The organism is Halomonas sp. A29 (assembly GCF_046723295.1).
Taxonomy (GTDB): Bacteria; Pseudomonadota; Gammaproteobacteria; order Pseudomonadales; family Halomonadaceae; genus Halomonas.
Window position 1 is genome coordinate 455419 of sequence record NZ_JAXQPR010000002.1, and the last position, 99193, is coordinate 554611.

The following is a 99193-nucleotide window of genomic DNA, read 5'->3' on the forward strand; positions in this document are numbered from 1 at the left end:
ACGACCACTACGGCCATCTCGCCGGCGACGACTGCCTGCGTCGTATTGCGCACATCCTCGCTTCATCGATAACTCGGCCGCGCGACTTGCTGGCGCGCTTCGGGGGCGAGGAGTTCGTGCTCGTCTTGCCGGAAACGGACCTCGAAGCCGCTCTGCAGGTGGCGAAGCGCTGCCGGGCAGCCCTCAGCAATGCGGCCATGTCTCATCGCGCTTCCGAAGTCTCTCACCTCGTCACCGTCAGTATGGGGGTGGCAACCGCCAATTCGACGGACGGCGGCGGTCAGGTCTCGCTGATCGAAAAGGCAGATCGGCTACTGTATCGGGCCAAGCAGGGTGGGCGGGACCGTATTGTCGCGGAGTGATGGAGGCAACGCCACGCGAGGTGTGTGAGGGTGATCGCGTTACACCTCTGGCAGCCTAACCCGATGCTGGCGTTAACCAAACCTGTCGGCCTTCTCGCCGGATCCTTCCTTCGCGCTGGAGTTGTGCCAGCGCGCGATAAACCGATTCATGTGTCAGGCCGATCTCGCTCGCCAGGGCCTTCCAGCTACCGGGTAGCGTAAGTTCGGCGCCCTCACCGCCGGCATGTGCCCGAAAATAGGCGAGCAGGCGTTCCTGCGCAGTGGGCATGTTGAGGATCTCGATGCGCAGCCGCGCCTCATGGAGCCTGCGGGCAAGATCTGCCAGGAGGCCAGTCGCAAGCTCTGGGCGGCGTTGCATGCCCTCGACGACGGCTGCCTTGGGGAAGCTGAGCAGGCAGGCCTCACTGTCGGCGATTGCATCGCAATGATAGCGTTCGGCGAACAACGATGCTTCGGCCAGCCAACAGGCGGGTCCGGCGCGGTGAACGGTGACTTCAGCCCCTACGTGGTTCACTCGCATCAGCCGAACCTGGCCGGACACGATCACGTATACCGAGGCGACCGTTTCCCCTGCGTGGAACAGCATCTCTCCAGCGGCCAGTTGTCGCTGACGGCCGGGGCGCCCTGCGAGCGACTCCAGGGTCAAGGCAATGCTCGGCGGCTGGCAGGATATGATCTCACTCATATCCAAATGATGCTGCCGGCCCCACTCTGGGTGCAACTGAAACCGAGACGGGAGCACCCCAATGACACGCCTGCTGACACTTATCCTCTTGTTCCTCGCCACTGGGACTGCTCAAGGCGAAGGCGGAGGGCACGGATCCTACGCCGAGTTTCATTCACGTGAGATCAAGGCGCTGGCAGACAGTGAAATGGAAGGGCTGAGGCAGGGCAGAGGTATGGCGCTAGCCCTTCCAGCGGAGTTGAACGGCTACCCTGGTCCCCTCCATGTACTGGAGCTTGCCGACGAGTTGGAGCTGACCGAGGAGCAGCAGGAAAAAACCGAACAGGCTTACGAGAGCATGCGCGTGCGAGCCGGCAATATCGGTGAACAGGTAATCGAAAGCGAGCGCGAGCTAGACCGGCTCTTTGCAGAGCGACGTGCAACGCTCGAGGAGATCGACCGCCTGACCGAGCAGACGGCTCGGCTCTGGGGGCAGCTGCGGGCAGTCCACCTCGAATACCATTTGTACATGCTCACGGTTCTCGATGACGAGCAAGTCAGGCGCTACGGCCACTTACGAAGTGGCCGGAGCAACGGCCATCGCCACTAGGGGCCCAGGACCATATGCGTTCATTACTGATTCGTCCCGCTCTCGCGTGCTCCGAAGTGGTTACGGTACGCCGTGGGTGTCACTCCGACCTGTTTGAGGAACGTGCGGTGGAGCGCGTCCAGGTTGGCAAAACCTGAGCTATCTGCAATGCGAGCCAGCGGCCAGCGGGTCGATTCCAGCAGTGTCTTGGCGCGCTCTACCCGCGCTTGCTTGACGAAGTGCGCAGGGGTTTCCCCGACTTCCTCGCGAAAGCGGCGCACAAAGGTTCGCTCGCTCATGCCGACGCGTGCCGCCATCGCCGGCACGCTTTGGTCGCCTGACGGATCGTCGATGATCCCTGCAATGAGCGGCGCCAGTCGGGAGCCGGCGTTGCCCTGTGCCTTCAACGCCATACTGAACTGCGCCTGCGTACCTGGGCGGCGCATGAACAACACCAAGTCCCGCGCGACATTGAGTGCCACGCGAGGGCCGCAGTCGTCTTCGACTAGTGCCAGGCAGAGGTCGAGCCCCGTGGTGACGCCAGCAGAGGTATAAAAGGGTGGTTCGGCGGTATAAATGGCGTCTCGATCTACCTGGATGTCGGGCCACATCGCTTGCAGCATATCGCATGCCGACCAATGCGTTGCCGCCCGACGGCCCTGCAGCAGCCCGGCCGCGGCGAGGACGAAGGCGCCGGTACACACGCTGGCCACGCGGCGAACCGTGTGAGCCCGCTGCTGCAACCAGGGCAGCAGGTCGGTTTCCGCTGCAACCCGTCGCAGCCCCGCCTCGTCGCCACCGGCAATGATAAGCGTATCCAGAGAATCTGGCAGGGTCTCCAGAGGCAAGGTGGCACCGATGTGCAACCCCGCGTTGGAAACGATCTCCCCGCCCCGCGGCGAGGCCAGTAACACGCGATAAGCAGGTGCTGCAGAGGAGCAATGACTGTTTGCCTTGGCAAAGACTTCCATGGGCCCGATCAAGTCGAGCGCCTGGATGCCATCGAAGCCGAGAATGGCGATGTCACGGGTAATCGGTTTTTCATAATGCATTGGCGGATATTGCGATATCTTTGTCATTTACGCCAGTTGCCGGCATAGCGCAGCATGAACGGTATCCCTTTCTGGAGACACCAACATGCACAAGGCGGACATTGCGAGGCCGCTAGGCCAGGCCATGCTGGCTCTAGCCACGCTCATCATGGCGGGTTGCGGTACGGACCAGGCTTCGTCAGTTTCTTCACTGCCTCCTAAAGCACTCGATCAACCGCTCGAACTTCCCTCTCCTAAGGGGACGCGCGAGCGTCACCTCGTCACCATCCTGGCGGCGAACGAGGGCACCGAGACAACCGACATCATCGTTCCCTTCGGTGTGCTGAAGGCGTCAGGGCAGATGGACGTGGTCACGGTTTCCACTCGGCCGGGCCTCGTCGAACTTCATCCCGCTTTACGCATGTGGGCAGACCAAAGCATTGCAGCGTTTGATGCGGATCAGCCCGAGGGGGCCGACATCGTCATCGTGCCGGCATTGCACCACCACGACGACCCCGCAGCGGTTCAATGGCTACAGCAGCAGGCGGAAAAGGGAGCCGTTATCGTGGGGATCTGCGACGGTGTGCTGACCCTGGCCCATGCCGGTCTTCTACGGGAGAAGATGGCAACCGGCCACTGGTTTACGCTTGGTCGTCTCGGTCGACGCTATCCCGATACCACCTGGGTACGTGATCGGCGCTATGTCATCGATGGGCAGTTGGTCACCACCACAGGTGTGTCGGCTTCTCTTCCCGTTTCACTGGCACTGGTCGAAGCGGTAGCAGGAGAGATAGAGGCCGAGCGTCTCGCCACCGAACTTGGCGTATCGGACACAGGCGCCAGCCACGATTCGTCCGGCTACGGCCTGAGTGCGGGGCTGATCCTGAATATGGCATACAATGGGTTGGCATTCTGGAAGCGTGAGCGGCTGGAGCTGCCGGTGGAAAATGGCGTCGATGAAATTGCCCTGGCACTGACCGCAGACGCGTGGTCGCGGACTTTACGCGCCTCCTTCGCGGTAACGCATCCCAGCGAGCCACAGGTGCTTTCGAAACGCGGCCTGCTTCTCGGAGCAGCGCCGAGTGATGGCAGATCCGTGTTGGTGCAGCCACCCGAAGAGCCCCCGGCGGCTGCGCTCGATCAGGCGCTGTACGGGATCGAAGAGCGTTATGGTGCTCGCACGGCCTCCTCGGTGGCTGCACAGCTTGAGTACGCCTGGTAGCGGGCGTGCTGCATGGCAGGGTGAATATGGAAAGGAGCATTCGCTATGCACCCGGAAATTCACGCATATAACGACAAGTTGGAAGCAAAACAAAAAGTTGTATGCGACTTCCTCGCTGAAGAGATCGACCGTGAGCTAACGGAAGCCGAAAGCAAGGTATGGCACGCTCATCCAGTCTGGTTTCTGGATGGGAACCCCATCGTTGGGTACAGCAAGCAGAAGCCGGGAATACGCCTAATGTTCTGGAGCGGTGCTGACTTCGAAGAAGCGGGTTTGGATGTAGTGGGGAAAAAATTCAAGGACGCCTCGATATTTTACAACGAGCGCTCGGACATCGACCAAGCCGACCTGCAGCGCTGGCTGAAGAAATCGAGGGAAATCCAATGGGATTACAAGAATCTCGCTAAAAGAAAAGGGCGTTTGGAGAGGATCGAATAATTCCTGCGCCAACGTGTACTGGCTAGGATTGCCGCCGAGGATGGCTTTCAGGCAATCTGGCAGCGCAGGACTACCGATAATAATTAAATGAAGGGGGAGCTATGAAAATGGTAATCGTTGCTTTTGTGCTGCTGGTGTTCAGTAGCAGCGTCCTGGCCCATGGCGGAGGTTGCCGCAAGAGTTCTCCACCGGGGCAGTGCTGCCACATGGATAACAGCGTAGGTAGAGTTCACTGTCACTGAGTCAGCATCAGGTAGCCCACTTGTGTGGCGCTAAACCCCGAGCCAGTTAACTGGTTCGGGGTTTTTGTCTTGAGGCGTGGTCAGTTAGATCTCGCTCGCCCAGGCTTCCGGCTACCGGGCAGCGTGACTTCGACGCCTGCAGCACTTCTTGAATTACCTTGACCGAATAGGACGCACGTCCTACGCTTTGTTTGGCGTTAGGACGATCGTCCTACAGGGCTTGAAGCGACTGCTGTAAGAGGGAAGAGGTCTCGATGCAGGAAAACTCGACGCGTGAGCAAATCATCACAGCAGCGGACGATCTGTTCTATCGGCAAGGGTTCGAGCAGACCTCCTTTGCGAACATAGCGGAAGCTGTTGGCATATCTCGGGGTAATTTCTATTACCACTTCAGGACGAAGGACGAGATCCTGGAAGCCGTGATCAAACGACGGCTTGCCAAAACGCGTGGCATGCTCGATCAGTGGGAGGCCGAAAGCAGCGAGCCTGTAGAGCGTATCCGCAGCTTCATCCGAATCCTGGTTGGCAACCGGGGCAAGATCATGCGCCACGGTTGCCCGGTTGGCACGCTGTGTGCCGAACTCGCAAAGCTCGAGCACCTCCAGCGTGCTGCTGCGAATGAGGTCATGACCTTGTTCCGGACGTGGCTACGCAGGCAGTTCGTCGCCCTGGGGCATGAGCCCGATGCAGATGCGCTAGCGATGCATCTGCTGGCGCGCAGCCAGGGAATCGCCCTGTTGGCGAATGCCTATCAGGACTCGAGCTTCGTTGACGCTGAGGTTGAGCAACTGCTCGATTGGCTGGATGCCTGCGCGTCACAGCGCACCCACGCTGAATAATCACAAGAAGGGGATTGATCATGCACCTGGTATTTCTACGTTTTTCGCACAACAAGAGTGAGGCAGGCCGTTATATGGAGGGCCACAAGCAATGGCTCGAGCGCGGCTTCGATGAGGGCGTGTTCCTCGTTTCGGGCAGCATCCAGCCGAAGCAGGGCGGCGCCATCCTGGCGCATAACGTCTCCCTGAATGACCTTCAGCAGCGCGTCAATGAGGATCCGTTCGTTGCAGAAGGCATCGTGAGTGCGGAAATCGTCGAAGTGGCCCCCAACAAGACGAATGAGCGGCTAGCGTTTTTGCTCTCCTAGCATTCCGACCTGTTTTTACTCAGGACTACAAAATGACAAATCTGATTCCTGGTCCCGATGGCCGCCAACGTTGCCGCTGGTGTAGCGCTGCCCCTGAGTTTCTTGCGTATCACGACACGGAGTGGGGGTTCCCGGTCAGCGATGATCGGCGCCTGTTCGAGAAGCTGTGCCTCGAGGGATTTCAGTCAGGTCTGAGCTGGCGCACGATCCTCGCGAAGCGAGAGAACTTTCGCGCCGCTTTCTGTGGCTTCGACTTTACTCGCATCGCACAGTTTGACCATCACGACGTCGAGCGCTTGCTAGGCGATCCGGGAATCGTGCGGCACCGAGGGAAGATCGAAGCTGTCATCAACAATGCTCGCCGTGCCATTGAGCTCGTTGAGCGGGAAGGCTCTCTTGCGGCCTTCTTCTGGCGCTATGAGCCGGCACCACTCCAGGGCGTCGAGCCACAGAGTGCATCGACATCGGCGGAGTCGATCGCCCTGTCAAAGGCACTCAAGAAGCAAGGCTGGAAGTTCGTTGGTCCGACGACGGTTTACGCCTTTATGCAGGCGATGGGGCTGATTAACGACCACGCAATGGGTTGTGTTGTCCGTGACGAGGTCGAACGTGCCCGTTTGAGCTTCGAACGGCCTGTCGCAGCGTAGCTAAGTAGAAAAGCGCCGCAGTGTGCCCCGAGCTAGGTAGTTGGCTCGGGGCTCTTACGTTTCCGGCACCGCGAGGGCTCGAACAGACCGCTACACCTTGCTCACGATCAGCGCCGCATTCACTCCGCCAAAACCGAAGCCGTTGCACAGCACGTGCTGCGTGCGATGCTCGCGTGCCGAGCCCGAGACGATATCCAGGTCGTGCAAGTCCTCGTCGCGGCTCTCCAGGTTCAGGGTAGGGGGCAGGCGGTTGTGCATGACCGAAAGGGCGGAGAAGATGCTCTCCACACCGCCGGCGGCACCAAGCAGATGGCCAGTCGAGGATTTGGTGGCGGAGATCGGGATGCCACCAAGGGCAGCGCCGAAGGCATTGCGCAGCGACGCGACCTCGGCCCGGTCGCCGACAGGCGTCGAAGTGGCGTGGGCATTGATGTGGTCGATCGCCTCGGGAGAAAGCCCCGCCATCCGCAGCGCCGCCCGGATGGCCGCCGCGGCCCCGGCACCGTCTTCCGGGCCGGCGGTGATGTGGTGGGCATCCGCACTGGTGCCGTAGCCACTGAGAATCGCCAGCGGCGTTGCCCCGCGCGCCTCGGCGTGGGCCAGGGTTTCGATCACCAGCAGCCCCGCACCTTCGCCCATGACGAAGCCGTTGCGGGCCTGGTCGAAGGGCCGTGACGCCTTGGCGGGGTCGTCCTGCTCGGTGGAGAGCGCCTTCATCGCGTGGAAGCTGGCCAGCGACAGCGGGTCGATACAGGCTTCGGCACCGCCCACCAGGGCCACCTCGGCCTCGCCGCTGCGGATCATGCGCATGCCGTCGCCGATGGCCTGCACACCCGCCGCGCAGGCCGTTACCGGACAGCCCAGCGGCCCGCGCAAGCCATATCGAATCGACACATTGCCCGCCGCCAGGTTGGCCAGGAAGGCCGGCACGGTGAAAGGAGAGAGCCGGCGGTGGCCCCGAGTCGAGAGGGTGTTCTGCGCCTGGGTAATGGTGGGGAAGCCGCCGATCCCGGAACCGATGATGGTGGCCGTGGCCAGCCGATCCGCATCGCTTTCGGGGAACCAGTTGGCCTGGGCCAGCGCCTCTTCGGCGGCGGCCATGGCGTACAGGCTGAACAGCTCCATCTTGCGCCGTTCCTTGGCATCCAGAACGCGGTCCGGGTCGAGGCCGGCTTCCGGGTCGTCCTCGATGCCGGGAACCGAGCCCGCAACCTTGATCGGCAGATCGCCGGTATCGATGCGGGTGATCGAAGAGATGCCGGAGCGGCCAGCGAGCAGGCGCTCCCAACCTGCCTTGACGCCGCAGCCGAGGGGGCTGATCATGCCCATGCCGGTGATGACGAGTGGTGATTGCATGGTAAATTCCTGAACAGCTTGGGGTTATGCCACGCTAACACCCAAGTTGATATGATCAAGGTAATATTCAGCGGAGTGAGAGGTTGCCATGCCCTACTCGACGAACCACAAGGCCAAATCGCGGGAGCGTATCCTCAAGTCCGCCATCGAGCTGTTCAGCCGTAAAGGCTTCGAGAAGGTCTCCATCGGCCAGATCATGAAGCTGGCCAAGATGACCCACGGCGCCTTCTACGCGCACTTCTCCTCGAAGGAAGCGCTCTACCACGCCTCGGTGCGGGAAACCCTGGAGAGCAGCCGTGCGGCCAGGTTGGTCAAGGGGCCGCTCTCGGTGAAGCACTTGACGGAGCTGGTCGCCAACTGCTGGAACCTCCAGGAGCTGGAACGCAAGCGCAAGCCGGGGCCCGAGTCGGTGCTGTTCAACGAGATCGGCAACGAGAACGCCGAGATCCGAACGCTCTTCGAAGCCTCCTACCTGCGCATGAAGAAGATGCTGGAAACCCGGCTCATCGCCCTCAGCCGACTGAAGAAACTGCCCTTCGAGCCCGACCGAGAGGTTATCGCCGACAAGTCCCGCGCCATTCTCGCCTCCCTAGTCGGCGCCGTGGCCATCGCCAAGAGCCTGCCCGGCGAGCAGGAACGCCAGCACATCCTCAACGCCGCCCAGCGCAACATCCTGCAGATGCTCGGCGTTGACGAGAGCGAGCTGGAAGACATGCTGGATGCCACGGGGTAGGAGCAGAGCCCCACGTAGTTGGCCTAGGCTATGGCTCAATTGCAGCTGCTGGCTTGTGTCTCGACCGCTAAGGCTGGCTGCCGGCGCAGATTGACGATCTGCAGCAAAGCCCCCAAAGCTGCGACGCCGCCAGCGCAGGTGGCCAGTGTCCAGACGGGTAGTTGTAGCAACAGCAACAAGCCGCCCGCCGCAGCGCCGATGGCGCTACCCAAGTAGAGCGCCGATTCATTCAATGCGATAGCTAGGTTGCCATCGCCCTGGGCTTGGCGAGCTCGGATCAGCTCGTTGTTTTGCGGTACCTGCAAGGCCCAGCCAACGGCCCCCCATAGGACGATTGGCAACATCACCAACCAAGTGCTCAGCGCGGCTGTAAGAGGAAGTACGAACAATGACACAGCAAGAACCAGCATAATGGCAAAGATCAGATTCGGGCCCTTGAGGCGGTCTACCAACGGCCCGATTAGAAAGCTGCCGACAACTCCGCCGATGCCCCAAATCCAAAGATAGGGTGTCACTGAGCGTACGGCTCCGTAAGCCGGGTCGGCCAAGAGGGAAGCGATGAAGGTGTACATGCCGAGGCTGGCAATGGCCGCAAGCAAGGAAACCGTCAGTATGACCAGCACATGAACGTCGCTGAGGATTGCCAGTTTTTTTCCTAGTGAGCTGGCTGTTGCTGCGGGCAGGGCCGGGAGCTTCAGCAGCAGACCGATGAAGGCCATCGAGCCGAGAATCGCGACCAGCCACAGGGCAGATTGCCAGCCCATCTGCTCGGCGATCAATAAGCCAAGAGGAACGCCTAACACTACACCGCTAGCCATACCGCCCATGATGATGGCGATGGCCTTGCCACGGCGCTCTGGAGCGGAAACAGCAGCTGAGGCGCCAATGCCCAGGGCCAGATACACCCCGGCGCCTATACCGGCAATGGCGCGCCAGACCATCAGTGCAGTGAAGCTTTCGGCCAGGGCGCTGGCGGCATTGGCGAGGACGAACAAGCCTAAAGACAACAGCAGGCCGGTGCGTTGGCGGCGCGCTGGAGTCAGTGCAACGACGATTGGTGAGCCCAACCCATAGGCCAGGGTGAAAGCGGTGACCAACTGGGCGGCTACTGCCACGGAAACCGCGAATGAGGCTTCGATCATAGGAATCAACCCAGCGGTAACATAGGAAGCCATGCCGAGGGCAAAGGCGCCCAACGCTATTAGGTAGATGGGAGTTCGGTTGGGTGTGTGCATGCTCATAGCCCTTTACAGATTTATGTCACATCGAGATGTATTCTCCTGGCCAAGCAAGATTCCTGATCTCGTGCTTACCAGCGAGGTAAGATAGTTTCTTCGATTCTTCGAAGAGTACAATTTGACCGTTTATGCTATTACTTGAGGTAACTGTATGAGCGCACCTCCGACAGCTTCCCAGCACACCCGGGCAGAGTTGTCCGAATTTCTTCGTAGTCGCCGTGAACGAATTACACCGAAAGAGGTGGGATTGCCTGCAGGTGGCCGGCGGCGTACACCGGGGCTGCGCCGCGAAGAGGTGGCAGCTTTGGCCGGGGTTGGGTTGTCCTGGTACACGTGGCTGGAACAAGGGCGGGACATCAAGGTGTCCTCTGCCTTCCTCGATAATCTCTCGCGAGTACTAAAGCTGGATGTGACCGAACGCCGCCACCTTTTCTTGCTGGCCCATCAACGGTTGCCACCGGAGGTCGGGCGCACTTTATGTGCAGTACCGCCATTGATTAGACGATTAATGAGCGATATTGCTGCACGGCCCTCCTACGTGCTTAACCTGCGTTGGGATGTGTTGGCTTGGAATCCAGCTGCTGACCGGGTGTTTGGGTTTTCAAATATTCCCGCGGCTCGACGTAATCTGTTGCGGATGCTATTTACTAGCCCGGAAATGCGTGAGCTGTTCTCCCCTTGGGATGGGCAAGCGCTAGAGATATTATCGAGCTTCCGGCGTGATTTCGTGCGCGCCATTGATGATGCCGATATGATCGACTTGGTGACGGAGCTGGAAAGTGTATCGTCAGTCTTCAATACTTGGTGGCAACAGCAGGATATTCATGGTCCATGCCAAGGCATTCGCCACTTGCAGATACCCACGGTAGGTCAAGTGGAATTCGAGCATACTTCTCTCTCGATTGATGAAGATCGCCACCTGCGGCTTGTGTACTATGCAGCAAAGGAAGGTAGACCTGAGAGTCAGGCTTTCGAACAGTGGCTTCAACAAAACACGGCGCAGGCATAGAATTTCGGGAGCGTGGAGACTTCGTCACAATTTTGTTCCATATTTACCGCCGATGTCTTATCCGGAGTGGGGCGATGGGAGCTGGCGCTTCGCAGTGCAACGAAACTGCCTTCGAGCCCGACCGCAAGGCCATCGCCGACAAGTCCCGCTCCATTCGCCTTCGTTAGGAGGAACATTCACCAATGACACGCGACAAGGCCAACCCACCGGCAGAAGCCAAGCCGAAGCTCCTCTCGGGAGGAAACCCGCAAATCCCCAAGGCTGACGGCGACGCCCCGGTGCAGGCCTACATCGCCGCCATGCCGGAGTGGAAGCAAGACGTCGGGCGTCGGCTCGATGCGATCATCGTGCGTACGGTCCCCAACGTTCGCAAGGCCGTGAGGTGGAATTCTCCTTTCTATGGAGTCGAGGGCGAGGGCTGGTTCCTCACGTTCCATTGCTTCACGAAGTACATCAAGGTGGCGTTTCTCAACGGCGCCTCGCTGGAGCCGCTGCCGCCCATCGCATCCAAGGACCCCAACACCCGCTATCTGCATATCCACCAGGACGACCCGATCGACGAAGCCCAACTGGCCGAGTGGATACGGCAAGCCTCCAATTTGCCCGGCGAGCACATGTTCTAGCGAACGACCGGGCTTGGCACCACCGGCCAATCACGCCTCTGTTTATATCGTGAGCGCGAATCGCGGTCGCTCCCATAGCCTTTCCCTATCAAGGCGAAAGCCTCCCTTCGCCTTGACGGCTTCGGTCCTGAATCCTTCACTGTTACCTGACGGCTTATAGGAATTACAAAAAATGTGGCGATGCGGCGACGTCGGCTCAAATTTCCTGTAGGCCACCATCCAGTCGAGGAGAAGACCGTGTCTGAACAAAAGTCTACACGCCGGGAGTGGGGGGCACGCACCACACCCAGTCTGCAGGGCAACGAACACTGGTGGCCCGATCAGCTCAACCTCAACGTGTTGCACCAGAAGCACCCCGATGCCAGCCCATTCGGTGCCGACTTCAGCTATGCCGAGGCGTTCTCGCAGCTCAACGTCGACGAACTTTGCGCCGATCTCGATGCCTTGATGACCGCCTCCCAAGAGTGGTGGCCCGCCGACTGGGGCCATTACGGACCATTTTTCATCCGCATGTCGTGGCACGCGGCCGGTACCTACCGCGCAATCGACGGCCGCGGTGGCGGCGGCACCGGCGCCCAGCGCTTCGCACCGCTCAACAGCTGGCCCGACAACGGCAACCTGGACAAGGCCCGCCGGCTGCTGTGGCCGATCAAGCAGAAGTACGGCGAGAAGATCTCCTGGGCCGACCTGCTGGTCCTTGCCGGCAACCGCGCGCTGGAGACGATGGGCTTTCGCACCTTCGGTTTCGGCTTCGGCCGCTCCGATATCTGGGCGCCCGAGGATGACATCTACTGGGGCCCCGAGGCCGAGTGGCTCTCGACCAACGATGAGCGTTATACCGGCACCTGGGAAGACGGCAGCCGTGCGCTGGACAATCCGCTCGCCGCGGTTCAGATGGGGCTGATCTACGTCAACCCGGAGGGCCCGAATGGCGTTCCCGACGCGATGAAATCCGCCCAGGACGTGCGCGAGACCTTCGCCCGCATGGGCATGAACGACCGTGAGACCGTCGCGCTGACAGTAGGCGGCCACACCTTCGGCAAGATGCACGGCAACGGGCCGGCTGATGCCGTCGGCGACGCGCCCGAGGCCGCCAAGATCCACCAGCAAGGGATCGGCTGGGCCAACAAGCACGAGACCGGCCTTGGTGAGTACACGGTCACCTCCGGCCTCGAGGGGGCCTGGACCCCGACGCCGACCAAGTGGGACAACTCATACCTCAACACCATCTTCGCCCACCAGTGGGAGGTCACGAAGTCGCCCGCGGGTGCGAATCAGTGGCAGCCGGTCGAGGTCAAGGAGGGGTTCTGGGTGCCCGATGCCCACGTCGAAGGCAAGAAGACCCCACCGGTGATGAACACCGCCGACATGGCGATGATCACCGATCCCGCCTACCTGGAGATCGCCAAGGAGTTTCACCAGAACCCGGACGTGCTCGCCGACGAGTTCGCGCGTGCCTGGTACAAGCTGTTGCACCGTGACATGGGCCCGCAAGCCCGCTACCTCGGCCCGCATGTGCCCAACGAAGACCTCGTCTGGCAGGACCCGGTGCCCAAGCATGAAGGACCGCTGGTCAACGATCAGCAGATCGCCACGCTCAAGCAGCAGATCGCCGACTCCGGCCTGACCGCCAAGCAATTGGTGGGTACCGCCTGGGCCGCGGCCTGCACCTACCGCCAAACCGACCACCGCGGCGGCGTCAACGGCGCGCGCATCCGTCTCGAGCCGCAGATCGGCTGGGACGTCAACGTGCGTGCCGGCGTGCCCGAAGTGCTCGACCGGCTCGGGCAAATCAAGGACGCCTCCGGCACTAACATCTCGCTGGCGGACATGATCGTGCTGGGCGGTAACGTGGGAGTCGAGATGGCGGCGAAGGCAGCCGGCCACCACATCACGGTACCGTTCTCCCCGGGCCGCACCGATGCGAGCCAGGAGATGACCGAGATCGATGCGCATGCCTACCTAGAGCCGAGGCACGATGCCTTCCGCAACTACATGCAGCCCCAGGCGACCAACATTCCGGCCGAGCACCTGATGATCGACCGCGCCTTCATGCTCAACCTCAGCGTACCGCAGATGACGGCGCTGCTCGGCGGCATGCGGGCCATTGGCGTCAACGTCGGTGACAACAGCAACGATGGCGTCTTCACCGACCGCCCCGGCCAGCTGACGAACGACTTCTTCGTCAACCTCGTCGACATGGGCACCGTCTGGGAGCCGCTCGATGAGGAAGAGGAGCGCTTCGAAGGCCGCCACCGCAAGACGGGCGAGAAGAAGTGGACCGCCACCCGGGTCGATCTCGTCTACGGCTCCAACTCGCAGCTACGCGCCATCGCCGAGGAGTACGCCGCCAACGGCGGCGAGGAGCGCATGATTGACCGCTTCGTGAAAGGGTGGGTCAAGGTCATGGAGAACGACCGCTTCGACCTGCACCGCTGAATGACAGGTCCGCGCAGTAACGCGGACCTGGCTCAACCGACCCCGAAGGTGGAATTTCCGCTTTCGGGGTTTTTATTTCATCTCATGCTTTCGTTGGCGTTGATCTCAGCGTAACGGTTGTTTACGGTTAGTAAAAAGCTGCAGTAGACGGCTTAGAGACCAAGTAGTACGCAGGGACTGCCGCACTAATGATGATGCGAATTATCATCAATTCTGCCAGCAGGGGCGGTAGCGTGCCCCGACTCCCTATTTCCCCTCCCGCCTGACAAAACCCAGCCTTATAAAGTACCCACTAACTTATTGGATTTAAAAGTCGATTTCGCCGCGTGGTATTCTCCGACGAATACTGATGACACAGAGATAACGCGATGCGGCACGAAGGCAAACTCACCGAGTGGAACGACGACAAGGGTTTCGGGTTCATTACCCCGACCGCAGGCGGCCCTCGCGTGTTCGTCCACATCAGCGCCTTTCCCCGCGATGGGCGCCGGCCAACAGTCAACGAGCCGATTGCCTACCATCTGACACAAGACAGCCAGAACAGGCCGAGAGCGCAGAAGGCGGGCTACCTGCAAGCGGCAAGTCATACATCCCCACGCTCCAAAGGGCTGATGTTGGCATGCGCCATAGCTGCTACGTTTTTCGTGCTTCTGGCAGCTCTTAGCGTTGCCGGTCACGTGCCATTGCAGCTCCTGGCGGCATACGCACTGCTGAGCGTGATCACCTTCGCCATGTACGGTATCGACAAAGCCGCAGCAGGGAAGAGCAGAAGGCGCATATCAGAAGCCACGCTGCTCTTCGCAGGGTTGATCGGCGGCTGGCCCGGCGCGCTGGTGGCGCAGCGGCTATTTCGGCACAAAACCAGGAAGCAGCCGTTTCAGGGCTTATTTTGGTGTGGGGTGTTGGTGAATTGTGGGGTGCTTGGGTGGGCTCTTTATACAGGGGTGGCTAAGAGCGTTTGAGCTGGTTTGGGGAGCGCTTAAATGGCTTGGTGCGAAGCGCTTGGTTGCCTGTATTTTTATTAATTTTTCCGCATACAGTATATTGATTTAGGCAAAAAGAGCACGCTCGCGAATTTTTGTTAGGTAGCCGAGCTATACTTATAAATCATGGAAATCAATAGGTTAGAGATAGCGTGGCGCGCTAGATAACATTGTTGAACGCGCACGCTTGTTTATCCAATATCAGGACGTGCAGTCCAATCACTGTTATGCGGAAGTAGAGATCGGAAATGAGAAGAGAGATTAACTCTGAAGAGCTGGGCTTTTTCTATAGAGCTACAGGTGAGGCAATCTGGCAACTGCAGTACGTCGAAGATGCTCTCTGTAAGTTCTACATTATCGTCTGTATTCACTTTGGTTGCGATGGCATCACCAGAGAGAACGCAGAGATGAACCAGCAACAAATCGGTCGGAAAACCTTGGGCCAGCTTATTGGGTTGCTGGAGCGAACCGAGCGCGTCCAAAACTCAATGCTCTCCGATCTCAAGGAATTCAACTCGTTAAGGAAATGGGTTGTTCACAATTCGATGAGGGAGAACGGACAGGATTTGTATACAGATCATGGCAGGGACGAGTTTGCCAGAAAATTACTAGTTTTCGGTGACATGGCTAGATCGATTCATAATGGCATTTCGGATAGCCTGATGCACTTGGTCACAACGGCGGGACACGCAACCGAAGAACAAATAATGCGAATGGCGAACTCTGAGATAGACAAGTTGAAAGGAAAAGCATAACCAGTCGCTGTTGTCGGACAATTTTTCCACCGCTGCGCGGCTCCAAAATTGCCGCAAAGCTCTGCGTTATACGGTGCGGAGTAAGTCCACTTTCGACCCAAAGCACACGTTAATTAAGTAGACTGACCAGAGTTTGAGCCGAAAGTATAGGCTTTAAGATGTCGACAAATATGTGAAGAAAACCAAAGGATGTTTCATATGCCTACCGCAGCAGGACAATTGCTAGGTTACCAGCTCCAGCTCCAGCGGGCACTGGTTCACTTGCTGCAATCTGGACGTGGATCGTCTGTAAGCGTTGAGGTTACCGGTGACGTTGCGGTAATGCTTGGCAACGGGGGTAAACTCGAAGAAGAAGACAAGTCGTCTTTGAGTAGCAACCCAGTTACGAATAAATCAACCGACCTCTGGAAAACTTTCTATAACTGGATTAATGCGCTGAATGATGGTTCGATACATTTCGAGGAAACAAAATTTATTTTATATGCTAACCACGAGGGTAATAAAGGGATAGTCGATGCATTATCTGAAGCTCAAAGTCCTGAGGAAATAAATAAATGTATCGGAGAAGTAGAAAGCCTATTCGAATCACTAGAATCGACCCACCCCATCCATTCGTATCTTTCACATATTCTGGGCCATAAAGATGCTTTTAGAGCGATAGTCGGGTCTTTTGAATTTATCGTCGGCAGTAAAACGGGTAGTGAGGAGATTCATCAGGTTCTATCAGACATAATTTTAGTGTCTCAGCATCATGTCGATTATGTCCATGATGAATTACTCGGCTGGATAACAAATTCTATGATGGACAGGATCGCTGCCAGTAAACCCGCCATTATATCGTGGGAGGAATATCAGAAAAAGTTTGTGGTCCTGTTTGAAAGAGTTAGGGCAAGGGAGTTAATCGACTTCACGAAGGAGTATGCAGCCGACCACAAGGAGGTTCAGGAACAGTTTAAGGAATATCCAACATATTTGAAACAACTACAGATAATTGATATTGAAGACCATGAACAAGTTTCGGCAGTATCTGATTTTCTTCGTAGGAAGGTAAATGCGGATAAATGGATAGAGAGCGAGTTGATAGACGAAGCTTCCGCTCAGGAGTTCGAAGAAAGCCTGAAAAGCTATTGGCACAGCACGATTAAAAAACTTTCTATTACCGAAAAATCACTAAAGCCTGAAGAACGCGGACAGCTTCTTTACCACGATTGCAAGGTAAGGCAGGCAACAATAGGAAACCAGCCTGTTCTTTCTCATTTTGTTCGTGGAACTTATCATAATCTTACAAATGAAAATGAAATAGGGTGGCATGAATCATGGAACGATTTATTGAAAGACAGGTAGCAGGTGATTTATGAGCAATCTCGTTGAAGAAATTAGAGTCTGGAATACCCCGGTTGTCGGTTCCTACGTTCTTTGGCGATTTACACAAGGCTATACAGATCATCACCCCGAAGGTCACTCCCCCGTCCTCTTACTGCATTTTCTTGCATCTGCAATTTTAACAAACAAGCGTCTCAGCGATCCCGTCACTAACCTCAGAAAGGACCTTGCGTCCTACGCGCGAAGCTTCACCGACAAAAAGGATGTCGATCTTTTCCTTTCGATTCATCATCGCGTGAACAATACGAAATTTTATACCTTAAGTTCGATCGATCTGGCGATTCAGCATGGCCTGCTGTTTCTCAATCTTGAGGATGGCTGCCTTTATCCCAAAAACCTTTCGCGGAAGCCGAGTAGGGGTATGGCTCCCAAGCCAAGTGTCAAATCTTTGGGCAATAAGGCAGAAACGTTAGGTAAGTGGTTTTCAGCCTACTCGGTGAGCCAGGTATCTACATTATTAAAGATGGTCTTATAGTGAACATGAAGATAAGAAAATTGATTATCTGGCCGAAAAATTCTGCCTTTCAGCCAAGAGAAGTAAAGTTCGAACTTGACAAGGTTAATGTTATCACTGGAGCGTCACGCACAGGAAAGTCGGCAATAATACCGATTATTGATTACTGCCTTGGTTCCAGTTCATGCAGTATTCCTATTGACACAATTAGAGACTATGCATCCTGGTATGGTGTCATACTCCAACTTGATCAGGATCAGATACTTATCGCGAGGAAAGTTCCAACTGGCAGCAATCCGTCTGATGACTTTTACTACTATAAAGGAACGAGCGTTACGATTCCGCCGGTGCTGAAAGATAAAAATGCTTCGACTGAGGATGTTAAACACTCATTGAATGAACTTGCCCTGCTGCCGTATTTCAGTCTCGATCCAGACGAAGCACCACAAAACAGTTTTAAAGCTCGTCTAAGTATTCGCGATCTGATGGGCTTTGTATTTCAAACACAGGATATTGTCGCTAACCAGAATATTCTATTCTACAAAACTCACGCTCATGAACATCGCGAAAAACTACGGACTTGGTTTCCTTTTATTCTTGGCGCGGAGAACCTGGAGGTGTTGAAGGCTCGGCAGCGAATGCAGGTGCTTGAGCGGAAGCTAAATAGATTGCGGCGGGAGCTTGAGAAAGAGCGCGCGATTTCACAAGAGTGGAAGTCAAATATATTTGGACATCTCATGACAGCGGTCGATTACGGGCTGGTCGAAGCTCAATTTTCTCAATCTGACGATCCTGAGAGACTTCTTGAACTCGGTAAGGAACTAATTGAGAGGAGCCCGGACAGACCACGTATCGGCGAAGGTCAGATTCAGGCATCAAATGAAGAACTCATAAAGCTTGATGCTCAGGACGATGATCTAGCTTCCCATATTGCGCAGATAAAGAACCGTCTTGAGGAGGTAAAAAGATTAAAGGGCGGCTTTACAGATTACGGTTCCGTTGCTAGGAAGAAAGCTGACCGACTTCACCTTTCTAGATGGCTGACAGATGTAGCGGAGCATACGGAAACTTGCCCCGTATGTGGTGAGGCCAGTCATCCTAACGCGCTTAACGAAATCGACAAAATTTCAGCCGTTCTTGAAGAATATGAAAATGAAGCGAGTAAATTTCAGGTCATTCCCACCACTTTTGACAGGGAAGAACTGCGACTTAAGCAAGACTTGGAGGACGTATTAGAGCAAAGGAACTCGCTTCAGGAACGATATGACCGGCTTATACAGAAAGACGAGCAGGCCCGGCACAGCTTTTATAGAAACAAAGAGATGTATATCTTTCTCGGCCATTTCCGTTCCTCGCTGGAGCGGTTCGAAAAGCTCATTGAAGGCGGCCACCTAGAAAACCAAGTTCAGGAGCTACAGGACGAGTATGATCAATTGAAACCGCTGGTAAATGAAGCAGCTATTTTAAGAAGGGCAGATGCCGCGACCGATATAATTGCAGAGCTTATGCTCTCCTACCTTCAGCACCTTGACGTCGAAGAAAAATACAGGCAATCCAGGCCAAAAGTTGACATCAAGGAGTTGGCCATCAAAGTACGGGGGAATGAAGGTGAGTGGCACTTCCTTTCTGAAGTCGGTAGCGCTTCGAATTGGGTTTCCTTTCATATAGCAGCTATGTGCGCATTTCAGGAGTTTTTTGCCAGCTTGCCCGGCTCAAGTGTCCCTAGTTTTGTCATCTTCGATCAGCCAAGTCAGGTTTACTTTCCCAAAGTTACGCTGGTTGAAGGCGGTGAGAAGGAAGAAGACTTCAAGAATTACGAGGATGAAGATTTTTACGCAGTTAAGAAGATATTTAAAACCTTGTCAGAAACCTTCTCTAAACCCGATGCTTCCTGGCAGTTTATAGTTCTTGATCATGCGGATAAGGCCATATACGGAGACATTGAACATGTTCACGAAGTCGATGAATGGCGGGAGGGGAAAAAACTCATACCGACAGAATGGTATGCCGATGTATAGAGCATGCCGGGTTCTTTTGTTCTCATAAGGCGTATGGTGAGCTGTGATACATCGTTAAATGCTAGGACTTCGCCAGCAGTTTGCGTAACTCAGTGGACGCATGGAGGTTTTTAGATGATGGTGCGGAGAGCGTATAACAAGGCGCTGCTGTCGGACAATTTTTACGCTGAGCTCCAAAATTACCGCAGAGCGCGGCGTTAGATTTCGTCGGGAAATATCATTGAGTAGGAATAGAAGTGATAATAGATAATATAGTTGAAAGTATTGATGAGGGTGGACCAAAAAGCTACTACTCCTTTGAAACATTCATCCTACAACTGCTCAAACATCATCTTGAAAAGCAGGATAAGAAACTCCTTATTAAGGTCGAGACTGACTGCCTTGGAGATGGCTTAGCTCCAGATGGGTTTGATGAGTTTACTGGCCCTACGTTAATCGAAATAAAATTTAATCTAGCAAACCAGTCTAGAAAAATGTTATTCGACAAGCTGGCCTACCAGCTATTTTCTAAAATCAATGATGTTGAAATATCTGATGTAATTATTGTTTCGGCTAAGCCGGTCCCAGAAAAAATTAGACAAAGAATCCTGATAGACTTAGAGCGCTTTAAAATGCCCTGCAAAGTACATATTTGGGGGCCGGAGGAAATCAATAAAATTGCAAGTCAGCACAGGGCTAAGGTAAACGAAATAGCCAATAATCTATTCGCATTAAGGTTGGAGTCTGCCGTTAGCAATCCAGTCTTAGATTGGAAATCAGAAAGAGAGACAATTGTCGATAACTTAAAAGAGTCGTATCAAAAAGGACAGTTCTCATTATTTCTGGGTGCCGGTTTATCAAGTAGTGCCGGAATGCCTGACTGGAATATATTACTTAATTCACTTTTTGTCACTTACTTAACGCAAGAATTTGTTGACGATGGAGAGATATCTGACGTAGATATCGATCAGTTAGTTAGCAGATTAAATGCCGTAGATGAGCCATCTGCATTGATGGCTGCTAGATATTTAAGGAAGGGGTTGGTGAAAAGTGGCACTGAAGCCAGAGAGTTCACAAATGCTATTACTAGAAATCTATATAAGCTAAGGGATGCGAAATATGATATTGATTCAAGGCTAATTAAGTCGATAGCTTCGATGTGTATGCCTCGAAGGACAGGAGCTAAAGTTAGATCGGTGATAACATATAACTTTGATGACCTTATAGAAAGGCAGTTGCTTGCGAATAATATACTTCATCGTTGTGTGTATACCGACAATGAGACTTATGACCCGGATGAGCTCCCTGTTTATCATGTGCATGGTTTTTTGCCCGAAGATCGAAAGAAATATGATGGTCTAGACAATTCAACATTGGTTTTCTCTGAAGAAGGCTACCATCAAATATATTCAGATGCTTATCACTGGTCTAACTTGGTTCAGCTTAACAGTCTACGAGAAAATAATTGCTTGATGATTGGCCTGTCAATGGCCGACCCTAATCTAAGAAGATTGCTTGATATATCAGCAAGAAATATTGAAAGAAGTAAACACTTCGCTTTCATGAAGCGTTTAACACTAGATAGTTTCGCTTATGATAAAAATAGAAAAGTGAAGGATGCTGTAATTGATAATCTAGATGGCGCTGAAAAATTTTTGCAAAGGCATCACACACTAAATGAAGAACTCATGAAAGAGCTGGGAGTAACCATTTTATGGTACGAAAGTTATGATGATATTCCAGAGATCATTGAAAAAATTACGCAGTGCTAAATCTAACAAACCAAAGCATGTGGACGCAGCGGAGCTGCTCCAGTGTTTGGGGCGTTAGCTGCCAATTAGGGTGAGGAGCTATGTTCTCAGAGCTGGATAAAATTTCAGAGGTTGACGAAAACGCCCTCGCTTTGTACGCCCGCCTTTGGCAGCTTGAAAAGTGGCTGAGGGAAATGGTGTATGTTGAATTAAAAGCGAAGAAAGGTAGAAACTGGTTCAATTTTAATAGAACTAAAAAAACCTATGAATCAGATAAAGCCGTTACTCATATACCAACAGCCGATGACAACCCGCTAAGTTTCACCACATTTACTGAACTCGTTAAGCTAATTCAAAATAACTGGGATCTATTCTCGGAGTATTTACCACCGAAGAACATATGGGAAGTGAAGCTAGATGAGATTATACATATAAGGAACAGAGTTGCTCATTTCAGAAGTGGCCACGCTGACGATATTGAAAGATTATTGCAGCTGATGAGGGATATTGATAACGGATTCTGGAGGTTTTGCACTGATTATAATGATTTGCAGCCAATACTACCTCCTGATAGGGATGCAGTTGCAAAGAAATATATTGATCTGGATCCATTTTCGTTCAAAGAAGTTGCTCCAGACGAATGGGCGAAAGTCGGATCTGCTCCACGAGAATTGAGATACATTGTGTCTATCTATTCACTCAGACGGAGATGGGCAGATAGATCAGAAAATATTGATGGAACGCCAGGCTATATATATGACGTTAACGTTCATATACGAAATAACAAACAGTTTGACTACTCCAAATTTTTAGCGGCAGCAAAGAAGTATAAGGCAGAGTTAATTCACATCTGCCTGGACACATTTTCAAGTACGGTTCGAGTAACTATTCCTGCGATATTTGGCAGTGATAAAGTTAGTGAAATAATTGATGGCCTGATCAATATCGTTGAAAATTCAATGACACTTCATCGACCTATCAATAGTGATGATCAAGCGGTGCAAAAATTGTCTGAAGAGTGGCCTGAATATGTACTTGGTCCCAAAAATCCTCTAACTTTTCTGGGGCCTGACATGCCATGCTCTTTTTTCAACGTAATAAAAAGCAGCTAACAAACGCGTCAATTAGGACGCTCGCAAGCTCGCGCCTATTACGCGGGCGTTATACGGTGTCAGCCGAGCGAGCGTTGTCGTCCAGAGTTAGAAGTTTAAACCCTTAAGTAGTCAGAATTTACAGTCAGAGAAATTTATGCCAGATAAATTCAATCTTTATGATGTTTACGAGCAGAATCTGAACTTCCTTTTTGGCGCAGGCGCTTCATATGGGTTTCTTCCCACTTTGATCTTAAATATTAAGAATGGTGAAGGATGTTCACATACTTTTGAAACTTTGGCTAAAGAGCTAGATAAGAATAGCACACGCCACCTATATACCCTTCTATTTATGCATTATTTCAAAAAATGTATTAATACCGGATTGCCGCGATTGCCCAAGGTTCCATATCCACCACATCGGGTAGAGGTTTTAAGGGAGTACCGAGTTTTCCTAAAAACCTTGTTGGCAGTACTAGAAAATAAAAAACGAAATGACAAGAAGTGCAATATATATACAACCAATTACGATAACTGTTTTGAAGTCTCAGCTGATAGTTTAATTACCGAGCAATCGCTAAGCTGTGTCTTCAATGATGGCAGTTCCGGGTTTCAACAGCGAAAATTTCATACCAAAAATTTCAACAATCGAGTGGTTCAAAAAGGCATATTTGACAAGCACGCCGAATATATACCGCAGATTAATATTCTTCATCCGCATGGTTCTGTTTACTGGCAAAAGGATGAACAAGATATTTCAGTTGATTATGGACACACACCATACAATATAGATTTTGATGAAGAACAGAATAGGTTGCTAACAGAATTTGAAGAGCTAATCAATAATGAAAATAAATCCATGCATGACTTAATTGAGTTTGGAGAGGATGATTTCGAGGATTGGGAGGCTCTTCGAGCGGATGACTTTTGGAATAAATATAACCAAATACCCATTGTTAATCCGACTAAGTGGAAGTTTCATGAAACCGTTTTTGAGGAAGCTTATTACCAGATTCTAAGACATCTGAGTTTTGAGTTGGAACGACCTAATTCAGTTTTGATTACCTTTGGTTTTTCCTTCGCAGATGAGCATATCCTGCATTTGGTGCAAAGATCTTTGTCGAACCCTAGTCTGACGGTATATATCTCATGCTATAACGACAGTGAAAAGCATGAGATGCGAAAGAAATTTAAAGGCTATGCAAATGTTAAATACATTACCATTGATGATGACCTAACTTTTACTCGTTTTAACAAACGTGTATTCGCTCTCAAAAAGGATGGCGAGTAAATGAGTATTGCCATTGGGGAGGTCGTGTCAGTAAAAGGCGTCAACATTGTTGTTGAATTATATGAGGAATCGAATAAAGAGACGCTCTTCTACGACGGTAAAAAGTATAAAGGCGTCTCAATTCAGGAGCATATCTTAGTAAGGCGAGGCTTCAAAGATATAGTTGGACTAGTGCAAGGTGAGTACTTAGATGAAAGATTTCAATCTGAAGATCGTGCTGGGTATGTCCGAAAAGTCGAATTGAAGCCTATTGGATTTTATCATCAGGGAGAATTCTTCGAGGGTATAAAGCATCTTCCTATGATCCGAGATGTAGCATACTTGATGAGTGACGAACAAGTGAGTCAGATATATGGTGATTTGGATGAAAGCTTTGTAGTCGGTGAAATTTTAAAAGAAGAATTTCCAATATCACTACCATGGGCAAGCCTTTTCAATACGCACATTGGTGTATTTGGAAATACCGGAAGCGGCAAATCCAGCACCCTTACCAATCTATATACGACTCTTTTTTCGAACAAACTAGAGCAACTGAATGGTAATAGCAATTTTGTTGTAGTCGATTTCAATGGAGAATACACAGGAAATCAGCTTCTTTCGAATTTAGAATACAAAAAGGTTTACGATTTGGATACACGTTCTAATGATGGCGCAAAATTTCCATTGAGTGAGAGTGTATTCTGGGATGAAGAAGTTTTTGGAATTCTATTTAAGGCAACAGAGAATACGCAGAAGCCGTTCTTAAAGCGGGTGGTTACAGGTAGGGATAAATTTAAAGATACAGCAGATAGTCTTAATAACTACACTAAGAAGACTTTAACCAGAGCGCTAGTTAGCACGTCACCCAAAAAAGAGTTTGCCGATCTGATAAGGACTATTGCAATCGTAGTTTCAGCTGATGAACTCAAGGGGTTAGCCGAGCAGATGAGTTGGTACAGCAAGGATGGTATCTTCTATATTAATGGCGCAAACTACCTTAATGGTGGTGAAAATGACGCTACTTACATAAATCATTTCAAACCACGCATTGACAATGTAAACATCGGAGAATTGGGCCATTTTGAAGAGCTAAAGCTTCGAATTAACCTTCAGCTGTTAGCCGATCTTGTGAATGGATATGTTCAGTTTGAACACATACAGCCGTTATTGAAGCGGGTCGAAGCATCATTAAAATCATTAGAGCGCGTATTTTCAATTGGTGATGATCCGGTAAAAAGCCTATTAACTATTATTTCGCTACGAAAATCGAACCAAGAGGTTAAGAAAGTTATACCATTGCTTTTGGCAAAATACTACTATAGTAGCCATAAAGACATTGTCATCAACGAAAGCCCTCCAAGTAAGACCTTCCATCTGATAATCGACGAGGCCCACAACATTCTGTCGATGCAATCGAATCGAGAAAGTGAAAGTTGGAAAGATTATAGGTTGGAGTTGTTTGAAGAGATTATAAAAGAGGGTAGGAAATTTGGCTTTTACCTGACGCTTTCCAGTCAGAGGCCTGCTGATATTTCAGCTACTATCATGTCTCAAATCCACAACTTCTTTATTCACCGATTGGTGAACGATAGAGATTTATTGCTATTAGAGAATTCCATTAGCTCACTAGACTCACTGTCCCGCTCCATGATTCCTAATCTGTCTAAAGGCTGTGCTGTGATTACAGGCACATCATTTGACATTCCTATGGTTGTGCAGTTCTATCCATTACCCAAGGAACACCAACCTGACAGCGGCGATGTGAATTTAAAAGAGCTTTGGAAAGATATTTAATAGGAATAAATTATATTTGTGTTTGCATTTTTACCAATAGATAAGATTGAGTTCATTAAAGTCCCGTATAACAAGACACTGCACTCGGAAATTTTACTCGCTTCGCTCCCAAAATTCCCGTGAGTGTGGCGTTATGCTCTTCAAAAAATCGGGACAGAGATGATAGATAAAACGAAATTTTACGAAGAAATTGAAGCCTTTGAGCTCCTTCCAGGAGAAATTAATAACGTCTCCACTGAGGCCTTTCAATCTGTGTATGGATCTCTCGAGGCCTCTAGGGCCAAGTGTATCTTGTATATGTTTTTGGCGGAACAGCCCATCCCACGCCTCGTTGGCGAAAGCAGAATAATCTACATCGGCCAAACGAAGGGGAGCTTTAAAAGTCGATATCTCAAGTATTCAGGCCTTCATGCCTCTTCCAAAGCGAATAGACTGAAGTTCGAGGCGATCATTAACAAGTATGGTCCCATCACCATAGCGGTTAGCCCTTTTGAGCGGTTCGGGATCACCCTGTTGGAGGCGGAAGGTCAATTTCTGTGGTGGTACTTCCAGAATCACTGCGAATACCCACCGGTGAACTACACCAAGACAAAAATTAGAAAAGATGCCGTACATGCATAACCATCGCGTAAAAGACGCCGCTCGTACCTCACGCAGGCGTTAGCCCACTACCCCCTTACGCCCACCCACGCAGCAAAGGAAGCCACCAGTGATCATCCCCCAAGACGGGCGCTTGCGGCTGGATCGTGAGCGCTTGAAGCAGCATCGCAAGCGGCTGGGCCTGAGTCAGGAGGCGCTGGCCGAGTACTGTTTTGATCGGCGTTTGTGCGTCTCTATCGCTTCCATCAAGCGGGCGGAGAGTGGCAAGGCGGTGCTGTATCGTACCGCGCGTCATCTGGCTGAGATCTACGGCGTCGAGGTCGAGGCGCTGTCGGTAGAGGCCGAGGAGGCTGCCGCTGTATCCGCCGCCGATGTGGAGGAGATGGAGAGCGCCCGCGTGCTGATCCAGCTGCATGCCGTGGCGGCCGAGCAGTCGGCGTTGGCGAGCTGGGTGCAGCATTTCGGCGGTAGCCTGGCGGAAGGGGGCACGGCGCTGTTCGGGCTGCCCCGGGCTTACCGTAGCGATGCCCAGCGCGGCCTGTTGTGTGCCGCCACCCTGGTGGAGCAGGGGGTGGCCCGCGGCGTTTATCTTCAGGCCGGCCATTGGCCTACGGCTGTGCCGCTTTCCATGTCGGGTGAGCAGAGCGGCGTGTGGGTCGAGCGTGGGGTGGCGGTGCAGTTGGCGGAGCGCTTCGTTTTCGATGACGAAGGCGGGGAGTGGCTGCGCTATCGCCAACCCCGGGACGAGGCGCACGAGGCCCGCTTCGATCTGGTGGGGCGCCGGGTGGAGCTGGGGCAACTGCAAGCCATCCTGGAGAGTACACGGGCTTACCAGGCCGGCCATCTGGTCTACATCCGCGGCGTGGCCGGCATCGGCAAGACTCGCCTCAGCGCCGAGTTTGCCGAAATGGCCGCGGCCCATGCCGATCATCACCAGGCCGAGGTGCTGGACTTCGGTACCCGTGCCGATGAAGGCCCGCTGATGCAGCTCACCCGCTCGCTGCTGCAAGCGTCCGATGAGATGCAGGGGGAGGTGGAGAGAGAGGCGAAAGGTGAGGTGAAGGAAGAGGAGTTAGCCGAGGCCCAACTGCTCGCTCGCCTCTCGGCGCTGCGCCTGCCGGTGGACCATGCCATGCTGCTGCGTCCGCTGCTGGGGCTGGCCCAGCCGGAGGAGGCACAGTCGCTCTATGCGGCCATGACGCCCGCGACCCGCAGCCAGCGCTTGGTGCAGGCGCTGCGCGACGTGCTCCTGGCGCGCTGCATCCATCGCCCCCAACTGCTGGTGGTAGAGGACCTGCACTGGGCCGACGAGGCGCTGCTGGCCACCCTCACCGGTCTTCTGCAGGAGACCCAGGATGCGCCGGTGATCTGGCTGTTTACCTCGCGCCTGGAGCAGGACCCGCTGGAGACCCGCCTGCGGCCACAGCTGCCCGAGCTGCCGCTCACGCTGATCGAGCTGCCGCCGCTGCGCGCCCAGGAGGCCGAGGCCCTTGTGGCCAGCTTCGGCACGGTGCCCGCCGAACACGCCGCCCGCTGCGTCACCCAGGCCCAGGGCAACCCGCTGTTCCTGACCCAGCTGCTGCTGTTTCATCCCCACCGCAGCTTGCCGGCTAGCCTCGCCAATCTGGTACAGACCAAGCTGGACCAGCTCACCGACCTGGATCGTCGGGCCATGTGCATCGCCGCCGTGATGGGGCAGCGCTTCTCCCTGGCGTCGCTGCAGGAGGTGCTGGGGCAGGCCGATTACCAGCCCGAACTGCCCCAGCGCTACAGCCTGGTTCGCCCGCTGGAAGAGGGCAACTACCGCTTCGTGCACGACCTGATCCTGCAAGGCATCTACGAAGGCATTCCCAAGATACAGCGCGACCGCCTGCACCTGCGCCTGGCCGAACTCTACGGCGAGGCGGAACCGGGCCTGCGGGCGCGCCACCTTCATCGTGCGCGCTCCCTGGAGGCGCCGAGTGCGTTCCTGCAGGCGGTGGCGGCGGAAATGGCCCGCTACCGGCACGAGGAAGCCCTGGCGCTGCTGAAGCAGTGTCGCTCCATCGACTACGCGCCGAAGGATGAGTATCGGTTGATGCTGCTGCAGGGCCAGGTGGCGATGGCCACCGGGCAGATCCAGGCGGCGCGGGAGCACTTCGAGGCGGCCCGTGCCTTCGCCCGGGAGGAGGGGCAGCGCATCAGCGCCGACCTCTGGCTGGCCCGGGTGCTGAACATGCTCGATGCGCTGGCGGCGGAGGAGGCGATACTCGATGGCCTGCTGCCCCTGGCCGAGGCGCTGGAGGACCCCTTGCCCCTGGCTGAGGCGCTCTATCTCAAGGGCAACCTCTATTTCCCCCGGGGCGATTTCGCCACCAGCCGGGCCTATCACACCCGCGCCCTGGAGCAGGCCCGCCGTGGCGGCGACGTGCGCACCGAGATCCAGGCCCTGAGCGGGCTTGGCGATGCGCACTATGCCGAGGGGCAGATGCGCAGCACCCTCGAGCTGTTCGACCACTGCGTAACGCTCTGCCGAACCCATGGCCACGCCGACCTGGAAGCCTCCAACCTGTTCATGCTGGGTACGGCGCGCATCTATGCCAACGAGACCGAGGCGGCGCTCGCCGACTGCTTCGATGCCGCCGAGCTGGGCAAGCGGGTCGGCAACCGGCGTGCGGAGGTGGTGGCACGGCTCACGGCGGGGTGGATTCTGATCTCCCAGGGCGACCCCCAGGCGGCGGACGAGCAGATTGAACAAGCGCTGACGGTGGCGCGTGGCCTGGGCTCGGGGCGCTTCGAGGCCTTCCTGCTGGAGAGTCGTGCCCGGGTCGAGCTGATCACCGGGCGACTGGCCGAGGCGCGCGCCAGCATCGAGCGTGCCTGGCAGCTGGTCGAACAGCACGGCCTCAAGGCCTTTATCGGCCCCTGGGTGTTGGGCACCCGGGCGCTGCTGGAAGAGGAGGCCGAGGCTCGCTTGGCGACCCTGCAACAGGGCGAAGCGCTGCTGGATGCCGGCTGCGTGGGGCACAACGGCTATCGCTTCCTGATCGCGGCGGCGGAGGTCAGCCTGCTCGACGGGCGCCCGGATGCGGCGCGCCATTATGCCCGGCGCCTGACCCAGCTGATGGCGGCGGAGCCCTGTGCCTGGGGCGAGCACCACCGCGCCCTGATCGAGGCCCATGCCGACTGGCTGGAGAGCGGGCAGGTGGAAGGCGACAAGGGCAGCGAGGTGAGCACCCTGCAAGCCCTACGGGCGTGCTGGCACCGTGGCGAAGCCGCTGGCCTGGTGATGACGCTGCCTCGCCTTGCTGCTAGTCGACGCTAACCGCAGGGGACCCTCGATCCGACGCTCCGGTGCCTCCAGCAGCAGGGCGACGAGGTGCTCCGATTGCTCCAGGCACTGCTCCTGCAGGCCGGCACCGCGCGTCCAGCCGCCGGCGAACAGCAGTGGGCAACCCTCTTGGCCTTCGGCGCTCTGTCGTGCGGTAGTCTGGTTATAGCGCTCGATCTCCGCCTGCGCCTCCAGGCAGTTGGCATCCAACACGTTGTGCTTGAACAGGGTCCAGGCCTTGGCTTCCAGGGCGCTGTCCAGCGGCGGTAGCCGGTCCCGATAGCCTGCCTCGCCGGGCTCGGTGTTCGCCAGCGTTGCGGGGGCGTCCAGGGGCGAGGACTGCCGCTCGAGCATCTCGCTGCGGGGAATCCGGTTGAGGTCATCCACCAGGGAGACGAAGTACTGTGGCAGGCCGGCCTGGTTGTAGGCGGGGTTCTCGGCATCGTTCTGGTGGCGGTTCACCACGTAGTCGATACGGTAGGGGAAGAAGGTGTCTTCTGGGTTGCGCACCTCGATGTTGTAGGTGCGCCACAGGTTGCGATTGGGCGGCAGGCGGGCGGCGGCTGTGTGGCAGACGCTGAAGCTGCGGGTGTAGCGCACCTTGCCGAGGATATGCCGCAGCTCCCGCTGGGTCTCGCTCAGGCCGTCGCCGAACGTCAGCAGCGGCAGGGCGTCTTCGGCATGGGTGGCCATGAACAGCAGGTCGGCCTCCCAGCGGCGTTCGCCGGGAGCACACTCCGTCAGCGTTACGCCCTGGGTCGAGAGGCTGGCTTCCACCTCGATGCCGCGCAGGATCTGGACGCGGGGGCCCGATGTATTCGGGTTGGTGATATGCGCGGCCAGGGCTTCCAGCCAGTGCTGGGCGCCATGCTCGAAGTAGCGGCGGTCCGGGGGCGAGCCGCCCTCCTGAATGCGGTAATACTCGAAGGGGGCCTGGAGCGGCATGCCGCCCGGGCCGCGATCGTCGGCGAAATACATGGCCGAGATGCGGGGGTAGTAGATGGTCTGGCGGATACGCTCCAGCCGCGCCGGCAGCTCCGGGTCCTGCCAGTCGATGGTAACGCTCAAACGCTCCGCCGCCGCGGCCAGCATATCGGCGGGGGCGGCGATACAGGCGTCGAAGAAATCATCCACCGTATAGCGCGGCGTAACGCGATGATTCTCCACCAGGGCGATAGCGCTTTGGTGAACCACGGGGATCAGTAGTGCCAGCCGGCCTCCATCGACCTTGCTCAGCTCATGGGCCGGGTCGCTGACGCCACGGAACAGGTCCTTGTCGTCGGTCAGGGCGATGCTCCCATCACGGCTGAAATAGCTCTCGGTATTCTCCAGGGGCTTCATGCGTTCCAGCTCGCCGATCTCGCCGAGTATCGTGCGCAGGCGGTGGTAGGTGGCCAGGTTGACGTCATTCACGCCCAGGTCGGCCCAGCGGCGATAGGGCGAGTCGGGCTTCCCCGGATAGCGCCGGCAGCCAAGGTCGACCCACACCGTCTCGGCATTGCCGCCCAGGGTGGCCTTGCGCTCGAAGATGGTGACCTCGAGCTGTCGGGCCGCCTCGCTACCGAACTTCTGAAGGTAGTAAGCCAGCGACAGGCCGGAGACGCCGCCGCCGATGATGGCGATCCGTAGCGGTTTTAGGTCCATGATGGTGCCCCCCAGTAATTGTTTCCCCAAGAATCCGCCAACAGGACGTCGCTTCCAAGGGCCTAAGGTGAGCTGATACCGAAGTGATCCGTTGCGCTTCGTGGCGCCGTTTCCAGCGTATGTGGTGATACCGAGGTGATGCGGTGGGTATGAGAATTCTGATCTGGAATGACTAGGGCAGTAAGTCGCGGTTCGCTTCGACCGCCGATTCCAGAACAACGATTCCAGAACAACGCACGAGGTATCACCCCCATGAACGCTCCTCTGATCATCGACAAGCAGCTGATCGCCCACGACTTCCGTGTCGCCATGCATGGCAAGCTCGAGCCCGGGAAGATCGACGAGGCCACCGCAGCACTGGTTGCCTCACGGACGTCCTATCCCGCCAACGGCAGCGTGGCCAGCCTGGTCTTCTATCTCAAGTTCCAGGTCAACATCACCGGCGGCAAGACCTTCGACGGCCATGCCGGCGGCGCCTCCTCACCGGGCGGCGGCGCACTCTTCGGACACGTCTATACCGACGATCTCGAACGGCTCTATCGCGACACCGTGAGCTTCGAGTTCCAGGCTACGCCGGTCTACCTGAGCATTCTGTACTTCGACAGCCACAGCAAACTGCTCGGCCACTTCCAGTCGGGGGCTGTCTCCATCGTCACTGGCATCGGCGGTGGCAAGGGTAGCTGGCACTGAGTGGGTCGCTAGGCTTCAGTTGGTCAAAATCGGGGGCGCTTCGGCGCCCCCGGCTCATTATGAGGTGGCCATAGAGAGTCTTCGTGCCTGGTGGCCTTGCCGAGAACGCTGGCGTAGGGTAAGAAAAAGTTGAATAAGCATGCGCAGGTAGACGGGCATGCGTATATCCCCCAAGCCACAACAATGGCCAATATGTGAACGCACACCTGGTGGCGAGGGTGGTGGCCTAGTTCATTGACGTCGGTGGGTTGTCTTTTGTGCTCAAATAGGAAAAAAAGAAATGTTGAATCATGTGATGATTGGGTCGAATGACATCGAGCGTTCGAAGCGCTTCTACGATGCCGTGCTCGGCACGCTGGGAGCCGGGGAACCGCTGCGCCACCAGGCGGCTTCCGGCCATATGCGTCTCTTTTATCGGCATGAGGGGAGCTCGTTTTGTGTAACCGAGCCCATCAATGACGAAGAAGCGACGATTGCGAATGGCGGCACGATTGGCTTCAAGTGCAACTCCCCTGAGCAGGTTCAGGCGTTCCATGACACAGCGGTCGCACATGGAGGCAAGACGATCGAAGATCCCCCTGGGCTAAGGGAAAGCAGCTTGGGCGCAGTGCATCTCGCTTACGTGCGTGACCCGGATGGCCACAAGCTATGTGCCATCTATCGCGCAAAGTAAGCTTTATTGATTGAAGGCGCCCACAACTGCCCGCGCGCCGCGTTTAGAGACGCGGCGCGTGAGTATTAGTCTTTGCAATTTTTTAGGGAGATATAATGGCTACGATAAAGGCGTGTTATGTAGATGATGAACGCCAGTATATGGAGTTTAGAGTTAAGCTAACAATCAATAACCAAATAGATGAGAATGAGGAAATTGTTGGTGTGGCGGTGGAGTGGGAGAAGGAAAAGAACAACTATACTAAATGGCCTTTTGTTGTTTCTCCAGATGATGGGCATTGGGCTTTCGTCGAGTGGGAAGGAAGTGACCAAGTTACCATGATTGATCTAATGGAAAGGAATATCGTCGTGGGTGCGACATTTACGAGAATAGATGGTATACAAGGGCCAAGTAACTATAGAATTAAGTCCATCACAGCGGCATAAAAAGATAGCGCTTCTCGAACGACACCCACTCCCAGCGTTAGGCGACTCTTGCCATGCTTGGTCGCACACCCTACTATGTTGCCTGTCATCGCGTCATGCGCGACCGACCGTAAGCGTTCAACGTCAATCAACGCGCCCTCACCCCCGGCCTTGCTGGGGGTGCTCGCTCGGTTTTGAGCGAATGTGCCTTACTTGACTGTATCTAGGAGAGCCTTATGAACGCTGCAGATAAGCCGACTATTTTTCTTGGCATCCCAAAACTTCCCGCGCGTTATGCGTCCCTCGTTATGCCTCTGTTGCTGTCCATACTGATGACGTGCATCGTTTCGCTGATCAGTACGTTAACAGGAGTAGGCATCACCCCGCAGTTCATTTCCAAATGGCTGAGTTCATGGGCTGTGTCTTGGATCATTGCATTCCCGGTACTGCTGCTAGTGCTACCGATTGTTCGCAAGGCTACTGCCGCTCTAGTGCGAGCATCCTGATAAGTGACTTAAGCCGAACCCGCGCTGCGGGTCGGCTTTTTCTCCGGTTCGGCTGAACGATGGTCTGGAGATCCAGGTGCCGATTTGGTGCCTGGCAAGAGGGTGGCGCTGGAAACTGGAGTAGTTACGTGGTGAGACTTCCAAAGTTCGCAACTCATTACTATTTACGCGAAACTGGCCCGTTTCGAAGCCTCTCGGAGCTATCGGCCGGCTCCGAGGATCCCGTTTTCGTGGATCTTCTGACTCGTCATGAACGTGACCCTGGCTATCGCCGTCGCTATGGCAGGAACTATATTGCAGTACGACGTGAGGTTGAAGCTCGGCTGCGTGAGTTGTTCATTGCGCGAGGGGGAAAGCCGCGTCGACGCCATCCCTTTTATCTGGTGCTGGGTGAGTCGCCGTGGTTTCGTGATCTGAATGCTGACCACAGGGAGTTGAGAATTCCTCTCTCTCAGCTTGATCCAGAAGTGACCTCTTTAACCTTCTCCGATAGCTTTGTTGCGCTAACCCGAGACGACAAGTCGTACTACAATCAAGTATTTCTTCTCAGCGAGGTCGATGAGCTCGTTGCTCGGTTCGGCGTCCCTGAAAATGATCAGATGGTCCCTTATGAGCGATATTGGGAAACTGAATTTGAGCTCTATATCGAAGTGCAGCTTTGGGATGAGCCACCCATAACCGACGTCTAACTGTATAGTTATAGCACTCATCTGACACAAAGCCCCTGAGCCAACCTCCTGGCTCAGGGGCTTTTCGTTTCTATCACCTGATTACTTTGCCGCCAGCGCCACGCCTACCTTCGAGCGGTTCGGCCGGCCGATGGTTTGGGTGATCCAGGTGCCGGTTTCGGCGAGTTTGTTCAGGTCGATGCCGGTCTCGATGCCTAAGCCGTTGAGCAGGTAGACGACGTCCTCACTGGCGGCGTTGCCGGAGGCACCCTTGGCGTAGGGGCAGCCGCCAAGGCCGGCGACGGAGCTGTCCACCACGCTGATGCCTTCTTCCAGCACGGCGTAGAGGTTGGCGAGCGCCTGGCCGTAGGTGTCGTGGAAGTGGGCGGCGAGATGGGCCATGGGCACCGCGTCGCTCACGGCTTCGATCATGCGCTTGGCGGCGAGCGGGGTGCCTGTGCCGATGGTGTCGCCCAGCGAGATTTCGTAGCAGCCCATGTCATAGAGTGCTTTTGAAACCTCGGCGACTTTGGCCGGGGCGATTTCGCCTTCGTAGGGGCAGCCGAGTACGCAGGAGACGTAGCCGCGCACGCGTACGTTGGCCGCTTGCGCCCGTTCCAGCACGGGGGCGAAGCGCTCCAGGGATTCGGCCACGGAGCAGTTGATGTTCTTCTGCGAGAAGGCTTCGCTTGCCGCGCCGAATACCGCCACTTCCTCGACGCCACACTCCAGTGCCGCTTCCAGCCCCTTGAGGTTGGGAGTGAGGGCGGCGTAGGTAATGCCTGGGCGGCGCTTGAGGCCGGTCATCACTTCGCGGTGGTCGACCATCTGTGGCACCCACTTGGGCGAAACGAAGCTGGCCGCTTCGATGTAGCGGATGCCGGCGGCGCCCAGGCGGTCGATCAGCTCCAGCTTGGTGCCCGTGTCGATCGGGTTGGGTTCGTTCTGCAGCCCGTCGCGGGGGCCGACCTCGACCAGGCGCACGCGCTTGGGAAATGCCATGTTCTACACTCCTTCCGGTTCTCGGCCGTGGCCATGATGCGCGGCTTACCCCCGCGCCGCTCACCTTGGCGCTCTCAGATTTGCTTCCCGCTTACTCCGCGGGAGCGAATTCCAGCAGCACGTCGCCTTGGCCCACGGTATCGCCGGCATTGAAGTGGAAGCTTTCCACGTGGCCGTCGGCGGGGGCGGTCATGGTGTGTTCCATCTTCATGGCTTCCATGACCATCAGCGGCATGCCTTTCTCCACCTTCTGACCGGCTTCCACCAGCAGCGCGACCACGGTGCCGTGCATCGGCGCGGTGAGGGTCGACTCGGCCTCGTGGTGGCCGTGGTCGATGGCGTCGATGCGGCGCCAGAACAGGCGGGTTTCGCCACGCGGGTCGACCATCACGACGACGTTGCCGTCGCGGCGGGCCTGCAGGCGGCGGCGGTGGCCATTGAGAGTCACCGCAACGGCGTCGCCTTCCAGATGCTGCAGGCGGGCGGTAAGGGTCTCGCCGCCAATGGTCAAATCCCACGGGTCGGCGCCGCTGGCTCGGGTGCCTTCCACGACTACCACGCTCTCTTCATCCTGCACATGCGCAGGGTCGCACAGCGAGATACGAATGGTGTGTGGGGCGTTGAGGCGGAAGCCGTCGTGGCGGTCCCACGGCGAGTCGCTCTCGCACTCGCGGGCGAGCTGGTTGAGGCCGATCAGCGCGGCACCGGCGTACTCCTCGATGCTGTACTGCTTGGGGGCGAAGAGGGTGGCTTCGTTCTTCTCGATGAAGCGGGTATCCAGCTCGCACGCCTTGAACGACGGGTGCGTGGCGAGGCGCTGCAGGAAGGCACGGTTGGTCACCACACCTTGCACGTCCAGCGCGGCCAGTGCTCGGTTCAGGGTGGAGAGGGCCTGGTCGCGGTCGTCGCCGTGAACGATCAGCTTGGCGAGCATGGGGTCGTAGTGCATGGAGACGACGTCGCCGGTTTCCACGCCGCTGTCCAGGCGTACCTGGCGCGGGTCGAGTCCGGCGCCTTCCAGGTCCATGGCGAAACGGGCCAGGGTACCGGTGGCGGGCAGGAAGTCCTGCTCCGGGTCTTCGGCGTAAAGGCGCGCCTCGAAGCTGTGGCCGGTGATGGTCAGTTCGTCCTGCTGGAGCGGAAGCGGTTCGCCCATGGCCACGCGCAGCTGCCACTCGACCAGGTCCTGGCCGGTGATCATCTCGGTGACGGGGTGCTCCACCTGCAGGCGGGTGTTCATCTCCATGAAGTAGAACGAGCCATCTTTGTCCAAGAGGAACTCGACGGTGCCGGCGCCCACGTAGCCGATCTCCTTGGCGGCGCGTACGGCGGCTTCGCCCATCTCGCGGCGCAGCTCGGCGGTCATGCCGGGGGCGGGGGCTTCCTCGAGCACCTTCTGGTGGCGGCGCTGCACGGAGCAGTCGCGCTCGAACAGGTACACACCGTTGCCGTGGCTGTCGCAGAATACCTGAACCTCGACGTGGCGCGGCTGGGTCAGGTATTTCTCGATCAGCATTCGGGTGTCGCCGAAGGCGGCCTGGGACTCACGGCGGCAGCCGTCCAGCGCAGCCTGGAAGTTATCACCGCTCTCCACCACACGCATGCCCTTGCCGCCGCCGCCGGCGCTGGCCTTGAGCAGCACCGGGTAGCCGATCTTGTCGGCCTCTCGGCGCAGCAGGGCGTCGTCCTGGTCGTCGCCGTGGTAGCCCGGCACCAGCGGCACGCCGGCGTTGGCCATGCGCGCCTTGGCGGCGGACTTGTCGCCCATGGCGGCAATGGCGGAGGCGGGCGGGCCGACGAAGGTGATACCGGCGGTGTCCAGCGCCTCGACGAAGGCGCCGTTCTCGGAGAGGAAGCCGTAGCCGGGGTGAATGGCGCCGGCTCCGGTACGCTTGGCGGCTTCCACCACGGCTTCTACTTTCAGGTAGCTCTCGCGGGCGGCGGCCGGGCCCAGGCGCACGGCCTCGTCGGCTTCGCGCACGTGGCGGGCGTCGGCATCGGCATCCGAGTACACGGCCACGGTGCGCAGGCCCATGGCACGGGCGGTGCGCATCACGCGGCAGGCGATCTCGCCGCGGTTGGCCACCAGCAGGGTGTCGAAGGGCGTGGTACGGGAATCGTGGGTCTGACTCATGAGCGGCGCTCCGAGGAATTCGTATTGTCGTCGGCCCAGGCGGGGCGGCGCTTCTCGAAGAAGCTGGTCAGGCCTTCCTGGCCTTCGGCGCTCACGCGCAGCTCGCTGATCACGCGGCAGGTGTGCTCGCGGGTCGCCTTGCTGTCAGTGTCGCGGGCCACTTCGGCCAGCAGCGACTTGGTGGCGCGCTGGGCCTGGGGCGAGCCGGCCAGCAGCGTCGCGATCATCTCTTCGACTGCCTCGTCGATGTGATTGTGGCCAACGATCTGGTGGGCCAGGCCCAGCTCCAGCGCCTGGTCGGCATCGATCACCTCGGCGGTCAGCGCGTAGCGGCGCATTTGGCGCGAACCCAGGGCGCGCTGCACGTAGGGGCTGATCACGGCCGGCGAAAGGCCGATCTTGACCTCGGAGAGGCAGAATTTGGCTTTCTCGGAGGCAATGACGATATCGCAGCAGGCGGCCAGTCCCACGGCCCCGCCGAAAGCGGCGCCCTGCACGCGGCATACGGTGGGGCAGGGCAGGGTGTCCAGGCCATGCATCAGCTGCGAGAGCTTGCGCGAGTCGGCCAGGTTGCCCTCGAAGTCGTACTCCACCATGCGCTTCATCCAGTTCAGGTCGGCACCGGCGGAGAAGCTCTTGCCCTCGGAGCCCAGCACCACTACGCGCACCTCGCCATGGCGGGCGGCGTCGTGCAGCTTGGCAAGATGCTCATTGAGTTCGGCGATCAGGCTGTCGTCGAAGGCGTTGTGCACCTCGGGACGATTCAGCGTCAGCCGGGCGACACCGCGCTCATCAATGCTTAGCTGTGAAAAGCTCTTTGTTTCAGTCATCTATTTACGGCTCCCGTAAAGTCTTCGAGCGAAGGCGCAGACACTTTACGACTCACATCCGGAACACGCCGAACTTCGTCTCTTGCACTTCCGCATTCATGGCGGCAGCCAGCGAGAGCCCCAGCACGTCGCGGGTCTGGGCCGGGTCGATCACGCCGTCGTCCCACAGCCGTGCGCTGGCATAGTAGGGATGACCCTGGTGCTCATATTGCTCGCGGGTTGGCTGCTTGAAGGCTTCTTCGTCTTCCTTGCTCCACTCGCGGCCTTCGCGCTCGTACTGCTCGCGCTTGACCTGGGCCAGCACGCCGGCGGCCTGTTCGCCGCCCATTACCGAGATGCGCGCGTTGGGCCACATGAACAGCAGGTTGGGGTCGTAGGCGCGGCCGCACATGCCGTAGTTGCCGGCGCCGAAGCTGCCGCCGATCAGCACGGTGAACTTGGGCACCTTGGCGCAGGCCACCGCGGTAACGAGCTTGGCGCCGTGCTTGGCGATGCCTTCGTGCTCATATTTGGAGCCGACCATGAAGCCGGTGATGTTCTGCAGGAATACCAGCGGGATCTTGCGCTGGGCGCACAGCTCGATGAAGTGGGCGCCTTTCACCGCGGATTCGGAGAACAGCACGCCGTTGTTGGCCACGATCCCCACCGGGTAGCCGTGAATATGGGCGAAGCCCGTCACTAGGGTGTCGCCGTAGTAGCGCTTGAACTCGTCGAAGTCGGAGTCGTCGACGATGCGGCCGATCACTTCGCGCACGTCGAACGGCTTCTTGAGGTCGGTGCCGACGATGCCGTAGATCTCGCTGGGGTCCAGCCGCGGGGGCTTGGGCTCCTGCATCTTGAGCTGGCCGCGCTTCTGCCAGTTCAGCCGCGACACGCAGCCGCGCGCAAGCTGCAGGGCGTGGGCGTCGTTCTCGGCGTAGTGGTCGGCCACGCCGCTGATCTTGGCGTGCACGTCGGCGCCGCCCAGGTCTTCGGCGCTGATGCTCTCGCCGGTCGCCGCCTTCACCAGCGGCGGGCCGCCGAGGAAGATGGTGCCCTGCTGCTTGACGATGATCGACTCGTCGGCCATGGCCGGCACGTAGGCGCCGCCGGCGGTGCACGAGCCCATCACCACGGCGATCTGCGGAATGCCTTCGGCGGAGAGGGTGGCCTGGTTGTAGAAGATGCGCCCGAAGTGGTCGCGGTCGGGGAAGACTTCGTCCTGGCGGGGCAGGAAGGCGCCGCCGGAGTCGACCAGGTAGATGCACGGCAGGCGGTGCTTGCGGGCGATCTCCTGGGCACGGATGTGCTTCTTCACCGTCAGCGGGTAGTAGGTGCCGCCCTTGACGGTGGCGTCGTTGGCGACGATCACGCACTCCACGCCCGAGACACGGCCGATGCCGGTGACCACGCCGGCGGCGGGCACGTCGCTCTCGTAGACTTCATGGGCCGCCAGCGCCGAGAACTCGAGGAAAGGCGAGCCTTCATCGATCAGATGGTCGATGCGGTCGCGCACGAACAGCTTGCCGCGGGATTCGTGCCGGGTGCGAGCCTTCTCGCCGCCGCCCTGGCTGATCGCCGCGGTCAGCTCGCGCAGCTTCATTACCTCATGCCGCATGGCCTTTTCGTTGGCCTGGAAGCCGTCGCTGCGCGGATTGACTTTGGTGTTCAAAATCGCCATTGTCGGCTCCCTTACTTGGACTCGTTGAAGAGTTCGCGGCCGATCAACATCCGGCGAATCTCACTCGTTCCGGCGCCGATTTCGTACAGCTTGGCGTCGCGCAGCAGGCGCCCGGTGGGGTATTCGTTGATGTAGCCGTTGCCGCCGAGCAGTTGAATGGCGTCCAGTGCCACCTGGGTAGCCTTCTCGGCGCAGTAGAGGATCACCCCGGCGGCGTCCTTGCGGGAAGTCTGGCCGCGGTCGCAGGCGGCCGCCACGGCGTAGAGATAGGCGCGGCAAGCGTTCAGGGTGGTGTACATGTCGGCAATCTTGCCTTGCACCAGTTGGAACTCGCCGATGGACTGATCGAACTGCTTGCGCTCGTGAATATAGGGCACCACGACGTCCATGGCGGCTTGCATGATGCCGATGGGGCCGGCGGCGAGCACGGTGCGCTCGTAGTCCAGGCCGCTCATCAGTACGCGCACGCCTTTGCCTTCCTCGCCCAGGATGTTCTCGGCCGGCACTTCGCAGTCCTGGAACACCAGCTCGCAGGTATTGGAGCCGCGCATGCCCAGCTTGTCGAGCTTCTGGGCGGTGGAGAAGCCCGGCATGCCCTTCTCGATGATGAAGGCGGTGATGCCTTTTGAGCCCGCTTCCGGGTCGGTCTTGGCGTAGACCACCAGCACGTCGGCGTCGGGGCCATTGGTGATCCACATCTTGTTGCCGTTGAGGATATAGCGGTCGCCGTCCTGGCGCGCGCGCAGCTTCATGGAGACCACATCGGAACCGGCACCCGGTTCGGACATGGCCAGCGCGCCGACGTGCTCGCCGCTGATCAGCTTGGGCAGGTACTTGGCCTTCTGCTCGGCACTGGCGTTGATCTTGAGCTGGTTCACGCACAGGTTGGAGTGCGCGCCGTAGGAGAGGCCTACCGAGGCACTGGCCCGTGAAATCTCCTCCATGGCGATGCAGTGCGCCAGGTAGCCCATGCCGCTGCCGCCGTCCTCTTCCGGCACGGTGATGCCGAGCAGGCCCATGTCACCGAACTTGCGCCACAGGTCGTTGGGGAACTCGTTCTTCTCGTCGATCTCGGCGGCGCGCGGGGCGATCTCGTCGCGGGCGAAGGCATTCACGTGGTCGCGCAGCATGTTGAGTTCGTCATCGAGGCCGAAGTCGAGGGGCTTGTAGGACGTGAACATGGCGGCGGAACTCCCTAGTGTCAGTGGTGGACCAGCTGTCTGGTGATGCGGGCCGCGCAGGCGCAACGCGCAGTGCTATTTACGAATGGTACTAGACTAGGTGAGGTTGACGTTAACGTAAAGTGCAGCTTTGAAGGGTGCGACGAATGTCGAAGATGCGGCACGGGAAAGGAACGCAAAGCAGGGAGTAAAGGGAAGCGTGGCAGAAGGTTGGGGCGAGCGCCACCGGCCAACGTGACCGGTGGCTTGGCAACAGGCTCAGCCCAGCCACATGGCGAGCTGATGGTAGATGGGGATGCCCACGATCACGTTCAGCGGGAAAGTGAAGCCGAGCGCCGCCAGCATGGCCAGGCCGATGTTGGCCTGGGGAATGGCGGTACGCATGGCGGCCGGGGCGGCGATGTACGAGGCGCTGGCGGCAAGGGCGGTGAGGATCATCAGCGAGCCGGTGGGCAGGCCCAGCATCAGCCCGACGGCCAGGCCGGCCATGGCCAGCACGAACGGCGCCACCAGGGCAAAGGTGAGCAGGCGCCAGTGATACCAGGGAATGGGGCGCAGGGTTTCCGCCGCGGTCAGGCCCATCTGCAGCAGGAACAGCGCCAGCACGGCGTGGAAGGCACCCATCAGCAGGTCGGTGACGTTGGCGCCCTCCATCGGGCCGTACATGGCACCGATCACCGCGCCGCCGGCCAGCAGGATCACGCCGCGGTTGGTCAGTGTCTCGTGCCAGATGCCTTGCAGGGCTTCGCTGGAATCCTTGCCGGAGTAGCGGCGGAACAGCGCGATGGCGACCATGATCGCCGGCAGCTCCATCATCACCAGGTAGAGGGTGACCTCGGCGCCGATGGGCAGGGCACGGCTCTCGGCGAAGGCCAGCGCCACGGCGAAGGTACCGGCGCTGACCGAGCCGTAGTGGGCGGCAATGCTGGCACTGTCGGCTGGCGAGAGTCGCACCAGGCGGCGCAGTATCGGCATCAGAGCCAGCGGGATCAGCCCCCCCAGGAGGGCGACCGCGAGCAGTTCCGGTATCAGCGACCAGCCGAGATTGCCGTACAGCGCCATGCCACCCTTGAGGCCGATGGTCAGCATCAGCAGCAGGCTCAGGGTGTCGTAGGCGGCCTTGGGAATGGTGAGATCGGATTTCACGACGCCGGCGAGCAGGCCGAGCAGGAAGAACATCACGACGATGTCTGGCATGGGGCTCTCTTTTTCTTGAAGCGCAATGGCAGGGTAGTCGCGGATTGTGAGGAGTGCGTGATATGGATTCCAATTGAATATTCAGGCGAATAGCATAGATGATCATCTATGTAGGTCTTTTCGGAGCGCGCCGTGAACGTACGCCATCTGACGTTTCGCTTGCTGCAGGTCTATGCCACCGTGGTGCACAGTGGCTCGGTCAGCGAGGCCGCGCGCCAACTGCACCTGACCCAGCCGACCGTGTCCCAGCAGCTCAAGCGGCTGGGCGAGGCAGTAGGGGAGCCGCTGCTGATCGTGCGGCAGGGTCGGCTGGTGCCCACCGAAGCGGGGCGAGAGCTCTACCGCGCCAGCCGCGAGGTGCTGGGTCGCTTCGACGACTTCCAGGACTACCTGGAGGCGCTGCGCGGTGGCGAGCGCGGCCGCTTCAGCATCGCCCTGGTCAATACCGCCCAATACGTATTGCCGCGACTGCTCGGCCCCTACAGTCAGGCCTTTCCCGAGGTCGACGTGACCCTGCACATCGGCAACCGCCGCCAGATGCTCACGCGCTTCGAACGCCAGGACGACGACCTCTACGTATTCAGCCACCCGCCCTCGCTAGCGCATGCCCTGGCCGGACGCTTCCTGCGCAACCCGCTGGTCGTGGTGGCGCCCCATGACCATCCTCTGGCCCATCACGAGCGCATCGCCATGGGTGAATTGCTGGGCGAGCGTTTCTTGCTGCGCGAGCCGGGCTCGGCCACTCGCATGATGTTCGAGAGCTGGCTGCAGGAACACGGCCTATCGCTGGGGCCGACCCTGCAGATGGCAAGCAACGAGGCGATTCGCGTCGGCGTGGCCGCCGGCATGGGCCTGACCGTGCTTTCCGAGCACGTGTTGCCGCCGGAACACCCCGACCTGGTGATCCTGCCGGTCACCGACTTCCCGATCGAGAGCCACTGGCAGTTCATCGTGCGCCGCGACCGTCGCCTGCCTCATGCTGCGCTGGGCTTTCTGGGCTTCGCGGCTGGGCATCTCGACGAGTGCGTAGAGCCACGCTTCGTGGCCAACGAGTTGAAGGAGATGTTGGGGCGGCTGGGAACTTAGACAATGGTCGAAGATGAGATGCATGCAAGCTTGGTGACAGGTTGGCCCTCTAGAGTTGGCGCTGTCGAGGCGAGTCCTCGAACCAAACCAACAATGAGGATGTATACGCCATGTTCGAACGAATCACCCAAACTGGGCGGAAGGTGCTCATGACCGGCACCTTGGCGGCCCTGCTGGCTTCGCTTTCATTGACGGCTCCCGTGGCGGCGGACGACTTCCCGGACCGCCCGGTTGACCTGGTGGTCGGCTTCGGTACCGGCGGCAGCGCCGACCGCCTGGCTCGCTCCATGTCCAACTTCCTGTCCGAAGAGCTGGGCGTTCCGGTGCGGGTCACCAACCGCCCGGGGGCGGGCACCCAGATCTCCGCCAACTACATCCTGTCGCGGCCGGACGATGGCTATACCCTCTACGCCTCCACCTTCGCGCCCTACCTGACCAACACCATCCTGACCGGTGGGGCCTCCTATGCCATCGACGACTTCTCCTTCATCAACTTCCAGTGGTTCGACCTCGACCTGATCGCCGCCAACAAGGACAGCGGCTTCGAGGACCTGCCTTCGCTGCTGGAGGAGATCCGCGACAACCCCGGCCAGGTGCGCGGCTCGGTGGTGCAGGGCTCGGCCGGCCACCTGATGGTGCGGCTGCTGCTCGAAGAGGCGGGCATTCCCCAGGAGAACCTCAACCTGGTCACCTACAACAGCGGCGGGGAGGCGCGTTCTGCCGTGGCCGGTGGCCAGGTGCACTTCACTTCGATCAGCGCCGAGGGCAGCGAGGGTATTCGCGAGTTCCTGACGCCACTGGCGGTCATCAGCGATGAGCGCGTCGAGCAGTGGGACGCTCCCCCCATCAACGAGGCGCTCGAGCCGATGGACCTCGAAGTGCCGGTGCTGCAGGGCTCGATGCGTGGCTTCGCCGTCAGCAGCGAGATGGAGCGTCAGTACCCCGAGCGCTTCGAGGCGCTCTCCGAGGCGATCCAGAACACCCTGGCGCGCAAGGATGTCCAGGACCATCTCTCGACCAACGACATCGGCGGCGTCTGGGTCGGCCCCGAGCGCTCCAATGAGCTGATGCGCGAGAACTACGAAGTCTTCGAGCAGTACGCCCACCTGCTGAAGTGATCCCCGTTGCATGATGCGGCCCCGGCCAGCCATGGTCGGGGCCGCCTGGAGTCGTCCCATGTCCACCAACAAACGCGACTATGGGGACCTGCTGGTCCTCATGGCCCTGGCCGGCTTTACCCTGTGGTACCTGCTGGATGCCATCCGGGTCTCCTCGGCCGTACAGAATCTTCTGCTGATCCTGCCGCTCTCCATTGTGGTGCTGGCCATCGTGCTGCTGGAAGTGGCGCTGCGCCTGAAGCGGGGCACGCTATTCACCCGGCCGGCTGACGACAGCGAGCCGCTGCACCGCACCCTGCCGGTGGTGGGGCTCTTCGCCGCCTACGTGATCTCGCTCGAAATCCTGGGGTTCGATGTGGCCACGGTGCTGTTCGTTGCGCTGTACCTGGTCATGAAGGGCGAGCGCAACTGGCTGCTGCTGGGCGGCTACAGCCTGGCCTTCGGTTTCGGCGCGGCGTTCTTCTTCGCGCAGATGCTGCCCTATCCCATGCACATGCTGGTCCTTCAGGGCTGAGGGAGTGACACCATGATCGATCTTGTCGCCGTCGAGCAGGGGCTGGCCCTGCTGTTCACCAGTTTTTCGCCGTGGATGGTCGTGATTCCGGGTATCGTCATCGGGCTGATCTTCGGTGCCACGCCGGGCCTGCAGATCTCCATGGCCATGGCGATCTTCCTGCCCATGACGCTGTACATGGATTTCGTGCAGGCGATGCTGTTCTTGACCGCGATCTTCACCGGGGGCTCCTTCGGCAGCGGCATCCCGGCCATCCTGATGAACATACCCGGTACCTCCTCGGCGATCGCCACCGCCTTCGACGGCTACCCCATGGCGCGCCAGGGCAAGCACAACCAGGCACTGGGAGTGGCGCTGGCCTCGTCGGTGATCGGCGTGCTGATGGGCTACCTGATCCTGTTCGTGATGATCCAGCCGCTCTCCTTCATGGTGCTGAAGCTGGGGCCGGCGGAGATGTTCGCGGTGATCCTGTGGGGCATGACGCTGATCGCCAGCCTCAAGGGCGACCAGGTGCTGAAGGGGCTGCTGGCTGGCTTCATCGGCCTGCTGGTCGGCACCATCGGCTTCAACGAGCTGGGCATGGCGCGCGGTACCCTGGGTCAGCCCTACCTGCTCGACGGGGTGCCGGTGATCCCCGCCATGATGGGCATGTTCGCTGCCTCGGAGCTGTTCAAACTGGCCAACAAAGGCTTCATCGTCGAGTCGGAGGCCGCGCGCAAGGTCAAGCTCGGGGAGATCTTCCAGGGCTGCAAGATGGCGATCCGCTACCCCTGGGTGATGATCCGCGGTGGCCTGATCGGGGTCTTCGTCGGGGCGGTGCCTGGGGTCGGCTCGTCGGTCTCCAACCTGCTCTCCTACGTGGAGACCCAGCGCCGCGACAAGGATCCTTCCTCGTTCGGCAAGGGCAATCCCAAGGGGGTAGTGGCCTCCGAGTCGGCCAACAGCACCTCCGAGGCGGGTTCCATGGCCACCTTGCTGGCGCTGGGCATTCCGGGCGGCGGGGCCACGGCGGTAATGCTGGCGGCCTTCGCCATGCACAACATCACCGGCGGGCCGCAGTTCATCCGCCAGCAAACCGATGTGGTCTACGCCATCATCTTCGCCAACTTCGCCCAGGTGTTCCTGCTGATGGTGATCGGCCTGCTGTTCATTCCGTTGCTGGCCAACATCGTCAAGGTGCCGATGCGCTACCTGATCCCCTCGGTGCTGGTGCTGGCGGTGATGGGCTCCTTCGGCCTGACCGGCAACATGACCGGCCCCGCCACGGTGCTGATCTTCGCGGTGGTGGGTTGGCTGCTGCGCCACTACGGCTATTCGGTGCCCGCCGCGGTCATCGGCATGCTGCTGGGCGCCATGGCGGAGAAATCGCTGCTGCACTCCTACCAGATCAGCGGCGGCAACCTGGCCTACGTGCTGGAGCGCCCGGTGACGTTGATCATCCTGGCGCTGCTGCTGGTCTCGCTGTTCGGCCAGCGCCTGGTGAACTGGTTCCGGCGGCGACGCCAGCCGCTCGGCGCCTGAGCGATGGCGCGGCGTACCGTCTCGACACTCTTGATCGGAGCCCTGGGCGGCGGCATCGCCGCCCTTGTCTCGCTGCCCATGGCCTGGATGCTGGGGCCACTGTTCGCAGTGCTGATCGCCTCGCTGGCCGGTATAAGGGCGGGCATCGACAAGCGCCTGCACCGCGGCTCCATCGCCATGCTGGGGCTGTTCATCGGCAATCGCATCGAGCTCGACGAGCTGTCGCACCTGCTGGAATGGTACCCCAGCGTGCTGGCCATGCTGGCCTACATGGGCGTGATGCTGGCCGGGGGCGCCTGGCTGTTCTCCCACAGTGGAATGAGCCGGCTGAGCGCCGTGTTCTGCTCCTTCCCGGGCAGCATGAATGCCACGGTCATACTGGCCGAGCGCCTGGGCGTGGACATTCGCTGGATCGCCATCACCCACGCCATGCGCCTGGTGATCGTGGTGGCTTCCGCGGCCTTCATGGCCAGCTACCTGGCCGGTGGCATCGTGCTCGGCGAGGGCAACGGCGTGAGCTGGCAGAACCTCTCGCTGCTGGTGCTGGCCCCGGCCTCCTGGTGGCTGGGCCGGCTGCTGAGCTTCCCCCTGCCGGAGTTCCTCGGGCCCATGGCCGTGGGTGCGGTGCTGGCAACGCTGGGTCATGGCGTGGTGCTGCCCGATCTGCTGCTGGTCGCGACCTTCCTGGTGCTGGGCAGCTCGGTGGGCGCGCGCTTTGCCGGTACGCCCTGGCGGCGGGTCGTCCAGGTGGGGCGCTTCGGCCTGTTGTTCGGGCTCTACGCGGTGCTGATGGCGGTAGCCGCCGCCTGGCTGCTGTCGACCTTCACGCCTCATTCCTTTGCGGCGGCTCTGCTGGCGCTGCTGCCGGGTGGGGTGGGAGAGATGGCGGTGATTGCGGTGGCGCTGGATGTCGACCCTATCTACGTGGTGACCCACCACGTGCTGCGCCTGCTGCTGCTGATCCTGGCCACGCCGGTGGTCATAGCGCTCAGCCAACGAATGGCGCGCTAGAAAGCGGGAAGGTCACGGTCACCGTGAGTCCCGATCCGGGCGGGCTGTCGAGCTCCAGCGTGGCGCCGTGGGCGCGGGCGATCTCGTCGACGATGGCCAAGCCAAGGCCGCTGCCTGGCGTCTCGGGGCTGGCGCGGAAGAAACGTTCGGTCAGTCGGGTCAGTTGTTGCGCGCTTACGCCGCAACCGTCGTCGCTGACCCGCAGCCGTGCCGTCTTGGCGTTGCAGGAAACGGCAACATAAATGGTGCCACGATAGGGCTGACCGCCACCTGCATGCTGGCTGGCATTCTCGATCAGGTTCTGGACCAGCCAGCGTAGCATCACGCTGTCGCCGAAGATCCGGCTGCCCGCCTCGGCGGCGCAGAACTCCAGCTCCTGGCCGCGCTGGTAGATGCGCGAGATCGCCTCGGCGCAGGCCTCGCGGCAGATCTCGGCGAGATCGAACTCGGTCATGGCCGAGGCGTCCACCAACTCATGGCGCGCCTTGGCCAGGGTGAGCAACTGCTGAACCAGGTAACCGGCGTGCTCGGCGATCCGGCCGATCTCGTGCAGGTCGTGCCTGGCCTCGGGGGCGGGGGAGCGGCTCACGGCCAGCTCCGCCAGGGCGCGAATCTCCGACAGCGGCGTGCGCAACTGATGCGAGACATCGGCGTTGAACTGCTGGGTGTTGTAGATGCTCTGGCGCATGCGCTGCATCAGGCCGTTGATGCTGGCGACCAGGGTGGCAACCTCTCTTGGCACCTCGGCCTGGATTGGTTCGAGATCGTTCTGTGAGCGACGGCGCAGCGAGCGGCTGATCGCGCGCAGCGGCGCCAGGCCGCGATGAATGGCCAGCAGGGCGATGGTCACGGCGAGTAAGCCGCCGATGGCGATCAGGATCGTGAGCGTGAACAGGAACTCGTTGATCAGGCTCTCCCGCGCTTCGGTGGATTCGGCAACGATAACCTCGATCTGCCCGCTGCGGTTCGCTCGGACCACGGGAAAGGTGGTGGCCACGGCGCGCAGCGTGTTGCCGGCGTAGCGGGTGTCGTAGAACAGCGGCCCTTCGAGCGGCCCGGGAGGGTCCGCCAGGCCGTCGAAGCCAGCCAGGATGTTGCCTTCGGCGTCGCGGATCCGATAGAAGATCTTGCCATCCCCCCGGCTGCCCAGGGTGCTGATGCTGAAGTAGTGCATGTTGATGCGCAGTTCGCCATCTACCGAATAGATTCGCCGCTCCAGGCGCTCTGCGGCGTTGAGCAACATGTCGTCGAAGGTTTCGGTTATCTGGCGGGAGAGCACGTAGTAGCTGGTGACGAGCGTCAGCAGGCCGACCAGGGTGAATGGCAGGCCGATCCAGAGCAGCAGGCGCGAGCGTATGGAGGTCATATCAGCTGGGCTTGTCGTCGAGCAGGTAGCCGAGCCCGCGTACGGTGCGTAGCTGGATGCTGTCGCCCAGCTTCTTGCGCAGTCGCGAGATGTAGGTCTCGACGGCGCTGTGGGTGAGGGTGTCGTCCAGGTCAGAGAGGCGGTCGACGAGCTGCGCCTTGCTCACCAGGCGCCCCTGGTTGATCAGCAGGTACTCGAGCACTTCTCGCTCACGGCGATGCAGCGTGACCGGCTGCCCACCCACCAGCACGGCAGGGCTGCCGGAAGGAAGCTCGATGTCGCCGCACTGCAGGCTGTTCTCGCCGAACTGCTTGGCCCGGCGTACCAGAGCCTTCGCCCGGGCAACCACCTCCACCAGCGAGAAGGGCTTGGCCAGGTAGTCGTCGGCGCCTTCTTCCAGACCCAGTACCCGCTGGTCGAGGGCGTCCCGTGCCGAAATGATCAGCACGGGTGTCTTGTCATGCCGGCTGCGCAGGCGGCGGAGCAAATGGATGCCATCCAGCTTGGGCAGCCCCAGGTCCAACAGGATCAAATCGAAGGAGAGGGTTCGCAGCATGAGCTCGGCGCTCCGGCCATCGCCGCAGGTCTCCACCTGGAACCCGGCTTCCTCGAGAAAGGTGGCGATGGAGGTGGCCAGGTTCGGGTTGTCTTCGATGACCAGAGTTTTCACATGGCACCCCTGTTCAGGCTTCGGACAGGCGTCGCCTCTGACGCAATGCTTTCCAGAGCTGGGAGAGCAGGACTGCCGCAAGGAGAGCGATGATGCCCAGGGAAATGGGGCGGGTGAACAGGACCGTCCAATCGTTCTGGGAGATCAGCATGGACAGGCGCAGGTTCTGCTCGGCCATGGGGCCCAACAGGACTCCCAGCACCACGGGGGCCAACGGGAAAGCGAGCCGATTGAGCAAGTAGCCGACCAGGCCGAAGGCCAACATGACGTAGAGATCCGTCACGTTGCCGTTGACGGTGTAGATGCCTATGGCCATCAATACCATGGTGGTGGGTACCAGCAACGCAGTGGGCATGCGCAGGATCTGGGCGAACAGGCGAGTGGCAACCATGCCACCGAGCAGCAGGAGCAGCATGGCCGTCAGCAGCAATTGCCACATGAAGCCGAAGACGACATCGGGCGAGCGGGTGAACAGCTGCGGCCCAGGTTGAAGTCCGTGGATCATCAGGGCACCCAAGACCAGGGCGGCGATCAGGTTGCCGGGTATGCCCAGCGTTAGGGAGGGGATCATGGCCGAGGCATTGTCGGCACTATTGCCGGATTCGGCCGCGGCGACGCCGACCGGATTGCCGGTGCCGAAGGTCTCGGGATCCGGTGCTTTGCGCTTGGCCTCGTTATAGCTGAGCAGTGCCGCCAGGTTGCCGCCGGCACCGGGCAGGATGCCTACACAGACGCCGATTACCGAGGAGCGGGTCCAGGTGCGCCAGTAGCGCCGCACCAGGCCCAGGCTGCCGCCATCGGCCGTGACGCGAAAGCTATCGGCGTTGAAGTAGGATTCGTTGCGCTTTTCCGCCATCTCCAGCACTGGAGGTAAGGCGTAGAGTCCGATCAGGACGATGAGCAGCTCGAAGCCACCCACCAGGTAGAGGGTACCGAAGGTATAGCGCTCTTCACCGCTGATGGCGTCGACCCCCACCAGGCCGATGATGACGCCGAGCAGGGCGCTGATCATGCCTTTGCTGATGTCCTTGCCGACCAGGACGGCGATGCTGACGAGGCCGAAAATGGCTACCCAGAAATACTCCGAGGGACCGAAGGCCAAGGTTACCTTGGCGAGCATGGGGGCCAATGTCATCAGGGCCAGGGCACTGACGATACCGCCGATGGCGGAGGACCAGCACGCAGTCTTGAGGGCGAGTCCACCTTGTCCCTTGCGTGTCATCGGGTAGCCATCGAAGGTGGTGGCGATGGCGGCAGGTGTACCCGGGATATTGAGCAGGATGGCCGGGATGGAGCCGCCGTACATGGAGCCGTTGTAGATGCCGGCCACCAGCCCCAGGGCGATGATGGGGTCGAACCCGTAGGTCAGAGGCAGCATCAATGCAATGGCCATGACCGGGTTGAGGCCCGGCAGGGCGCCAATCAGGATGCCGATCAGGGTGCCAACGACCAGGCTGACCAGCGACCCGAGCTGCAGCGCTACCGGGAGCGCGTTCAACAGTGATTCGAACATGGGGACACCCTTTCTACGAAGCGAGGAAGAACTCGACGGGCAGGGGGCGCTTGAGCACCACGGCAAACAGGCCATACAGCAGGGTGATGAAGACCAGGGTTATGCTAAGGACTACCACGGGTCGTCGTTCTCCCAGCACAGGCGCCAACACGGTGATGAACAGGGCGCTGGTGGTGTAGAAGCCCACGGCTGGCAGGGCCACGTAATAGACCAAGCAGCAGCCCAGTGTGGCCAGGAAGCGCCCGGGGTGGTCCACCAAGGCCATGACGGGCTGGCGACTGGGGCCTCTGGCGAGGAGGTCCACCGAGCTGCGCCAGATCAGGGGCAGCGAGAACATTCCCATCAGGGCTCCAGCTCCGATGGGAATGTAGGCGGCGTCGGCATAGAAGTCCTTCCCTATCCAGGCGGTGGTGGCACCGATGATGAGGAAGGCGATGCCAGAGAAGAGATCTCTGTAGGTTATGGACATGTTGGCTCCCTGTGCAGGCACAGGTCAGTGTTGCTTGAGGCCGAGGTTTTCCAGGGTTTCGCCAATGGCTTCCGTCTCCAGGCGCAGCCGCTCGCGCAGTTCTTCCCCTCGCACCAGGTTGAGGGTTTCACCTTGGGCAGCAAGGAAGTCCTGGAATTCGGGGTGTTCCACGGCACGGGCCACTGCGTCGGCGACCACTTCGGTGCGCTCCTGGTCCATTCCTTCCGGGCCCAGCATCATGCGCCAGAGCACGGTTTCCAGCTCCGGGTGGCCAAGGGCCGCGAGCCCGGATGCTTGGGGCAGGGCTGCGTTGTCATCGGCAGAGGTCACGAGCAGGCACTTGGCCTTGCCATCCTCGACATAGGGCAGCACCGGCGTGATGGAGCCACCGTAGATGTCGACATGGCCACCGAGAAAGTTCTGCAGGGTTTCGCCGGCGCCGCCGAATGGGATGGGGCGGGCGGTGATGTCGAAGGCGTTGAAGATGCGCTCGGCGGCCAGGCGCATGGTGCCGCCGACGCCATCGTTGCCATAGGTGTAGTGACCGGGGTTGGCCTGCAGCTCGGCAAGGAACTCCTCGGCGTTTTCAGCAGGAAAATCGGGCGATACGCAAAGGGTGTAGGCACTCTGCGAGGTGCTGGTAATAGGGGTCAGCGTCTCGTAGGAATATTGCACGCGCTGCATGTGCGGCACCGTGGTGATGGGGCTGTTCCAGGTGGAGAGCAGGATATAGCCATCGGCACGCGACCGGGCTAGCTGGTTGACCCCGATGGCGCCACCGCCACCGGCAACGTTGAGCACGGCGGCGGGCTGGCCCAGCTCCTGTTCGAGGTACTGGTTGAGCATCCGGGCGACGTTGTCCGTGCCGCCACCGGCAGGCGCCGGCACGATGATTTCGATAGGGCGGTTGGGGTAGTCGCTTGCCATGACGGGGGTGAAGGCAGCGGCTGAAATGGCGGCGGCGGTAATGAGCAGCGTGGTTTTCATTTGTTGTACCTGTCGTTTCGAATCAGTGGGGATGCGGGCACTGCGCCATTGCATCAGGTGGGTTGTTCGCCGAGGGTGACGCGATAACGGAACCGCTCGGGGCGGCCATGCACGCGTCGGTACTCGATGACACGACCCACCGGGTTGCGCGCAACGCGCTCGATGACGGCAACCGGTGAATTGGCAGGTAGCGCCAGATGCTTGGCGCTGGCCGAGGTGGCGGTACCGAACGAAAGCTCATCCGTTGCAGACGAGATGAGGATCCCGAATTCCTGCAGAAATACCGGATAGAGCAGGGGCCCCATCTCCTTGGGATCGAGTGACAACAGTCCATCGAAATCGGGCAGGCGCAGAAATATCTCCTCGAACAGCAGGGGATCTCCGGCCCAGAGACGCACGCGTTCCAACTTGAGGCAGCGTGCGCCAGCGTCGTCGCCGAAAGCCCGCTTGACCTCGGGAGGCAAGTCGACCTTCTGGCGAGTAAGAATTCGGCTCTCGGGTATCACCGGGCCGTCGGGATCTTCCACGTCATGAACGTGGAAGAAGCGGAACAGGTCAGCACGAAACGCCGGCTGCTTGACGAAGGTGCCGGTTCCGCGTCGGCGTTCCAGCAAGCCTTCGTCCACGAGCTGCTTGAGCCCCATGCGCATGGTGGCCAGGGCGACGCCGTACTCCTCGGCGAGGCGGTTCTCGGACGGGATCATGTCGCCGGGCGACCATTCGCCATTGGCGATCCGAGATGCCAGTTGATCGCGCAGACGGGCGTATAGCGGCAGGCGTCCATCAGTACGAGGGTTATGCAGCGCTTGCATGAGTGATTCTCCCGGCGGGTTTCGCCTGTCTTGTTGCTGTCACTAAAGACCAGTGTATACTTCTAGTCAACCAGTTCTCTAGAGAACTAGACTTAAGTCTAGTCGGCGTGCTGATGACAGGTCCCCTGCGCAGGCGACCAGACGGAGAGGAATCGAGAGTGACGCAAGGATTCGACTGCCATGCCCATGTATACGCCCGGGTGGATGAGGCCAAGGGCTCCAACTATCGGCCCTTGCAGCCGGCACCGCTCGACGAGTGGCAGGGCTATCTGGAGGCATGCAGCCTTAGCGGCGGGGTGCTCGTGCAGCCCAGTTTCCTGGGAAACGACAACCGCGAGTTGCTGCAGATCTTGGGCAAACTCGGTAAGAACTACCGGGGGGTGGTACAGCTGCCCAAGGAGGCAGGCCTGGCTCAGATGAGTGAACTGAATGCTGCAGGCATCGTCGGTGTGCGCTGGAATCTCATCGAACGGCGCCGTGAGCTGCCGAATCTGGACGATCCCTTATGGATCGATTTCCTGGATCGCCTCAAGGCGTTGAACTGGCACCTCGAACTGCACCTGGAGGGGAATCGCCTCCCCGAACTCTTTCCGGCGCTGCACCAGCACGGTGTCACCTTGGTCATCGATCATCTGGGGCTGCCCGTAGAGGCCGACCCCTTTGCCGACAGCGGTTTTCGGCTCTTGTTGGAGGCGGGCCGAGGCGGTCGTACCTGGGTCAAGCTGTCGGCCCCTTACCGCTCCCCTGTGCATGATCTGAGACCACACGTTCGTGCGCTTCTCGATGAGCTGGGACGTGAACGGTTGGTCTGGGGCAGTGACTGGCCCTGGACTCGCCATGAAGGCAAGCATAGCTACCGGGATACCTTGGACTGGCTGACCGGCTGGGTCAGCAATGAAAACGACCGCCGATATATCATGGAGAAATCGCCACAAGCTCTGTTTCGGCTGGGCGAAATTACCTGACAGGAGAAGACCGAACGATCAGCAAGACCCAGCCGCTCCGTGCGAGCGGCTGGGTTCTTTGGTTTACAACATCCATCTGCTCCCGAGCACCGTCAGGCAAAGGAGTCGTGACGCCGTCCTGCCGTGGCCAGCCAGCCTGAGAGGTGGTGGCTGAGATCGCGGGCGTCATCGTCGGCCCCGTGGATGGCTCCCGACTTGCGCCGGCGCATGAAGGGCAGACCCATGGCGTAGAGGCCTGGCGCCACTATGCCGCCCTTGTGCCGCAGGCGCCCGCGGGCATCGAATACCGGCGCGTCCAGCCAGCTGAAGTCGGGCCGGTAGCCGGTGGCCCACAGCACCGTGCGGATTTCGCCGCTTGCCAGGTCGAGGCCGAGGCAGGGCCGCTGCGGTACCCGCGTGGGGGGGAGGAACTCCGGGCCAGGCAGGACGTCGTGCCAGTCATGGGCGATGGCCCAGGCGTCCAGATTGTCGAGCAGCCGGGCTAGCTTGAGGTCTGCCGCCGTGCAGTGCACGGCAAGCGAGCCCGAGAACTGCAGCCGGGTGCCGGCCAGACCCGCCAGGCGGCCGACCAGTCGTACGCCGCGCTCGCTCAGGGCGTTGAGGTCCAGGTCTTGCGGCTCAATGCTGCCCAGTAACTGGGGAGAGGGCTGGCGCCGGGCGCGGGCCAGGTCCTCCACCTCGTCGAAGCGCTGGTCGAGCATGCCTGCGTGCTCCAGCCACCATTGGATATCTCGCCCGCGGTAGCGCCGCGGCAGACGCAGGTGTTGCCCCACGGCAAGCGTCACAGGGCGGCCGCTGCGCTGGATCTCGTCGGCCAACTGCACGCCGGTGGCCGAGGCTCCCACCACCAGCACGCCGCCCGGCGGCAACTGCTGTGGGCGACGATATGCATGGGGCGTCAGGCTGGTAATCCAGGGCGGCAGGGCTCCGGCCATGGTGGGCACGACGGGAAGCTGACAGGCGCCGGTGGCGATTACCACCGCCCGGCAGCGCCAGGCGCCTTGCTGGGTCACCACTCGGTAGCCACCGTCCGCCGGCCGTACCGAGGTCACCTCGGTGCCGGTATGCAGCGGGGCCGAAAGGCCCCGTGCATAGCCATCGAGCAAGGCGACCAGTTCCGGCATGCTCATGAAGCCTTCCGGTTCCGGTCCTCCGTAGGCTTGACCGGGCAGCCGCGTCTGCCAGTTGGGCGTGAGCAGGCGCAGCGAGTCCCAGCGTTCATTGCGCCAGGCGTTGGCCACCTCGCCGCGCTCCAGGATCACGTGGTCGATGCCGCGCCGCGCCAGGTGGTGGCTCATGGCAAGCCCGGCGTGTCCCGCGCCGATGACCACAGTGGTCACGACGCGGGCCGGGCGCTGCGGCGGGCGTGGAAGCCCTGCGGTCATTTCACACTAACCTTCACGTGAGTGGGATTGGTGAGCAGGTCGTAGACCGCGGAGCGCTTCTGCGACTGGGCGACCAGCGCTTCGATGTCGGTACGGCTGGCGTCGGCGTCGATCTCGAAGGACACGCGGATGTCGTCGAAGCCGTTGCGGACGTCGGGGTCCATGCCGAGGATGCCCTGGATGTCCATGTCACCTTCCACCGTGGCCTTGACCGAGCGCAGTTGGATGCCGCGATGCTGGGCCACGGCGGCGATGCCGGCGGTGAGGCAGGCGGCCAGGCCGACCAGCACGTATTCCACCGGGGTGGGGCCATGGTCCTCGGCGGCGAACACCTCGGGGTGGTCCGCATTGTAGGTGAAGCGTGAGCGGTGCTGCTGTGCTTCACCGAGGCCATGGAAGTCCTCGACGGCAATGCGAGTATGGGTGCCGCGGACCCACTCGCTGTGGGCGCGCCAGGTGAAACGGGCAGCCTGGGGGGCCTGGGACAGCGCCTCGCGGGCGCCCAGCAGGGCGGTAACGTTGACGCCGTTGTCGATCTGTGGGGTGGCGATATGCATCTAGACTCTCCTCGTCGTATTGTTTTGTCTCGTCATGGGTTGACCGTCAGCGGTCAAGCGCGAGATTCGGTGGGCTAGGTGTGAGCCAGCGTGGGAGAGGGCGTGGTTTTTCAGATCGGCTGCGTGGAATCCACTACGGTGCAATGCGCTGAAAGGGCCAGATGCGGGCAACCGGCATACCGGCCTGATGCTGTGCCAGGCGTACCGATTCGGCATCCGGGGCGTGGTAGAAGCAGAGCATGCGTTGCCGGTCGAGCGAGAAGAGCGTGCGCAGGAAGCGCACCTGGTGATTGTCCAGGCATGCGGCCCCGGCATCTTCCAGGGCCTGGATCGCCTCAAAGGTCACCGCGGCGGCGAAGCGGCGCTCCACCATGACGTTGGCGGCTACCAGATCCGTGGCACTCAGGCTGGGGGCATCGTGCACGGTGCTGCCCCACAGCGAACTGACATCGGCGCCAGCCTGGCGCAGACCGATGCGTGCCGATTCCACGTCGGGCGCCTGGAAATGGCAGACCAGGCGGCGTCCGTCCCGTGCCAGCAGGCTCTCCTGCCATTGGATCCGATGGAGGTGGAAGCATGGCTGGGCTGCCTCGCTCAGCGAGCGCACCAGTTGCGATTCGAGGGGCTTGTCGAAGCCGCGCTCCAGGATCACGTCGATCATGCCTCGCCTCCAGCTGCGGGCTGAGCCCGCAGCGCTTGCCAGCGGCGCCGAGCCCAGCCGGCGACGGGTGCCCGTGCCAGCGCTTCGGCGACCTGGGCATGGTGTCTCCAGCCGGCCGTGTCGCCAAGGCGCCGGGCGCACTCGGCCAACAGGGCATGGGCCAGCAGCTGCTCGCTGCGACGCTCCAGTACCCGGGCGTGCTCCAGGGCTTCGCTGGCGCGCTGCCTGGCGCTTTCGGCTCTTCCGCGGGTTAAGTCGATTCGTGCCGCCTGCAACAGTAGAACGGCCAGGCGATGGCGGGCATCGGCGTGACGCAGGGTGACGAGTGCGACGCCGAATAGGTCGGGGTCGTCCTCCAGGGCATAGTGACACAAGGCTTCGGCGGCGGCGGCATAGGGCGCCTCGCTACCATCGCGCAGGCGTTTGCCGAGTTCACGCAACTGGGCGCAGCGCTCTCGAGCCTGTGCGTAGTCGTCCTGCTCGAAGTCCATCAGCAGCAACGTCTCCTGGGCCTGGAATTCGCCCAGCTTGTCGCCCATGGCCTTGCACAGGGTGCGGGCTTCCTTGAAGTAAGCCCCCGCTTTGTCGAAGCGATCTTCATGCAGGCTGAGCAGGCCTTGAGCCAAGGGAATGGCGGGATGGCCGATATTTTGCCGGATGGCTAATTCGCGTGCCTGGGCAAGCAGTGCAGTCGCCTGGTGCAGGTCGCGCTCGAGCATGGCCAGGCAGCGGGCGGTTTCGGCCATGGCGATGACTTGCTCGCGGCCTTCGCCGCAGCGGGTTGCACGTTCCGCCTGCAGTGTCTGCTCATGCGCGTCGCTCCACTGGCCGTGGGCCCAGCGGATATGACTGGCCAACTGGTAGCCGAGTCGCGCATGGGCCAGGGCGCCGTGTTCCAGGGCCTGTTCGGCAAGCGCGACCACTTCGCCAGCGCCGGCTTCCCAGTCCGCCAAGGGGGCGGCACTGTAGAGAATTTCGTGCAGCTCGAGGGCCAGGCACACGCGCCGGGTACCGGTCATGTCCTCGGTCAGCGCGAGGCCTCGCTGGGCGAAGCGCTGGGCTTCGTCGTTGGCGAAGATGCGCAGGCAGAAGCGGCCGGCCTCGATCATCGCACGGGCGGCCAATTCGATGTCGCCGCTGGCATGGGCGTGGTGGGCCAGCTGTGTGGCTTGCCGCATATCGTTGAGGGGCGCTTCGGCCAGCCATTCGGCAACACGGCGATGCATGGCTTGGCGCCGTGCCGGGGAGATTGCTTCGTACAGCTCGGCGGCCACTTCGCTGCGGGTGAAGCGCAGCCCTTGAGGGCCGGTGGAAAGCCACTGGTGGCGTTCCGCTACTTCCAGGGCCATGCCGATACGGTTGGTGTCGAGCCCCGAGACCTGGCCCAGGGTGGCCGGGTCGGGTTCGGGGGCCAGCAGTGCCGCCCAGCGCATCACTTCGAGGGTATCTCCCTCCAGGACAGGTAGGCCACGATCGGGAGTAGAGCGAGGTGAAAACGTCGTGTCGGTACTGGCCGGCAGGGGGCCTTGAGCTTGCTTGCTCTCCCGCCAGGCACGCAGCAGCTGGCCGTTGAGCGGCAAGCCCGCCTCGCGGATGAGACGCACACCCAGTTGCAACTGCTGCTCGGCCTCACGCGGCCTGTGCAATGTCTGCAGCAGACGCACCAGCTGCGCACGTGCCGCTTCGTCGAAGGGGGCGAAACGCACCCAGGCATGGGCATGGGGAAGGGCGCGTTCTGGCATATCCGCGAGTCGCCCGACCAGTGTCGTCAGCAGGGTGGTCTGGGCACGCATGGCGGCTTCGCGCTCGGCCAGGCACCAGCCATGAAAGTCGGGAAAGCGATCCAGCTCCAGGCCTTCGAGAAAGGGGCCACGATAGCGGCAAACGGCGCGTTCGAGCACTTCGATGTCTGCCGTCGCCAAGCCATCGTGGCATAGCGCATGCAGGCCGACTACGTCGATGTCGATGTCGCTGGCGTCCAGGCTCACGCCGAGTCGGTCTGCTCTGAGCCTGTGCCTGTCTGGATCATCCACCAGGCGGCGCAGCTTCGACAGGCTCCAGCGCAACGAGCCCCGCGGGTCGTCGGGCAGCTCCCACAGCAGGTCGCACAGGTGTTCGCGGCTCAATGGGCGGGAGTGGCGGGCCAGGTAGGCGAGCAGGGCGCGGGTCTTTCGTGACGGAGGCAGTGCCAATACCTGCCCGTCCCGAACCACTTCGAGATCGCCGAGCAGGTTGAGGGTCAGCACGCTCATGTCAGGACCCGATAAGATAACGCTTGCAGTATAGTCCGCGTTATCAGCGGGCTGGCTGCCCATTTTTTTAAGCCTTGGGCAAGAAAAAACCACGCTGGCTTCCACGCCCGCTTCCTCGGCACGGGTCGACCCTGTGAGCATGCCCACCCGAGGAGACACACGATGACCCGCTACACCAGCATATTGGAAACCATTGGCCGTACCCCACTGGTGCGGCTTGCCCGACTCGCGCCGCCGGACGTCAACGTGCATGTAAAGGTGGAGGCCTCCAATCCCATGGGGTCGGTGAAAGACCGAATGGCACTGGCGGTGATCGAAGCCGCCGAACGCAGTGGCGCCTTGCGTCCGGGCCAGACGGTGATCGAGGCCACCAGCGGCAATACCGGTATCGGCCTGGCCATGGTATGCGCACGCAAGGGCTACCCGCTGGTGGTGACCATGGCCGAGAGTTTCAGCCTGGAGCGGCGCCGGCTGCTGCGCTTCCTGGGCGCGCGGGTGGTGCTCACACCCGCCTCCGAGAAGGGCAGCGGCATGCTGGCCAAGGCGATCGAACTGGCCGAAACCCACGGCTACTACTTGTGCCGTCAGTTCGAGAACGAGGCCAATGCCGAGGTGCATAGCCGCACCACGGCGCGAGAGATTCTCGACGACATGCAAGGTGAACCGATCCATGCCTGGGTGACCGGCTTCGGCACCGGCGGCACCCTGAAGGGCGTATCCAGGGTGTTGAAAGCCGCCGATACTGCGACCCGCGTGGTGGTTGCGGAGCCCGACAATGCTCCTCTACTGGGTAGTGGCGAGGCGCAGCCGGCAGGCATGAGCCACCCGCATTTTCGGCCTCACCTGATGCAGGGTTGGAGCCCCGACTTCATCTCGCCGCTCACCCAGCAGGCAGTGGCCGCCGGCATGGTGGACGAGGTGGTGCCGGTAGCGGGTGAAGAGGCGCTGCGCCTGGCCCGGGAGCTGGCTCGCAAGGAGGGTATCTTCGTCGGCATTTCCGCCGGTGCGACCCTGGCTGCTGCCCTGGAGGTGGCCCGGCGGGCGCCGGCCGGTAGCCATGTCGTCTGCATGCTGCCCGACACCGGCGAACGCTACCAGTCCACGCCTCTGTTCGAGGGCATTGGGGACGAGATGAATGAGGAGGAACTGGCGCTGTCACGCTCCACGCCCGGCTTTCGCTTCGACACGCCCGCGGCTGCGCCGGCTCCCCAGCCGCCCGCCGCGCCTGTGGCACAAGATGCGACAGGGCAGTTGGCGACCAGCGATGCGGAGGCCGAACGTCGGCTCGACGACTGCCTGGCTCAGGCACCGGTGGTTATGTTCGCCTTGGCCTGGTGCGAATTCTGCTGGGCGGCGCGCAAGCTGTTCGACCGCCTGGGCGTCGATTTCGTGAGCGTGGAGCTGGACGCCCCGGCATACCAGGCCGACGACATGGGCGTGCGCCTGCGCCCGGTGCTGGCGCTGCGCACCGGGGCGCCCACCATCCCGCAGATCTTCATCGGCGGCGAGCCGCTCGGCGGTTGCGGTGAGCTGTTCGAGGCCTGGGCCGACGGCAGCCTTGGCGAACGCTTGGCGGCATGCGGCGTCGCTTATGACAGCGAGGCGAGGATCGACACCGAGCTGCTGCTTCCGGCCTGGCTGCATCCACGTTCCACCACGGCTTGATACGGAGGACGCCGGTATGTGCTACATCGAAACGATTGCCCCGGAGCAGGCCGAGGGCGAGGTCAAGGAGATGTACCAGCGCCAGGAAGCCCATTTCGGATTCTTGCCAAACTATGCCCGAGTGTTCTGTCATCGCCCCGAGGTGATGAAGTGCTGGGCGGCGCTGATCGCGACCATCCGCCGGCCTATGTCGTCGCGGCGGTACGAGCTGGTGACGCTGGCCGCTGCACGTGCCTTGGGTAACACCTACTGTTCGCTGGCCCATGCCAAGGTCCTGTCGGGCCTATTGGGCATGGAAGAGACCCAGGCCATGCTGGCGGGCGAGATAGGCCCGCTCAGCGAGGCGGAACGCGGGATGATGGCCTTTGCCGCCAAGGTGGCCTGCCGCGCCCAGGAGATCGACACCGACGATATTGAAGCGTTGCGGGCTCACGGCCTCGCCGATGACGAGATCTTCGACATCGTTGCCGTGGTGGCGGGGCGCGCCTTCTTCACGCGCATTCTCGATGGCCTGGGGGCCGAGGCCGACGCCGCCTTCCGCGAGCTCCCGCCAGGAATGGTGGGGCCACTCAGCGTGGGCAGGCCGATAGCGCTTGATGAAGCGTAGGCTTGAGCCCGGCGCCTCATGGCGCCGGGCCTCTTTCGTCCTGGGAAATGCCATGAAGGCACTCGTGCCCGCACCGCATCATGCCTCCAGCGGCGCCTCTACACCGCTATTCAACGCCTCTGCCACGGCCTCTATGGACAGTGGGTCGACCTCGGTAGCAGGGCCTGAACACCAAGCTTCGTGCACCAGTGCGGTGAGCGTCGAAAGGTTTCCTTCGGCAACCGGCAGGTGGCCGGAGAGCACCGTGGTCGGTGCCAGGCGCTCCAGGGTTTTCAGTGATCTGCTGAAGGCGTCTCGGTCGACCGTGGCCAGCCAGGGAGCGTCGATCGAAGCCCAAGTCACCAGCCCGGCACGCAGGGTTTGCGCCTCGATTTCCGCTACGTTAACGGCCGGTTCGGGAAGCAGTGCCCCAAAGCTGTCGGCGGCGAACAGGGTACGCGAGCGGGTATCGAGGAAGCCGAGGGTTTCCGGCGCGTCGTAATACGGCGGGCGCAGCGGCACCAGCTCGCGGTCGCCCAGGGTGAGGCGTGCACCGGGCTCCAGCAAGTGCACCCGTTCGGTATCGAGACCGAGCAGACCCATCTTGCCCATGCCCAGGAAATTGGTGACGACCCTGGCCTGCGGGGCTCGTTCCAGTATCCGGGCAAGGTTGCCGATGTGGTCGGCATCGGTATGGCTCAGCCAGATCCAGCGCAGGTCGGTAAGATCGATCTCCGCTTCCAGGGCGTCGAGGAAGGCATCGCCGAGTGCACAAAGGCCGGTATCTACCAATACCGGTTCCCGGCCTTTGTGCAGGAAGGCGTTAACCGCCAGGCCGCCCATGCCGGGCAATGGCAGGAAGGCGGGTAGTACACGCCAGTCGTTTCCGGCCTTCCAGGTGGCCAGCATTGCAGGATTATTGTTCGTCATCTTCGGGCTCCGGGGTATTGATCTATTTTCAGTGAACACTCTTGTTCACATGGCAAGTGAAAGCCCATGCGCGGCGCTTGTCAAGAGTTGAGTGAACATGTATGTTCACTTAATGACCGAGACACGACGTTATACTCAACGTAAGCGCGCCGCCGACCGCGAAGAGACCCGCCTGCGCATCGTCGAGGCGACCATGGCGCTGCATGAGGAGATCGGCCCGAGTGCCACCACCATCAGTGCCATCGCCCAAAGGGCCGGTGTGCAGCGCCTGACCGTCTATCGTCACTTTCCTGACGAAACTGCTGTCTTCGCGGCCTGTACCAGCCACTGGCTCGAGTTGAATCCGCCGCCGGATCCTGCCGGCTGGGCTTCCCTCGAGGCGGGGCAGCGCCAGGCCCACGCCGCACTGGTGGCCTTCTATCGCTACTATCGCGATACCCAGCGCATGTGGCGGACCGCCATTAGCGACGAGCCCAAGGTGCCGGCGCTTCAGGGGCCCATGGAGAGTTTTCGCCAGCAGTTGAATGCGCTGGGTGAGGCAATAGGCAAGGGCTTCGGCGGCACAGCGGATTCGCTCCCAACCGCCACGCTGCGTCATGCCCTGGCGTTCACCACCTGGGCATCACTTGATGAACAGGGGTTCGACGACGAGGCCATGGCGGATCTCGTGATGGACTGGTTGAGAGGGCTGAGGAATTAAAGTGCTGCTCGTTCTGGCTTGAGATGCCGGTAGTGCGACGCTCTACCGATTCTTGTGCGCTCTGATGATTTCTGTACATCAAAACGACGGCGCGACAAGGGCGATGCTGACGCTCAGGCGGGCGGCCCCTTGAGCTCGATGGTATTGCCTTCAGGGTCTTCGAGGTAGATCGAGGGACCCGAGCCTTCGGCGCCGTAGCGTTGCTTGAGTTCACCGGCCTCGATGCCATGGCTGGCGAGATGTCGGCGAATCGCCACTTCGTCAAAAGACTCCAGGCGCAGACAGAAATGGTCGAGGTTGCGGCCCTCGCGTCCGGGGGCCGCGCCGCCAAGCTGTCCCAGCGTGCCCTCCACGGGTACCAGGTCGATCAGGCTGCGTCCGGCGCGTAGTTGGATCAGGCCAATCTCTTCCTGATGCTTTTCCACGGTGCAGCCCAACGCCTCGCAGTAGAAGGCGAGCATGGCATCGGTGTCGCGGATGCGCAGCACCAGGTGGTCGATTCCTTGGATGGGCAGCATGGCGTTTCGAATTCGCTGTAGGGGTTAGTCGACACTATGGACCAGACGATTGGCACGCTCCAGGCCAGTCACCACCTGCCGCGTCCTCGTTCCGGCACCATACGCCCGAAATAGAGTAGCCCGAAAGCCAGCCAGGCGACGGTGAGTACCAGCGTCAGGCCGAGTATCGCCGGAGCGCCGAACTGGACGATGAGCGGCAGCGAGGCGGCGGTGAACAACCCGCCGCCGACCACCGGCTCGAACATCAGCTGCTTGTAGCCGAAGCTTTCGAAGGCACCGGAGCGGTTCTTGGGGTCGGCCATGCGCATCAGCAGCAGGCCAGTGACGGTGACACCCATGGACTGGCCGAAGTCGCCGATGCCGCGTTCGAACCAGTTCTCGGGGATCACTCGCGGGGCGATCACGATCAACACGAAGAGCGACCAGCCGATGCCGGCCAAGGCCAGCAGCAGGAAGGGAATGAAGTGCTCGCCCAGAACGCCGAGGGAGAGCGTGGCCAGGGCCGCAACGATGGTGAAGTCCAGCGCGGTACCGGCGATGCGCGCCATGGTGCGGCTCGAGACGTGGGGCTCGAGGCCGAAGCGCGTCACGATGAGTTGTATGATCACGCCGCCGATCATGGCGAGGGGAAACAGCGGCACGTGAGCGAGTACCTCCAGGCCGCCGTCGCGGGCCCAGGTCTGCTGCTCGATCCACTGCAGCCCGGTAAGGATCAGCCAGCCGATGACGATAGCGATGCCGACCAGGCCGATATGCAGGCTCAAGGGATCGGCTGTTTCCTCCTCCTGGGCCAGATCCTTCTTGAATTCGCTGTACTCTTCGGTGGGGGGAAGCTCGTTTTCCTCCCCATGCACCATGGCTTGTGCTTCGTCCAGCGCATCGGAAGTCTTGCGGGGGTTGTCCAGGGTGATCACGCCGCGCCGTGCGGCCAGGTTGATCATCAGCGTGCCGATCAGTACGCCCGAGACGATACCTACGGTGGCCAGCCCCAGCGCCAGGTCGGCGCCCTCCTCGAAGCCCAGCTCGGCGAACGTGTCGGCCATGCCGGCCGCCGTGCCGTGGCCGCCCTCGAAACCGATCTCGATCAAGGCGCCGGCCATGGGATTCATGCCGAACAGGGGCGCAAGGATGAGTATCGCCAGGGTCAGACCGACCACGTACTGGCCCCAGGCCATGGTCTGGCCGACGACCACCTGTGGCCCGGCACGTAGCCAGATGGTGCGCAACCCGGGAATCGGACGGCCGATGAACAGTGCCGCGAAGACGACGTTGATCAGCAGGCCGGGGAGTTCGGCCCAGCTCTCGAAGACGTATTCGGGAAACAGGCCGGCGGCATTTTCGAAAGGGCCTGTTACGGCACGTCCCAGCGCTTCGGGGCCGAACAGCAGCAGTATGAAACCGCCAATCACCGAGCTGGGCAGGAACAGGCGCTTCAGCCAGGGGGAGACGTTGCGGATGGCATTGCTGGCCAGCAGCACCAGCGAGATGAGTACCAAGGCAATGAAAAGCTCACCCACCGTCATGGTCATGTCGTTCTCCTTCCCTGGAATCACTTCCGTTGCCGCATCGGCTTGCTTCAGCTTAGCTGAATTCAGTCGTCGTCCAAGGCCGCTGGCCAGGTGTGTCGGCTAGCGTGTATGTTGCCGAGGTTCGCCTATTGACCTGGGCGTGCCAGTATTGGACCTGGCCGTTTCGCCAAGGAAGCCACTCATGACCCGACTGTTCCAGAAGCATTATCACCCGGCTGGTACCGCACCCGGAACGCTACGCGAGCTGTCGCTGGAGCAGGCGGCCCTGCAGGGGCCGGCCACGTTTCTTCTGGCAAGGCGCGATGACGGTCGTTGGGGCGAGATGCATGAGATCGTGCCCGAGGCGATTCCCGAGGCATCGCCGGAAGGGCCGTTGTGCTGGCTGCACGTACAAGGCATGCCTACGGCCGAGGAGCTCGAACTGCTCGGCGAGCGGGTGGGGCTGCACCCGCTGGCCCAGGAGGACATCCTCAACGGCGGACAGCGACCCAAGGTCGAACGCTTCGAGGAATCGCTGGTGATCACCCTCGGCATCCCCGAGGTGGATGAGGAGGGTAACTTGTACCTCTACCAGCTGACCCTGTTCATGGCCGGCAACGTCGTCGCCAGCGTCATGGCCGAGATGCTGGATCCCTTCGTCGAGGTGCGCCGTCGACTCAAGGAGCGCGGTGGACGCGCCCTGGGGGAGTCGGACGACTTGCTCTATGGCCTGCTCGATGCCGCCGTGGACCACGCTTTCCCGGTGCTGGACGGTGTAGGCGAGCGTATCGAGGAGCTCGAGATGGAGATTCTCGACCGCCCCGACAGCTCGACGCTGGAGCGTCTGCATGGGCTGAAGCGCGAGCTGATCATGCTGCGACGCTATCTATGGCCCACCCGCGAGGTGATCAACCAGCTGCTGCGCGATCACAACGATCTGTTCACCTCCGATACGCGTCTGTGGATGCGGGATGTCTACGACCACACCGTGCAGGTGATGGACCTTGTGGAAAGCTATCGCGACATGACCGCGAGCCTGCTCGACGTCTATCTCTCCAGCATGAGCAATCGGCTCAACGAGAGCATGCGCAAGCTCACCATCGTCGCCACCGTGTTCATGCCGCTGACCTTCATTGTCGGGGTTTATGGCATGAACTTCGAGAACCCGGCCAGCCCCTTCGCCATGCCCGAGCTCGGCTGGTACTGGGGCTATCCTATGGTATGGGGCCTGATGATCGCCGTCGCCGTCGGCATGGTGGTTTGGTTCAAGCGCAAGCACTGGTTCTAGCATGGGGGCCGACACTCTGGAACGTCCAATCATCGAGACACGCCGTTATCCCGATCGCGTGCTGAGCGATCGCCACGGTTACCACCAGTTGCTGCTGGGACTCGATGGTGCGTTGGAGCTCGAATCGGCAGGCCGGCTCGTCCACGTGACCCGCGGCATGCTGGCCCCGGTGGCAAGTGGAGATGTGCACTACTACCTGGCGCCGGGCAACAACCGGGTACTGGTGCTCGATCTGCCGGAGGCATGGTGCGAAGCGCTGGCCTTGGAGGGATTGTTCGAAGGCCGGGCCCGGCGCCTGCCCGAGGCGCTGGTGGCTCGGGGCGAGAGCCTGCATAAAGCGAAGGAGAGGGAGTCCGGCCAGGCGCTGGTGCGTTGGCTCGAGATGATGCTCGAGGCCGGAGGTCGGCGTGCTGCATCGCCGCGGCTGAAACTGCTCGAACTGCTGCCAGCCGTGCGTGTCGACCTGGCGCATCCATGGCGCGTCGCCGAAATGGCAGAACGCTGCCACCTGGCCGAGGCCGTCTTCGCTCGCCAGTTCCGCGCCTTGACGGGGCTCTCGCCCCACGAGTGGCTGGTGCGGCAGCGCCTGGCGCGTGCCTGCGAGCTGCTCCAGGTCGGCGGTGCCTCGCTCACCGAGGTGGCCCTGGCCTGCGGCTTTGCCGACAGTGCCCATTTCTCGCGCAGTTTCCGCCGCCAGCACGATGTCTCGCCGAGTGAATGGCGACGACTGATGGCCTCGGGCGGCACCGCGGAAAAAGGTCAGGATTCGACAAGCCGCATCTCGACCTGACGCCCATGCTGTGGCCTCGACAACGCTGACGAGGCCTCCTCATGGCTGCTCTTACCCGATCACAGGCCACGGCTATCGGGGCCACCACCATTCTCAACTGGGCGCTGCTCGCCACCTTGACCCAGCTTTCGGGGCCGGTGCCACTGTTCCTGCTGACCGGCCTGGCCTTCGGTATCGCCTTCCTCTGCTTTCTTGCCTGGAGCCTCGGCCGGCGTGAGTCGTTCATCGCGCCGCTGCGCCAGGCCCCCTCGGTCTGGGCGCTGGGAGTCGGCGGGTTGTTCGGCTATCACGCGCTCTATTTCGTCGCCCAGCAAAATGCGCCACCGGCCAACGCCGGGCTGATCAGCTACTTGTGGCCGCTGTTGATCGTGCTGTTGGTCGGCCTGTTGCCGGGAGAGCGCCTGCTGGCCAGGCACGTGGTCGGTGGGCTGCTGGGCTTCGCCGGGGCGGCACTGTTGATCGGTGGCGATCTGGGCGGTGGAGGCAGCGTGCTCGGCTACGGGGCCGCTTTCGCCTGCGCCTTGGTGTGGAGCGGTTACTCCGTGCTGTCACGGGCCAAGAAGGCGGTACCCACGGCTGCGGTGGGCGGCTTCTGCCTGGCTACGGCGCTGCTGGCCTTCGCCTGCCATGGGCTGTTCGAGGCGACGCGCTGGCCCCAGGGGATCCAGTGGCTTGGCGTGATCGGCCTGGGCCTGGGACCTGTGGGCAGCGCCTTCTTCACCTGGGACATAGGAGTCAAGCACGGCGACCTGCACCTGCTGGGTCTGCTGGCCTACGCCACGCCGCTGCTTTCCACCTTGGTGTTGATCGTGGCCGGCTACGCCGAGGCTACGCCGCTGCTGGCGCTGGCGGCCGGGGTGATCACCTTGGCCATGCTGATAGGCAGCGGTGCGTTGGCCCGGCGCGGCAAGCGTACGCCACCGGCGCGCCCCGATCCCATTTGAGATGGAGCGCGCTTGAGCTGATTGAATGAGCCTCTCATGGCGAGCTGGTCAGAACGAGCCGACCAGCGAGCCCACCACGATCAGTAGTACCAAGGAGATGATCGGCCCGAGCACGGCCACTGCGGCGATGTCCAGGTAGGCCTGGCGGTGGGTCAACCCGCAGATGGAGAGTAAGGTGATCACCGCGCCGTTGTGGGGCAGGGCATCCAGTCCGCCGGTGGCCACCGCCGTGACCCGGTGGAGCAGGTCAGGCGAGATGCCCGCCGCCTGGCCCATGGCCAGGTAGGTGTCACCGAGGGTCGATAGTGCGATGCTCATGCCACCGGAAGCAGAGCCGGTCATGCCGGCCAGCAGGTTGACCGCAATGGCCAGCGAGATCAGCGGGTTGTCGCCGCCGGCGGTAGTCACCCAGGCGCTGATGGCATCGAACGCGGCGAGCGAGGCGATCACCGAGCCGAAGCCGACCAGGCTCGCGGTATTGAAGATCGGCAGCAGAGAAGCGTTGGCGCCGCTGTCCAGCGAGGCGGTCAGCTGCTGCAGCCGCGGCCAGTTGAGCGCGATCAGCACGAGGATGGAGAGCACCAGGGCGGCGATCACCGACCACACGCCGCGCACCGAATCGATGCTGGTGGCGCCGTAGACCGGGTCTGCCAGGTAGCCGGTGTCCATGGCCGGGATGACCACCACGGTGAACAGCAGGTTCAGTGCGATCACCAGCACGATGGGCAGCAGTGCCAGGGGCAGGCTGGGCAGCCCGCTGCGCGGCTGAGATTCGACCTCGGCCAGGTCGAAGCCTTCGCCGGCGGCGCGCTCGCGCAGGTGATCGGCGGGCGCCGGTTCGCTTGCATGCTCGCCGTACCCTTCACCGGCCGCCCGGGCCTGCCTGGCGCGGTAGGTGAGCCAGGCCTGCCCCAAGCCCAGCATGATCAGCCCGGTCATGATGCCGAGCCCCGGTGCGGCGAAGGGTGAGGTGCCGAAGAACGGCATCGGGATGGCGTTCTGGATCGCCGGGGTGCCGGGCAGGGCGGTCATGGTGAAAGTGAAGGCGCCGAGCGCGATGGTACCGGGGATCAGCCGCTTGGGTAGATCGGCCTTGCGGAACAGCGCCGCGGCAATGGGAAAGACGGCGAAGGCCACCACGAACAGTGACACGCCACCGTAGGTCATCACCGCGCAGGAGAGCACTACGGCGAGAATTGCCCGGCTTTCACCCAGACGCTCGACGATGGCACCGGCCAGTACCTCCGCGCTACCGGAATCCTCCATCAGCTTGCCGAAGATCGCCCCGAGCAGGAAGAGGGGGAAATAGCTGACGATGAAACCGCCCGCCGAGCCCATGAATACCTGGGTGTAGCTGGCCAGCAGTGGAGTATCCACCGAGACCAGTGCCACCAGGGCGGCCAATGCCGGAGCCAGGATCAGCAAGCTCAGGCCGCGGTAGGCCAGGTACATCAGCAGGGCCAGCGCAACGACGATGGCAAGGATACCGCTCATGCCTTGCCCCCCTTACGCTTATCGGCACCTTTATCCTTGGCTTTATCCGGAGTGGAACCTTCGTCCATGTCGGTAGGGCGCGCGAGCGGCCGGAATGTATCGTCGAATACGGCGTTGAGATCGAAGGTGGAGCATTGACCCAGGGAACCGAAGTTGTTCTCGAGCCATAGGTCGGCCCAGCCGCGGCCTTGGCGATAGAGGCGCGAGACGAAATCCCACTGGGCGTTGAGCTTGCTCGAGGCGCTGAGCTTTTCCACTTCTTGCTCGGCGTGGATCAGGTGCAGGCGCATGGAGCGGTAGCGCTCCACCTCGAGGCCTTCGGCGTCGATCAGTTGCTGTAGCAGTTGGATGCTGCGCAGCTCCTTGATCAGGCTGGTATTGAAGGTGATCTCGTTGATGCGGTTGATGATGTCCCGGGCGCTGTCCGGCAGTTTCTGACGCACCAGTGGGTTGACCTGTACCACCACCAGATCCTGGCAATCCATGTCGTCTACCAGCGGGAACAGCGCTGGGTTGCCGCTGTAGCCGCCGTCCCAGTAGGCCTCTCCATCGATTTCCACTGCCGGGAACATGAACGGCAGGCAGGCCGAGGCCATCACCGTGTCCACGGTGATCTCCGGCTGACGAAACACCTTGGCGCGGCCGGTTCTGACGTTGGTGGCGGTGACGTACACCTTGGCCTTGCGGCAGGCGTTGACGCGCTCGAAGTCGACCAGCTTGCATACCAGGTCACGCAGCGGGTTGAGCTTCATCGGGTTGAGCTTGGCCGGGGCGATGAGCTGGGTGAGGCTCTCGAACATCAGGTAGCTGGGCGAGTTGTCCAGGCTGCTGTTGCCCATCAAGCGATCCCAGGGCGTCGGCTGGATGGGCGAGAAGCGCGCCGCATCGCTGACGCCGCGCCAGAAATTATGCAGCGCCTCACGCGCACCCTCGCGGCCGCCGCGATGCAGGCCGTCGGCCAGTACCACGGCATTCATTGCGCCGGCGCTGGTGCCGCTCACGCCGTCGATTTCCAGACGCTCGTCTTCCAGCAGCCTGTCGAGTACGCCCCACGTCAGTGCGCCATGGGAACCGCCCCCTTGAAGGGCGAGGTCGATGTGTTTGCGAGTTTCCTTGGGCATGCCACCTCCTGTGTCATTCATGCTGCGACGCAGTATAGGCCGCCAGTGAGCAACCGTCCTCCCGGTGTCGGCAGGAAAGGCGAAGGTGGCTTGAACTAAAGTCTAATAAAATGGATAATATGGAAAATTATTCCATATATATCGATCCATGAATTTTTCAAGGAGGCGGTTCCGCCAGGAGCCGTAACCAAGCCATGACGACACTACGTTTCTTGACCATCTGGGATCAGCCCCTGGCCAGCCGGCGCGATCCGAGCGAAGTGGAAACCGACGCGGCGCCTCTCACCGAGCGTTTCCTGACCATCTGGGACAGTCCGCGCCCGCGCCAAGCCAAGTCGAACGCGAGCAAACGCGCCGCGCGCAAGTTGCCCAAGTTCTATCTCTGAGGGTACCCGGGTCGTTACAGGGTAGGGTGCTTGCCGCTCATGATCCGTCCGTGGGCTCGGCAGCTTGCAGTTTGGCCAGAGTGGTCACCAGCCGCCGGCAGAGTGCATCGAGCCGTTGCTGCTGGCTTTCGTCCGTCAGCTCGCCGGCCTCGCCGAAGGCCTGGGCCGCGCGGGGAACGGCCAGCGGGTTGGGCAGTACGGTTACCCCGAGGTTGCTCAATAGTTGGCGGATCAGGGCCAGGCTGCGCATGCCGCCGAACGCTCCTGGCGAAGCGGAAACCACTGCCGCCACCCGGTCGGCGAACAGGGCCAGACCGCTGCGCTCGCCATCCGAGCGTGACATCCAATCGAGGGTGTTCTTCATCAACGGCGTGATGAAGCCGTTGTACTCCGGCGAGGCCAACAGCAGCCCCTGGTGCTCGGCAAGCAAGTTCTGCAGGCTGCGAGCGCTGGCCGGCAGGCCCTCCCGGCTTTCCAGGTCGCCGTCGTAGAGGGGCAGCGGATAGTCGCGCAGGTCGATGAAGGTCGCCTGGCCGCCGACGCGGTCGATCCGCTCGGCGGCCAGGTGGGCAAGACGCTTGTTGTAGGAGTTTTCTCTGGCACTGCCGGCGAATACCAGGATGCGCGGTGGCGTATGGATCGTCATGGGCTATGGTCCCTCTGTCAGTGGTCGCTGAAGCTGCGTAGTACTCAGGCCCTCCAGGGCAATGGCGGCGGCATCAGGCGCTCGCCCTGAAACTGAGGAATGCTGCCGAAGCGTTCGCTGCTGGCCTCCCAGTCGTTTTGGGCCTCGATGATCTCGGCCTTGCTGTGGCCGACGAAGTTCCACCAGATCAGGATCTCTTCCCCCAGCGGCTCGCCACCGACAAGGATGGCGCGTCCTCCCTCCGGCAGTTCGAGGGCAACCTGGCTGCGCCCGCGTCCCAGGTAGGCCAGCTCATTGGCGACGAAGCGCTCCCCCTCGATAATGAGTTCGCCGTCCAGTGGCAGCAGGCCGTACTCGAAGTCCTCGCGCAGCGGCAAGGTCAGCGAGCCGGCCGACGTCGCCAACAGGTCCAGGCCTACCAGCGGTGAGAAAGCCAGTGTCGCTGCACGATGGCCGGCGAATTCACCGATCAGCAGGGTCAGCTCTAAAGCTCCATCGCGCCAGTGCGGCAGCTGCGGATAATGATCGAAGCGCGGGTCTGTACGGCGCTGGGCCTCGGGCAAGGCGATCCACAGCTGGGCGGCATGCAGGTGCGTCTCTCCCGGCACCGACTCCTCGGTGTGGCTGATGCCGCGGCCGGCGGTCATCAGGTTGACCTGGCCGGGACGGATCACCTGCTCGTTGCCCAGGCTGTCTCGATGCAGCACTTCTCCTGCGATCATCCAGGTGAAGGTTTGCAGTCCGATGTGCGGGTGGGGGCCGACGCGCAAGCCTCTTGAGTCGCCCTTGAATACCGCCGGGCCGGCATGATCGAGGAAGCACCAGGCGCCGATCAGACGTCGATGGCGTGAGGGCAGCACTCGGTTGACGGGAATGCCGCCGACATCGGCCGTGCGTGGTGCGACGTGCTGTACCTGATGCTTGCCATCGACGATGGGGCAGTCCAGTGAGGAGGAGGGATCGGCGTCGTTGACGAGGTTGCTCATGCTGGGCTTCTCAGTGATGGCGAGAGGGGAAACGCTGGCAGGGTTCGCTTCAGCATAGGCGGTTGCTTCGCTGACTGCTGTTGTGGGGTCGAGCCGGGTGGGTTCAGCGAAACAGCCATGACGCGACCAGTTTCACCACTCGCGGCATGATGACGTAGACCACCAGGCCCACGATGGTGGCGGCGACCAGGCCGTGGCGAATGCCCCAAGTGCCGAGGGCGGGCAGCAGGCCGAAGAGCGGTAGCCACAGCAGGGGGACGATCATGGTCAGGGGCCAGATTACCGCGGTGGTCACCAACCACTGCTTCCAGCGAGTCGGCTGCTTGCCGGTGGGGGTGGGCGGGGTGAACCAGTAGTCGATGCCGCTGACGATCTCCACCCGCTCGGCCTGCTGCAGGTCGCCCTGGATGGACGCCATCAGCTCGCGGCGCTCGGCGGATTCCCGCCAGCGCCGGGCGTCGTCGTCGCTGGCGAAGCGCACGGCGATCTCGTAGTCATGATGGCCCTCGGGCGGGCGCAGGATATGCACCCCCTGGTGGCCGGGGAAGCGGCCGGCGATCGTGATGATCTGGCGCAGCCAGGTCTCGTAGCGCTCCACGGCCTCGGGCCGGACCCGATGGTGGATCTGGATGGTTACTCCCTCGCAGTGATCGGAGGGGAGGGACTCGTGAGTGGACATGGCGCCTCCTTGGCTGGCCGGAATGGGGCGAATGGCCAGAGCCCGGCAAGTGCCGGGCCCCACACCGTTTTAGCCCTTCTGGGCGGTGTAGCTCTGGATCAGGTTGGCGTAGGCGGGCAGGTGGCCGGCCAGCAGGCCGCCGAAGCCCTCGATATCGTTGCGCCAGTCGCGGTGCAGCTCGCAGCCCACCCCGAACCAGGTCATCAGCTGAGCGCCTGCCTGGGACATGCGATCCCAGGCGGCGTCGCGGGTGGTCTGGTTGAAGGTGCCGGAGGCATCGGTGACCACGAAGACCTCATAGCCCTCCTCCAGGGCTGAGAGGGTCGGGAAGGCCACGCATACCTCGGTGACCACGCCGGCGATCAGCAACTGCTTCTTGCCGGTGGCCTTGACCGCGGCCACGAACTCCTCGTTGTCCCATGCGTTGATCTGCCCGGGGCGGGCGAAATAGGGGGCATTGGGAAACATCTCCTTGAGCTCCGGCACCATTGGCCCATTGGGGCCATCCTCGAAGCTGGTGGTGAGGATGGTGGGGATCTCGAAGAACTTGGCGATGTCGGCCAGGGCCAGGACGTTGTTCTTGAAGTCGTCGGGGCTGAAGTCGCGCACCAGCGAGAGCAGGCCGGCCTGATGATCGACCATCAGCAGGGCGACATCGTCCTTGTTCAGTCGGTTGTAGGTATAGGACATGGTTTTTTCTCCATGGTTGGGTGGATGCGCCCGGTCTAGGGGCCGGGCGCGGTCGGCTGCGACGACGCCGCTAGCCCTCCAGGCGGCCGAACTTGCCGGCCTGAAAATCGGTGAAGGCTTGGTGGAGCTCATCCACGCTGTTCATGACGAAGGGGCCCTGGCCCACTACCGGCTCTTCGATGGGTTCTCCGCCGAGCAGCAGCAGCCGGGCATCGTTGTTGGCTTCCAGGCGGATCTCCTCGCCCTTGCGCTCGAAGCACACCAGACTGGCATCCCGCACCAGGGCATCGCCATTGACCTGTACCGTTCCCTCGAGCACCACCAGCAAGGTAGTGTGGCCCTCGGGCACGCGTAGGGTCGTCTCTGCGCCGGCCTTGAGCTGCAGGTCCCAGACGTTGATCGGGCTGAAGGTGTGAGCCGGTCCCGCATGTCCCTGATATTCACCGGCAATGACCCGCAGCTCCCCGGCGCGCCCAGGCAGTGCCACGCGAGGGATGTCGGCGTCGAGCAGCGTCTGGTAGGCCGCAGGGGTCGACTTGTGCCTGGCCGGCAGGTTGACCCAAAGCTGCACCATTTCCAGGGTGCCGCCTTGCTCGGTGAAGGCCCGCGAGTGGAACTCCTCGTGCACGATTCCCGCCCCGGCCGTCATCCACTGGACGTCGCCTTGGCCGATATGCCCGCCGCTGCCGGTAGAATCGCGATGCTCCAGCTCGCCGCGGTAGACCAGGGTCACGGTCTCGAAGCCGCGGTGCGGGTGGGCACCGACGCCGCGAGGCCGGGGGCTCGGCGGGAAGTCGTAGGGGCCGGCATGATCGAGCAGCAGGAAGGGGCTCAAGTGGTCGGCGCCCAAACGGTCGTAGGCGAACAGCGAGCGCACCGGAAAACCATCGCCCACCCAGTGGCCGCGTGGGGCGCCATAAATACCGAGGATTTTCTTCATGATCTGGCTCCTGCTTGATTGGCCGCTTGGCCGATAGAGAAAGCCTAGAGATGCAACGAACTTGTCGGTAGTGGCTATAATTCACACTCTGCGTTCCATGAGTAGAACGATAAGAGCGAACGACCATGCAAGACCTCAACGATCTCTATTACTTCGTGCAGGTGGTGGATCACGGGGGCTTTGCTCCCGCCGGTCGCGCCCTGGGCTTACCCAAGTCGAAGCTGAGTCGGCGCATCGCGCAGCTGGAGGAGCGGTTGGGCACCCGGCTGATCCAGCGTTCGACGCGCCACCTGTCGGTTACCGAGCTGGGTCAGGCCTACTATCGACACTGCGTGGCGATGCTGGTCGAGGCCGAAGCGGCAGAAGAACTGATCAAGACCAATCTTCAGCAGCCGCGGGGAACGGTGCGGCTGAGTTGTCCGCCGAGCCTGCTGCACTATCTGATTACACCGCTGCTGGTGCGTTTCATGGCGCAGTGCCCCGACGTGGAGGTGCAGGTGGAGGCCACCAGCCGCCGGGTGGATGTGATCAAGGAGGGTCTTGACATGGCCATCCGGGTTCGCTTCCCGCCGCTCGAGGACAGCGACCTCTCCATGAAGGTATTGTCGCGCAGCCCCCAGCGCCTGCTGGCCGCGCCAGCGCTATTCGAGGAATGGCCGAAGCCTCGGGCACCAGGTGACCTGGCGGGATTGCCCAGTCTGGATTTCGACCAGGTCGACAGGCAGCACCTCTGGGTGCTCGACGGACCGGACGGAGCGAGCGCCAGGATTCGCCACCACCCCCGGCTGGTGACCGATCACGCTGAGACGTTGCATCAGGCCGCTCTAGCGGGCCTCGGCGTGGCCAAGTTGGCCCTGCTGGTGGCTGGCAACGACTTGCAGGCGGGACGCCTCGTTGACGTGCTTCCCGGCTGGGAGCCACGGGGCGGCATTCTGCACGCCGTTTTCCCCTCGCGACGTGGTGTGCTGCCTGCTGTGCGAGCGCTGCTCGACTTCCTGGCTGAAAATATCGACGACATCGACTTCACCAGCGAAACCGCCTGGACACTGTTGCACGGTGAACATGGAAGACAGGAGGCGAGTGAGGCATGAGGCAGGCTGCATGAACGATTATACGGATTATCTGCAGGACGTCTTCGCGCAGTTCGGGCCGGTGTCCGCGCGTCGCATGTTCGGGGGCTACGGGCTTTACCACCAGGGCCTGATGTTTGCTCTGGTGGCCGACGATGTCCTTTATTTGAAAACGGATGATGGCAATGTCGGCGACTTCGAGCGGGAGGAACTCGAGCCGTTCCTTTACCACAAGGGTGGCCGCGAAGTACGAATGTCCTACTACCGGGCGCCAGAGGCGATCTTCGAGGATCAGGAGCTGGCGGCGGAATGGGCGGGCGGTGCCTTCGCCGCGGCGCTACGCGCCAAGGCGGGCAAGCGCTGAGGTCAGGCTCAACACAGCCGCATGCCGAACAGCAGCAGCGAAGCGTCGGCCGTTTGCCAGCCCCACCAGACCAGGGCCAGGGCACCGCCGAGGGCCAGCAGCACGGCGAGTTTCACCAAATGGATCCGACTCATGCCTGGGCCTCCAGGGGCGCGGAGCGCTTGATGGGTGCCTCGCTGATGAACCAGTGCAGCAGGGCGGCGATCACGGAGAGCAGAATGGCGAGCTTCCATACCACATCATAGTCGCCGTGCAGGTCGTAGAGCATGCCGCCCAGCCATACGCCGGTGAACGAGCCGACCTGATGGAACAGGAATACGATACCGCCGAGCATGGAGAGGTGGCGCACGCCGAACACCGCGGCCACGATGCCGTTGGTCAGCGGCACCGTTGAGAGCCACAGCAGGCCCATGGCAATACCGAACAGGTAGGCGCTGGTCGGGCTCAGCGGCATGAAGACGAAGGCGGCGATCACCGCGCCGCGGGTCAAGTAGAGCCAGCTGAGTAGCCTCGGCTTGGAGTAGATGCCCCCCAGCCAGCCAGCGGCATAGGTGCCGAAGATGTTGAACAGGCCGACCAGCGCCAGGACGGTGCTGCCTACGTGCAGGGCCATGCCGTTGTCGAACAGGTAGCCGGGCAGGTGCACACCGATGAACACCACTTGGAAGCCGCAGACGAAGAAGCCCAGGCACAGCAGCCAGAAACCGCGGTGCCCGGCGGCCTCGTCCAGCGCTCCGCGCAGCGAAAGGTCGGTGGCCAGGCGAGCGGAGGGGCGATCCTTCAGCATGGCGCCAAGCGGTACCATCATGGCCGCCAGGGCGCCCATCGCCAGCAGTGCCGCCGACCAGCCGAGCCAGCCGAGCAGGCCCAGGGTACCCGGGAGCATGGCGAACTGACCGAACGAGCCCGCCGCACTGACGATGCCCATGGCCATGCTGCGCTTTTCCGGTGCCACGGCACGGCCCACGGCGCCGAGGATCACCGAAAAGGTGGTGCCCGAAAGCCCCAGGCCGATCAGCACCCCGGCCGAGAGCGACATACCCAGCGCCGATTCGGAAAGCCCCATGAGCAGCAGGCCAAGGGCGTAGAGTACACCACCCACTACTACCACACGGGCGGCGCCGAAGCGGTCGGCCAGCGCCCCGGTGAAGGGTTGGGCGAAGCCCCAGATCAGGTTCTGCAGCGCCAGGGCGAAAGCGAATACCTCGCGCCCCCAGCCAAGATCGCTGCTCATCGGTTCCAGGAACAGGCCAAAGCCATGGCGCAACCCCATGGCCAGCGAGATGACCAGGCTGCCGAGCAGGATCAACAGCAGCGTGTGGCGACGAAGGGCGTCCATTTCGTGTTATTCCTGTTTGCAGGCTAACGAGCATGCACTATCGCGCTTTATCCAGGGGCTGACAATGTCGCCATTTGGCGACTTCCTTGTAGCCGCTGCGCCACATGTGTAAAGGCGCTGTGATTCGCTATCATGAACACTGTTCGACAACCTGGAGATACACCATGTCACGGCGCCTGATGTTTCCGCTTCTCGTCGTCCTGTCCGCCATGCTGGTGGCAGGTTGCAGCTACCAGCCGGCACGCATCAAGTCCGAGCCGCTGATCGTCATCGACGATGGCCGGAGCGGCGGCCACCATGGAGGTAGGTTCTGTCCCCCAGGGCAGGCGAAGAAGGGCCGCTGCTGAAGCCCGCTAAACTGGTCTCCACATAACGACTCCGAACGGGAACCGAAGGGGCATCTGGAGCTCTTGCCCTGCGAGGTACACATGATGAGAACGTCCCTGCGTTTGCTCACCCTGGTTTTTCTACCTCTGATGCTGGCCCTGGCCGGCTGCAGCTATTCACCGGCCCGCATCACGCCTGAGCCACTGGTGGTGGTCGACGGTTCGCATCGTCACTATCACGGCGACAAGCATCGCCATCGCAGCCGTGATCGCTATGTGGAACGCCATTACTACTACGACGATCGCCGCTACCGGGACCGCCATCGTTATCGCGGTGGTTTCTGCCCCCCAGGGCAGGCCAAGAAGGGCCGCTGCTGAACGCGGTTTCCTGACATCGCTCGGCAGGGTAGTGTAGGAGCTTCCCTGACCGAGCGGACCTCAAGAAACCGTCATGTCTCTACTCGAACTGCGTGCCTGCAACCTCGGGCAGGAGCACATTGCCCATGACCATGCCCACCATCAGCTGATCCTGGCAACCTGTGGCCGTACAGAGCTCGAAATCGAGGGCATTGGCGACCGTATCACGGGGGCTCGTGGCTGCCTGATCCCTTGTGCCCACCACCACGCATACGAGGGAGATGGGCGTAACCGCACGCTGGTACTCGATCTTCCCTTGGCCGCACTGGGGGAAATGCGCGCCGGTGAGGGGTGGCAGCAACTATTCGAGCGTCCCCGCTTTTTCACTGTGCCGTTTCGGCTCAATCGCCTCGCGGCCACACTGATGACCCAGCTCGAGCAGTTCCCGGCCCTGCACAGCGAAATCGCGGCACTGCTGCTACGCGCGCTATACCTGCATTTCGAGGAGCAGTCGCCCGACCTCTCGGTTCACTCTTCACCTACCCATCGACCCGCTGAGCGCATCGAGATCGAGCGTCTGGATGCCTGGATCGACCGGCATCTCGCCGACGAGATCCGCGTCGAGCAGTTGGCAGCGCAGTGCGCTCTCAGCGCCGGACATTTCCATGCCCTGTTTCGTGAATTGACCGGCATCACGCCGCTGGCTCATGTCCAACGGCGCCGGCTCGATCATGCGCGGGCACTGGTTGGCCACAGCGACCTGAGCCTGGGGCATATCGCGGCGCTGGTCGGCTTCCGCGACCAGGGCAGCTTCAGTCGTGCCTACCGGCGTCATTTCGATACGGCTCCCTCCCAGGAGCGGCGTCGCGCCGAGGCAACTGCAGAGCCTGGGGCAAATCGGCCTGAATCAGGGGCAAGCATCTCTGGCCCCAGCGTTCTAACCTGAGAGTACTGTAACGGCTTTGCCGCGGCCCGGCCGAGCACCTGACGTGCGCGCGGTCATCCAATATCGCTTCACTTCCAATATCGCTTCGCCAAGGACCCGAGATGAAGCTCTTCTATCATCCTGACCAGGACTACCATGCGCCGGCCAGCTTTCTGCTACGTGGCCAGCTCACGGCCTCGCCGGAGGGGCCGGTGCGTGCCGAGCTGCTGTCCGAAGGCTTGGCCGCCGTGGGCTTTTCCTTGCACGAGCCGGCAGACGTCGATTCCCCGCGCCTGCGTAGCCGCCTGGCCCAGATCCACACGCCGCGCTACCTGAGCTTCCTGGAGACGATCCATGCCCGTTGGCGCGAGCTGCCGGGCGCCTCCGAGCTAGTGATGCCCAACATCCACCCGTGCGGTGGCGGCCACCACTACCCACGCCATGCAGTGGGGCAAGCGGGATGGCACCTGCACGACATGGCTTGCCCCATCGGCGCCGACAGCTTCCGCGGCATCCTGGCCAGTGCGGCCACCGCCCAGGCGGCCGCCGAGGCGCTGCTCGGCGGCCATGGCACCACCTATGCACTGTGCCGACCGCCGGGCCACCATGCCGGGCCGGATCGGGCCGGGGGGTTCTGCTTCGTCAACAACTCGGCGCTGGCGGCAACGGTACTGCGTGAGCATTTCTCGCGGGTCGCCATCCTTGACGTCGACCTGCACCACGGTAACGGCACCCAGGACATCTTCTACTACCGCGGCGATGTCTGGACCGGCTCACTTCACGTGGACCCGGCCGATTTCTACCCCTTCTTCTGGGGCGGTGCCGGCGAGGAGGGCATGGGCGAGGGACTCGGTGCCAACGTCAACCTGCCGTTGCCGTTGGGCAGTAGCGGCGCCGTCTTCCTCGAAGCGCTGGAAAAGCTGATCGAACGCATGCAAGCTTTCCGCCCCGAGGCGGTAGTGATCGCCTTGGGGCTGGATGCTCATCGTGACGATCCGCTGGCTGGCATGACGCTCGAGACCGAGGATTTCGCCATGGTTGGCCAGCGCCTGCGCCGGTTGGGCTTGCCCGCCGTACTGGTACAGGAAGGGGGCTATCCGACCGAGCACCTTGGCAATAACCTGGCCGCCTTCATGGAAGGGTTCACCCATTCCTGAAGTGCGATGCCGAACACCATCACCAAGCAAACCACACAGCACCATTATGGAGAGTCAGGCATGACGATTGAGTATCAGGAAAGCAACGCCCGCATGAGCCAGGTCGCCATTCACAACGGCACGGTCTATCTGGCCGGCCAGGTACCGGGCGATGCCACTGCCGACATGCGCGGCCAGACCGAACAGGTACTGGCACGTATCGACGAGCTGCTGGCTCAGGCCGGGACTTCCAAGGAGAACCTCATTTCGGCTCAGGTCTGGGTGACCGACATGGCGGAGTTCGGCCAGATGAACGAGGCCTGGGAAGCCTGGGTGGTGCCGGGTCGCCCACCGGTGCGCGCCGCGCTCGAGGCCAAGCTGGCCAAGCCCGAGTGGAAGGTAGAGATCATGGTGATCGCGGCGCTGCCGGAGGCCTGAGATGCGCATCGTCACAGCCGCAGAGGTGGCCGCAGCGCTGCCTTGGCCGGCTCTGGTCGAAAGCCTGGCGCTGACTTTTCGCGAAGGCGTGGAGTCACCGCCACGCCACCATCATGCCATGCATCGACCGGATGGCGAGGCCACCATGCTGCTGATGCCGGCCTGGGAACGGGCCGGCTATATCGGCGTGAAGATGGTCAATGTCTTTCCGCAGAATGCCGACCATGGTCTGCCGGCCATTTCCGGTGTGTACCTGCTGAGCGAGGGCGCCCACGGGCGCCCTCTGGCCTGTCTCGACGGCAGTGAGCTGACCCGGCGCCGCACGGCGGCGGCCTCAGCCCTGGCAGCCCGTGAACTGGCCCGTGAGGATGCCGAATCGCTGCTGGTGGTGGGCACCGGCAAGCTGGCGCCCATGGTGATCGAGGCGCATGCCGCGGTGCGACCCATCAAGCGGGTGCGGGTCTGGGGGCGCAACCCCGAAAAAGCACGGCAACTGGCGGCCGAGTATGCCGAGCGTTTCGATTGTGCGGCGATCGAGGATCTCGAGGCGGCGGTGCGTGCAGCCGACGTGATCAGTTGCGTGACGCTTTCCAACGAGCCGTTGATCCACGGCGAATGGCTTGCTCCGGGCGCTCATCTCGACCTTATCGGGGCATTTCGTCCGAGCATGCGCGAAACCGACGCCGAGTGCCTGCGCCGAGGTGAAGTGTACGTCGACACCTACGCCGGCGCCCTGGGCGAAGCGGGTGACATCCTCCAGGCCATCGATGAAGGGGCGTTCTCCTTCGATGATATTGCCGCCGAGCTGGCGGAACTCCTCAGGGGAGAGAAGTCCGGGCGTTCATCGTCCACGGCGATCACCATATTCAAGTCGGTGGGGGCCTCACTGGAGGACCTGGCCGCTGCCATCGAGGTATGGGAACAGCTGGAGAAGCGGCCATGAGCGGCAATCGCAAGACGGGTTTCTTCTGGCATGAGCGCTGTTTCTGGCACGACCCCGGCGCTATTGGCGTGTTCTCGGCCCCATGGGAGTTCCTTCAGCCACAGCCCGCTTCGGAGAGCCCCGAGAGCAAGCGCCGGCTGAAGAACCTTCTCGAGGTCTCGGGACTGATCGACGAGCTCGAAGTGCGCAAGGCCCCCCCGGCCAGACGCGAGGATCTGGCGCGCTTCCATACCGGGCGCTACCTCGACGAGCTGGAGGAGGGTGACAAGCGCCGCGGGGGGGACGCCGGTGAATGCGCCCCCTACACGCCTGGCAGCCTGGCAGCGGCCAGGCAGTCGGCGGGCCTGGCGATTGCCGCAGTGGAGGCGGTGGCTAGCGGCGAATTGCGCAATGCCTATGCTCTGTGCCGCCCTCCAGGGCATCACGCCGAAGCCGACCGTGGTCGTGGCTTCTGCCTGCTTGGCAACATTCCGGTGGCCGTCATGCGGGCGCGGGCGCTGGGACAGGTAAGGCGCGTGGCCATTCTCGACTGGGACGTGCACCACGGCAACGGCCAGCAGGCTGCCTTCTATGACGACCCGGACGTGCTGACCGTGTCGATTCATCAGGCCGGCAACTACCCGCTGGATAGTGGTGACTTCAATGAGCTGGGCGAGGGGGCAGGCTATGGCGCCAACCTCAATCTGCCTTTACCCCCCGGCAGCGGTATCGGCGCCTACCGCTATGCCATGCAGGAACTGGTACTGCCCGCCATCGGCGGCTTTGCCCCCGACCTGATCGTCGTAGCCTGCGGCTATGATGCCTGCGGCAAGGATCCACTGGGCAAGATGATGCTCAACAGTGCGGCCTTCGCCGCCATGACCCAGCAGGTCAAGGCCATGGCCGAGCGCATCAGCAATGGCAAGCTGGTGATGATTCACGAAGGCGGCTATTCCGAGGGCTATGTGCCGCTGTGCGGCCATGCGGTGATCCAGGCCCTGGCGGGCAGCCGCACTGCGGTTCCCGATCCCCAGAACGACGAGATAGCCGCCTGGGCCTACCAGTCGCTGCAGCCCTACCAGCGTGCCCTGATCGATAGCTGTCGGGAAGGTTTTCGGCGTGCCGCACCGTTATGAACCGACGAGGACGACATGACACCGCTATATGATCGTGACGGCTGGATATGGCTGGATGGCAACTGGCTGCCCTGGCGAGACGCCCAGGTTCACTTGCTGACCCATACCCTGCACTACGGTATGGGCTGCTTCGAGGGGGTGCGAGCCTATGGGGGCGAGCAAGGCACGCAACTGTTTCGGGTCGCCGAGCACACCCGACGGCTGCTCGACAGCGCCCATGCCCTGGACATGCCGGTTGCCTTCGACGAGCAGGAACTGATCGAGGCCCAGCGCCAGTGCCTGGTGCGCAACGAGCTGCGCAATGCCTACCTCAAGCCCACGATCTTCTTCGGGGCGGAAGGGCTTGGGCTGAGGGCCAAGGAGCTCTCGGTGCATGTCATGGTCGCCGCCTGGGACCTGGGTGACTACATTTCGGGTGAGGCTGCCACGATCGGTCTTCGTGCGCTGACCTCCTCCTGGGCCCGGCACCACGTCAATATCAGCCTGTGCCGGGCCAAGACCAACGGCCACTACGTCAACTCCATGCTGGCGCTGAATACCGCCGTGAAGGCGGGCTTCGACGAGACCATCATGCTCGACCCCGAGGGATACGTGGCCGAGGCCTCCGCCGCCAACGTCTTCCTGCTGCGCGACGGCGTGCTGCATACTCCCGAAATCACCTCCTGCCTGCAGGGAATCACCCGCGACAGCGTGATCCAACTGGCTCGTGACGTACTCGGCATCGAGGTACGCGAGCGGCGTATCACCCGCGACGAGCTGTATACCGCCGATGAAGCCTTCGTCACCGGAACGGCCGCCGAGATCCTGCCGCTGCGCGAACTCGACGGGCGCCATATCGGCGCGCGAGCCGGTGCGCCTTGTCCGGGGCAGCCGATTGCCGAAGACTCCGTGACGGCTCGTTTGCAGCGACTTTATCACCGTCTTACGCGAGGCGAGCTGGATGACGACCTGTCTGTTTTCAATGGCTGGTTGACGCCGATCTAAGCCTTTCGTCTGAGGGTGCCCTGTCCTTCAGGACGCGCATCGCCATATACAGGCTGCTAATATGGCCGCATCTGAAGATAGTGGGGTGCAATGACTCAGGCAATCGCAGGTTTATTGATGAGTGGTTTGCTGGCGCTGGTCATGGCGTGGGGAGCTGCCGCATTGTGGTTCCGGCTACCTGGGTCCCGTATGCAGCGTCGACTGGCCGTAGCCGGCTGGAGCGTTCTCGCCCTGGTGTTGCTGCTGCTGGGGGGGCAGGGGATGTGGCTGGCGAACCTGCTCCAACTGCTGCTGCTGGCTGCGCTGTTCACCTGGTGGTTCAGGCTGCAGCCGACCCACGACCGGCCCTGGTCCGACGACGTTGCCTATCTGGCCACCGGCGAGGTTCAGGGTAACCGACTGACGCTGCACCACGTGCGAGACTTCGACTGGCGCACCCGCGACGATGCTGCGGTGCATTGGGAGCCGCGCAGCTATGATCTGGAGCGGCTCGATTCGGTCGACATGATCGTTTCCAGCTGGGGGCGTCCGGGAGTCGCACACGTGATGGTATCGTTCGGCTTCGAGGGCGAGCGTTTCGTCGTCTTCTCGGTGGAGGTGCGTCGCCTCAAAGGCACGCGTTTCTCCGAGATCGGTGGCTTCTTCCGCCAGTACGAGCTAGCCATCGTGGCTGCCGACGAGCGCGATGCGGTGGGTCTGCGCACCAAGGTGCGCGGCGAGCGGGTATCGCTGTTCCGGCTGCGCATGTCTTGCAACGCCATGCGCTCATTGCTGCTGGCCTATGTCGACGAGGCCAATGCGCTGGCGCAGTCGCCGCGCTTCTACAACACCATCACTGCCAACTGCACCACGCTGATCTTTGCCATGGCACGTGGCATCGGGGCTCGCCTGCCTTTCGACTATCGCCTGCTGGTGACCGACAGGCTACCGAGCTATGCCTTCAAGGTTGGTGGACTGTGGCCAGGGCATTCGCTACCCGAACTGGAAGAGGGCGGCCGAATCGACGAGCGGGCGCGCCAGGTGCACCGCGCTGCCGATTTTTCTCAGCGCATCCGCCAAGGAGTGCCGGGCTGGGAGTCGCTGGTTCCAGAATCGCCATCACAAGAAAAGTTGCCACAAGAAAAGTAGCCGCAAAGAAAGAGCGCCACGGGCCGAAGGCCACGTGGCGCATGTCTCCCTGGGCATGTTCCTTCATGCCGACATTCCTGCACCGGCTTCCTGCCCGGTCGCATCCGTGTCGCAGCTCGACAGTATCCCTTGTCTTTTCCCCTGGCGGGGCATGAACCTTTATCCCATCAACAGGTGACATTGCCATGACAGCACGGTGAAAAACGGTCGAATAAAGGCAATCTCAAGACTAGTCGCCCTTGGCGGATTCTTCCAGTGAGCGAAGCAGGCCGCGCAGTAGCGATAGCTCCTTACGGCTCGGCTGAGCCCGGGCGAACAGTGCCTGCAGCTGGGCTTCGGTGCGCGCATGGGGTTGCGTCAGAAAGCCGCTGGCCTGCATCACCCGGCCCAGGTGCACATGGAAATGGTCGAGCTGTTCGCGGGTCGGCTGACGCTCCTCGGCGGGGCGTGGTTGGCGATAATCACTCCCGGGCTGCTGGCGCCATGCCTTGAACGTCTCGTAGGCGAGTACCTGCACCGCCTGGGAAAGGTTGAGAATGCCGTAGTCCGGGTTGGCGGGAATGCTGACCTGATGGCTGCAGCAGCGGATTTCGTCGTTGGTCAGGCCGAAGCGCTCGCGGCCGAACACCAATGCTACCGGGTCGTCCGTGGCGTTGGCCACCAGCTCGTGGGCCATGGCTTCGGGCTCGTCGTAGTGGGGCAGTGGCAGGCTGCGCAGTCGGGCGCTGGCGCCCACCACCTGAACGCAGTCGGAAACCGCCTCTTCCAGTGATTCGACCACACGGGCGCCGTCGATCACATCTTCGGCACCTGCAGCCAGGCGCGAGGCCTCGCTGTCGGGAAAGCAGCGCGGGTTGACCAGCACCAGCTCGGTCAGGCCCATGGTCTTCATGGCCCGCGCCGAGGCGCCGATATTGCCGGGATGGTAGGTCTGGACGAGTACGATACGGATATTGGCGAGCATGGGTCAGCTTGCTTGTCAGGAAAAGCGTGATGGTAGCTCAAAAAGAGCAAGCCCCGCACTGGGCGGGGCTTGCTCGGTCCTGCAGGCCGAAAGGCCTTGGGGTGGGGCTGCTTACATCATGCCGCCCATGCCACCCATTCCGCCCATGCCGCCCATGTCCGGACCTTCCTTCTCTTCCGGATCGTCGGCGATCATGCACTCGGTTGTGATCATCAGGCCAGCCACGGAACCGGCGGACTGCAGGGCAGTACGGGTTACCTTGGCCGGGTCCAGCACGCCCATTTCGAACAGGTCGCCGAACTCACCGGTCTGGGCGTTGTAGCCGAAGTTGCCTTCGCCTGCCTTCACCTGGTTGCAGATCACGGAAGCTTCCTGACCGGCGTTGGTGACGATCTGACGCAGCGGAGATTCCATGGCGCGCAGCGCGATGGCGATACCGTGGGTCTGATCTTCGTTCTCGCCCTTGAGATCCTTGATCTTGGTCAGCACGCGCACCAGAGCGGTACCACCGCCAGGTACGACACCTTCCTCGACCGCAGCGCGAGTGGAGTGCAGGGCGTCTTCGACGCGAGCCTTCTTCTCCTTCATCTCGACTTCGGTGGCGGCACCGACGCGGATGACGGCAACACCGCCGGCCAGCTTGGCAACGCGCTCCTGCAGCTTCTCACGGTCGTAGTCGGAAGAAGTGTCTTCGATCTGCGCACGGATCTGGTTGACGCGGGCTTCGATGTCGCCCTCGTTACCGGCGCCGTCGATGATGGTGGTGTTCTCCTTGGACATGGTGATGCGCTTGGCGCTGCCCAGGTGGTCGAGGTTGGCCTGCTCGAGAGTCAGACCCACTTCTTCGGAGATCACGGTGCCGTTGGTCAGGATGGCGATGTCCTGCAGCATGGCCTTGCGACGGTCACCGAAGCCGGGCGCCTTGGCGGCTGCGACCTTGACGATACCGCGCATGTTGTTGACCACCAGGGTGGCCAGGGCCTCGCCTTCGATGTCCTCGGCGATGATCGCCAGCGGCTTGCCGGACTTGGCGGCGGCTTCCAGCACCGGCAGCAGTTCGCGGATGTTGGAGATTTTCTTGTCGACCAGCAGCAGGTAGGGGTCTTCCAGCTCGACCGCCATGGTGTCCTGGTTGGTCACGAAGTAGGGCGACAGGTAGCCGCGGTCGAACTGCATGCCTTCGACGACTTCCAGCTCGTCCTCGAAACCACGGCCTTCGTCGACGGTGATGACACCTTCCTTGCCGACCTTCTCCATCGCTTCGGCGATGATCTCACCGATGCGCTTGTCGCCGTTGGCGGAGATGGTACCGACCTGGGCGATGGCCTTGGAGTCGGTGCAGGGTACTGCCAGTGCCTGGATTTCCTTGACCGCTGCGATGACCGCTTGGTCGATGCCGCGCTTCAGGTCCATCGGGTTCATGCCGGCGGTCACGCCTTTCATGCCCTCGGTGACGATGGACTGGGCCAGTACGGTGGCGGTGGTGGTGCCGTCACCGGCAACGTCGGAAGTCTTGGAGGCGACTTCCTTGACCATCTGGGCACCCATGTTCTCGAACTTGTCTTTCAGTTCGATTTCCTTGGCGACGGAGACGCCGTCCTTGGTCACGGTCGGTGCGCCGAAGGACTTCTCCAGGACCACGTTGCGGCCTTTCGGGCCCAGGGTGGCCTTGACGGCGTTGGCCAGGATGTCAACGCCACGGGCCATGCGCTTGCGGGCGTCGTCGGAGAATTTGACTTGTTTCGCTGCCATTTTTCGTTACTTCCTGTGAGTTCGTGAACGTCTATGGGAACGGAGTAGGTGCGCTGGCTTAGCCCAGGACCACGGCGAGGATATCGGACTCGCTCATGATCAGGACTTCCTCGCCATCGATCTTCTGTTTCTCGACGCCAAAGCCTTCCTTGAAAATCACGGTGTCGCCGACCTTGACGTCCAGCGGGCGAACATCACCGTTGTCGAGAATCCGGCCGTTACCGACGGCGAGCACTTCGCCACGAGTCGGCTTTTCCTGGGCATTGCCCGGAAGCACGATGCCGCCAGCGGTTTTTTGCTCTTCTTCAACGCGACGGATGACGACGCGATCGTGCAAGGGACGGATGTTCATTGCTCACGTTCTCCTGATGGTCAGTGATGCCATGGCATGCATGGCGGTTCATCATTTTCTCCCGGTTGAACCGGAAGGTGGAAGGCGAAGCCGCCTTCCTTGTTGAAGATGCCGAGTTCCACTCGGCACCGTAGCCTTTGTGCTGACCGAGAAATGGGGCCGGGCAAATTCCTTTCAAGGCCCCGCGGTAAAAAATTTTCTCCCCGGGCGATAGTGCTGGTGCCGCTAGCGGCGTGGCTCGTTGCGGCTGATGAAATCGCCTTCCAGCGGTTGCTCGCCATCCTCTCCCTGTCGTCCTTCATTGGTATCGCGTGCGCCTGGGCCGCCCTCCGGTCGATGCCAATCGCCGCTGGGTCCCGGGTTGCCCTGCGGGCTGCGACGGGCCACGCCAAGCAGGCGAAGATTGACCAGCGCCAGCAAGCGGCCGAGGAGGCGACGTGCACCGGGCAAGACGCAGATCAGGCCAAGCGCATCGGAAAGGAAGCCGGGGGCAAGCATCAGTGCGCCGCCGAAAATCAGCGCCGCGCCGGCCAGCAGCTCGCTGGAAGGCAGTTCGCCTTGTGCCATGCGCTGGCGAGCTCGGGCGAGAGTGGCGGTGCCCTGCCGGCGAATCAGATGGAGCCCGATGAAACCGGTGGCTAGTACCAACACCAGGGTGGGCAGTAGGCCGATACGGCTGCCTACGGAGAACAGCACGATGAAATCGAGCAGGGTGAAGAGCGTAAAGATAATCAGTAACGGCATGTGGTCTCCGGCGCTGGTGATCTGCTGATCAATGGGGGCGGGCGGTGGAAATTCAAGCGTACTGGGTGGCTGGCGCAAGTCATGATATTCTTGTGCTGCACTGCACAAAAAATCGTCTCGCTCTCAAGTCAACCGAGCTTTTTGCCGAAAAGACAGTATGGCGAGAACTTCCTGGCGGACTGGGCGGATGCCAAGCTCCTGATCGGGCGAGCATCGAACCGGCTCACTACTTACTGGGGACAGCGAATGAAACTGGACAAGACCGTGATTGCCATTACTGGCGGCGCCCGGGGCCTAGGCTTTGCCATGGCGCGTCGACTTGGACGTCAGGGTGCCACACTGGCGCTGCTGGACATGGACAGCGACGCCCTGGACAAGGCCGTATCCACGCTGCATGCCGAAGGCATCGAGGCGGGAGCCTTTCGTATCAACGTGGCGGATGAGGCATCGGTGAAGCAGGCTTTCGGCGACGTCGCGGCGACCCTGGGGCCTGTCAGCGGCCTGGTCAACAATGCCGGTATCCTGCGTGACGCGCTGCTGGTCAAGGCAAAGGACGGCAAGGTCGAGAAGACCATGTCGCTGGAACAGTGGCAGTCGGTCATCGACGTCAACCTCACCGGCGTGTTCCTGTGTGGCCGCGAGGCTGCCAGCCAGATGGTCGAGGCCGACCATGGCGGTGTGATCGTCAACATCTCGAGCATTTCGCGGGCCGGCAACATGGGTCAGAGCAACTACGCCGCGGCCAAGGCTGCCGTGGTGGCATTGACCACGACCTGGGCCAAGGAATTGGCACGCTACGGCATTCGTGTCGGGGCGGTGGCGCCGGGCTTCATCGAGACCGACATGACCGCTTCCATGCGCGAGGACATGCTCGATAAACTGACTGCGGGCGTGCCGCTCAGGCGGCTCGGCGATCCCGACCATATCGCCCAGAGCGTGGCCTTCATCATCGAGAACGACTATTTCACCGGTCGAGTGATCGAGTGCGATGGCGGCCTACGCATATAAAAAGAAACCCCTGCCCAGAACGACAGCGAGGCCGGCAAAAGCCGGCCTCGCTGCGTTTCGGCCAACCCTGGAGCCGGCCTTAGAATTCCACCTGGTCGCGGAAGCCTTCCACGGTAGCCGGTCCGATGCCGCTGACGCGGGTCAGGTCGTCGGCACTTTCGAAGTTTCCGTTGGCTTCGCGATCCTCGATGATCGCCTGGGCCCGGCTCGGCCCGATGCCCGGCAGCTCGGTGAGCAGTTCCGCATCGGCGGTGTTGACGTTGATCGGTGCCACGTCCTGGGCCATGGCCAGCGAGGCAAAGCTCAGTACCAGTGCCAGCAAGGCTGCTTGTACGACTCCCTTCATCTCTTTTTTCCTCTATCGTTAAGTTCTTCTTCTTGAAGTGTTCGAGACGTGGATAGGTCTCGTGCTCCAAGCTAAACGAGTCCGGCGAGGAAAAAGATAGGTATATCGCCATTTGCTATGTAAGAAAAAGCCGATAGTGATTGGGCGATTTTGCCCAATACCCTTGTGAGATTTCTTGCACAGGAGGCGCAGGGGCGAGGGCTGGAGGCCATCTCGCCCGATGCCTTCATACGTTACTTGCAAGACATCGGGCGGCTCAGAGAACGGTCAGTCTTGCGCAGCCACCTTGTCGGTACGCGCGGCGAGGATGAAGTCGTTCTTGTGCAGCCCCTTCATCTCGTGGGACCACCAGGTCACGGTAACCTTGCCCCATTCCGTGAGCAGGGCAGGATGGTGGCCCGCTTCCTCGGCGATTTCGCCGACGCGGTTGGTGAAAGTCAGCGCCTGCTTGAAGTTGCGGAACTTGAACACGCGTTCCAGCTGCTTGATACCGTCGCGTTCGAGGATGCTCCACTCGGGGATGTCGGCCTTGAGGGTCTCGATCTCGTCATCGCCGACATGGGGGGCATCCCAGCTGCACGCTTCACACTGCTGTTCGGAAAGTTGGCTCATCTTGGCTCCTCGTCAGGGGTGTCGTTGTGTGATGGCTCAATGGTCAGGCTTTGGCTGTCTTCTTGGGGGCCGGTTCGAAAAGCGGCTCGTGCAGGCCCAGTTCCATGGCCTGATGTACCATACCCATGATGTCCTGCTGGGATAGCTCGTGCAGGGCCGAGAGGTCGTCCAGCACGTAGTAGAGCGGTTGCAGAATATCGATACGGTAGGGCGTGCGCAGCGCTTCGACGGGGTCGAACGGTTGATGCACCGGCGTATCCGACAGCGCGTGCAGGGTCTCCTTGGGCGAGGAGATGATGCCGCCGCCGTAGATGCGTCGTCCGGCCGGTGTATCCACCAGGCCGAACTCCACCGTCATCCAGTACAGCCGCGCCAGGTAGACTCGCTCCTTGGGCTCGGCGGCGAGGCCGAGGCGACCGTAGGTGGCGGTGAACTCGGCAAAGGCCGGGTTGGTGAGCATCGGGCAGTGGCCGAAAATCTCGTGGAAGATATCCGGCTCCTTGAGGTAGTCGAGCTCTTCCGGCGTGCGGATGAAGGTGGCCACCGGGAAGCGGCGATTGGCCAACAGGTCGAAGAAGGTGTCGAACGGAATCAGCGCTGGCACTTGGGCGGTCTGCCAGCCGGTACTGGCCTCGAGCACGCGATCAATGTCGGCCAACTGGGGGATGCGGTCCTCGGGCAGGGCAAGCCGCTCCAGGCCGTCGAGATACTCCTGGCAGACGCGTCCCTCGAGCATGCCGAGCTGGCGCTGCATCAGGGTCTGCCAGGTGGCATTGTCCTGCTCCGGCCAGTCGATGAAGCCGTTGTCGTCCGGCAGACGCGCACGGTAGCCGGTCTTGCTGGCGACATCGCTGAGATGCGGGTTGGATGACGTCATGGGTCACTCCGGTCGGCTGGTCTTGTGTTTGTCTTGCGAACCTTTTGACCGGAGTGTAGGGCCGTGGCACCTCGAATTTTCCTCTTTCAGTAAGCGCAACGGCACTGGAAAAAGCGTTTGGTGTAAAGAAAGCCTGACGACTTATTGCAAGCCTTGACCTCCTTGCATGAGACCGAGGCCTGCACGAGTTTGAGTCGATCAGGGTGTCACGTTATCTTTACAGTCGAGTCACGTCGGGTTGACGTACTTTTCATGTTCCGCCAGTCGCTCCGTGTTCCCGATTCCGCCCCGAGGCCAAGCTCCATGAGATTGAGGTTTCACTGCCAGAACCGTATCGGCATCCTGCGTGACATCGTTTCGCACTTCGTCGACTATGGCCTCAACGTCGCTCGCGGCGAAGTCGGGGGTGAACACGGCAACGCCATCTATCTCCACATCCCCAATCTGCTCAACGCCCAGTTGGCCACGCTCAAGCCGGAGCTGGAGGCGGTGCCCGGCGTGTTCGGCGTGCGCCGGGTCAGCCTGATGCCCAGCGAACGGCGCCACCTGGAGCTCGATGCGCTGTTGTCATCGCTTTCCGACCCGGTGATGTCGATCGACATGGAGGGGCATATCGTTGCCGCCAACCGCGCCGCCGGTCAGCTGCTCGGGGTGCGCATCGACGAGGTGCCGGGGCTGTCGCTCAACCGCTACCTGCCCGATGTGGATTTGCCGGCGCTGGTCCGGCGCAACAATGCGCGGGTCAACGGCCTGCGCATCAAGCTGCGCGACGCCACCTTCCTGGCCGATATCGCTCCGCTGCATCGCGAGCACCACGATGACGTGGCCTCCCTGGCCGGCGCCGTGGTGACCCTGCACAGCGCCGATCGTATCGGCGAGCGCATCTACCAGGTGCAGCGCCAGGAGCTGCGCGGCTTCGATGCACTGTTCCAGGCGAGCCCCCGCCTCGCCGCACTGATTCGTGAGGCGCGGCGTATGGCGCCACTCGATGCACCGCTGCTGATCAATGGTGAAACCGGCACCGGCAAGGAGCTGCTGGCACGGGCGTGTCACCTGGCCAGCTCACGCGGGCAGTCACCGTTCATGGCGCTCAACTGCGCCGGCCTGCCGGAGTCGATGGCCGAGACGGAGCTGTTCGGCTACGCCCCGGGCGCCTTCGAGGGCGCGCGCCCCGAGGGCAAGCTCGGCCTGCTGGAACTGACCGCGGGCGGTACCATCTTCCTCGACGAAGTGGGGGAGATGAGCCCTCGTCTGCAGGTCAAGCTACTGCGTTTCCTGCAGGACGGCGGCTTTCGCCGGGTGGGCAGCGACGAGGAGACCTACCTGGACGTGCGGGTGATCTGTGCCACCCAGCAGGACCTACCCAAGCTGTGCGCCGAGGGCCTTTTTCGCCAGGACCTCTACCACAGGCTCAATGTACTGTCGCTGGCGGTGCCGCCGCTGCGTGACTGCCTCGACGGCATCGAGGCCATGGCGCAGCACTTCATCGACCGAGCGGCGCGCCAGATCGGCTGCCGCATGCCCGGTCTCTCGCCGGCGGCGCTGGCACGGCTCTCCGCCTACCACTGGCCGGGCAACGTCCGCCAACTCGAAAACGTGCTGTTCCAGGCGGTGTCGCTATGCGAGGGCGATGCCATCGAGCCGGCTCACCTGCGCCTGCCGGACGTAGGCGCGGCGCCGGGTCTCTCCGGCATCGATCTCGACGGCAGTCTGGCCGGCATCATGAGTGATGTGGAGCGGCGTGTGCTGGCCGCACTCTACCCGCAATACCCTTCCAGTCGGCAACTGGCCAAGCGCCTTGGGGTGTCGCACACCACCATCGCCAACAAGCTGCGCAGCTACGGCATCGGTTCTGCCGACTCCTGAGCGTTGATCAGCGTCGTACGGGCGGCCANCAACAAGCTGCGCAGCTACGGCATCGGTTCTGCCGACTCCTGAGCGTTGATCAGCGTCGTACGGGCGGCCAGGTCGCGCACCTCGGCGTAGCGGTAGGCCTCCAACGCCCCGAAGCCATTCAGGCGGCGTGCCTTCATGCGGGTGAGCAGGGGGCCGGTGAGCCCGCACAGGAAGCGCGCCAGAAGGTCGGGCGTGACGGAGTGGGTCTCGCCGCTGTTGGCCAGTTGCTGGACCAGTTCACCTGCGAGCCGCTCGATGGTTTCTGCCGTCAAGGATTCGAGTGGCTCGGGGTCGGGCAGGCGTGCGACCTGGCCGTGGCAGGCCGAACAGTGGCCGCAGTGCTGTGGCGCCCGGTCATCGCCGAACCATTCGGCCAGCCGTCGGCTCAGGCACGCCTCGCTCTCGAACAGGGCGAGCATCGCATGAAGGCGCTCGACCTCGGCGCGCTCCTTGTCGAGGAAATAGGCGTGCAGCTCCTCGGTCAGGGCGGCAGGATCGAGATCGCCGCGCAGGACGTCGTAGACCTCGGTCATCTGCTTGCTTTCGAGCACCATCCAGCCCTGGGCGACGAAGTAGTCCAGGGCGGTGATCACTCGAGTGCGCTCGACGTTGAGTCTGCGCTCGCCACCCAGGCGCTCGAGTGCGGCAAAGTCCAGATTGAACCAGGTGCGAGCGCGCTGCGAGGCGTCGAGGATCGCCTGGACGAAGGCGCCACGCTCGCCCTCGAAGCGGGCGACCAGCACTTCGGGCTCATCGTGCAGGCGGAAGCGGTACTCGGCAAAGTAGCTGTAGCGTGGCGCGATGATACCGCGTAGCTCTAGCTGAACCAGCAGCGTCTTGAGTGGCAGCGGGCGGATGTTGCTGTGCTGGGAAAGCGAATTGAGCACCAGCTCCCACTGGCCCCCTGGGACGGTATGGGCACCGATCAGCTCGTCGATCACGCGGCGAATGCCATTGGGCTCCGGCGTGTCGCCGTAGACGAAGTTCTCCAGCACGTTGACGTGATCGCGCCCGGCCAGCATCAGGCAGTCGGAGGGCTGGCCGTCGCGGCCGGCGCGGCCGATCTCCTGGCTGTAGTTCTCGACCGACTTGGGCAGATCGAAGTGCACCACGTTGCGGATGTCGGACTTGTCGATGCCCATGCCGAAGGCGATGGTGGCGACGATGCAGGGCGTATGGCCGGCCATGAAGTCGCGCTGGATGCGCTCGCGGGTCTCGCTGTCGAGCCCGGCGTGGTAGGCGATGGCACTCATGCCCGCCTTGCTCAGGTAGGCGGCCAGGCGCTCGGCGGTCTGCTGCAGGGTGACGTAGACGATGGTGGGCTCGGGCGGCTCCCCGCCGAGCTTGGAGCGCAGCCAGTCGACCAGCCGGCGTGGACGCATCTCGGCCGGCACCGGCGCCACTTCCAGATTGAGATTAGGGCGATAGAAGCCGGTGGCGGTGACGTCGCCTTCGGCGATGTCGAAGCGCTCGCGCATGTCGGCGATTACCCGCGGCGTAGCCGTGGCGGTCAGCAGCAGCACCTGTGGGATGTCGAATTCATGGCGGTAGTGGGGCAGCTTGAGGTAGTCCGGCCGAAAATTGTGGCCCCACTCCGAGATGCAGTGGGCTTCGTCCACGACCAATAGCGAGATCGGCACGCGGCGGATGAAGGCGCGGAAGCGCTCGTTCTTGAGCCGCTCCACCGAGACCATGAGGATGCGGATCTCGCCGCGCTTGACGCCCTCCATGACCGCGGCCGCTTCCTCGCGGCTCTGGCTCGAGTCGATACTGGCGGCGGCGATGCCGTGGCGGGCGAGAAAGGCGAGCTGATCCTGCATCAGCGCCAGCAGCGGCGAGATCACCAGCGTCAGGTGGGGCAGGTGCAGTGCGGGTAACTGGTAGCACAGCGACTTGCCCGAACCGGTGGGAAAGATCGCCGCCGCCGAGCGGCCCGCGGTGATCGCCTCGATGACAGGGCGCTGGCCGAGGCGAAAGTCGTCATAGCCGAAGACCTGTTGTAACGTCTGATCGATCACGTAGGCACTCCCTGCGCAGTTGTTTTAGGCACCGTCCTCACGAAGGCGGAGGCCATGGCGACCACCGGGCGGTAGCGCACATTCTCGCATATCGTTGGCTTCGACGATTGTCGGTTCCGGCACGGCTGCGTGATAAAACCGCAGGCACTAGTTCCATGACCCGAGCGACCGAGCTTGGCATAATGCCCCTCTTTTCTTCGCCCGCAGGGAAGACCCATGACCGCCTGGAGCAAGCTGCTGATCGCCACGACGCGGCTGATCGACCTGCACGACAGCGCCCATGAGCCCGGCTCGCCTTTCGTTCAGGTAAGCCAGGAGCAGCGTCGCGGCCTGCGCGACGGCTACTGGCTCGACCTCGGCTGCCTGCTGCTCGATTACCTGCTCGACGAGGACTTTGCCACCAACAGCGCCTTCGTCTCGCAGACCCGCTGCCTCAATCACCTGCGCGAGATCTATCCGCAGCTGCCGCATGACGACCTGAGCTTCGTCATCAACCTGCTGGCCACGCCCAGCGAGATTCACTTTCGCCAGCCGTCCCCGGCCCCGCGCCAGGCTTCCTTGGCCGCAAGCGAGTTGGGCGAGGGCCGCGCCCGGCGCAGCACCAAGCGTACGGCGCTGATCGAGAAGCAGGGCCAGACCGGCCAGGTGAGGCTCACTCCGAGCGGCCGCCAGGCGGTGACGCTCGCCAGCCAGGTCGAGGATCTGCTCTATTCCGAGTACGACGCCGCCAAGGTGCTGGCCGCGCTGGCGCGGGGCGATTTCGCCCGCATTCCCGACATCACCAACCAGATCCTGCTGGCCATCCGCGCCCTGACCCAGGAGCTGCGCCGGGTGCGCGAGAACCCCACCCGCGAAGGTAAGCTGGCCGCGCTGCTCGACAATGAGCGCCACTACCACAATGCACTGACCAACATTCAGCAGACCCTGCTCGATGCTCGCGCCCAGCTCGCCACGCCAAGGCTGATGGAGCGCTTCGAAGGCTGGCGCGAGGCGCAGGAGGAGGAGTGGGACCTGCGCGTGCTCTCCGGCGCCCTCGGCCGGGTGCTCAACGCCATCGAGAACCTCTCGCGGCGTCTCTCGGAGCTTCTCGCCGACATCGCCGAGGGGCGCATCCAGGCCATGGGCGTGATCGATTTCCAGGACATGGCGCGCCAACTGCTAGAGGCGCCGCCAGCGGCCGCGCTTCGCGACGCCGTGGTGGCGCGCATGATGCCGCTGCACGTGCAGGCGACGTTCCCACGCCTGGCGCCGCTGGTACCGCTGCTCGAAAGCCGCCGCGCCGAAGCCAGCGCCTCGGCGCTGGTGTTCGACGAGGCCAGCGACGCGGCCCCTGAGGACCCGCTGCTGGCGCGTTTCCTCGAGGCACGCGGCCCGGCGCTACGGAAGCGCATCCAGCAGGCGCCACTGTCGCTGCCCGATGCATTGGCCGAAGGCTGGCACCGCTTCGAGGAGGGCGATTGCCTGGCGCAGTTGCTCAATACCTTCGTCGACACCGAGCTGCTCGATCCGGGGCTGACGGTGGGTATCGAGGCCACGCCGTTCGAGCTCCGGCTCGACGACGGCCGGCGCATCGAAGGGGTCGTGACCCCGTCCCTCGGCTTTTTTAAGGAAGAACTTGTATGAATATGACCGAGATGGGCGAGGTAGTCGCCTACCTGCTGCGCTATCGCAGCGCCGAACGCACCCCAGGCGGCGGGCGCAAGCGCCGTGCCGCCCGCGAAGGCCAGCTCTCCGAGCGTGACGTGTGCGCCTTGATCGACGACGCCAGCGAGGCCGAGCGCGAGGCCCTGCGCGACTTCCTGGGCGGCCAAGGGCTGAGGCTCAAGGCTTTCGAGGCCGGCGACTACCCTGGCATCGCGCCAGGCTCGCGCTACTACGCGCTGCTGCCCGACCCGGAGCTGGAGCAGCCGCCGCTCTATACCCGCGAGCCGGTATTCGAGGCGCTCAAGCTGCGCCAGGAGAGCCGCGCCGAGCTGGCCCAGTGGTACCTGCAGTTGTGGCTGTTGATGCACACGCTGCTCTACACCCGCTACAACCGTGCGCTCTCCGACGTCAGCCGTTATCAGGAGGCCACCTTCGCTGGAGCCGAGCTGGTCGAGCTGATGCGCGATCAGCTCGAGTCGCTGCGTGCTCTCGGCGAGGAGGCACCGGAGACCAGCCGGGCACTGCTCGAGGAACGCGGCGAGGACATCAGCCGCCGGGTGCGCGCCTTCATCGACCTGCAGGTGCGTGCCGGCCTGCTCGAAGGCCTGCGCGAGGCCGATCCGGCAACGGCCACCGAGGAGGGGGGCGGTGAGGTCTGGCAGCAAACCCTGCTCGGGGCGCTGGAGAGCGAGCAGGTCGGCATTCATCAACTGGGCCACCTTCGGGCCCTGGCCCAGGGCCGCGTGCTGAGCCGGTATGCAGACGAGGGACGAGAGGCGCCTATCGACGAGTACGAGGAGACCCAGGCATGAGCGTGATCAACCGTATCGAGGTCGCCAACCTGCTCAACAAGCACGGCGACGTGGCCTCGCCCTGGGACGCCAAGATGCGCCACGTGCTGCTCGACCTGCGCGGCCAGTCCAGCGCCATCAGCATGGAGAACGGCTTCGGCAAGACCACGCTGGCCGAAGCGTTGATCGGCCTGCTGTCGCGCGACCGCATGCTGCTCTCGCGCACGCGGCGCAAGTGCTCACCTTCTTCGGTGGGCGGCGAAGGGCGAAGCTGGAGCCACTTGCGGGTGGAGTTCCGCTCGCGCAGCGGTCTCGAGCGCCAGGACGACATGCTGGCTGCCGTCGGAGAAGAGGTGGCCGGCGAGACCTTCGTGTTCGGCTTCTACGGCTACAGTGACGGTAGCGGGCTCTCCTTCTATCACTACGCCGGGCGTCTCGAGGATGTGCCGGTGCATCACCTCACCCTCGACGGCAAGCTGGCGCTCTATGCCAACCGCGACGTCAAGGCCGTCATGGCCGAGCGTGGCGTGCGCCTGACCCACAATCGCGAGGAGTGGCTCGAGGCGGTGGGCGCCCACGTGTCGCGGCGCGAGCTGGCCCAGCTTGCCGCCTTCCAGAAGGAGGGGGGTGCCGACAAGAGCCAGATCTTCAACGCCATCAAGCCCCGCTCCGGTGAGAAGGCCGACCAGGCCTTTTTCTTCGAAGTGCTGGCGCCCGAAATCCTCTCCGGTGCCACCCGCGGCGAAACCGACGAGAGCGAGGAACTGATCGAAGAAGTCATCCTCAACTCTGGCACCAACATCACCGAACTGCGCCATCGCCTGGAGGAGGCCGAGAGTGACCAGCGTCGTACCAGCGACAAGGTAATGCGGCTGGCCGAGCTGCGCGAGCAGGGCGAGACCCTGCGCGACGCCCGCGCTCGGTTAAGCGAGCTCGACCAGGGCCTGGCGGCCAGCGAAGCGCTGCTGGGCGGCCAGGCGCTATTGGGCCTGCCCGGTCTGCCGCGTGCCAATGCCGAGGCGGAATCCGAAGAGGATGCCGCCCCGCTGGAGGGTTTTGCCTGGATTGCCGGCGATACCACCCGACCGCGGGTTTCCACCTCCCTGCTGGCGACCCTCTCCGGCCTCTCCGAGCGGGCGGTGCGCCAAGCGCTCTCCGAGCGCGGCGCCCGGGTCGACGTGCATAGACGGCTGATTCACCTGCCCGAGGCGCAGTGGCCGCTCAACCGCGACGTGGGGCACGTCAGCTTCAAGGCCGCTCGCGAGTGGCTGGGCGAGAGCCACGCCCTCAACGACGACACGGCTCGCGACCGGGCGCTTTCCGCCCTGGACGAGGGGGCCGACGCCTTCGAGGCGGCCGACGGCAATCGCTTCCGCGAGGAGGTGATCGGCGACGGCGTCTATCTCGAGGAACTGACCCGCGATCTGACTGCCCTCGATGAGCAGCGCGATGCCATGGAGCAGGAGCGCGAGCGGCTCGAATCCCAGCAGCGCGACTTCGTCGATAACCAGAGTTTCTATACCCAGGCGCTCTCGGAGGGACTGTTCAGCGAGGCCGAGCTGGAAACCCCGGAGGCCAGCGCCGAGGCG

95 protein-coding genes and 1 pseudogene (1 of these 96 cut by a window edge) are annotated in these 99193 nt (G+C 61.5%); 55 read left to right on the forward strand and 41 right to left on the reverse strand.

Going from position 1 to position 99193, the window contains the following annotated elements:
- A protein-coding gene (locus SPH52_RS05585) for a GGDEF domain-containing protein (RefSeq protein WP_411794002.1) crosses the window boundary here: on the forward strand, positions 1-362 show its end. Its footprint begins 577 nt before the window's first position; only the last 362 of its 939 coding nucleotides appear in the window; the start codon falls outside the window, past its left edge; it ends in the stop codon at positions 360-362.
- Between the two features lie 55 nt (positions 363-417).
- Here the strand turns inward: SPH52_RS05585 and SPH52_RS05590 are convergent, their stop codons facing one another.
- Positions 418-1008 carry a Crp/Fnr family transcriptional regulator gene (locus SPH52_RS05590; RefSeq protein WP_411794003.1) on the reverse strand — a complete coding sequence of 197 codons (591 nt, stop codon included), beginning with the start codon at positions 1006-1008 and terminating at the stop codon, positions 418-420.
- 100 nt (positions 1009-1108) lie between these two features.
- Between SPH52_RS05590 and SPH52_RS05595 the strand changes: the two genes are divergently transcribed.
- On the forward strand, positions 1109-1636 hold the full coding sequence (locus SPH52_RS05595) for a hypothetical protein (RefSeq protein WP_411794004.1): 528 nt from the start codon (positions 1109-1111) through the stop codon (positions 1634-1636).
- 23 nt (positions 1637-1659) lie between these two features.
- Here the strand turns inward: SPH52_RS05595 and SPH52_RS05600 are convergent, their stop codons facing one another.
- Positions 1660-2667, reverse strand: coding sequence for a GlxA family transcriptional regulator (locus SPH52_RS05600; protein ID WP_411794005.1), 1008 nt, complete (start codon positions 2665-2667; stop codon positions 1660-1662).
- An 85-nt stretch (positions 2668-2752) separates the two neighbouring features.
- Here SPH52_RS05600 and SPH52_RS05605 point away from each other — a divergent pair, with 85 nt between their 5' ends.
- The 5 genes from SPH52_RS05605 (at position 2753) to SPH52_RS05625 (ending at position 6342) form a co-directional block, all read left to right on the forward strand.
- The gene (locus SPH52_RS05605; RefSeq protein ID WP_411794006.1) at positions 2753-3868 is read left to right on the forward strand and encodes a DJ-1/PfpI family protein; all 1116 of its coding nucleotides are present in this window, start codon (positions 2753-2755) and stop codon (positions 3866-3868) included.
- A 45-nt stretch (positions 3869-3913) separates the two neighbouring features.
- A complete protein-coding gene (locus SPH52_RS05610; protein ID WP_411794007.1) occupies positions 3914-4306 on the forward strand; it encodes a DUF1801 domain-containing protein in 393 nt (130 codons plus the stop codon).
- A gap of 496 nt (positions 4307-4802) precedes the next feature.
- Positions 4803-5387, forward strand: a complete 585-nt coding sequence (locus SPH52_RS05615) for a TetR/AcrR family transcriptional regulator (protein ID WP_411794008.1) — start codon at positions 4803-4805, stop codon at positions 5385-5387.
- Positions 5388-5407: 20 nt separating this feature from the next.
- Positions 5408-5695, forward strand: coding sequence for a YciI family protein (locus SPH52_RS05620; protein WP_411794009.1), 288 nt, complete (start codon positions 5408-5410; stop codon positions 5693-5695).
- 32 nt (positions 5696-5727) lie between these two features.
- Positions 5728-6342 carry a DNA-3-methyladenine glycosylase I gene (locus SPH52_RS05625; protein WP_411794010.1) on the forward strand — a complete coding sequence of 205 codons (615 nt, stop codon included), beginning with the start codon at positions 5728-5730 and terminating at the stop codon, positions 6340-6342.
- 90 nt (positions 6343-6432) lie between these two features.
- Here the strand turns inward: SPH52_RS05625 and fabF are convergent, their stop codons facing one another.
- A complete protein-coding gene (gene fabF, locus SPH52_RS05630) occupies positions 6433-7698 on the reverse strand; it encodes a beta-ketoacyl-ACP synthase II (protein WP_411794011.1) in 1266 nt (421 codons plus the stop codon).
- A gap of 88 nt (positions 7699-7786) precedes the next feature.
- Here fabF and SPH52_RS05635 point away from each other — a divergent pair, with 88 nt between their 5' ends.
- Positions 7787-8431 carry a TetR/AcrR family transcriptional regulator gene (locus SPH52_RS05635; RefSeq protein WP_411794012.1) on the forward strand — a complete coding sequence of 215 codons (645 nt, stop codon included), beginning with the start codon at positions 7787-7789 and terminating at the stop codon, positions 8429-8431.
- 35 nt (positions 8432-8466) lie between these two features.
- On the opposite strand, the gene SPH52_RS05640 is transcribed toward SPH52_RS05635, so the two are convergent.
- Positions 8467-9666 carry an MFS transporter gene (locus SPH52_RS05640; protein ID WP_411794013.1) on the reverse strand — a complete coding sequence of 400 codons (1200 nt, stop codon included), beginning with the start codon at positions 9664-9666 and terminating at the stop codon, positions 8467-8469.
- A gap of 154 nt (positions 9667-9820) precedes the next feature.
- Here SPH52_RS05640 and SPH52_RS05645 point away from each other — a divergent pair, with 154 nt between their 5' ends.
- The 13 genes from SPH52_RS05645 to SPH52_RS05705 all read left to right on the forward strand — a co-directional run bounded on the left by SPH52_RS05645 (position 9821) and on the right by SPH52_RS05705 (position 29122).
- On the forward strand, positions 9821-10678 hold the full coding sequence (locus tag SPH52_RS05645) for a helix-turn-helix transcriptional regulator (RefSeq protein ID WP_411794014.1): 858 nt from the start codon (positions 9821-9823) through the stop codon (positions 10676-10678).
- Between the two features lie 182 nt (positions 10679-10860).
- The gene (locus SPH52_RS05650; RefSeq protein WP_411794015.1) at positions 10861-11301 is read left to right on the forward strand and encodes a DUF1801 domain-containing protein; all 441 of its coding nucleotides are present in this window, start codon (positions 10861-10863) and stop codon (positions 11299-11301) included.
- Positions 11302-11538: 237 nt separating this feature from the next.
- Positions 11539-13740, forward strand: a complete 2202-nt coding sequence (gene katG / locus SPH52_RS05655) for a catalase/peroxidase HPI (RefSeq protein WP_411794016.1) — start codon at positions 11539-11541, stop codon at positions 13738-13740.
- Positions 13741-14108: 368 nt separating this feature from the next.
- Positions 14109-14702, forward strand: coding sequence for a DUF1294 domain-containing protein (locus tag SPH52_RS05660; RefSeq protein ID WP_411794017.1), 594 nt, complete (start codon positions 14109-14111; stop codon positions 14700-14702).
- A 269-nt stretch (positions 14703-14971) separates the two neighbouring features.
- Entirely contained in the window at positions 14972-15478 is a 507-nt protein-coding gene (locus SPH52_RS05665) for a hypothetical protein (protein WP_411794018.1), read from the forward strand.
- A gap of 198 nt (positions 15479-15676) precedes the next feature.
- Positions 15677-16822 carry an ABC-three component system protein gene (locus SPH52_RS05670; RefSeq protein ID WP_411794019.1) on the forward strand — a complete coding sequence of 382 codons (1146 nt, stop codon included), beginning with the start codon at positions 15677-15679 and terminating at the stop codon, positions 16820-16822.
- A gap of 10 nt (positions 16823-16832) precedes the next feature.
- Complete coding sequence (locus SPH52_RS05675; protein WP_411794020.1) at positions 16833-17336, forward strand: three component ABC system middle component; 504 nt, start codon at positions 16833-16835, stop codon at positions 17334-17336.
- A gap of 5 nt (positions 17337-17341) precedes the next feature.
- Complete coding sequence (locus SPH52_RS05680) at positions 17342-19333, forward strand: DUF3732 domain-containing protein (protein ID WP_411794109.1); 1992 nt, start codon at positions 17342-17344, stop codon at positions 19331-19333.
- A gap of 236 nt (positions 19334-19569) precedes the next feature.
- The gene (locus tag SPH52_RS05685; protein WP_411794021.1) at positions 19570-21084 is read left to right on the forward strand and encodes an SIR2 family protein; all 1515 of its coding nucleotides are present in this window, start codon (positions 19570-19572) and stop codon (positions 21082-21084) included.
- Positions 21085-21164: 80 nt separating this feature from the next.
- A complete protein-coding gene (locus tag SPH52_RS05690) occupies positions 21165-22175 on the forward strand; it encodes a Swt1 family HEPN domain-containing protein (RefSeq protein WP_411794022.1) in 1011 nt (336 codons plus the stop codon).
- Positions 22176-22311: 136 nt separating this feature from the next.
- Positions 22312-23445, forward strand: coding sequence for a hypothetical protein (locus SPH52_RS05695; RefSeq protein ID WP_411794023.1), 1134 nt, complete (start codon positions 22312-22314; stop codon positions 23443-23445).
- Positions 23446-25218 carry an ATP-binding protein gene (locus SPH52_RS05700; RefSeq protein WP_411794024.1) on the forward strand — a complete coding sequence of 591 codons (1773 nt, stop codon included), beginning with the start codon at positions 23446-23448 and terminating at the stop codon, positions 25216-25218. It begins immediately after the preceding gene.
- Positions 25219-25927: 709 nt separating this feature from the next.
- A complete protein-coding gene (locus tag SPH52_RS05705; protein ID WP_411794025.1) occupies positions 25928-29122 on the forward strand; it encodes an ATP-binding protein in 3195 nt (1064 codons plus the stop codon).
- Here the strand turns inward: SPH52_RS05705 and SPH52_RS05710 are convergent.
- Positions 29045-30772 carry an FAD-dependent oxidoreductase gene (locus tag SPH52_RS05710; protein ID WP_411794026.1) on the reverse strand — a complete coding sequence of 576 codons (1728 nt, stop codon included), beginning with the start codon at positions 30770-30772 and terminating at the stop codon, positions 29045-29047. The genes SPH52_RS05705 and SPH52_RS05710 overlap by 78 nt on opposite strands.
- 252 nt (positions 30773-31024) lie before the next feature.
- Here SPH52_RS05710 and SPH52_RS05715 point away from each other — a divergent pair, with 252 nt between their 5' ends.
- The 5 genes from SPH52_RS05715 (at position 31025) to SPH52_RS05735 (ending at position 33734) form a co-directional block, all read left to right on the forward strand.
- A complete protein-coding gene (locus SPH52_RS05715) occupies positions 31025-31462 on the forward strand; it encodes a VapA/VapB family virulence-associated protein (protein WP_411794027.1) in 438 nt (145 codons plus the stop codon).
- A gap of 280 nt (positions 31463-31742) precedes the next feature.
- Entirely contained in the window at positions 31743-32135 is a 393-nt protein-coding gene (locus SPH52_RS05720; RefSeq protein WP_411794028.1) for a VOC family protein, read from the forward strand.
- Positions 32136-32230: 95 nt separating this feature from the next.
- Positions 32231-32560: a hypothetical protein gene (locus tag SPH52_RS05725; RefSeq protein ID WP_411794029.1), complete on the forward strand. Its 330-nt coding sequence runs from the start codon at positions 32231-32233 to the stop codon at positions 32558-32560.
- Positions 32561-32847: 287 nt separating this feature from the next.
- Positions 32848-33045, forward strand: a complete 198-nt coding sequence (locus tag SPH52_RS05730) for a DUF2798 domain-containing protein (RefSeq protein WP_411794110.1) — start codon at positions 32848-32850, stop codon at positions 33043-33045.
- Positions 33046-33275: 230 nt separating this feature from the next.
- Complete coding sequence (locus SPH52_RS05735) at positions 33276-33734, forward strand: hypothetical protein (protein WP_411794030.1); 459 nt, start codon at positions 33276-33278, stop codon at positions 33732-33734.
- 81 nt (positions 33735-33815) lie between these two features.
- Here the strand turns inward: SPH52_RS05735 and SPH52_RS05740 are convergent, their stop codons facing one another.
- The 6 genes from SPH52_RS05740 to SPH52_RS05765 form a co-directional block, all read right to left on the reverse strand.
- Positions 33816-34715, reverse strand: coding sequence for a hydroxymethylglutaryl-CoA lyase (locus SPH52_RS05740; RefSeq protein WP_411794031.1), 900 nt, complete (start codon positions 34713-34715; stop codon positions 33816-33818).
- Between the two features lie 91 nt (positions 34716-34806).
- Complete coding sequence (locus tag SPH52_RS05745; protein WP_411794032.1) at positions 34807-36849, reverse strand: acetyl/propionyl/methylcrotonyl-CoA carboxylase subunit alpha; 2043 nt, start codon at positions 36847-36849, stop codon at positions 34807-34809.
- Positions 36846-37679, reverse strand: a complete 834-nt coding sequence (locus tag SPH52_RS05750; RefSeq protein WP_411794033.1) for an enoyl-CoA hydratase-related protein — start codon at positions 37677-37679, stop codon at positions 36846-36848. The genes SPH52_RS05745 and SPH52_RS05750 overlap by 4 nt, the downstream gene beginning before the upstream one ends.
- Positions 37680-37731: 52 nt before the next feature.
- Entirely contained in the window at positions 37732-39339 is a 1608-nt protein-coding gene (locus SPH52_RS05755; RefSeq protein ID WP_411794034.1) for a carboxyl transferase domain-containing protein, read from the reverse strand.
- A gap of 11 nt (positions 39340-39350) precedes the next feature.
- Positions 39351-40520: an isovaleryl-CoA dehydrogenase gene (locus SPH52_RS05760; protein WP_411794035.1), complete on the reverse strand. Its 1170-nt coding sequence runs from the start codon at positions 40518-40520 to the stop codon at positions 39351-39353.
- A gap of 258 nt (positions 40521-40778) precedes the next feature.
- A complete protein-coding gene (locus tag SPH52_RS05765; RefSeq protein WP_411794036.1) occupies positions 40779-41717 on the reverse strand; it encodes a sodium-dependent bicarbonate transport family permease in 939 nt (312 codons plus the stop codon).
- 132 nt (positions 41718-41849) lie between these two features.
- Between SPH52_RS05765 and SPH52_RS05770 the strand changes: the two genes are divergently transcribed.
- The 5 genes from SPH52_RS05770 (at position 41850) to SPH52_RS05790 (ending at position 46967) form a co-directional block, all read left to right on the forward strand.
- The gene (locus tag SPH52_RS05770) at positions 41850-42803 is read left to right on the forward strand and encodes a LysR family transcriptional regulator (RefSeq protein WP_411794037.1); all 954 of its coding nucleotides are present in this window, start codon (positions 41850-41852) and stop codon (positions 42801-42803) included.
- Positions 42804-42952: 149 nt separating this feature from the next.
- Entirely contained in the window at positions 42953-43921 is a 969-nt protein-coding gene (locus SPH52_RS05775; RefSeq protein WP_411794038.1) for a Bug family tripartite tricarboxylate transporter substrate binding protein, read from the forward strand.
- 58 nt (positions 43922-43979) lie between these two features.
- Positions 43980-44435, forward strand: coding sequence for a tripartite tricarboxylate transporter TctB family protein (locus SPH52_RS05780; RefSeq protein ID WP_411794039.1), 456 nt, complete (start codon positions 43980-43982; stop codon positions 44433-44435).
- Between the two features lie 12 nt (positions 44436-44447).
- Positions 44448-45956, forward strand: coding sequence for a tripartite tricarboxylate transporter permease (locus tag SPH52_RS05785; RefSeq protein WP_411794040.1), 1509 nt, complete (start codon positions 44448-44450; stop codon positions 45954-45956).
- 3 nt (positions 45957-45959) lie between these two features.
- Positions 45960-46967 carry an AbrB family transcriptional regulator gene (locus SPH52_RS05790; protein WP_411794041.1) on the forward strand — a complete coding sequence of 336 codons (1008 nt, stop codon included), beginning with the start codon at positions 45960-45962 and terminating at the stop codon, positions 46965-46967.
- Here SPH52_RS05790 and SPH52_RS05795 read toward each other — a convergent pair.
- Genes SPH52_RS05795 through SPH52_RS05820 form a run of 6 tightly spaced genes read right to left on the reverse strand, consistent with a single transcriptional unit; the run spans position 46945 to position 52784 of the window.
- Positions 46945-48333 carry a sensor histidine kinase gene (locus SPH52_RS05795; RefSeq protein WP_411794042.1) on the reverse strand — a complete coding sequence of 463 codons (1389 nt, stop codon included), beginning with the start codon at positions 48331-48333 and terminating at the stop codon, positions 46945-46947. The genes SPH52_RS05790 and SPH52_RS05795 overlap by 23 nt on opposite strands.
- Position 48334: 1 nt before the next feature.
- A complete protein-coding gene (locus tag SPH52_RS05800) occupies positions 48335-49003 on the reverse strand; it encodes a response regulator transcription factor (RefSeq protein WP_411794043.1) in 669 nt (222 codons plus the stop codon).
- Between the two features lie 13 nt (positions 49004-49016).
- Positions 49017-50516 carry a tripartite tricarboxylate transporter permease gene (locus SPH52_RS05805; RefSeq protein WP_411794044.1) on the reverse strand — a complete coding sequence of 500 codons (1500 nt, stop codon included), beginning with the start codon at positions 50514-50516 and terminating at the stop codon, positions 49017-49019.
- Positions 50517-50529: 13 nt separating this feature from the next.
- Positions 50530-50985 carry a tripartite tricarboxylate transporter TctB family protein gene (locus tag SPH52_RS05810; protein WP_411794045.1) on the reverse strand — a complete coding sequence of 152 codons (456 nt, stop codon included), beginning with the start codon at positions 50983-50985 and terminating at the stop codon, positions 50530-50532.
- Positions 50986-51009: 24 nt separating this feature from the next.
- The gene (locus SPH52_RS05815; RefSeq protein WP_411794046.1) at positions 51010-51972 is read right to left on the reverse strand and encodes a tripartite tricarboxylate transporter substrate binding protein; all 963 of its coding nucleotides are present in this window, start codon (positions 51970-51972) and stop codon (positions 51010-51012) included.
- A gap of 53 nt (positions 51973-52025) precedes the next feature.
- A complete protein-coding gene (locus SPH52_RS05820) occupies positions 52026-52784 on the reverse strand; it encodes a GntR family transcriptional regulator (protein ID WP_411794047.1) in 759 nt (252 codons plus the stop codon).
- Positions 52785-52942: 158 nt separating this feature from the next.
- On the opposite strand from SPH52_RS05820, the gene SPH52_RS05825 reads away from it, so the two are divergent.
- On the forward strand, positions 52943-53749 hold the full coding sequence (locus SPH52_RS05825; protein ID WP_411794048.1) for an amidohydrolase family protein: 807 nt from the start codon (positions 52943-52945) through the stop codon (positions 53747-53749).
- A 92-nt stretch (positions 53750-53841) separates the two neighbouring features.
- Here the strand turns inward: SPH52_RS05825 and SPH52_RS05830 are convergent, their stop codons facing one another.
- From SPH52_RS05830 to SPH52_RS05845, 4 genes are all read right to left on the reverse strand, one after another.
- Positions 53842-55134: an NAD(P)-binding domain-containing protein gene (locus SPH52_RS05830; protein WP_411794049.1), complete on the reverse strand. Its 1293-nt coding sequence runs from the start codon at positions 55132-55134 to the stop codon at positions 53842-53844.
- Positions 55131-55691 carry an OsmC family protein gene (locus tag SPH52_RS05835; RefSeq protein ID WP_411794050.1) on the reverse strand — a complete coding sequence of 187 codons (561 nt, stop codon included), beginning with the start codon at positions 55689-55691 and terminating at the stop codon, positions 55131-55133. The genes SPH52_RS05830 and SPH52_RS05835 overlap by 4 nt, the downstream gene beginning before the upstream one ends.
- 133 nt (positions 55692-55824) lie before the next feature.
- Positions 55825-56352, reverse strand: a complete 528-nt coding sequence (locus SPH52_RS05840; RefSeq protein WP_411794051.1) for a DUF4242 domain-containing protein — start codon at positions 56350-56352, stop codon at positions 55825-55827.
- Positions 56349-58604 carry a hypothetical protein gene (locus SPH52_RS05845; RefSeq protein WP_411794052.1) on the reverse strand — a complete coding sequence of 752 codons (2256 nt, stop codon included), beginning with the start codon at positions 58602-58604 and terminating at the stop codon, positions 56349-56351. The genes SPH52_RS05840 and SPH52_RS05845 overlap by 4 nt, the downstream gene beginning before the upstream one ends.
- Before the next feature lie 162 nt (positions 58605-58766).
- Between SPH52_RS05845 and cysK the strand changes: the two genes are divergently transcribed.
- Together cysK and SPH52_RS05855 are read left to right on the forward strand one after the other, a co-directional pair.
- The gene (gene cysK, locus SPH52_RS05850; RefSeq protein WP_411794053.1) at positions 58767-60269 is read left to right on the forward strand and encodes a cysteine synthase A; all 1503 of its coding nucleotides are present in this window, start codon (positions 58767-58769) and stop codon (positions 60267-60269) included.
- Positions 60270-60285: 16 nt separating this feature from the next.
- Positions 60286-60876, forward strand: coding sequence for a carboxymuconolactone decarboxylase family protein (locus SPH52_RS05855; RefSeq protein WP_411794054.1), 591 nt, complete (start codon positions 60286-60288; stop codon positions 60874-60876).
- 78 nt (positions 60877-60954) lie between these two features.
- On the opposite strand, the gene SPH52_RS05860 is transcribed toward SPH52_RS05855, so the two are convergent.
- Positions 60955-61785, reverse strand: coding sequence for an MBL fold metallo-hydrolase (locus SPH52_RS05860; protein ID WP_411794055.1), 831 nt, complete (start codon positions 61783-61785; stop codon positions 60955-60957).
- 97 nt (positions 61786-61882) lie between these two features.
- On the opposite strand from SPH52_RS05860, the gene SPH52_RS05865 reads away from it, so the two are divergent.
- Entirely contained in the window at positions 61883-62485 is a 603-nt protein-coding gene (locus SPH52_RS05865; protein ID WP_411794056.1) for a TetR/AcrR family transcriptional regulator, read from the forward strand.
- Positions 62486-62598: 113 nt separating this feature from the next.
- Here SPH52_RS05865 and SPH52_RS05870 read toward each other — a convergent pair whose 3' ends face one another.
- Together SPH52_RS05870 and SPH52_RS05875 are read right to left on the reverse strand one after the other, a co-directional pair.
- Entirely contained in the window at positions 62599-63003 is a 405-nt protein-coding gene (locus SPH52_RS05870) for a VOC family protein (protein ID WP_411794057.1), read from the reverse strand.
- A gap of 68 nt (positions 63004-63071) precedes the next feature.
- Positions 63072-64532 (reverse strand): sodium/glutamate symporter, encoded by a 1461-nt coding sequence (locus SPH52_RS05875; RefSeq protein ID WP_411794058.1) that lies wholly within the window; start codon positions 64530-64532, stop codon positions 63072-63074.
- A gap of 181 nt (positions 64533-64713) precedes the next feature.
- Here SPH52_RS05875 and corA point away from each other — a divergent pair, with 181 nt between their 5' ends.
- The 3 genes from corA to SPH52_RS05890 are packed head-to-tail and all read left to right on the forward strand — an operon-like array spanning position 64714 to position 67533.
- The gene (gene corA / locus SPH52_RS05880; RefSeq protein ID WP_411794059.1) at positions 64714-65799 is read left to right on the forward strand and encodes a magnesium/cobalt transporter CorA; all 1086 of its coding nucleotides are present in this window, start codon (positions 64714-64716) and stop codon (positions 65797-65799) included.
- Between the two features lies 1 nt (position 65800).
- The gene (locus tag SPH52_RS05885; RefSeq protein WP_411794060.1) at positions 65801-66589 is read left to right on the forward strand and encodes a helix-turn-helix domain-containing protein; all 789 of its coding nucleotides are present in this window, start codon (positions 65801-65803) and stop codon (positions 66587-66589) included.
- Between the two features lie 41 nt (positions 66590-66630).
- Positions 66631-67533, forward strand: coding sequence for a DMT family transporter (locus SPH52_RS05890; RefSeq protein ID WP_411794061.1), 903 nt, complete (start codon positions 66631-66633; stop codon positions 67531-67533).
- Between the two features lie 48 nt (positions 67534-67581).
- Here the strand turns inward: SPH52_RS05890 and SPH52_RS05895 are convergent, their stop codons facing one another.
- Both SPH52_RS05895 and SPH52_RS05900 read right to left on the reverse strand, forming a co-directional pair.
- Positions 67582-69027 (reverse strand): GntP family permease, encoded by a 1446-nt coding sequence (locus tag SPH52_RS05895; RefSeq protein ID WP_411794062.1) that lies wholly within the window; start codon positions 69025-69027, stop codon positions 67582-67584.
- Positions 69024-70148 (reverse strand): patatin-like phospholipase family protein, encoded by a 1125-nt coding sequence (locus SPH52_RS05900; protein WP_411794063.1) that lies wholly within the window; start codon positions 70146-70148, stop codon positions 69024-69026. Before SPH52_RS05900 ends, SPH52_RS05895 begins: the two co-directional genes overlap by 4 nt.
- 194 nt (positions 70149-70342) lie before the next feature.
- Here SPH52_RS05900 and SPH52_RS05905 point away from each other — a divergent pair, with 194 nt between their 5' ends.
- A complete protein-coding gene (locus SPH52_RS05905; RefSeq protein ID WP_411794064.1) occupies positions 70343-70534 on the forward strand; it encodes a hypothetical protein in 192 nt (63 codons plus the stop codon).
- A gap of 37 nt (positions 70535-70571) precedes the next feature.
- On the opposite strand, the gene SPH52_RS05910 is transcribed toward SPH52_RS05905, so the two are convergent.
- From SPH52_RS05910 to SPH52_RS05930, 5 genes are all read right to left on the reverse strand, one after another.
- Positions 70572-71180: an NADPH-dependent FMN reductase gene (locus SPH52_RS05910; protein WP_411794065.1), complete on the reverse strand. Its 609-nt coding sequence runs from the start codon at positions 71178-71180 to the stop codon at positions 70572-70574.
- A gap of 44 nt (positions 71181-71224) precedes the next feature.
- Positions 71225-72166, reverse strand: coding sequence for a pirin family protein (locus SPH52_RS05915; RefSeq protein WP_411794066.1), 942 nt, complete (start codon positions 72164-72166; stop codon positions 71225-71227).
- A gap of 103 nt (positions 72167-72269) precedes the next feature.
- Entirely contained in the window at positions 72270-72845 is a 576-nt protein-coding gene (locus SPH52_RS05920; RefSeq protein WP_411794067.1) for an antibiotic biosynthesis monooxygenase, read from the reverse strand.
- A gap of 69 nt (positions 72846-72914) precedes the next feature.
- Entirely contained in the window at positions 72915-73535 is a 621-nt protein-coding gene (gene ycaC / locus SPH52_RS05925) for an isochorismate family cysteine hydrolase YcaC (protein ID WP_411794068.1), read from the reverse strand.
- 70 nt (positions 73536-73605) lie between these two features.
- Complete coding sequence (locus SPH52_RS05930; RefSeq protein WP_411794069.1) at positions 73606-74475, reverse strand: pirin family protein; 870 nt, start codon at positions 74473-74475, stop codon at positions 73606-73608.
- A 125-nt stretch (positions 74476-74600) separates the two neighbouring features.
- Between SPH52_RS05930 and SPH52_RS05935 the strand changes: the two genes are divergently transcribed.
- Positions 74601-75566 carry a LysR substrate-binding domain-containing protein gene (locus SPH52_RS05935; RefSeq protein ID WP_411794070.1) on the forward strand — a complete coding sequence of 322 codons (966 nt, stop codon included), beginning with the start codon at positions 74601-74603 and terminating at the stop codon, positions 75564-75566.
- A 10-nt stretch (positions 75567-75576) separates the two neighbouring features.
- Positions 75577-75909 (forward strand): TfoX/Sxy family protein, encoded by a 333-nt coding sequence (locus SPH52_RS05940; RefSeq protein ID WP_411794071.1) that lies wholly within the window; start codon positions 75577-75579, stop codon positions 75907-75909.
- A gap of 8 nt (positions 75910-75917) precedes the next feature.
- On the opposite strand, the gene SPH52_RS05945 is transcribed toward SPH52_RS05940, so the two are convergent.
- Complete coding sequence (locus SPH52_RS05945) at positions 75918-76043, reverse strand: hypothetical protein (RefSeq protein WP_411794072.1); 126 nt, start codon at positions 76041-76043, stop codon at positions 75918-75920.
- Positions 76040-77248 carry an MFS transporter gene (locus SPH52_RS05950; protein ID WP_411794073.1) on the reverse strand — a complete coding sequence of 403 codons (1209 nt, stop codon included), beginning with the start codon at positions 77246-77248 and terminating at the stop codon, positions 76040-76042. Before SPH52_RS05950 ends, SPH52_RS05945 begins: the two co-directional genes overlap by 4 nt.
- Positions 77249-77412: 164 nt before the next feature.
- On the opposite strand from SPH52_RS05950, the gene SPH52_RS05955 reads away from it, so the two are divergent.
- The 9 genes from SPH52_RS05955 (at position 77413) to SPH52_RS05995 (ending at position 84600) form a co-directional block, all read left to right on the forward strand.
- Complete coding sequence (locus tag SPH52_RS05955) at positions 77413-77595, forward strand: hypothetical protein (RefSeq protein ID WP_411794074.1); 183 nt, start codon at positions 77413-77415, stop codon at positions 77593-77595.
- A gap of 81 nt (positions 77596-77676) precedes the next feature.
- The gene (locus tag SPH52_RS05960) at positions 77677-77952 is read left to right on the forward strand and encodes a hypothetical protein (RefSeq protein WP_411794075.1); all 276 of its coding nucleotides are present in this window, start codon (positions 77677-77679) and stop codon (positions 77950-77952) included.
- A gap of 73 nt (positions 77953-78025) precedes the next feature.
- Positions 78026-78877 (forward strand): helix-turn-helix domain-containing protein, encoded by an 852-nt coding sequence (locus tag SPH52_RS05965; RefSeq protein WP_411794076.1) that lies wholly within the window; start codon positions 78026-78028, stop codon positions 78875-78877.
- A gap of 101 nt (positions 78878-78978) precedes the next feature.
- Positions 78979-80013, forward strand: coding sequence for a histone deacetylase family protein (locus SPH52_RS05970; RefSeq protein WP_411794077.1), 1035 nt, complete (start codon positions 78979-78981; stop codon positions 80011-80013).
- Positions 80014-80073: 60 nt separating this feature from the next.
- Positions 80074-80430 carry a RidA family protein gene (locus tag SPH52_RS05975; protein WP_411794078.1) on the forward strand — a complete coding sequence of 119 codons (357 nt, stop codon included), beginning with the start codon at positions 80074-80076 and terminating at the stop codon, positions 80428-80430.
- 1 nt (position 80431) lies between these two features.
- Positions 80432-81373, forward strand: coding sequence for an ornithine cyclodeaminase family protein (locus SPH52_RS05980; RefSeq protein WP_411794079.1), 942 nt, complete (start codon positions 80432-80434; stop codon positions 81371-81373).
- A complete protein-coding gene (locus SPH52_RS05985; RefSeq protein ID WP_411794080.1) occupies positions 81370-82488 on the forward strand; it encodes a class II histone deacetylase in 1119 nt (372 codons plus the stop codon). Before SPH52_RS05980 ends, SPH52_RS05985 begins: the two co-directional genes overlap by 4 nt.
- 15 nt (positions 82489-82503) lie before the next feature.
- On the forward strand, positions 82504-83472 hold the full coding sequence (locus SPH52_RS05990) for a branched-chain amino acid transaminase (protein WP_411794081.1): 969 nt from the start codon (positions 82504-82506) through the stop codon (positions 83470-83472).
- A 117-nt stretch (positions 83473-83589) separates the two neighbouring features.
- Positions 83590-84600: a DUF4105 domain-containing protein gene (locus SPH52_RS05995; RefSeq protein WP_411794082.1), complete on the forward strand. Its 1011-nt coding sequence runs from the start codon at positions 83590-83592 to the stop codon at positions 84598-84600.
- Positions 84601-84829: 229 nt separating this feature from the next.
- Here SPH52_RS05995 and SPH52_RS06000 read toward each other — a convergent pair whose 3' ends face one another.
- From SPH52_RS06000 to SPH52_RS06015, 4 genes are all read right to left on the reverse strand, one after another.
- Positions 84830-85564 (reverse strand): RNA methyltransferase, encoded by a 735-nt coding sequence (locus tag SPH52_RS06000; protein ID WP_411794083.1) that lies wholly within the window; start codon positions 85562-85564, stop codon positions 84830-84832.
- A gap of 111 nt (positions 85565-85675) precedes the next feature.
- On the reverse strand, positions 85676-87316 hold the full coding sequence (groL, locus tag SPH52_RS06005) for a chaperonin GroEL (protein ID WP_411794084.1): 1641 nt from the start codon (positions 87314-87316) through the stop codon (positions 85676-85678).
- A 58-nt stretch (positions 87317-87374) separates the two neighbouring features.
- The gene (locus SPH52_RS06010) at positions 87375-87668 is read right to left on the reverse strand and encodes a co-chaperone GroES (protein ID WP_411794085.1); all 294 of its coding nucleotides are present in this window, start codon (positions 87666-87668) and stop codon (positions 87375-87377) included.
- A 225-nt stretch (positions 87669-87893) separates the two neighbouring features.
- On the reverse strand, positions 87894-88412 hold the full coding sequence (locus tag SPH52_RS06015) for an FxsA family protein (protein WP_411794086.1): 519 nt from the start codon (positions 88410-88412) through the stop codon (positions 87894-87896).
- 246 nt (positions 88413-88658) lie between these two features.
- On the opposite strand from SPH52_RS06015, the gene SPH52_RS06020 reads away from it, so the two are divergent.
- A complete protein-coding gene (locus tag SPH52_RS06020) occupies positions 88659-89420 on the forward strand; it encodes an SDR family oxidoreductase (protein ID WP_411794087.1) in 762 nt (253 codons plus the stop codon).
- Between the two features lie 79 nt (positions 89421-89499).
- On the opposite strand, the gene SPH52_RS06025 is transcribed toward SPH52_RS06020, so the two are convergent.
- The 3 genes from SPH52_RS06025 to phhA all read right to left on the reverse strand — a co-directional run bounded on the left by SPH52_RS06025 (position 89500) and on the right by phhA (position 91255).
- Positions 89500-89766, reverse strand: coding sequence for a ComEA family DNA-binding protein (locus SPH52_RS06025; protein WP_411794088.1), 267 nt, complete (start codon positions 89764-89766; stop codon positions 89500-89502).
- Between the two features lie 267 nt (positions 89767-90033).
- Entirely contained in the window at positions 90034-90378 is a 345-nt protein-coding gene (locus SPH52_RS06030; protein ID WP_411794089.1) for a 4a-hydroxytetrahydrobiopterin dehydratase, read from the reverse strand.
- 43 nt (positions 90379-90421) lie between these two features.
- Complete coding sequence (gene phhA / locus SPH52_RS06035) at positions 90422-91255, reverse strand: phenylalanine 4-monooxygenase (RefSeq protein WP_411794090.1); 834 nt, start codon at positions 91253-91255, stop codon at positions 90422-90424.
- Positions 91256-91558: 303 nt separating this feature from the next.
- Here phhA and SPH52_RS06040 point away from each other — a divergent pair, with 303 nt between their 5' ends.
- On the forward strand, positions 91559-93121 hold the full coding sequence (locus tag SPH52_RS06040) for a sigma-54-dependent transcriptional regulator (RefSeq protein ID WP_411794091.1): 1563 nt from the start codon (positions 91559-91561) through the stop codon (positions 93119-93121).
- 44 nt (positions 93122-93165) lie between these two features.
- On the opposite strand, the gene SPH52_RS06045 is transcribed toward SPH52_RS06040, so the two are convergent.
- On the reverse strand, positions 93166-95169 hold the full coding sequence (locus tag SPH52_RS06045; protein WP_411794092.1) for an ATP-dependent DNA helicase RecQ: 2004 nt from the start codon (positions 95167-95169) through the stop codon (positions 93166-93168).
- Between the two features lie 216 nt (positions 95170-95385).
- Between SPH52_RS06045 and SPH52_RS06050 the strand changes: the two genes are divergently transcribed.
- The 3 genes and pseudogenes from SPH52_RS06050 to SPH52_RS06060 all read left to right on the forward strand — a co-directional run.
- Positions 95386-96792: a hypothetical protein gene (locus tag SPH52_RS06050; protein ID WP_411794093.1), complete on the forward strand. Its 1407-nt coding sequence runs from the start codon at positions 95386-95388 to the stop codon at positions 96790-96792.
- Positions 96789-97625, forward strand: a complete 837-nt coding sequence (locus SPH52_RS06055) for a hypothetical protein (RefSeq protein ID WP_411794094.1) — start codon at positions 96789-96791, stop codon at positions 97623-97625. The genes SPH52_RS06050 and SPH52_RS06055 overlap by 4 nt, the downstream gene beginning before the upstream one ends.
- Positions 97622-99193 (forward strand): annotated as a pseudogene (locus SPH52_RS06060) (hypothetical protein); the annotation flags it as partial. The gene SPH52_RS06055 and the pseudogene SPH52_RS06060, both read left to right, overlap by 4 nt.

Excerpts from the sequence above, each read along its gene's own strand:
- SPH52_RS05605 (WP_411794006.1), top strand. The coding sequence starts at position 2,753 with ATGCACAAGGCGGACATTGCGAGGCCGCTAGGCCAGGCCATGCTGGCT.
- SPH52_RS05775 (WP_411794038.1), top strand. The coding sequence starts at position 42,953 with ATGACCGGCACCTTGGCGGCCCTGCTGGCTTCGCTTTCATTGACGGCT.
- SPH52_RS06040 (WP_411794091.1), top strand. The coding sequence starts at position 91,559 with ATGAGATTGAGGTTTCACTGCCAGAACCGTATCGGCATCCTGCGTGAC.
- SPH52_RS05855 (WP_411794054.1), top strand. The coding sequence starts at position 60,286 with ATGTGCTACATCGAAACGATTGCCCCGGAGCAGGCCGAGGGCGAGGTC.
- SPH52_RS05860 (WP_411794055.1), bottom strand. The coding sequence starts at position 61,785 with ATGACGAACAATAATCCTGCAATGCTGGCCACCTGGAAGGCCGGAAAC.
- SPH52_RS05730 (WP_411794110.1), top strand. The coding sequence starts at position 32,848 with ATGCCTCTGTTGCTGTCCATACTGATGACGTGCATCGTTTCGCTGATC.
- groL (WP_411794084.1), bottom strand. The coding sequence starts at position 87,316 with ATGGCAGCGAAACAAGTCAAATTCTCCGACGACGCCCGCAAGCGCATG.
- SPH52_RS05865 (WP_411794056.1), top strand. The coding sequence starts at position 61,883 with ATGTATGTTCACTTAATGACCGAGACACGACGTTATACTCAACGTAAG.
- SPH52_RS05930 (WP_411794069.1), bottom strand. The coding sequence starts at position 74,475 with ATGAAGAAAATCCTCGGTATTTATGGCGCCCCACGCGGCCACTGGGTG.
- SPH52_RS06030 (WP_411794089.1), bottom strand. The coding sequence starts at position 90,378 with ATGAGCCAACTTTCCGAACAGCAGTGTGAAGCGTGCAGCTGGGATGCC.
- SPH52_RS05660 (WP_411794017.1), top strand. The coding sequence starts at position 14,109 with ATGCGGCACGAAGGCAAACTCACCGAGTGGAACGACGACAAGGGTTTC.
- SPH52_RS05995 (WP_411794082.1), top strand. The coding sequence starts at position 83,590 with ATGAGTGGTTTGCTGGCGCTGGTCATGGCGTGGGGAGCTGCCGCATTG.
- SPH52_RS05945 (WP_411794072.1), bottom strand. The coding sequence starts at position 76,043 with ATGAGTCGGATCCATTTGGTGAAACTCGCCGTGCTGCTGGCCCTCGGC.
- SPH52_RS05815 (WP_411794046.1), bottom strand. The coding sequence starts at position 51,972 with ATGAAAACCACGCTGCTCATTACCGCCGCCGCCATTTCAGCCGCTGCC.
- SPH52_RS05835 (WP_411794050.1), bottom strand. The coding sequence starts at position 55,691 with ATGCATATCGCCACCCCACAGATCGACAACGGCGTCAACGTTACCGCC.
- SPH52_RS05635 (WP_411794012.1), top strand. The coding sequence starts at position 7,787 with ATGCCCTACTCGACGAACCACAAGGCCAAATCGCGGGAGCGTATCCTC.
- SPH52_RS05810 (WP_411794045.1), bottom strand. The coding sequence starts at position 50,985 with ATGTCCATAACCTACAGAGATCTCTTCTCTGGCATCGCCTTCCTCATC.
- corA (WP_411794059.1), top strand. The coding sequence starts at position 64,714 with ATGACCCGACTGTTCCAGAAGCATTATCACCCGGCTGGTACCGCACCC.
- SPH52_RS05780 (WP_411794039.1), top strand. The coding sequence starts at position 43,980 with ATGTCCACCAACAAACGCGACTATGGGGACCTGCTGGTCCTCATGGCC.
- SPH52_RS05870 (WP_411794057.1), bottom strand. The coding sequence starts at position 63,003 with ATGCTGCCCATCCAAGGAATCGACCACCTGGTGCTGCGCATCCGCGAC.
- SPH52_RS05960 (WP_411794075.1), top strand. The coding sequence starts at position 77,677 with ATGATGAGAACGTCCCTGCGTTTGCTCACCCTGGTTTTTCTACCTCTG.
- SPH52_RS05600 (WP_411794005.1), bottom strand. The coding sequence starts at position 2,667 with ATGCATTATGAAAAACCGATTACCCGTGACATCGCCATTCTCGGCTTC.
- SPH52_RS05650 (WP_411794015.1), top strand. The coding sequence starts at position 10,861 with ATGACACGCGACAAGGCCAACCCACCGGCAGAAGCCAAGCCGAAGCTC.
- SPH52_RS05745 (WP_411794032.1), bottom strand. The coding sequence starts at position 36,849 with ATGAGTCAGACCCACGATTCCCGTACCACGCCCTTCGACACCCTGCTG.
- cysK (WP_411794053.1), top strand. The coding sequence starts at position 58,767 with ATGACCCGCTACACCAGCATATTGGAAACCATTGGCCGTACCCCACTG.
- SPH52_RS05595 (WP_411794004.1), top strand. The coding sequence starts at position 1,109 with ATGACACGCCTGCTGACACTTATCCTCTTGTTCCTCGCCACTGGGACT.
- SPH52_RS05900 (WP_411794063.1), bottom strand. The coding sequence starts at position 70,148 with ATGCCCAAGGAAACTCGCAAACACATCGACCTCGCCCTTCAAGGGGGC.
- SPH52_RS05990 (WP_411794081.1), top strand. The coding sequence starts at position 82,504 with ATGACACCGCTATATGATCGTGACGGCTGGATATGGCTGGATGGCAAC.
- SPH52_RS05895 (WP_411794062.1), bottom strand. The coding sequence starts at position 69,027 with ATGAGCGGTATCCTTGCCATCGTCGTTGCGCTGGCCCTGCTGATGTAC.
- SPH52_RS05940 (WP_411794071.1), top strand. The coding sequence starts at position 75,577 with ATGAACGATTATACGGATTATCTGCAGGACGTCTTCGCGCAGTTCGGG.
- SPH52_RS05975 (WP_411794078.1), top strand. The coding sequence starts at position 80,074 with ATGACGATTGAGTATCAGGAAAGCAACGCCCGCATGAGCCAGGTCGCC.
- SPH52_RS05890 (WP_411794061.1), top strand. The coding sequence starts at position 66,631 with ATGGCTGCTCTTACCCGATCACAGGCCACGGCTATCGGGGCCACCACC.
- SPH52_RS05760 (WP_411794035.1), bottom strand. The coding sequence starts at position 40,520 with ATGTTCACGTCCTACAAGCCCCTCGACTTCGGCCTCGATGACGAACTC.
- SPH52_RS06000 (WP_411794083.1), bottom strand. The coding sequence starts at position 85,564 with ATGCTCGCCAATATCCGTATCGTACTCGTCCAGACCTACCATCCCGGC.
- SPH52_RS05840 (WP_411794051.1), bottom strand. The coding sequence starts at position 56,352 with ATGATCGACGTGATCCTGGAGCGCGGCTTCGACAAGCCCCTCGAATCG.
- SPH52_RS05950 (WP_411794073.1), bottom strand. The coding sequence starts at position 77,248 with ATGGACGCCCTTCGTCGCCACACGCTGCTGTTGATCCTGCTCGGCAGC.
- SPH52_RS05675 (WP_411794020.1), top strand. The coding sequence starts at position 16,833 with ATGAGCAATCTCGTTGAAGAAATTAGAGTCTGGAATACCCCGGTTGTC.
- SPH52_RS05795 (WP_411794042.1), bottom strand. The coding sequence starts at position 48,333 with ATGACCTCCATACGCTCGCGCCTGCTGCTCTGGATCGGCCTGCCATTC.
- SPH52_RS05680 (WP_411794109.1), top strand. The coding sequence starts at position 17,342 with ATGAAGATAAGAAAATTGATTATCTGGCCGAAAAATTCTGCCTTTCAG.
- SPH52_RS06015 (WP_411794086.1), bottom strand. The coding sequence starts at position 88,412 with ATGCCGTTACTGATTATCTTTACGCTCTTCACCCTGCTCGATTTCATC.
- SPH52_RS05755 (WP_411794034.1), bottom strand. The coding sequence starts at position 39,339 with ATGGCGATTTTGAACACCAAAGTCAATCCGCGCAGCGACGGCTTCCAG.
- SPH52_RS05980 (WP_411794079.1), top strand. The coding sequence starts at position 80,432 with ATGCGCATCGTCACAGCCGCAGAGGTGGCCGCAGCGCTGCCTTGGCCG.
- SPH52_RS05845 (WP_411794052.1), bottom strand. The coding sequence starts at position 58,604 with ATGAGCGTGCTGACCCTCAACCTGCTCGGCGATCTCGAAGTGGTTCGG.
- SPH52_RS05610 (WP_411794007.1), top strand. The coding sequence starts at position 3,914 with ATGCACCCGGAAATTCACGCATATAACGACAAGTTGGAAGCAAAACAA.
- SPH52_RS05885 (WP_411794060.1), top strand. The coding sequence starts at position 65,801 with ATGGGGGCCGACACTCTGGAACGTCCAATCATCGAGACACGCCGTTAT.
- SPH52_RS05700 (WP_411794024.1), top strand. The coding sequence starts at position 23,446 with ATGAGTATTGCCATTGGGGAGGTCGTGTCAGTAAAAGGCGTCAACATT.
- SPH52_RS05640 (WP_411794013.1), bottom strand. The coding sequence starts at position 9,666 with ATGCACACACCCAACCGAACTCCCATCTACCTAATAGCGTTGGGCGCC.
- SPH52_RS05720 (WP_411794028.1), top strand. The coding sequence starts at position 31,743 with ATGTTGAATCATGTGATGATTGGGTCGAATGACATCGAGCGTTCGAAG.
- SPH52_RS05620 (WP_411794009.1), top strand. The coding sequence starts at position 5,408 with ATGCACCTGGTATTTCTACGTTTTTCGCACAACAAGAGTGAGGCAGGC.
- SPH52_RS05910 (WP_411794065.1), bottom strand. The coding sequence starts at position 71,180 with ATGACGATCCATACGCCACCGCGCATCCTGGTATTCGCCGGCAGTGCC.
- SPH52_RS05670 (WP_411794019.1), top strand. The coding sequence starts at position 15,677 with ATGCCTACCGCAGCAGGACAATTGCTAGGTTACCAGCTCCAGCTCCAG.
- SPH52_RS06050 (WP_411794093.1), top strand. The coding sequence starts at position 95,386 with ATGACCGCCTGGAGCAAGCTGCTGATCGCCACGACGCGGCTGATCGAC.
- SPH52_RS05645 (WP_411794014.1), top strand. The coding sequence starts at position 9,821 with ATGAGCGCACCTCCGACAGCTTCCCAGCACACCCGGGCAGAGTTGTCC.
- SPH52_RS05905 (WP_411794064.1), top strand. The coding sequence starts at position 70,343 with ATGACGACACTACGTTTCTTGACCATCTGGGATCAGCCCCTGGCCAGC.
- SPH52_RS06055 (WP_411794094.1), top strand. The coding sequence starts at position 96,789 with ATGAATATGACCGAGATGGGCGAGGTAGTCGCCTACCTGCTGCGCTAT.
- SPH52_RS05985 (WP_411794080.1), top strand. The coding sequence starts at position 81,370 with ATGAGCGGCAATCGCAAGACGGGTTTCTTCTGGCATGAGCGCTGTTTC.
- SPH52_RS05690 (WP_411794022.1), top strand. The coding sequence starts at position 21,165 with ATGTTCTCAGAGCTGGATAAAATTTCAGAGGTTGACGAAAACGCCCTC.
- SPH52_RS05615 (WP_411794008.1), top strand. The coding sequence starts at position 4,803 with ATGCAGGAAAACTCGACGCGTGAGCAAATCATCACAGCAGCGGACGAT.
- SPH52_RS05935 (WP_411794070.1), top strand. The coding sequence starts at position 74,601 with ATGCAAGACCTCAACGATCTCTATTACTTCGTGCAGGTGGTGGATCAC.
- phhA (WP_411794090.1), bottom strand. The coding sequence starts at position 91,255 with ATGACGTCATCCAACCCGCATCTCAGCGATGTCGCCAGCAAGACCGGC.
- SPH52_RS05965 (WP_411794076.1), top strand. The coding sequence starts at position 78,026 with ATGTCTCTACTCGAACTGCGTGCCTGCAACCTCGGGCAGGAGCACATT.
- SPH52_RS05710 (WP_411794026.1), bottom strand. The coding sequence starts at position 30,772 with ATGGACCTAAAACCGCTACGGATCGCCATCATCGGCGGCGGCGTCTCC.
- SPH52_RS05750 (WP_411794033.1), bottom strand. The coding sequence starts at position 37,679 with ATGACTGAAACAAAGAGCTTTTCACAGCTAAGCATTGATGAGCGCGGT.
- SPH52_RS05785 (WP_411794040.1), top strand. The coding sequence starts at position 44,448 with ATGATCGATCTTGTCGCCGTCGAGCAGGGGCTGGCCCTGCTGTTCACC.
- SPH52_RS05830 (WP_411794049.1), bottom strand. The coding sequence starts at position 55,134 with ATGACCGCAGGGCTTCCACGCCCGCCGCAGCGCCCGGCCCGCGTCGTG.
- SPH52_RS06020 (WP_411794087.1), top strand. The coding sequence starts at position 88,659 with ATGAAACTGGACAAGACCGTGATTGCCATTACTGGCGGCGCCCGGGGC.
- SPH52_RS06010 (WP_411794085.1), bottom strand. The coding sequence starts at position 87,668 with ATGAACATCCGTCCCTTGCACGATCGCGTCGTCATCCGTCGCGTTGAA.
- SPH52_RS05970 (WP_411794077.1), top strand. The coding sequence starts at position 78,979 with ATGAAGCTCTTCTATCATCCTGACCAGGACTACCATGCGCCGGCCAGC.
- SPH52_RS05665 (WP_411794018.1), top strand. The coding sequence starts at position 14,972 with ATGAGAAGAGAGATTAACTCTGAAGAGCTGGGCTTTTTCTATAGAGCT.
- SPH52_RS05955 (WP_411794074.1), top strand. The coding sequence starts at position 77,413 with ATGTCACGGCGCCTGATGTTTCCGCTTCTCGTCGTCCTGTCCGCCATG.
- SPH52_RS05915 (WP_411794066.1), bottom strand. The coding sequence starts at position 72,166 with ATGAGCAACCTCGTCAACGACGCCGATCCCTCCTCCTCACTGGACTGC.
- SPH52_RS05740 (WP_411794031.1), bottom strand. The coding sequence starts at position 34,715 with ATGGCATTTCCCAAGCGCGTGCGCCTGGTCGAGGTCGGCCCCCGCGAC.
- SPH52_RS05695 (WP_411794023.1), top strand. The coding sequence starts at position 22,312 with ATGCCAGATAAATTCAATCTTTATGATGTTTACGAGCAGAATCTGAAC.
- SPH52_RS05805 (WP_411794044.1), bottom strand. The coding sequence starts at position 50,516 with ATGTTCGAATCACTGTTGAACGCGCTCCCGGTAGCGCTGCAGCTCGGG.
- SPH52_RS05790 (WP_411794041.1), top strand. The coding sequence starts at position 45,960 with ATGGCGCGGCGTACCGTCTCGACACTCTTGATCGGAGCCCTGGGCGGC.
- SPH52_RS05875 (WP_411794058.1), bottom strand. The coding sequence starts at position 64,532 with ATGACCATGACGGTGGGTGAGCTTTTCATTGCCTTGGTACTCATCTCG.
- SPH52_RS06025 (WP_411794088.1), bottom strand. The coding sequence starts at position 89,766 with ATGAAGGGAGTCGTACAAGCAGCCTTGCTGGCACTGGTACTGAGCTTT.
- SPH52_RS05725 (WP_411794029.1), top strand. The coding sequence starts at position 32,231 with ATGGCTACGATAAAGGCGTGTTATGTAGATGATGAACGCCAGTATATG.
- SPH52_RS05765 (WP_411794036.1), bottom strand. The coding sequence starts at position 41,717 with ATGCCAGACATCGTCGTGATGTTCTTCCTGCTCGGCCTGCTCGCCGGC.
- SPH52_RS05920 (WP_411794067.1), bottom strand. The coding sequence starts at position 72,845 with ATGTCCACTCACGAGTCCCTCCCCTCCGATCACTGCGAGGGAGTAACC.
- SPH52_RS05715 (WP_411794027.1), top strand. The coding sequence starts at position 31,025 with ATGAACGCTCCTCTGATCATCGACAAGCAGCTGATCGCCCACGACTTC.
- fabF (WP_411794011.1), bottom strand. The coding sequence starts at position 7,698 with ATGCAATCACCACTCGTCATCACCGGCATGGGCATGATCAGCCCCCTC.
- SPH52_RS05820 (WP_411794047.1), bottom strand. The coding sequence starts at position 52,784 with ATGCAAGCGCTGCATAACCCTCGTACTGATGGACGCCTGCCGCTATAC.
- ycaC (WP_411794068.1), bottom strand. The coding sequence starts at position 73,535 with ATGTCCTATACCTACAACCGACTGAACAAGGACGATGTCGCCCTGCTG.
- SPH52_RS05625 (WP_411794010.1), top strand. The coding sequence starts at position 5,728 with ATGACAAATCTGATTCCTGGTCCCGATGGCCGCCAACGTTGCCGCTGG.